The 109,775-nt window shown below is 70.8% G+C and carries 112 protein-coding genes and 1 pseudogene (2 of these 113 only partly in view); 56 read left to right on the top strand and 57 right to left on the bottom strand.

All coding sequences use genetic code 11. From position 1 onward, the window contains the following. On the bottom strand, positions 1-379 hold the beginning of the coding sequence (locus ABFX50_RS20375; protein WP_346148553.1) for a sigma-70 family RNA polymerase sigma factor. It extends 503 nt beyond the left edge of the window; 379 of the gene's 882 nt are visible here — the first part of the coding sequence; the start codon lies at positions 377-379; its stop codon lies off the left edge, out of view. Positions 380-837: 458 nt separating this feature from the next. On the opposite strand from ABFX50_RS20375, the gene ABFX50_RS20370 reads away from it, so the two are divergent. Next, positions 838-1,470, top strand: a complete 633-nt coding sequence (locus ABFX50_RS20370) for a flavodoxin family protein (protein ID WP_346148551.1) — start codon at positions 838-840, stop codon at positions 1,468-1,470. Between the two features lie 226 nt (positions 1,471-1,696). Here the strand turns inward: ABFX50_RS20370 and ABFX50_RS20365 are convergent, their stop codons facing one another. Then, the gene (locus ABFX50_RS20365) at positions 1,697-1,867 is read right to left on the bottom strand and encodes a hypothetical protein (protein WP_346148549.1); all 171 of its coding nucleotides are present in this window, start codon (positions 1,865-1,867) and stop codon (positions 1,697-1,699) included. Between the two features lie 350 nt (positions 1,868-2,217). On the opposite strand from ABFX50_RS20365, the gene ABFX50_RS20360 reads away from it, so the two are divergent. Continuing rightward, positions 2,218-3,231 (top strand): hypothetical protein, encoded by a 1,014-nt coding sequence (locus tag ABFX50_RS20360; RefSeq protein WP_346148547.1) that lies wholly within the window; start codon positions 2,218-2,220, stop codon positions 3,229-3,231. Between the two features lie 120 nt (positions 3,232-3,351). On the opposite strand, the gene ABFX50_RS20355 is transcribed toward ABFX50_RS20360, so the two are convergent. The 3 genes from ABFX50_RS20355 to ABFX50_RS20345 are packed head-to-tail and all read right to left on the bottom strand — an operon-like array spanning position 3,352 to position 4,940. After that, positions 3,352-3,711 carry a DUF1801 domain-containing protein gene (locus tag ABFX50_RS20355; protein WP_346148545.1) on the bottom strand — a complete coding sequence of 120 codons (360 nt, stop codon included), beginning with the start codon at positions 3,709-3,711 and terminating at the stop codon, positions 3,352-3,354. Between the two features lies 1 nt (position 3,712). After that, a complete protein-coding gene (locus tag ABFX50_RS20350) occupies positions 3,713-4,258 on the bottom strand; it encodes a dihydrofolate reductase family protein (protein ID WP_346148543.1) in 546 nt (181 codons plus the stop codon). A gap of 31 nt (positions 4,259-4,289) precedes the next feature. Then, positions 4,290-4,940, bottom strand: coding sequence for a DUF998 domain-containing protein (locus ABFX50_RS20345; protein WP_346148541.1), 651 nt, complete (start codon positions 4,938-4,940; stop codon positions 4,290-4,292). 92 nt (positions 4,941-5,032) lie between these two features. Here ABFX50_RS20345 and ABFX50_RS20340 point away from each other — a divergent pair, with 92 nt between their 5' ends. The 4 genes and pseudogenes from ABFX50_RS20340 to ABFX50_RS20325 all read left to right on the top strand — a co-directional run bounded on the left by ABFX50_RS20340 (position 5,033) and on the right by ABFX50_RS20325 (position 8,163). Beyond that, positions 5,033-5,347: a YciI family protein gene (locus tag ABFX50_RS20340; RefSeq protein ID WP_346148539.1), complete on the top strand. Its 315-nt coding sequence runs from the start codon at positions 5,033-5,035 to the stop codon at positions 5,345-5,347. Further along, positions 5,347-6,558 (top strand): annotated as a pseudogene (locus tag ABFX50_RS51330) (RNA polymerase sigma factor); the annotation flags it as partial. The gene ABFX50_RS20340 and the pseudogene ABFX50_RS51330, both read left to right, overlap by 1 nt. 856 nt (positions 6,559-7,414) lie before the next feature. After that, entirely contained in the window at positions 7,415-7,801 is a 387-nt protein-coding gene (locus ABFX50_RS20330) for a VOC family protein (RefSeq protein WP_346148535.1), read from the top strand. Positions 7,802-7,929: 128 nt separating this feature from the next. Further along, a complete protein-coding gene (locus ABFX50_RS20325; protein WP_346148533.1) occupies positions 7,930-8,163 on the top strand; it encodes a hypervirulence associated TUDOR domain-containing protein in 234 nt (77 codons plus the stop codon). 158 nt (positions 8,164-8,321) lie between these two features. Here the strand turns inward: ABFX50_RS20325 and ABFX50_RS20320 are convergent, their stop codons facing one another. Continuing rightward, positions 8,322-8,792 carry an iron chaperone gene (locus ABFX50_RS20320; RefSeq protein ID WP_346148531.1) on the bottom strand — a complete coding sequence of 157 codons (471 nt, stop codon included), beginning with the start codon at positions 8,790-8,792 and terminating at the stop codon, positions 8,322-8,324. 150 nt (positions 8,793-8,942) lie between these two features. After that, positions 8,943-9,398 carry a carboxymuconolactone decarboxylase family protein gene (locus ABFX50_RS20315; RefSeq protein WP_183654123.1) on the bottom strand — a complete coding sequence of 152 codons (456 nt, stop codon included), beginning with the start codon at positions 9,396-9,398 and terminating at the stop codon, positions 8,943-8,945. A 176-nt stretch (positions 9,399-9,574) separates the two neighbouring features. On the opposite strand from ABFX50_RS20315, the gene ABFX50_RS20310 reads away from it, so the two are divergent. Further along, positions 9,575-12,055 carry a tetratricopeptide repeat protein gene (locus ABFX50_RS20310; protein ID WP_346148528.1) on the top strand — a complete coding sequence of 827 codons (2,481 nt, stop codon included), beginning with the start codon at positions 9,575-9,577 and terminating at the stop codon, positions 12,053-12,055. 42 nt (positions 12,056-12,097) lie between these two features. Here the strand turns inward: ABFX50_RS20310 and ABFX50_RS20305 are convergent, their stop codons facing one another. Further along, complete coding sequence (locus ABFX50_RS20305; RefSeq protein ID WP_346148526.1) at positions 12,098-14,740, bottom strand: helix-turn-helix transcriptional regulator; 2,643 nt, start codon at positions 14,738-14,740, stop codon at positions 12,098-12,100. 74 nt (positions 14,741-14,814) lie between these two features. Here ABFX50_RS20305 and ABFX50_RS20300 point away from each other — a divergent pair, with 74 nt between their 5' ends. Genes ABFX50_RS20300 through ABFX50_RS20290 form a run of 3 tightly spaced genes read left to right on the top strand, consistent with a single transcriptional unit; the run spans position 14,815 to position 16,656 of the window. After that, on the top strand, positions 14,815-15,183 hold the full coding sequence (locus ABFX50_RS20300) for a nuclear transport factor 2 family protein (RefSeq protein WP_183654114.1): 369 nt from the start codon (positions 14,815-14,817) through the stop codon (positions 15,181-15,183). A gap of 7 nt (positions 15,184-15,190) precedes the next feature. Next, positions 15,191-16,210: a nuclear transport factor 2 family protein gene (locus ABFX50_RS20295; RefSeq protein WP_346148523.1), complete on the top strand. Its 1,020-nt coding sequence runs from the start codon at positions 15,191-15,193 to the stop codon at positions 16,208-16,210. A 35-nt stretch (positions 16,211-16,245) separates the two neighbouring features. Further along, the gene (locus ABFX50_RS20290; protein WP_346148521.1) at positions 16,246-16,656 is read left to right on the top strand and encodes a hypothetical protein; all 411 of its coding nucleotides are present in this window, start codon (positions 16,246-16,248) and stop codon (positions 16,654-16,656) included. Between the two features lie 189 nt (positions 16,657-16,845). Here the strand turns inward: ABFX50_RS20290 and ABFX50_RS20285 are convergent, their stop codons facing one another. From ABFX50_RS20285 to ABFX50_RS20275, 3 genes are read right to left on the bottom strand one after another with little or no spacing between them, the layout of a single operon-like run. Next, positions 16,846-17,040 carry a hypothetical protein gene (locus ABFX50_RS20285; protein WP_346148519.1) on the bottom strand — a complete coding sequence of 65 codons (195 nt, stop codon included), beginning with the start codon at positions 17,038-17,040 and terminating at the stop codon, positions 16,846-16,848. Positions 17,041-17,051: 11 nt separating this feature from the next. After that, on the bottom strand, positions 17,052-17,669 hold the full coding sequence (locus ABFX50_RS20280) for a hypothetical protein (RefSeq protein WP_346148517.1): 618 nt from the start codon (positions 17,667-17,669) through the stop codon (positions 17,052-17,054). Between the two features lie 4 nt (positions 17,670-17,673). After that, the gene (locus ABFX50_RS20275) at positions 17,674-18,303 is read right to left on the bottom strand and encodes a hypothetical protein (protein WP_346148515.1); all 630 of its coding nucleotides are present in this window, start codon (positions 18,301-18,303) and stop codon (positions 17,674-17,676) included. Between the two features lie 310 nt (positions 18,304-18,613). Between ABFX50_RS20275 and ABFX50_RS20270 the strand changes: the two genes are divergently transcribed. Both ABFX50_RS20270 and ABFX50_RS20265 read left to right on the top strand, forming a co-directional pair. Continuing rightward, positions 18,614-18,946 (top strand): hypothetical protein, encoded by a 333-nt coding sequence (locus ABFX50_RS20270; protein ID WP_346148513.1) that lies wholly within the window; start codon positions 18,614-18,616, stop codon positions 18,944-18,946. Next, complete coding sequence (locus ABFX50_RS20265; RefSeq protein ID WP_346148511.1) at positions 18,943-21,063, top strand: carbon starvation CstA family protein; 2,121 nt, start codon at positions 18,943-18,945, stop codon at positions 21,061-21,063. Before ABFX50_RS20270 ends, ABFX50_RS20265 begins: the two co-directional genes overlap by 4 nt. A gap of 15 nt (positions 21,064-21,078) precedes the next feature. Here ABFX50_RS20265 and ABFX50_RS20260 read toward each other — a convergent pair whose 3' ends face one another. From ABFX50_RS20260 to ABFX50_RS20225, 8 genes are all read right to left on the bottom strand, one after another. Continuing rightward, positions 21,079-21,381: an antibiotic biosynthesis monooxygenase family protein gene (locus ABFX50_RS20260; protein WP_183654088.1), complete on the bottom strand. Its 303-nt coding sequence runs from the start codon at positions 21,379-21,381 to the stop codon at positions 21,079-21,081. A gap of 69 nt (positions 21,382-21,450) precedes the next feature. Further along, positions 21,451-23,145 (bottom strand): DEAD/DEAH box helicase, encoded by a 1,695-nt coding sequence (locus tag ABFX50_RS20255; RefSeq protein ID WP_346148508.1) that lies wholly within the window; start codon positions 23,143-23,145, stop codon positions 21,451-21,453. 212 nt (positions 23,146-23,357) lie between these two features. Next, on the bottom strand, positions 23,358-23,732 hold the full coding sequence (locus ABFX50_RS20250) for a hypothetical protein (RefSeq protein WP_346148506.1): 375 nt from the start codon (positions 23,730-23,732) through the stop codon (positions 23,358-23,360). Between the two features lie 2 nt (positions 23,733-23,734). Next, positions 23,735-26,491 (bottom strand): ADP-ribosyltransferase, encoded by a 2,757-nt coding sequence (locus ABFX50_RS20245; protein WP_346148504.1) that lies wholly within the window; start codon positions 26,489-26,491, stop codon positions 23,735-23,737. Positions 26,492-26,536: 45 nt separating this feature from the next. Then, positions 26,537-26,731: a hypothetical protein gene (locus ABFX50_RS20240; protein WP_346148502.1), complete on the bottom strand. Its 195-nt coding sequence runs from the start codon at positions 26,729-26,731 to the stop codon at positions 26,537-26,539. A 107-nt stretch (positions 26,732-26,838) separates the two neighbouring features. Further along, on the bottom strand, positions 26,839-27,213 hold the full coding sequence (locus ABFX50_RS20235) for a YbaB/EbfC family nucleoid-associated protein (protein ID WP_346148500.1): 375 nt from the start codon (positions 27,211-27,213) through the stop codon (positions 26,839-26,841). Between the two features lie 261 nt (positions 27,214-27,474). Further along, the gene (locus ABFX50_RS20230; RefSeq protein ID WP_346148497.1) at positions 27,475-27,756 is read right to left on the bottom strand and encodes a hypothetical protein; all 282 of its coding nucleotides are present in this window, start codon (positions 27,754-27,756) and stop codon (positions 27,475-27,477) included. An 82-nt stretch (positions 27,757-27,838) separates the two neighbouring features. Further along, the gene (locus ABFX50_RS20225; protein WP_346148495.1) at positions 27,839-28,648 is read right to left on the bottom strand and encodes an alpha/beta fold hydrolase; all 810 of its coding nucleotides are present in this window, start codon (positions 28,646-28,648) and stop codon (positions 27,839-27,841) included. A 127-nt stretch (positions 28,649-28,775) separates the two neighbouring features. Here ABFX50_RS20225 and ABFX50_RS20220 point away from each other — a divergent pair, with 127 nt between their 5' ends. Both ABFX50_RS20220 and ABFX50_RS20215 read left to right on the top strand, forming a co-directional pair. After that, positions 28,776-30,164, top strand: coding sequence for a GAF domain-containing protein (locus tag ABFX50_RS20220; protein WP_346148493.1), 1,389 nt, complete (start codon positions 28,776-28,778; stop codon positions 30,162-30,164). A gap of 100 nt (positions 30,165-30,264) precedes the next feature. Next, complete coding sequence (locus ABFX50_RS20215) at positions 30,265-31,074, top strand: glutamate ABC transporter substrate-binding protein (RefSeq protein ID WP_346148491.1); 810 nt, start codon at positions 30,265-30,267, stop codon at positions 31,072-31,074. Between the two features lie 149 nt (positions 31,075-31,223). Here ABFX50_RS20215 and ABFX50_RS20210 read toward each other — a convergent pair whose 3' ends face one another. Continuing rightward, positions 31,224-32,147, bottom strand: a complete 924-nt coding sequence (locus ABFX50_RS20210) for an NAD-dependent epimerase/dehydratase family protein (RefSeq protein ID WP_346148489.1) — start codon at positions 32,145-32,147, stop codon at positions 31,224-31,226. Further along, entirely contained in the window at positions 32,144-32,536 is a 393-nt protein-coding gene (locus ABFX50_RS20205; RefSeq protein ID WP_346148487.1) for a hypothetical protein, read from the bottom strand. The genes ABFX50_RS20210 and ABFX50_RS20205 overlap by 4 nt, the downstream gene beginning before the upstream one ends. Positions 32,537-32,701: 165 nt before the next feature. On the opposite strand from ABFX50_RS20205, the gene ABFX50_RS20200 reads away from it, so the two are divergent. From ABFX50_RS20200 to ABFX50_RS20170, 7 genes are all read left to right on the top strand, one after another. After that, positions 32,702-33,583 carry an SseB family protein gene (locus tag ABFX50_RS20200; protein ID WP_346148485.1) on the top strand — a complete coding sequence of 294 codons (882 nt, stop codon included), beginning with the start codon at positions 32,702-32,704 and terminating at the stop codon, positions 33,581-33,583. Then, positions 33,580-33,969, top strand: a complete 390-nt coding sequence (locus ABFX50_RS20195; RefSeq protein WP_183654040.1) for a hypothetical protein — start codon at positions 33,580-33,582, stop codon at positions 33,967-33,969. Before ABFX50_RS20200 ends, ABFX50_RS20195 begins: the two co-directional genes overlap by 4 nt. 115 nt (positions 33,970-34,084) lie before the next feature. Continuing rightward, positions 34,085-34,489 carry a YbaB/EbfC family nucleoid-associated protein gene (locus tag ABFX50_RS20190; RefSeq protein WP_346148482.1) on the top strand — a complete coding sequence of 135 codons (405 nt, stop codon included), beginning with the start codon at positions 34,085-34,087 and terminating at the stop codon, positions 34,487-34,489. Beyond that, complete coding sequence (locus ABFX50_RS20185; RefSeq protein WP_346148480.1) at positions 34,486-34,830, top strand: hypothetical protein; 345 nt, start codon at positions 34,486-34,488, stop codon at positions 34,828-34,830. Before ABFX50_RS20190 ends, ABFX50_RS20185 begins: the two co-directional genes overlap by 4 nt. Positions 34,831-34,882: 52 nt before the next feature. Next, positions 34,883-45,703, top strand: a complete 10,821-nt coding sequence (locus tag ABFX50_RS20180; RefSeq protein ID WP_346148478.1) for a WXG100-like domain-containing protein — start codon at positions 34,883-34,885, stop codon at positions 45,701-45,703. A gap of 36 nt (positions 45,704-45,739) precedes the next feature. Further along, positions 45,740-46,267, top strand: coding sequence for a hypothetical protein (locus tag ABFX50_RS20175; protein WP_346148476.1), 528 nt, complete (start codon positions 45,740-45,742; stop codon positions 46,265-46,267). After that, complete coding sequence (locus ABFX50_RS20170; protein WP_346148474.1) at positions 46,260-46,853, top strand: hypothetical protein; 594 nt, start codon at positions 46,260-46,262, stop codon at positions 46,851-46,853. Before ABFX50_RS20175 ends, ABFX50_RS20170 begins: the two co-directional genes overlap by 8 nt. Positions 46,854-46,926: 73 nt before the next feature. Here the strand turns inward: ABFX50_RS20170 and ABFX50_RS20165 are convergent, their stop codons facing one another. From ABFX50_RS20165 to ABFX50_RS20135, 7 genes are all read right to left on the bottom strand, one after another. Continuing rightward, the gene (locus tag ABFX50_RS20165) at positions 46,927-47,481 is read right to left on the bottom strand and encodes a DUF3995 domain-containing protein (RefSeq protein ID WP_346148472.1); all 555 of its coding nucleotides are present in this window, start codon (positions 47,479-47,481) and stop codon (positions 46,927-46,929) included. Beyond that, positions 47,468-47,920 (bottom strand): hypothetical protein, encoded by a 453-nt coding sequence (locus ABFX50_RS20160; protein ID WP_346148469.1) that lies wholly within the window; start codon positions 47,918-47,920, stop codon positions 47,468-47,470. The genes ABFX50_RS20165 and ABFX50_RS20160 overlap by 14 nt, the downstream gene beginning before the upstream one ends. Before the next feature lie 121 nt (positions 47,921-48,041). Next, a complete protein-coding gene (locus ABFX50_RS20155; RefSeq protein WP_346148467.1) occupies positions 48,042-48,803 on the bottom strand; it encodes an alpha/beta fold hydrolase in 762 nt (253 codons plus the stop codon). After that, positions 48,800-49,387, bottom strand: coding sequence for a TetR/AcrR family transcriptional regulator (locus ABFX50_RS20150; protein ID WP_346148465.1), 588 nt, complete (start codon positions 49,385-49,387; stop codon positions 48,800-48,802). The genes ABFX50_RS20155 and ABFX50_RS20150 overlap by 4 nt, the downstream gene beginning before the upstream one ends. 73 nt (positions 49,388-49,460) lie before the next feature. Then, positions 49,461-49,961 (bottom strand): GNAT family N-acetyltransferase, encoded by a 501-nt coding sequence (locus ABFX50_RS20145; protein ID WP_346148463.1) that lies wholly within the window; start codon positions 49,959-49,961, stop codon positions 49,461-49,463. Between the two features lie 248 nt (positions 49,962-50,209). Then, complete coding sequence (locus ABFX50_RS20140) at positions 50,210-51,031, bottom strand: NmrA family NAD(P)-binding protein (RefSeq protein ID WP_346148461.1); 822 nt, start codon at positions 51,029-51,031, stop codon at positions 50,210-50,212. A 72-nt stretch (positions 51,032-51,103) separates the two neighbouring features. Further along, entirely contained in the window at positions 51,104-51,598 is a 495-nt protein-coding gene (locus tag ABFX50_RS20135) for an anthrone oxygenase family protein (RefSeq protein ID WP_346148459.1), read from the bottom strand. A gap of 102 nt (positions 51,599-51,700) precedes the next feature. On the opposite strand from ABFX50_RS20135, the gene ABFX50_RS20130 reads away from it, so the two are divergent. The 4 genes from ABFX50_RS20130 (at position 51,701) to ABFX50_RS20115 (ending at position 54,996) form a co-directional block, all read left to right on the top strand. Then, positions 51,701-52,639, top strand: a complete 939-nt coding sequence (locus ABFX50_RS20130; protein ID WP_346148456.1) for a GlxA family transcriptional regulator — start codon at positions 51,701-51,703, stop codon at positions 52,637-52,639. A 58-nt stretch (positions 52,640-52,697) separates the two neighbouring features. Next, the gene (locus ABFX50_RS20125) at positions 52,698-53,666 is read left to right on the top strand and encodes an AraC-like ligand-binding domain-containing protein (protein WP_346148454.1); all 969 of its coding nucleotides are present in this window, start codon (positions 52,698-52,700) and stop codon (positions 53,664-53,666) included. A gap of 117 nt (positions 53,667-53,783) precedes the next feature. Next, a complete protein-coding gene (locus tag ABFX50_RS20120) occupies positions 53,784-54,176 on the top strand; it encodes a VOC family protein (RefSeq protein WP_346148452.1) in 393 nt (130 codons plus the stop codon). 13 nt (positions 54,177-54,189) lie between these two features. Beyond that, on the top strand, positions 54,190-54,996 hold the full coding sequence (locus ABFX50_RS20115) for an alpha/beta fold hydrolase (protein WP_346148450.1): 807 nt from the start codon (positions 54,190-54,192) through the stop codon (positions 54,994-54,996). A gap of 5 nt (positions 54,997-55,001) precedes the next feature. Here the strand turns inward: ABFX50_RS20115 and ABFX50_RS20110 are convergent, their stop codons facing one another. Together ABFX50_RS20110 and ABFX50_RS20105 are read right to left on the bottom strand one after the other, a co-directional pair. After that, positions 55,002-56,204 (bottom strand): FAD-dependent oxidoreductase, encoded by a 1,203-nt coding sequence (locus ABFX50_RS20110; RefSeq protein WP_346148447.1) that lies wholly within the window; start codon positions 56,202-56,204, stop codon positions 55,002-55,004. A gap of 5 nt (positions 56,205-56,209) precedes the next feature. Further along, a complete protein-coding gene (locus ABFX50_RS20105; protein ID WP_346148445.1) occupies positions 56,210-56,764 on the bottom strand; it encodes a TetR/AcrR family transcriptional regulator in 555 nt (184 codons plus the stop codon). A 346-nt stretch (positions 56,765-57,110) separates the two neighbouring features. On the opposite strand from ABFX50_RS20105, the gene ABFX50_RS20100 reads away from it, so the two are divergent. Together ABFX50_RS20100 and ABFX50_RS20095 are read left to right on the top strand one after the other, a co-directional pair. Further along, complete coding sequence (locus ABFX50_RS20100) at positions 57,111-57,350, top strand: hypothetical protein (RefSeq protein ID WP_346148443.1); 240 nt, start codon at positions 57,111-57,113, stop codon at positions 57,348-57,350. A 77-nt stretch (positions 57,351-57,427) separates the two neighbouring features. Then, complete coding sequence (locus ABFX50_RS20095) at positions 57,428-58,990, top strand: MFS transporter (RefSeq protein ID WP_346148441.1); 1,563 nt, start codon at positions 57,428-57,430, stop codon at positions 58,988-58,990. On the opposite strand, the gene ABFX50_RS20090 is transcribed toward ABFX50_RS20095, so the two are convergent. After that, complete coding sequence (locus ABFX50_RS20090; protein WP_346148439.1) at positions 58,985-59,908, bottom strand: cysteine peptidase family C39 domain-containing protein; 924 nt, start codon at positions 59,906-59,908, stop codon at positions 58,985-58,987. The two genes, ABFX50_RS20095 and ABFX50_RS20090, sit on opposite strands and share 6 nt — an antisense overlap. A 142-nt stretch (positions 59,909-60,050) precedes the next feature. On the opposite strand from ABFX50_RS20090, the gene ABFX50_RS20085 reads away from it, so the two are divergent. Beyond that, positions 60,051-61,319 carry a cation:proton antiporter gene (locus ABFX50_RS20085; RefSeq protein ID WP_346148437.1) on the top strand — a complete coding sequence of 423 codons (1,269 nt, stop codon included), beginning with the start codon at positions 60,051-60,053 and terminating at the stop codon, positions 61,317-61,319. 62 nt (positions 61,320-61,381) lie between these two features. Continuing rightward, a complete protein-coding gene (locus ABFX50_RS20080; protein ID WP_346148435.1) occupies positions 61,382-61,912 on the top strand; it encodes a DoxX family protein in 531 nt (176 codons plus the stop codon). Positions 61,913-61,968: 56 nt separating this feature from the next. On the opposite strand, the gene ABFX50_RS20075 is transcribed toward ABFX50_RS20080, so the two are convergent. Continuing rightward, a complete protein-coding gene (locus ABFX50_RS20075) occupies positions 61,969-62,472 on the bottom strand; it encodes a nuclear transport factor 2 family protein (protein WP_346148433.1) in 504 nt (167 codons plus the stop codon). A gap of 112 nt (positions 62,473-62,584) precedes the next feature. Here ABFX50_RS20075 and ABFX50_RS20070 point away from each other — a divergent pair, with 112 nt between their 5' ends. Both ABFX50_RS20070 and ABFX50_RS20065 read left to right on the top strand, forming a co-directional pair. Further along, positions 62,585-63,493: a LysR family transcriptional regulator gene (locus tag ABFX50_RS20070; protein ID WP_346148431.1), complete on the top strand. Its 909-nt coding sequence runs from the start codon at positions 62,585-62,587 to the stop codon at positions 63,491-63,493. 191 nt (positions 63,494-63,684) lie between these two features. Next, positions 63,685-63,891, top strand: a complete 207-nt coding sequence (locus tag ABFX50_RS20065; protein WP_183653956.1) for a cold-shock protein — start codon at positions 63,685-63,687, stop codon at positions 63,889-63,891. 240 nt (positions 63,892-64,131) lie between these two features. On the opposite strand, the gene ABFX50_RS20060 is transcribed toward ABFX50_RS20065, so the two are convergent. Continuing rightward, a complete protein-coding gene (locus tag ABFX50_RS20060; RefSeq protein ID WP_346148428.1) occupies positions 64,132-65,295 on the bottom strand; it encodes a pyridoxal-phosphate dependent enzyme in 1,164 nt (387 codons plus the stop codon). A 94-nt stretch (positions 65,296-65,389) separates the two neighbouring features. On the opposite strand from ABFX50_RS20060, the gene ABFX50_RS20055 reads away from it, so the two are divergent. Continuing rightward, positions 65,390-65,869, top strand: a complete 480-nt coding sequence (locus tag ABFX50_RS20055; protein ID WP_183653946.1) for an Lrp/AsnC family transcriptional regulator — start codon at positions 65,390-65,392, stop codon at positions 65,867-65,869. Here ABFX50_RS20055 and ABFX50_RS20050 read toward each other — a convergent pair. Beyond that, entirely contained in the window at positions 65,866-66,378 is a 513-nt protein-coding gene (locus ABFX50_RS20050; RefSeq protein WP_346148425.1) for a CGNR zinc finger domain-containing protein, read from the bottom strand. The genes ABFX50_RS20055 and ABFX50_RS20050 overlap by 4 nt on opposite strands. Before the next feature lie 105 nt (positions 66,379-66,483). Here ABFX50_RS20050 and ABFX50_RS20045 point away from each other — a divergent pair, with 105 nt between their 5' ends. From ABFX50_RS20045 to ABFX50_RS20035, 3 genes are all read left to right on the top strand, one after another. Next, entirely contained in the window at positions 66,484-67,344 is an 861-nt protein-coding gene (locus ABFX50_RS20045) for an alpha/beta fold hydrolase (protein WP_346148423.1), read from the top strand. Between the two features lie 90 nt (positions 67,345-67,434). Beyond that, positions 67,435-67,935 (top strand): HPP family protein, encoded by a 501-nt coding sequence (locus ABFX50_RS20040; RefSeq protein ID WP_346148421.1) that lies wholly within the window; start codon positions 67,435-67,437, stop codon positions 67,933-67,935. A gap of 54 nt (positions 67,936-67,989) precedes the next feature. Continuing rightward, positions 67,990-68,229 carry an NUDIX hydrolase gene (locus ABFX50_RS20035; protein ID WP_346148419.1) on the top strand — a complete coding sequence of 80 codons (240 nt, stop codon included), beginning with the start codon at positions 67,990-67,992 and terminating at the stop codon, positions 68,227-68,229. On the opposite strand, the gene ABFX50_RS20030 is transcribed toward ABFX50_RS20035, so the two are convergent. After that, positions 68,154-68,594 carry an Lrp/AsnC family transcriptional regulator gene (locus tag ABFX50_RS20030; protein ID WP_183653934.1) on the bottom strand — a complete coding sequence of 147 codons (441 nt, stop codon included), beginning with the start codon at positions 68,592-68,594 and terminating at the stop codon, positions 68,154-68,156. The two genes, ABFX50_RS20035 and ABFX50_RS20030, sit on opposite strands and share 76 nt — an antisense overlap. A 165-nt stretch (positions 68,595-68,759) precedes the next feature. On the opposite strand from ABFX50_RS20030, the gene ABFX50_RS20025 reads away from it, so the two are divergent. The 3 genes from ABFX50_RS20025 (at position 68,760) to ABFX50_RS20015 (ending at position 71,869) form a co-directional block, all read left to right on the top strand. Then, the gene (locus ABFX50_RS20025) at positions 68,760-69,620 is read left to right on the top strand and encodes a tryptophan 2,3-dioxygenase (RefSeq protein ID WP_346148416.1); all 861 of its coding nucleotides are present in this window, start codon (positions 68,760-68,762) and stop codon (positions 69,618-69,620) included. A gap of 17 nt (positions 69,621-69,637) precedes the next feature. After that, entirely contained in the window at positions 69,638-70,978 is a 1,341-nt protein-coding gene (locus tag ABFX50_RS20020) for an FAD-dependent oxidoreductase (protein WP_346148414.1), read from the top strand. Positions 70,979-71,122: 144 nt separating this feature from the next. After that, positions 71,123-71,869 carry a hypothetical protein gene (locus tag ABFX50_RS20015; protein WP_346148412.1) on the top strand — a complete coding sequence of 249 codons (747 nt, stop codon included), beginning with the start codon at positions 71,123-71,125 and terminating at the stop codon, positions 71,867-71,869. A gap of 185 nt (positions 71,870-72,054) precedes the next feature. On the opposite strand, the gene ABFX50_RS20010 is transcribed toward ABFX50_RS20015, so the two are convergent. Then, the gene (locus tag ABFX50_RS20010; protein ID WP_346148410.1) at positions 72,055-72,357 is read right to left on the bottom strand and encodes an STAS domain-containing protein; all 303 of its coding nucleotides are present in this window, start codon (positions 72,355-72,357) and stop codon (positions 72,055-72,057) included. Between the two features lie 447 nt (positions 72,358-72,804). Here ABFX50_RS20010 and ABFX50_RS20005 point away from each other — a divergent pair, with 447 nt between their 5' ends. Together ABFX50_RS20005 and ABFX50_RS20000 are read left to right on the top strand one after the other, a co-directional pair. Further along, positions 72,805-73,008, top strand: coding sequence for a cold-shock protein (locus ABFX50_RS20005; protein WP_346148408.1), 204 nt, complete (start codon positions 72,805-72,807; stop codon positions 73,006-73,008). A 66-nt stretch (positions 73,009-73,074) separates the two neighbouring features. Then, positions 73,075-73,455 (top strand): STAS domain-containing protein, encoded by a 381-nt coding sequence (locus ABFX50_RS20000; protein ID WP_346148406.1) that lies wholly within the window; start codon positions 73,075-73,077, stop codon positions 73,453-73,455. A gap of 3 nt (positions 73,456-73,458) precedes the next feature. On the opposite strand, the gene ABFX50_RS19995 is transcribed toward ABFX50_RS20000, so the two are convergent. Continuing rightward, positions 73,459-74,730: a DUF5994 family protein gene (locus tag ABFX50_RS19995; protein ID WP_346148404.1), complete on the bottom strand. Its 1,272-nt coding sequence runs from the start codon at positions 74,728-74,730 to the stop codon at positions 73,459-73,461. 171 nt (positions 74,731-74,901) lie between these two features. On the opposite strand from ABFX50_RS19995, the gene ABFX50_RS19990 reads away from it, so the two are divergent. Both ABFX50_RS19990 and ABFX50_RS19985 read left to right on the top strand, forming a co-directional pair. After that, positions 74,902-75,552 carry a hemerythrin domain-containing protein gene (locus ABFX50_RS19990; protein ID WP_346148402.1) on the top strand — a complete coding sequence of 217 codons (651 nt, stop codon included), beginning with the start codon at positions 74,902-74,904 and terminating at the stop codon, positions 75,550-75,552. A gap of 110 nt (positions 75,553-75,662) precedes the next feature. Further along, the gene (locus ABFX50_RS19985) at positions 75,663-76,115 is read left to right on the top strand and encodes a DUF4383 domain-containing protein (RefSeq protein ID WP_346148400.1); all 453 of its coding nucleotides are present in this window, start codon (positions 75,663-75,665) and stop codon (positions 76,113-76,115) included. A 3-nt stretch (positions 76,116-76,118) separates the two neighbouring features. On the opposite strand, the gene ABFX50_RS19980 is transcribed toward ABFX50_RS19985, so the two are convergent. Next, a complete protein-coding gene (locus tag ABFX50_RS19980; RefSeq protein WP_346148398.1) occupies positions 76,119-76,973 on the bottom strand; it encodes an FRG domain-containing protein in 855 nt (284 codons plus the stop codon). A 49-nt stretch (positions 76,974-77,022) separates the two neighbouring features. Continuing rightward, positions 77,023-77,376 (bottom strand): STAS domain-containing protein, encoded by a 354-nt coding sequence (locus ABFX50_RS19975; protein ID WP_346148396.1) that lies wholly within the window; start codon positions 77,374-77,376, stop codon positions 77,023-77,025. A 163-nt stretch (positions 77,377-77,539) separates the two neighbouring features. Here ABFX50_RS19975 and ABFX50_RS19970 point away from each other — a divergent pair, with 163 nt between their 5' ends. Beyond that, positions 77,540-78,517, top strand: a complete 978-nt coding sequence (locus tag ABFX50_RS19970) for a glycerophosphodiester phosphodiesterase family protein (RefSeq protein WP_346148394.1) — start codon at positions 77,540-77,542, stop codon at positions 78,515-78,517. A 68-nt stretch (positions 78,518-78,585) separates the two neighbouring features. After that, complete coding sequence (locus tag ABFX50_RS19965; protein ID WP_346148392.1) at positions 78,586-79,872, top strand: DUF1254 domain-containing protein; 1,287 nt, start codon at positions 78,586-78,588, stop codon at positions 79,870-79,872. Between the two features lie 28 nt (positions 79,873-79,900). On the opposite strand, the gene ABFX50_RS19960 is transcribed toward ABFX50_RS19965, so the two are convergent. After that, positions 79,901-80,527 (bottom strand): hypothetical protein, encoded by a 627-nt coding sequence (locus ABFX50_RS19960; protein ID WP_346148390.1) that lies wholly within the window; start codon positions 80,525-80,527, stop codon positions 79,901-79,903. Positions 80,528-80,631: 104 nt separating this feature from the next. Between ABFX50_RS19960 and ABFX50_RS19955 the strand changes: the two genes are divergently transcribed. Further along, complete coding sequence (locus ABFX50_RS19955; RefSeq protein ID WP_346128032.1) at positions 80,632-81,168, top strand: NUDIX hydrolase family protein; 537 nt, start codon at positions 80,632-80,634, stop codon at positions 81,166-81,168. 4 nt (positions 81,169-81,172) lie between these two features. On the opposite strand, the gene ABFX50_RS19950 is transcribed toward ABFX50_RS19955, so the two are convergent. Next, positions 81,173-81,763: a TetR/AcrR family transcriptional regulator gene (locus tag ABFX50_RS19950; RefSeq protein WP_346148388.1), complete on the bottom strand. Its 591-nt coding sequence runs from the start codon at positions 81,761-81,763 to the stop codon at positions 81,173-81,175. A gap of 109 nt (positions 81,764-81,872) precedes the next feature. Between ABFX50_RS19950 and ABFX50_RS19945 the strand changes: the two genes are divergently transcribed. The 3 genes from ABFX50_RS19945 to ABFX50_RS19935 are packed head-to-tail and all read left to right on the top strand — an operon-like array spanning position 81,873 to position 83,376. Continuing rightward, on the top strand, positions 81,873-82,301 hold the full coding sequence (locus ABFX50_RS19945; RefSeq protein ID WP_346148386.1) for a Gfo/Idh/MocA family protein: 429 nt from the start codon (positions 81,873-81,875) through the stop codon (positions 82,299-82,301). 41 nt (positions 82,302-82,342) lie between these two features. Then, entirely contained in the window at positions 82,343-82,600 is a 258-nt protein-coding gene (locus ABFX50_RS19940; protein WP_346148384.1) for a hypothetical protein, read from the top strand. Next, the gene (locus ABFX50_RS19935; RefSeq protein WP_346148382.1) at positions 82,597-83,376 is read left to right on the top strand and encodes an NAD-dependent epimerase/dehydratase family protein; all 780 of its coding nucleotides are present in this window, start codon (positions 82,597-82,599) and stop codon (positions 83,374-83,376) included. The genes ABFX50_RS19940 and ABFX50_RS19935 overlap by 4 nt, the downstream gene beginning before the upstream one ends. Here the strand turns inward: ABFX50_RS19935 and ABFX50_RS19930 are convergent. Beyond that, entirely contained in the window at positions 83,360-84,442 is a 1,083-nt protein-coding gene (locus ABFX50_RS19930) for an epoxide hydrolase family protein (protein ID WP_346148381.1), read from the bottom strand. The two genes, ABFX50_RS19935 and ABFX50_RS19930, sit on opposite strands and share 17 nt — an antisense overlap. Before the next feature lie 59 nt (positions 84,443-84,501). Continuing rightward, positions 84,502-85,476, bottom strand: a complete 975-nt coding sequence (locus ABFX50_RS19925; RefSeq protein ID WP_346148379.1) for a hypothetical protein — start codon at positions 85,474-85,476, stop codon at positions 84,502-84,504. Positions 85,477-85,585: 109 nt separating this feature from the next. On the opposite strand from ABFX50_RS19925, the gene ABFX50_RS19920 reads away from it, so the two are divergent. Beyond that, the gene (locus ABFX50_RS19920) at positions 85,586-86,794 is read left to right on the top strand and encodes a sensor histidine kinase (protein ID WP_346148377.1); all 1,209 of its coding nucleotides are present in this window, start codon (positions 85,586-85,588) and stop codon (positions 86,792-86,794) included. Continuing rightward, positions 86,791-87,453: a response regulator gene (locus ABFX50_RS19915; protein WP_346148375.1), complete on the top strand. Its 663-nt coding sequence runs from the start codon at positions 86,791-86,793 to the stop codon at positions 87,451-87,453. Before ABFX50_RS19920 ends, ABFX50_RS19915 begins: the two co-directional genes overlap by 4 nt. A gap of 77 nt (positions 87,454-87,530) precedes the next feature. Here ABFX50_RS19915 and ABFX50_RS19910 read toward each other — a convergent pair whose 3' ends face one another. The 4 genes from ABFX50_RS19910 to ABFX50_RS19895 are packed head-to-tail and all read right to left on the bottom strand — an operon-like array spanning position 87,531 to position 92,713. Then, entirely contained in the window at positions 87,531-87,794 is a 264-nt protein-coding gene (locus ABFX50_RS19910; RefSeq protein WP_346148373.1) for a hypothetical protein, read from the bottom strand. Positions 87,795-87,807: 13 nt separating this feature from the next. Then, positions 87,808-89,958, bottom strand: a complete 2,151-nt coding sequence (locus ABFX50_RS19905; protein ID WP_346148371.1) for a hypothetical protein — start codon at positions 89,956-89,958, stop codon at positions 87,808-87,810. Continuing rightward, the gene (locus ABFX50_RS19900; protein WP_346148369.1) at positions 89,955-91,523 is read right to left on the bottom strand and encodes a peroxidase family protein; all 1,569 of its coding nucleotides are present in this window, start codon (positions 91,521-91,523) and stop codon (positions 89,955-89,957) included. Before ABFX50_RS19900 ends, ABFX50_RS19905 begins: the two co-directional genes overlap by 4 nt. Continuing rightward, positions 91,523-92,713 (bottom strand): cytochrome P450, encoded by a 1,191-nt coding sequence (locus ABFX50_RS19895; RefSeq protein WP_346148366.1) that lies wholly within the window; start codon positions 92,711-92,713, stop codon positions 91,523-91,525. The genes ABFX50_RS19900 and ABFX50_RS19895 overlap by 1 nt, the downstream gene beginning before the upstream one ends. Positions 92,714-92,834: 121 nt before the next feature. On the opposite strand from ABFX50_RS19895, the gene ABFX50_RS19890 reads away from it, so the two are divergent. Next, entirely contained in the window at positions 92,835-93,758 is a 924-nt protein-coding gene (locus tag ABFX50_RS19890; RefSeq protein WP_346148364.1) for an acyl-CoA desaturase, read from the top strand. Here ABFX50_RS19890 and ABFX50_RS19885 read toward each other — a convergent pair. Both ABFX50_RS19885 and ABFX50_RS19880 read right to left on the bottom strand, forming a co-directional pair. Further along, positions 93,755-94,696, bottom strand: coding sequence for an NAD(P)H-dependent flavin oxidoreductase (locus ABFX50_RS19885; RefSeq protein WP_346148362.1), 942 nt, complete (start codon positions 94,694-94,696; stop codon positions 93,755-93,757). The genes ABFX50_RS19890 and ABFX50_RS19885 overlap by 4 nt on opposite strands. Continuing rightward, positions 94,677-95,222, bottom strand: coding sequence for a PadR family transcriptional regulator (locus ABFX50_RS19880; protein WP_346148360.1), 546 nt, complete (start codon positions 95,220-95,222; stop codon positions 94,677-94,679). Before ABFX50_RS19880 ends, ABFX50_RS19885 begins: the two co-directional genes overlap by 20 nt. 55 nt (positions 95,223-95,277) lie before the next feature. Between ABFX50_RS19880 and ABFX50_RS19875 the strand changes: the two genes are divergently transcribed. Then, positions 95,278-96,687 (top strand): MDR family MFS transporter, encoded by a 1,410-nt coding sequence (locus tag ABFX50_RS19875; RefSeq protein ID WP_346148358.1) that lies wholly within the window; start codon positions 95,278-95,280, stop codon positions 96,685-96,687. 1 nt (position 96,688) lies between these two features. Here ABFX50_RS19875 and ABFX50_RS19870 read toward each other — a convergent pair whose 3' ends face one another. Together ABFX50_RS19870 and ABFX50_RS19865 are read right to left on the bottom strand one after the other, a co-directional pair. Then, positions 96,689-97,126, bottom strand: a complete 438-nt coding sequence (locus tag ABFX50_RS19870) for a MarR family winged helix-turn-helix transcriptional regulator (protein WP_183653865.1) — start codon at positions 97,124-97,126, stop codon at positions 96,689-96,691. Then, positions 97,123-97,719, bottom strand: coding sequence for a DJ-1/PfpI family protein (locus tag ABFX50_RS19865; protein ID WP_346148356.1), 597 nt, complete (start codon positions 97,717-97,719; stop codon positions 97,123-97,125). The genes ABFX50_RS19870 and ABFX50_RS19865 overlap by 4 nt, the downstream gene beginning before the upstream one ends. 60 nt (positions 97,720-97,779) lie before the next feature. On the opposite strand from ABFX50_RS19865, the gene mads6 reads away from it, so the two are divergent. Beyond that, positions 97,780-99,111: a methylation-associated defense system protein kinase MAD6 gene (mads6, locus tag ABFX50_RS19860; protein ID WP_183653859.1), complete on the top strand. Its 1,332-nt coding sequence runs from the start codon at positions 97,780-97,782 to the stop codon at positions 99,109-99,111. Here the strand turns inward: mads6 and ABFX50_RS19855 are convergent. Continuing rightward, on the bottom strand, positions 99,080-101,803 hold the full coding sequence (locus ABFX50_RS19855) for an AfsR/SARP family transcriptional regulator (protein WP_346148353.1): 2,724 nt from the start codon (positions 101,801-101,803) through the stop codon (positions 99,080-99,082). The two genes, mads6 and ABFX50_RS19855, sit on opposite strands and share 32 nt — an antisense overlap. Positions 101,804-101,883: 80 nt before the next feature. Between ABFX50_RS19855 and ABFX50_RS19850 the strand changes: the two genes are divergently transcribed. Next, positions 101,884-102,798 carry a M23 family metallopeptidase gene (locus tag ABFX50_RS19850; RefSeq protein WP_346148351.1) on the top strand — a complete coding sequence of 305 codons (915 nt, stop codon included), beginning with the start codon at positions 101,884-101,886 and terminating at the stop codon, positions 102,796-102,798. 42 nt (positions 102,799-102,840) lie between these two features. On the opposite strand, the gene ABFX50_RS19845 is transcribed toward ABFX50_RS19850, so the two are convergent. Then, entirely contained in the window at positions 102,841-103,593 is a 753-nt protein-coding gene (locus ABFX50_RS19845) for an FKBP-type peptidyl-prolyl cis-trans isomerase (protein WP_346148349.1), read from the bottom strand. A 71-nt stretch (positions 103,594-103,664) separates the two neighbouring features. Here ABFX50_RS19845 and ABFX50_RS19840 point away from each other — a divergent pair, with 71 nt between their 5' ends. Both ABFX50_RS19840 and ABFX50_RS19835 read left to right on the top strand, forming a co-directional pair. Next, positions 103,665-104,714 (top strand): DUF2293 domain-containing protein, encoded by a 1,050-nt coding sequence (locus ABFX50_RS19840; protein ID WP_346148347.1) that lies wholly within the window; start codon positions 103,665-103,667, stop codon positions 104,712-104,714. Then, the gene (locus ABFX50_RS19835; protein WP_346148345.1) at positions 104,711-105,103 is read left to right on the top strand and encodes an MmcQ/YjbR family DNA-binding protein; all 393 of its coding nucleotides are present in this window, start codon (positions 104,711-104,713) and stop codon (positions 105,101-105,103) included. The genes ABFX50_RS19840 and ABFX50_RS19835 overlap by 4 nt, the downstream gene beginning before the upstream one ends. Here the strand turns inward: ABFX50_RS19835 and ABFX50_RS19830 are convergent. The 4 genes from ABFX50_RS19830 to ABFX50_RS19815 form a co-directional block, all read right to left on the bottom strand. Next, positions 105,065-105,637: a LysE family translocator gene (locus tag ABFX50_RS19830; protein ID WP_346148343.1), complete on the bottom strand. Its 573-nt coding sequence runs from the start codon at positions 105,635-105,637 to the stop codon at positions 105,065-105,067. The genes ABFX50_RS19835 and ABFX50_RS19830 overlap by 39 nt on opposite strands. Before the next feature lie 102 nt (positions 105,638-105,739). Further along, positions 105,740-107,422 carry an LVIVD repeat-containing protein gene (locus ABFX50_RS19825; RefSeq protein WP_346148341.1) on the bottom strand — a complete coding sequence of 561 codons (1,683 nt, stop codon included), beginning with the start codon at positions 107,420-107,422 and terminating at the stop codon, positions 105,740-105,742. 71 nt (positions 107,423-107,493) lie between these two features. Further along, positions 107,494-108,705, bottom strand: coding sequence for a serine hydrolase domain-containing protein (locus tag ABFX50_RS19820; protein ID WP_346148339.1), 1,212 nt, complete (start codon positions 108,703-108,705; stop codon positions 107,494-107,496). Positions 108,706-108,795: 90 nt separating this feature from the next. Continuing rightward, positions 108,796-109,775: the 3' portion of a kynureninase gene (locus ABFX50_RS19815; RefSeq protein ID WP_346148337.1), read on the bottom strand. The gene runs 226 nt beyond the window's last position; the window shows 980 of its 1,206 coding nt (coding positions 227-1,206); its start codon lies off the right edge, out of view; it ends in the stop codon at positions 108,796-108,798.

The raw sequence follows: 109,775 nt of genomic DNA, 5'->3' as shown, positions 1-109,775 counted from the left end.
CGAAGGCGATCCGCTCCGCGGGCGACAGCCTTTCCAGCACCACCAGCAGCGCGCGGCCGACCGAGTCGGCCAGCACCGCTTCGCGTTCGGGATCCGTCTGGCGTCCGCTCGTGCTCGGTTCGGGAACATTCCACCCCACGGGCTCGTCGCGTCGCGCCTTCCGGGATCGAAGCAGGTCGAGACACACGTGCGCGACGACGGCCGTCAGCCATCCCGCCAGGTTCTCGACGCCGCTGACGTCGGAGCGGTTGAGCCGTAGCCAGGATTCCTGGACAGCGTCCTCGGCGTCGCTCAGTGAGCCGAGCATCCGGTAGGCAACCGCCTGCAAGTGGCCGCGATGGGCCTCGAACTGTTCCGCCAGAAAATCGTGCTCGTCCATCGGTCACCTTTCCTCGTCGCATTTCGTCATAGGCGATGGAGTGAGGTAGGGCTCGATGATCGAGCGTGTGGTCGCCTGCAGGCCAAGGCATGTGCCGTGCCTTTGGCCTGCAGGGCCACGAGTGTAACCGGTCAAGGTTCACTCACAGGGCCTGGGTTCGCCAGGCACCGGATGACGGGCGTCGCTGGTAGTGGCGGACGCCGTACAGCCCTTCGGCCCCAGCTGAGGCGGGGCGAGAGGCGCAGCGACCCCAGCCGACGACTGAGCGTTCCCGGCCGCCTTGGCGCCGGCCGAACGTCAGAGCCGTCGATGACGAAAAAGGAGAAGATCTCAAGTGAGTCTGTTCGTCGTGCGTTCCCGAGTCAGGGAAGAGAGCCCCCGAGCCGCTCGAGGTCGTCGGATCGTCCGGGCTGTTCGAGTAGGCGCGGCCGGCAATGCGTGACTATCAGGAGGATGGCATGTTCGACGAGACTCAGGTGCGGGTCGCGGTGGCCTTTCACAGCGCCTACGGGCACACCGCCCGCCAGGCCGAGGCCGTGGCCGACGGCGCCAGGGCGGTGGAAGGGACGACGGTGGAACTGCTGGCGGTCGACGAGCTCGACGACGCGCTGTGGTCGAGCCTTGACGCCGCGGACGCGATCGTGTTCGGCGCCCCGACCTACATGGGCAGCCCGTCGGCGGGTTTCAAGATCTTCGCGGAGGGGACCAGCGCCGTCCTGAAGGACAACCTGCGGTGGAAGGACAAGGTCGCGGCGGGGTTCACCAACAGCGGCTGCATGAGCGGCGACAAGCTCAACACCCTGGTCGACCTGGCGATGCTCGCCGCCCAGCACGGCATGATCTGGGTCGGGCTGGCCCTGCCCGGTGGATGGTCGAGCAGCGGCGGCTCGGTGGAGGATCTCAACCGGCTGGGCAGTTGGCTGGGTGCGATGGCCCAGTCCGACAGCGACGTCGGCCCGGACATCGCGCCGCCTGCCACGGACCTGCGGACGGCGAGCGAACTCGGACGACGCGTGGCCATCGTCACCCGGGCGTACCGACGCGGCGCCGATCTCGAGCAGCTCGCGGCTCACCAGGCCGTCTCGGCCTGATCCGGCCGTTCAGGAGCGCCGTCCCCAGGGAGACGGCCGTTCGGGAGCGCCGTCTCCGGCGGGACGGCGCTCCCTGGCGACACGCACATGGCATGTTCTCGGCGCTTACGCCTCTTTCGGCCACAGGGGTGACGCGTCAACGCCTCCTGCGAGGGTTGGAAAAGCCGTGGAATGGGGGTGAGGCGAATCGCGTCCCCACCCCGATCCGATCGCCTGATTACGAACCTCAGGCGTTTCTGCAGGAGGTCCCCAGCCTGCCGTCCGAGAACTCCGCCGTCGTTCGAACGCACACGATGACATCGGAGAAGTCCGCCGCGGCGAGTGCGCTGCTCGCACCCGTCAGCGACGCGCCACACACAGCAATTCCGACCACGATCCAGCCGATCATCTTCTTCATGTCCGCGTCCTCTCAGAGCGTGCTATTGCACTAGTTGTTTCATTTCAAGGATGGCGTGCGCGACGAATGATTTGTATATCGACGAGTGGCAGGATGCTGCGGAGGGAAAGGCAGCATCATGCAAGGGGAGGCCTGCCCGGCATCATGTGTTTCCCCCATCAGATTTCCTTGCGCTCTCCAGCGAACGGTCCTTCACCGCACACGGCGAATGGGCCATGGACCCGGTGACGCGGCGAGAAAATGGGCTGCGGCCCTCCGCTGAGAGCGGTGAGACTCTGTCTGTTTGCTTCCCGGCTAGTTTGTGCTCCGTGGTCACCAGGCACGCGGGACGGAGCACGCGGGGAGCGGACATGCGGGGCCACGCCATGTCCGTACTCGGCCTGACCGGCGACGAGGAGGACGTCTACCGCTACTTCCTGCGCCATCCACGCACGCCTGCGCACGAGATCCACGGGGTGTTCTCCTTCGGCGAGGAGAGAGCGACGCGGGTGATCTCACGCCTGCGAGACCTGCGGCTCCTGCACGGGGACGACGAGAGCACGTGGGCGACGGAGCCCTGTGTGGCCGTGCCGCGTCTGGTGGAGGAGCAGTTGGAGGCGATGCACCGGACGATGCGTCAGCTCACCAACCCATGGCCCATACTGCGCTCGCTGCAGCGCGACCGGCAGGTCCCGGTGCCGCAGCCGTCCGGGACGGCCGGCGGCGCAGGCGCGACGCTCCGCCGCCTGGAAGACCTCCGTGAGGTACGCGCCCACATCGACGAGCTGGCCTTCGGCGTCCAGGAAGAGGTACTGGTGGCCGAACCCTATGACGCGCTGTCTCCGGAGGGCATGGCGCACGGGCGGCCCATCGACGTCCGCTGTCTGCGGCGCGGCGTACGCATCCGCAATCTCGTGCGCGCCTCCGCCCTGGAGGATCCGGCGAGCCTGAGCCACCTGCGGGATCTGCACGCCGACGGTGCGCAGATCAGGGTGGCTGACGAGCTGTCGGAACTGGTGCTGGTCTACGACCGCCACACGGCACTGCTCCCGATCGACCTCCACGACACCGCCAGAGGCGCCCTTCGCATCGAGGAGAGCACTCTGGTGGGCAGCGTCATCAGCCTCTTCGAGAGGATGTGGGCGGCGGCGGCGGACTTCGCCGAGCTGACGGCCCCCGGCGCCGGGCAGCTCCCCCTGCTCTCCGAGGCGCAGCAGCGTGTGCTCACCTTCATGTGCACCGTGAGCAAGGACGAGGTGGGCGCCCAGCGGGCCGGTATGTCGCTGCGCACCTACCGGCGGCACATAGCCGACCTGCTGCGCATGCTCGACGCCGGCAACCGGGCACAGGCGGCGTTGATGGCGCGCGAGCGGGGCTGGGTGTGACCCCCGCGCCGGAGTTCCCGCTGGCGGACGCCGCCCGCCGAGCCGCAGCGGGGCGGTGTGGCCTGGCGGCAAAGGCGGAGCCCCGCCCCGGACGCTCCGGGACGGGGCTCGTGGCCTCGGTCAGCTTTCCAGGTCATGGGCCAGGCGCAGCCACGTGGCGAACAGGTCAGGGTCGATGTCGGCCGGAGTGCGGAGCTTGACGGCGGCCATCTGCCGGGCGGCCGGCTCCAGGCGGCCGGAGGGATCGGTGATCTCCTGGCCCCGCCACAGACCGAACGTCACGTAGGAGGGGTAGGCCTTGAAGTAGGCCACCGGGGTCCTGCCAGGGGCCGGGCCAAGGCTCCAGACCGGGTGCCCGTGCCAGACCGCACCCGGCTGAGGAAGCGCGGCGTCGACGATGGCCTGCAGTTTTTCGGCGATCTCGCGCAGGGGCTGGTCGAGGGCGGCGGCGTACTCGGTGACAGTGGTGGGCTTGGTCATCTCAGGCTCCCTGAGCGGGCTGGTAGTGCAGGTTCAGGACGCCGGTCCTGAAGGTGGTCGAACCGACCAGCTTGAGCGGCAGGCGGCCGGTGCTCTCGTCGAACAGCCGGGTTCCGGTGCCGAGCACGATCGGGTGGACCATCAGGTGGAGGTCGTCGATGAGGCCTGCCCGCAGCAGCGCCCTGGTCAGCGTGATGCTGCCGGTGACGCTGATGTTCCTGCCGGGCAGCTTTCTGATCTTCTCCAGCTCGCCGATCACGTCCGCGCCGATCAGGGTGGAGTTGTTCCACTCGGCCGTCTGGAGGGTGGTGGAGACGACCAGCTTGCGGATGTCGTTCAGTTGGTCGGCCATCTCGCCGGTCTGGTGGGGCCAGACCGCGGCGAAGGACTCGTAGGTGGCCCGGCCCAGCAGGAGCGTGTCCGCCTCGGCCTGGATCGCCATGACCGCCGCGCCCATCTCGTCGTTCATGTAGGGGAAGTGCCAGGTCTCGGGCGACTCGACGACGCCGTCCAGCGAGACGAACAACCCGGCAACGATCTTTCTCATGGTTTCTCCTGGGGGGTGAAGTGGTGGGTGGTCAGGCGGACGTGCGGAAGCGGGCGGCGACCAGGGAGATCCAGCCCATCGCGATCATGACTCCGGTGGCGAGCGTCACCGAGGCGGCGTGCCCGCCGGTGATCGCCCAGCCGTCACCCAGGATCAGGGCCACACCGGCCAGGCGGGAGAGGACGGCCATGCCGCGGGCGCCGGTGCGGGTGAAGTACCGGCCGAGGACGAAGCAGGCCGCGGCGAAGGCGATGAACGTGATCGACCCTGCGACCATGTGCATGACGGCGTGCCAGCTCATCGTCGCCGGCGGCCCGGCCGGCGTGCCCACGGGGAAGCCGTCTCCGGGATCCATGACGAAGACGCCCGCTCCGATCATCCCGATGCCGGCGACCCGGGTCAGGCGCGGCACCCAGGTGCCGCCGGGCTTGCCGTACAGGGCTCTGCGGAAGCCGAAGGAGCCGGCGATGAGCAACGAGCCGACGATCAGGAAGTTGGTGATCTGGATCCACCCGAGCGAGCCTGTGGCGAGCTGGCTGAAGGGGTGGCGGACCAGGTCGAAGCCCTCGCGGGTGAACGCCTGCGTCAGGGCGACCACGGTCCAGACGGGCATGGCGGCCGCCGCGGCGGTGAGGAGTGTGCGGGTGGAGGCGTTGCCGCGGGCGATGGTGGTGGTGGTCATGTTCCCTGTTCCCTTCGTGGTTGTGCCTACGCGTCGTCCGAGCGATGTGACAGGGAACGCAGGGGCTAGGGTTGGCGAAAAAGGAGTGCGGCATGCGATTTCTCTTGACGAACGTGAGCGAGCAGAGGGCGGACGAGACGCTCCAGATCGAGATGGGCAAGTTCATCCAGGAGCTGACCCAGGCCGGGGTGCTGCTGGCCACCGGCGGGATGGAGCTGGGCGGCAGTCTGCTCAAGTCCGTCGGCGGCGAGCTCACGGTGACGGACGGACCCTTCGCCGAGGCCAAGGAGATGGCGGGCGGGTTTGCGCTGATCGAGGTGGGGTCCAAGGAGGAGGCGCTGGAGTTGTCCCGCCGATTCTTCGAGATCATCGGCGATGGTGAGGGCAGGATCCAGCAGATCTACTGATGAGTGCCGCACGGGACGCCCACGGAGCGGTCAACGCGGTCTGGAAGCTCGAGGCCGCGCGGATCATCGCGGGCCTGACCAGGATGGTCCGCGACGTCGGCCTGGCCGAGGAGCTCGCCCAGGACGCGCTGGTGGGCGCGCTGGAGCAGTGGCCCGAGCAGGGCGTCCCTGACAACCCCGGCGCATGGCTCATGACGGCGGCCAAGCGTCGCGCGATCGACCACATCCGCCGCGACGAGCGGATGGGGCGCAGGCACGAAGAGATCGCCCGCACGCTGGAGCGCCAGGATCCCGAACCCGACGACGACGTGCTGCGCCTGATGTTCGTCTCCTGCCATCCCGTGCTGCCCGCCGAGGAGCGGGTCGCGCTGACACTCCGGCTGCTCGGCGGCCTGGGCATCCCGGAGATCGCGCGGGCGTTTCTGGTGCCGGAGCTGACCGTCTCCCAGCGTGTCGCCAAGGCCAAGCGCACCCTCGCCGAGGAGCAGGTCCCGTTCGAGCTGCCGCCGGGGCCGGAGCTGGCCGGCCGGCTGACGTCCGTGCTCGACGTCATCTACCTGATCTTCAACGAGGGCTACTCGGCGACCTCCGGCGACGATCTGATGCGCCCGTCGCTCGCCCTGGAGGCGCTCCGCCTGGGCAGGCTGCTGGCCGAGCTGGCACCCGGCGAAGCCGAGGTGCACGGCCTGGTCGCCTTGATGGAGATCCAGGCGTCACGCGCGGCCGCGCGCACCGGCCCTTCCGGTGAGCCCATCCAGCTGCACGAGCAGGACCGCGGGCTCTGGGACCGGCTCCTGATCACCCGCGGCTTCGCGGCGATGTTGCGGGCGAAGGAGGCAGGTGGCCCGCTCGGTCCCTACGTGCTGCAGGCGGCGATCGCCGTCTCCCACGCGCAGGCGGGAACCGCGCAGGACACGAACTGGGCGCAGATCGCGACGCTCTACGAGGCGCTGGTACGGCTGAGGCCGTCCCCGGTGATCCAGCTCAACAGGGCCGTGGCCCTCGGCATGGCCCACGGCCCCCAGGCAGGTCTGGACCTCGTCGAGACGGTGGCCGCCGACCCGGCTCTCAAGGACTACCACCTGCTGTCGGTGGTGCGCGGCGACCTGCTGGCCAGGCTCGGCCGGCATGACGAGGCCGGCAAGGACTTCACCCGCGCCGCCGCGCTCACCCGCAACGCCGCGGAACGCGCGTTCCTCCTCGGACGCGCCGCCACCGGCGCCGCCCAGGCGCCTTCCCAGCAGACGGGCCTCACGCTGGGTGAGGCCGCGGAGGGCTTCCTGGCCCGTGGCGACCTGGACGCCCAGACGATCCGCTCCTACGGCCAGACCCTGCGCCGCCTGCGCCTGGACCTCGGACCCGGCACTCCGCTGGCCGACGTGACCGCCAGGCAGGTGGCCGGGGTCTTCGCCGTCGCCTGGGGGACGGCGGCCCCCAGAACCTGGAACCGGCATCGTGCAGCCGTACGCTCGTTCTCGTCATGGGCCGCGATCGCGGATCTGTCGGCCGAGCTGGGCAGGAAGCCGGAGAGCCGCGAACGACGCCCAGCCGTCCACGGGCCGGCTCTGGAGGCCCTGTGGCGGCATCCGTCCCTGCGCGAGCGGGCGCTGTGGCGGCTGCTGCACGAGTCGGGAGCGTCCGCGAGGGCCGCCCTGTCGCTCAATGTCGAGGACCTCGACCTGGTCGCCCGCCGCGGCAGGGTCACCACCAGGACCGGGCCGGTCTGGATCTCCTGGGGAGACGGCACGGCGGCCCTGCTGTCCGAGCTGGTGGCGGGCCGGACTCGTGGCCCCCTGTTCCTGGCCGACCGGCGCCCCGCCCCCGCCCGCATGCCCAAGCCCGCCGACCTGTGCCCGGACACGGGACGGGGGCGGCTTTCGTACGAACGCGCCGAGTACCTCTTCAAGAAGGCCGCGGGCCACACCCTCCACCAGCTGGCTTTCCGGATGAAGCATTACACCCTGGATGGACCGGGGCAGGCGTGAGCAGGCTTCAGGGCCGGCCGCCGCCATGGCCCGGTCGGCGGAATCGTGTGCCCTCACCGCCGTGCGGGGGAACAGGTGCCGCATGGAGGTATTGAGCAGCCGCGTGCTGCTGCGTCCCCGCGACCTCGCGCGCAGCCGGCACTTCTACGCCGAGACGCTCGGCTTGGCGGTCTATCGCGAGTTCGGCCCTGCCGACCATCCAGGAACGGTCTTCTTCCTGGGTCAGGGATTCCTGGAGCTCTCCGGGCACGCCGACGGCGAGGCCGGGTCGGCGATGTCCCTCTGGCTGCAGGTGCGCGACGTGGCGCGCGAGGAGGAACGCCTTCGCGGGGCGGGTGTCACCATGCTGCGCGAGGCCCGGCTGGAACCGTGGGGTCTCACCGAGCTGTGGATCGCCGATCCCGACGGCCATCGCATCGTCCTGGTGCAGGTCCCGCCCGACCATCCCCTGCGCCGCGACCCGCGCTGACGGAGACTCCTGCTGTTCGTGCAGGCCGAGGCGATCCCCGTCGGCCGCCGTCGCGCCTTGACCCGTCGATGGGCGAATCCATGGCTGTGCTTGCGCGTGTGAGCCTGGGTCGGGGTAGCCCCACGCTCATGACGAAGAAGCGCGAGGAAGACCCCTCGGTAGGCGACGAGGTCACCTGGCGAAGCCACGGATCCACCGCCCACGGCAAGGTGGAGAAGAAGATCACCAGTCGGCGGGAGGAGGCCGACAGGACCGTGGCGGCCTCTCCCGACGAACCCCAGTACGTGGTGCGCAGCGAGAAGAGCGGCAAGAAGGCCGTCCACAAGCCTTCGGCCCTGCGCGAGGACAAGGGCTCCGGATGACGGCGGATGAGCGGCAGGTCGCGGCCGAGTTCGGCCAGGCGGTGAACATGACCGCCAAAGAACGCGCCGGGACACCGACTGCGCGCTCCTCCGGCGGTCATCACCCAGCCCGGGATCGTCCCCTACCGGGGCCGGGGGTTCAGCGGCCCGCTCAGTGATCAGCTGACCGCTCGCTTCACGAGCTCGGCGAGCCTCGCCTCGTCGTCGGCGGTCAGGGCCGTGACCGCGAAGGCGGTCGGCCACATGGTGCCCTCGTCGAGGGTCGCGATGTCGTTGAAGCCGATGGTCGCGTACCTCGCCTTGAACTTCTCCGCGCTCTGGAAGAAGCAGACGACCTTGCCGTCCTTGGCGTAGGCGGGCATCCCGTACCAGAGCTTCGGCGTGAGGGCCGGCGCGCTGGCTGTGACGATGGCGTGGAAGCGCTCGGCCAGGACGCGATCCGACTCCTTCATCTCGGCGATCTTCTCGAGGACGTCGCGCTCGCCGTCGGCCTTGGCCGCGCCGAGGCGCGCGGCCTTCTTCAGCTCCTTGGCGTGCTCCTTCATCGCGGCCCGCTCTTCGTCGGTGAACCCGTCGAACTTCTTGTCGGCTGCGGTGGTGCTCTTGGCGGTGTTCTGCGCTGCGTTCATGGTGGAGATCTCCTTGTGTGCGAATCCTGGTGGGGACGACCATTGTGCGAGACTTGCCGGCTTCTCCGGCTCAGCCGAGAAGGTGCGCGGGGATCAGGCGAGTGGTCCCGGGCCACGAGTTCGAGCGCGCTGCCCGGGGCCGTGCACCGCTCATCCCCATGCGCCGGCGATCTGCCGGGTGGTGGCGTTGAGCCGGTTGAACAGGTTGGTGACGCCGATCATCAGAACGATCGCGGCCAGCTGCTTCTCGTCGTAGTAGGTGGCGGCCCTGTCCCAGACCTCGTCGCTCACCGCGTCGGCACGGTCGGCCAGCCGTGTCGCGGCCTCGGCCAGCTCGAGCGCCGCCCGCTCTTCCTCGGTGAAGTAGGGGGTCTCCCGCCAGGCGACGACCGTGGCCAGCCGCTCCTCGCTCACTCCGGCCTTACGAGCGGTCTTGGTGCCCGCGTCGACACAGGAGCTGCAGCCGTTGATCTGGCTGACCCGCAGATGCACCAGCTCCAGCGTCTGACTGTCCACCCCGCCGGCGTTCACGGCCTTGAAGAGCTGCTGGATGGGCTGCATCGCGTCGGGCAGGATGAAGGCCGGGTTCTGCATGCGAGACTGCATGGTGGTTCTCCTCTTCGGATCAGCGCCCCGTCCCTTGGGGGCGTGACTCCATAACAGCCGAACGGGCTCGCCACGACGACGACGGTGGGACACCGTGGGACAGGGGAAAGGGCTCTGGCCTGCGGCGATCCGTCCCGATAAGTTTCTTCCGGGACGGGACAGAGAGGCAGGATGCGGTGGTTGTGCAGCAGAGGACGAAGGCTGATCCCCAGGACGAACTGGCCACCCGGCTGCGCCTGCTGCAGGAGCTGTCCGGGCGCGGCGTGCGGGCTCTCGCGCGGGACACGGGCCTCAGCTCGTCGTCGCTGTCGCGTTACCTCAGCGGTCAGTCGGTGCCACCCTGGCCCGTGGTGATCGAACTCTGCCGCCTGGTCAAGCGCGACCCCCGGCCGCTGCGCCCTCTGTGGGACAGGGCGACGAACCCCCTGCCGGCGCCCCCGAAGGCGAGCCGCCAGGTCCAGCCTCCGTCGCCGCCCGCCGGCGCCCCACGCCCGCCCCGCAACGACCTGCCGCGCGACGCGCCCGACTTCACCGGGCGTGAGACCCAGCTCGCCGCCGTCCTCGCCGCGGTGCGCAGCAGCCGTGTGGTCGCCGTCGACGGCATGGCGGGCGTCGGCAAGACGTGTCTGGCGGTGCACGCCGCGCACCGGCTCGCCGACGAATACCCGGACGCCCAGCTCTATCTGGACCTGCACGGGTTCACCGACGGGCGGGAACCGCTCGACCCCGATCCCGCGCTGCGGGCACTGCTCGCCGCGCTCGACGTCCCGTCGGAGAAGATCCCGCAGGAGGGTGGCCTCGAGCCGCTGGCCGCCTGCTGGCGGTCGGAGCTGGCCGCCCGGCGTGCCGTCGTGGTCCTCGACAATGTCGCCGGCGCCGACCAGGTCCGCCCGCTGCTGCCCGGCGCGGGCGACTCCGTCGCCCTGATCACCAGCCGCAACCGGCTGGTGGGCCTGGAGGACGTGCCTCCGGTGTCACTGGACGTGCTGACCCCGCAGGAGAGCGCGGAGCTGCTGGCCCGCGCCAGCGGCGATCCCGCCGGCCCCGACGGCCGGCTGGCCCGCGACCCGGAGTCCGCGGCCGAGGTGCTGCGCCGGTGCGGCCATCTGCCGCTGGCCCTGCGGCTGGCCGGGGCCAGGTTGCGGCACCGGCCAGGCTGGACCGTGGGCATCCTCGTCGAGCGCATGGCGGAGGGCGCGAGCGAGTTCGACACCGCGTTCGCCATGTCCGTACGGCAGCTGGACCGGGCCGAGCGCCGGCTGTTCCGGCTGCTGGGCCTGCTGTCGGGCTCCTCCTTCGACGAGTACGTGGCGGCGGCGCTGGCGGACGTGCCGCTGCGCACCGCCCGGGCGATGCTGGAGGACCTGCTCGACGCCCACCTCGTCCAGCAGCCGTCGGCCGGCCGCTACACGCTGCACGACCTGGTGCACCAGCACGCGCGCCGAGCCGCCGCCGAGCAGGACTCTCCGGCGGAGCAGGAGCAGGCGCTGAACCGGGTGCTCGACTACTACGTGTACGCGGCGGCCGCCGCCGACGCCGCGATGCCGTACGTGTCCGGCAGCCGCGCGGCCTCCGCGGGCCGGCCCCCCGCCGAGTTGCCGCGGTTCACCGACAAGCACGCGGCCCTCTACTGGTACGTCACGGAGTACACCAACCTGATGGGGGCCTTCGAGGTGGCGGTCGCCACCGGAGCCGACGCGCACGTGTGCGAGCTGCCGCGCTTCATGCGGGCGTTCTTCGCGCGGCGCTGCGGCACGACGCACCTCAACGTCCTCTTCGAGCGGTCGTTGGCGGCCGCACAGCGTCTGGGCGATCCGTGGCAGCTGGCCGAGGCGCACAGCGACCTGGGCTTCGCCCGCTACAACGCGGGCAGGATGGCGGAGGCCGGCGCCGCGTACGAGGCGGCGGCGCCGCTGGTGTCCCAGGCAGGGGACACCCGCTCCGAAGCGGATCTGATCATGCGTCGCGGCCACCTGAGGTGGGACGAGGGCTATGTCGAGGAGCCGCTCGGCCTCTTCAGGCTGGCCGGGAGGCTGTACGCGGACGCGGGCTGTCCGATGGGCGCGGCCCATGCGACCGCCGACGAGGCGTGGGCGATGCTGCAGCTTGGACGCCACGAGGAGGCGGCGCGGCTGGCCCGCGAGGTGCTGGACACCGCGCACGCCGACCCCGACTGGCCTGCCGTACTGACCGCCCGGATCACCCTTGGCATGGCCATCACCCACGAGCGACCCGACGAGGCCGCGGAGCACCTGCACCGCGCCCTGGAGATCGCCCGCGAGGACGGCCACAAGCACAACGAGGCGTGGTGTCTCAACTGCCTGGGCGTCGCCCTGCGCCAGATGGGCCGCTACGAGGAGGCGCTGGCCAGCCACCGGCAGGCGTTCGCGCTCCTGGATGAGCTGTTCGAGGAACACTGGAAGATTCACTTCCTCAACGGGTACGCCGAGACCTGCCGGCTGGCGGGCCTGCCCGAGGAGGCCTTGCGCTTGCACCGTCAGGCACTCGAGCTGGCCCCGAAGGTGGGCAACCGACACAAGGAGGCACTGGCCCACGAGGGGATCGCCGCCGTGCTCGACGAGACGGACCCGGCCGCCGCCGCCGAACACCGCGCGGCGGCGCGGGCCATCCATGAGGAGCTCGAACCAGGGGCCTGACGTGTCTGGTCGCGCCCGCGGACCGCGGGCGAGACCTGCCCGTCAGCCGAGGCCGGCGAGCGCGGCGAGCTCGCCGCGGGAGGCGACGCCCAGCTTGGGGTAGGCCTTGTAGAGGTGGTAACCGACGGTGCGGGGGCTGAGGAAGAGCTGGGCGGCGATGTCCTTGTTGGACAGCCCTCGTGCGGCCAGCTGGACGATCTGCCGTTCCTGCGGTGTCAGGCCCGTCGGTCTGCCCGGTGCGGGCGCGGCGGCGGACAGCGCGCCGGCGGCCTGGAGCTCGGCCCGGGCACGGCCGGCCCAGGGAGCGGCGCCCAGCCGTTCGAAGCTCTCCATGGCCTCGCGCAGGTGGCCGACCGCGACGCCGCGGCGGCGGGCCCTGCGCAGCCACTCCCCGTACAGCAGCCGGGTACGCGCGCGCTCGAAGGCCGGTCCGCCGGCCTCCAGCGCCGCCAGGTAGTGCGCCTCGGCGTCGTCCCCTGCGAGCAGGGCCAGGCAGCGCTCGATGAGGTGGCGCTGATCGAGACGGACGTAGCGGGCCAGAGCCGGCCTGGCCCGGTCGGGCTCGCCGCTGCGCACGGCGGCCTCCACCAGGTCCGGCACGCACCGTATGGCCGAGACGTGGTACCAGCCGGGCCCTTCGGCGAGGGTTTCGAGCTGGACGAGCGCTGTCTCCGCCCGGCCCTGGCCCAGGTCCAGCACCGCTCGGGACCAGTCGGCCCACATGGCGCCCTGCATGGGCGCCACCGGGCCCCGCGCCACCTCGGCGGTGAGCCGGCGGTGGCGTTCCTCGTCGCCTTCGACGGCGGCCAGGTAGGCCAGCAGGCCCCTGTTCAGGGCGGCCCACTGGTGCTGGCCGGTGTTCTCGGCCAGGCGCAGGGCGGTGGTCGCGGCGGCGCCGGCCTCATGGTGGCGGCCGCTGTGGAAGAGCTCGGCCTGCGCCTGGAAGTACAGCACCATCGGCAGGACACCGATGCTGCCCTCGGCATGGCAGCGGGCGATCAGGCGGGAGGACATGCGCAGGGTGGCGGCGTCCTGCCCGGCGATGAGCGGCGCGCCGCAGACCATGGCCGCCAGTCCGGGCGGGTGGTCGGCCAGGGCGTGCTCGGCCTCGGCCACGGCCTGCTCCAGCGGGACCAGGCCGGTCGGGTCGCCACCGGACAGCCGGGCGAAGGCGGCGGCCTCCAGGCGGGCCAGAGCGGTGACGGGCTCGTCGAGCAGCGTCTCCGTCAGGGCCCACGCCAGGCGGGCCGCCACCTCGGACAGCTGGGCCTCGCCCGCGTACCAGGCGGTCTGGAAGGCCCGGACCAGCAGGGACGGATCCAGGTGGGCGGCCTCGGTCATCAGGCGGTGCGCCTCGCCGTACCGTCCCCGCGAGAAGTGGGCGGTGGCCTGCGCGTGGGTGGTGCGCGCGCGCAGCGCCGGGTCGGTGGTCAGCGCGTCGGCCTCGCTCGCGAGCGTCTGACCCCAGTCGAGCTCCCCGGCCTCGATGGCGGACTCGGCCGCCATGGTGAGGCGCCGGGCGCGGGTCTCGTCGTCGCGGCGGGTGAGCGTGGCGGCGCGCTGGTACGCGGTGGCCGCCGCCGCGTACCCGTGCCGGCGGGCGGCCCGCTGGGCCGTGCGTTCGAGCTCCGTCGCCACGTGCTCGTCGGGGCCGACGGTCGCCGCGGCCAGGTGCCAGGCCCGCCGGTCCGCGTGGTGGTCTCCGGTCAGCGTCTGGGCGAGCGCGGCGTGCACGGCCAGCCGCGAGCTGATCGGGGCCCGCTGGTAGACGGCCTCACGGATCAGCGGATGGCGGAAGCGTACGTGCTGCCCGTCGGTGGTCACGAGCCCCCCGGTCTCGGCGGGGCGCAGGTCCGCGGCCGTCACGCCGAGCAGCCTGGCGGCGGTGAGCACCTCGTCCAGGCCTTCCCCCGCCGCGGCCACCAGCAGCAGCGTCTGGGTCGCTTCAGGGAGGTGGTCCACCTGACTGTGGAAGGCCGCCTGCAGCCGGCTGCTCAGGGGAAGCGCGCCGAACCCGTGGCTGTCCCGGTGCAGGGCGGCGGGCAGCTCGATGAGGGCCAGCGGATTGCCCTGAGCCTCGGCGAGCACCCGGTAGCGCTGGCCAGGGGTCAGGCTGCCGCCCTTCAGCAGGGCCGCCGCGGACGGCGAGGCCAGCCCGGCCAGCGTGATCTCGGGCAGCCCGTGCACCTCGCCCTCACGGGTGGCCATGATCAGGGCGATGCCCTCGGCGTCCAGCCGCCTGGCGGCGAAGGCCAGCGCGGCGCGGGAGCCGGGATCCAGCCATTGCGCGTCGTCGATGAGGCACAGGACGGGGCCGTCCTCGGCCACCTCGGCCAGCAGCGACAGCACGGCCAGGCCGACGAGCAGGGCGTCGGCGCCCTGTCCGTCCGTCAGGCCGAGCGCCGTCTCCAGCGCGCGCCGCTGCGGCGGCGGCAGCTTGTCCGTACGGTCCAGCGCCGGACGCAGCAGCAGGTGCAGTCCCGCGTACGCCAGCGCGCTCTCGGATGGCACGCCGCTGCGCCGGATGACCTGGATGCCGTCGGCACGTCCTGCGGCGTAGTCGAGCAGTGCGGTCTTACCGATGCCCGGCTCGCCCTTGATCACCAGAGCGCCGCTGCGACCCGACCGCACAGTGTCGAGAAGCTCGTCGATGACGGATGTCTCGGCCTCTCGCCCGTACAGCATGCGCCCCCTCGCCGACACAATTACCTAATCGCGACAGATGCCCATTATGTGCGGTTTCTCTAGCTTCCTTGTTCATGAAGAACATCGACGAGCTCATCGCTCGCTACATCGCCACCTGGAACGAGACCGACCCCGCCGCCCGCCGCGCGGCCATCGACGAGCTGTGGTCCCCGGACGGGGTCTACACCGACCCGATGGCGGTCGCCACGGGCACCGCCGCGATCGACGCCACCATCGCCGCCGTGCAGGAGCAGTTCCCCGGCTTCACCTTCACCCTCGCGGGGCCGGTGGACGCCCACCACAACATCGCCCGCTTCACCTGGGAGCTGGCGCAGGACGGCGCCGAGGCGCTGGTGGTGGGGTTCGACGTGGCAGTGATCACCGCCGACGGCCGCATCGACAGCGTCCACGGCTTCCTCGACAAGATCCCTACCGGCGCATAGGACGAACATGCCGAACAACAAGCGCTTCCTGGCCGCCGCCCTGCTGGCAGCACTACCGCTCGTCGCGCTCGCCGGACCGGCCACGGCACAGCGGACGGACGGCCCGGTGATCGAGGGCACGATCAGCCCTCAGGCGAAGACCTTCATCGATCGGCAGACCCGGTTCGGCTCCATGCCCACCGGCGACGGCACCGAGCGGGTCGAGGCCTACGGCGAGATCTTCGCCGACGACGCGACCCTCTGGGAGGCCGCCCGCGACGTCATCAACGGCAAGACGGACATCAAGAAGTCCATCTCCGACACGCTGGCGCTGGTGCCGCAGTTCGGTTTCACGCCGCAGCGTCTCGCGGCCGGTGGCGACACCGTGATGTACGGCGCGCACAACACGGCCGTCATCCGCGGCAGGACGGTCGAGTACCCCGCCATCTACCGCGTGGTCATCGACCAGTCCGGTGACGTGGTGGAGGGCCGCCGCTACTACGACAGGTACACCTGGTTCGCCCCCATCGCCACCGGGGACCTGAAGCTGGACAACCTGTTCGACGGCATCGCCGACGGCGCCACCGCCGCGGCGGAGCCCGCCGCCGAGGCGAAGGAGTCGACGCTGCGCCATGGCCTGCTCGGCCGGGCCGCCGCCTGGAACAGCAGGAACGCCCGCGCCCTTGTCGCGGCCTCCGGCCGGGCACCGCTGACCGGTCCGGGCCTGGACGGCCGCAAGCTGCACACGACGGCCGCCAAGCGGGCCTACGTCGAAAGGCTGCTCAGCACGTTCGCGAACGACGGGAACGGCGACAACCCCACCGCCCTGCGACCCGGACAGGCGGTCCACACCCGCGACGCCACCTACCAGGAGTGGTACGGCACCGTGCGCAGCCAGGGCCGGAACATCACCTACGGCGTCATCGAACGCTTCGGCCACAGGAACGGCAAGGTCACCGACTGGAGCCTGACGTTCGACACGCTGCCCCTCATCGCCGACGCCGGCAAGATCGGCAGGCTGTACGGCCTGCTGAGCAGTCCCTCGTAAGTCCGCGTCACCGCACCGAGAGTTGAGGAAGATTGATGGCACTGGACGCACTCCGCCCTGACGAACGGGTCGAGCCCGCGTGGGAGCTGCCCGACCATCTGGAACGGTGGTCCCGCTCGACCGGGATCGCCGTGGAGGTGTGGGCGCTTCCCTGTGAGCCTCTCCCCGTCCACATCGCGGAGCTCGTCCATGCCACGATCCTCGACGTGCTGGACGGCTTGGAACCGGACGGATCGGTGCGGTGCGTGGGCATCGCGCTCACCATTGGCGCCGGCGGCCTGCGCCTGACGCTCAGCGGCGACGGCCTCGGCCTGCCGTCGGAGCGGCTCGCCGATCGCCTGCGCGTCAGGCGTGCCCGGTTCGCCGAGTTGGGCGGCGGGCTGTCGGTCAACGCGGTCCTCGGTTGCGGCGTCACCGTCAGCGCCGTACTGCCCGCGAGCGGGTGACCGGGGCTTGCGCCTTCCAAGGACGCTGAGCGGCACTGGGGAGTGATGGTCCAGCCGTTCCTGCTCGACCAGGTCGCCACCGCCGCCAGGGCCCGCAGCGAGCTGGGCTGGCGGCCGCACCACCCGTCCCTGCTCGAGGAGCTCAAGCAGGGCGGGTGATGGGCGTACCGACCCGCACGCCGTTCGCTGTCAGCGTCGTGTCCCGCGCCGGCCACCGAGGAGGCCTCCGTCGCTGCGCGTGCCGACTCCCGCCTGGTGCAGGGCCAGCAGGCACAGACCGAGCAGCATGAATGTCACGCCGCTGATCCCACCGGGGATCTCGAAGGCCAGCAGTTCGAGCAGGAAACCCAGCCCGAAGATGATCGCTGCCACGATGGCGAGCATGTCATCTCACCTCATTTCTGGGGGCCGGACAGCGCGAGCAGTTGTTCGAGCATGGCCCCGTAGTCGCGAAGAGCCAGCCTGAGCTGCTCGGTGTCGCCCTGGTCGGTGTTCTTCCACCGATCGCCCAGCTCGCTCGTGCGCGTGGTGAGCGAACTGGTGAGCGCGTTGACGACCTCGTCGACCAGCTGGTCCGCCTGCTCCATCGCCTGGCGCGGGTCGTCCACGAACGTGGCCTGCAGGTCGTGCCAGCGCGTGTGGGCCTGGTCGACGTCCTGGTCGAACAGGGCAGCGCCCTGCGCTGGTACGGCCGGCGCCCCAGCGGGCGCGGACTCCGCCGGCACGTCGCCGGCGGCGATGCCGGTATCGGTGGCGGTGCCGGTATCGGTGGCGGTGGTGTCTGTAGCGGTGGTGTCGGTGGTGGCGGCGTCGGTGTCCGTGAACCCTCTGTCCTGAACCCCTACGTCGTGGTCGGCTGAGCCCTGGGCCCCGAGACCCGCCGGCTCCTCCACCGGGCGCTCTTCCTCCATGTACACAGGCCCAGGGCCTGCCACTGGTCCGCCGGTCTCGTTCACGTCGTCGTACTGCCTCGGTGATTGCAGTCCTTCGTCTTCGTGCTTGCGCGGGTCCATGTCGTCACCATCCTCCAGAATCGCGACGGGAGGTGCCTTCGCCATGGTCATCGCGGTTCGCCGCCGGATCGCGGCGGGACGCGCGGCCGTCCGACGGCGACTCCCCGAGGAGCTCTTCGAACAGGGCGCGGTAGTGCACCATCGCCTGGCGCAACTCCTCCGTCGAGGCCTTCTTCGTGACCGCACGGCCGCTGATCTCATGGGCTTGCCGGTAGCGGTCAAGAGTGGCGCCGTGTCCTACCGAAAGGTCGGACACCCGCTGCTCGAAGTCCCCGATCGGGTAGCCGCGCTCGGCCATGACCTCCGTCACCAGCTGGTCGGCCTCCGTCACCGCGAAACCAGGGGCATTGACGAACCGCTCCTGCACCTCTGTCCAGCGGGCGGCATAGGAGCGCCGCTGCTCCGGGTCCAGCGGACGGATGTCGAGCTCGGCGACGCGCTCCTCACGGGCGAGCAGCTCCTGCTCGGCCGCGCCCCTGCTCTCCTGCTCGGCCAGCGTGCGGTCGTACTCCGGGCCGAACCGTTCGCGGAGACGGCCACGGCGCTGATGCCGCAGCACGAGAAACGCGACTGCGGCGAGGGCCACCACCACTACCACGACGACGGCCACCCAGATCAGAGTCTCGGTGGTCATGTGACGCCTCCGAATCTGTTTGCTAGGACCACGGCTGCCCCGAGGGCCACACTCGAAACGCCCAGGTCAGCCCACTTTTGTGGCTTGTTTTCGCAATGGCTGACAACCGTCGGCGCCCCTGATCCGACACCGGGCGGGGGCTTCTGCCCGGCCGGGCGGGAGGCGGGCCGCCCGGCGCTGCCGGCACAGCGGCGGCGCGGGCCGGAGCGCCGGCGCGGCTGTTCCGCGGCAGGTTCTGGCACGTCAAGCGGTGTTTCAGCCCCCCGGTGCCCGGGTAGCGTCCGGGGCACCTGGGATGCAGGAGCCGCGGATGTCCAGGATCACGCTCACAACCGCCGCCCGTGAAGCGCTGCGCGCCGATGAAGTGGTCTTCTTCGACTGGCATGCCACCGGCCTGTGCTGTGCCGACGCGGGCGAGTTCTCGGTCCGGCCACTGCGACGGTCCGACCTGCCCCGGCGGGCGCGCCTGCTGGAGACCGGCCTGGTGTACGCCCATCCCATCGCCTGGGTGCATCTGGCCGAACTGCCGGTCATGGTCGACTGCCGCCCGCTGTGGCGCTGGCGGCGCTTCACCACCGACCTGCCGCCGGACGCCGGGCTGCGCTGCTGCCTGGGCAGGCCCGTAGGGGGAGGTAACCGGTGAAAGCCCGTTCCATCATCATCTGGACGGTGGTCGCCGCCGTCGGAGCCACAGGGTGGGGAGTGCTCGCCCTGTCCAGGGGCGAGAACGTCAACGCGGTCTGGCTGCTGGCCGCGGCGCTCGGCTCCTACGCCATCGCCTACCGCTTCTACGCCCGGTTCATCCTGCACAGGGTCCTGGGGGCGGACAGCCGCAGGGCCACGCCCGCCGAGCGGCTCAACAACGCCATCGACTACCACCCGACCGACCGCCGCATCCTGTTCGGCCACCACTTCGCCGCCATCGCCGGGGCCGGGCCGCTGGTGGGGCCGGTGCTGGCGGCCCAGATGGGCTACCTGCCAGGCACCATCTGGATCGTCGCCGGCGTGATCTTCGCAGGGGCCGTCCAGGACATGGTGATCCTGTTCTTCTCCATGCGGAGGAACGGCAGGAGCCTGGGGCAGATGGCGCGTGAGGAGATCGGCCCGGTGGGCGGCGCCGCCGCGCTCGTCGCCGTCTTCGCGATCATGATCATTCTGCTCGCGGTGCTGGCACTGGTCGTGGTGGGCGCCCTGGCGCAGTCGCCCTGGGGTGTCTTCTCCATCGCGATGACCATCCCCATCGCCCTGTTCATGGGGTTCTACCTGCGCACGATCCGGCCTGGCCGGGTGGTGGAGACCACCGTGATCGGCGTCGGACTGCTGATCCTGGCGATCATCGCCGGCGGCTGGGTGCAGGAGTCGAGCTGGGCGGCCACCTTCACGCTGAGCCCCTCGGCGCTGGCGCTCTGGCTGATCGCCTACGGCTTCGTCGCCGCGGTACTGCCGGTGTGGATGCTGCTCGCGCCCCGCGACTACCTGTCGACGTTCATGAAGATCGGCACCATCGTGCTGCTCGCCGTCGGCGTGGCCATCACCCTGCCCTCGCTGCAGAACACCGCGTTCACCGAGTTCGCCTTCACCGGCAAGGGGCCGGTCTTCGCCGGATCGCTGTTCCCGTTCGTCTTCATCATCATCGCCTGCGGAGCGCTTTCCGGGTTCCACTCGCTGATCGCCTCGGGCACCACGCCCAAGATGATCCAGAAGGAGACCCAGGTCCGGATGATCGGCTACGGCGCCATGCTCATGGAGTCGTTCGTCGCCGTCATGGCCATCACCGCGGCCTGCCTGCTGAGCCCCGGGCTGTACTTCGCGATGAACTCTCCGGCGGGGGTCGTCGGCACCACGGTCGAGTCCGCCGCCCAGGCCGTCAGCAACATGGGCTTCGTCATCACGCCCGAGCAGTTGCAGGCGGCGGCGCGAGCCGTACAGGAGGAGACGCTGATCGCGCGGACCGGGGGCGCGCCGACGCTCGCCGTCGGCATCTCACAGATCTTCTCCGGCTTCCTCGGAGGAGCCGCGCTGCAGGCGTTCTGGTACCACTTCGCGATCATGTTCGAGGCGCTGTTCATCCTCACCACGGTCGACGCGGGGACCAGGGTGGGCCGCTTCATGCTGCAGGACACCCTGGGCAACCTGTGGAAGCCCATCGGCCGGGTGAGCTGGTGGCCAGGGCTGATGGCGGTCAGCGCCATCGTCGTGGGCGCCTGGGGATACTTCCTCTACCAAGGCGTCAACGACCCGCTCGGCGGCATCAACCAGCTTTTCCCGCTCTTCGGCATCGCCAACCAGTTGCTCGCCGCCGTGGCGCTGACCGTCGCCACCACACTGCTGATCAAGAGCGGGCGGCTCAAGTGGGCGTGGGTGACCGCGATCCCACTCGTCTGGGACGTCGCGGTCACGCTGACCGCGAGCTACCAGAAGGTCTTCTCCAGCGATCCGACGCTCGGCTTCTTCGCCCAGCGCAACCGCTTCCAGGCGGCGCTGGATCAGGGGCAGGTGCTGGCTCCGGCCAAGAGCGTCGGCGCGATGCGGCAGATCGTGGTCAACTCCACCGTCGACGGGATCCTCGCCGCGCTGTTCGCCATCCTGATCATCATCGTCATCCTGGACGCCATCCGGGTGTGGGTGAAGGCGATCAGGGCCAAGGAGCCGCTGCCGGACACCGAGGCGCCGTTCGAGGAGTCCAGGCTCCTCGCTCCGGCCGGGCTCATCGCCACCCGCGAGGAGCGCCGGCAGATGGCCGCGACGGAAGGAGGGTAGGGTCCCGCGGGACGCTCACCGGTCGTACAGGTCGTGGTGGGTGACGCGGAGCTCCTTCTCCAGCAGGTAGTCGCCGTCGAAGTCGTAGTACTTGGCGAGGGTGACGTCGTCGCCCGCGAAGTCGGCGATCGCCTGCTCGGAGTCCCAGAAGGTCAGCGTGATGAAGTGGGCGACGCCTCCGTCCTCGCGATGCAGCACGTACGCGCCCCGGTTACCGGGAGTCGACCGGTAGTCGGGGAGCGCGACGTCGCGCATCAGCCTCAGGTAGTCCGCTGACTTCTCGATCGGGGTGGAACCGTGCCAGATTCGGGCGATCATCGGATTCCTCCGCTCTGTTTCATCGAAGCACCCGGTCCGTCGGCCATCAGGCCACCGTGAGCGGCCTCGTCATCGTGTTCGTCCGCTGCCCGTGTCACGCTCGCGGCGGACGGTCGGCCGCCTTCCCTTGATCGTGGTACGCCGGAGGGCGGCGATCACCTCGTTGGCCGCGGCCTGCGGCACCTCCACCAGCGAGAACCGGTCGGCGATCTCGATCGCGCCGATGTCGTGCCCGCTCAGGCTCGACTCGCCGGCGATCGCGCCGACCAGGTCCTGCGGCCGGATTCCTGCGCTGCGCCCCAGGCTGAAGAAGAGGCGTGCCATTCCACCCGCAGGGGTGCGGGCGCGTCGCTCGCCGTCCCTGGCGGGCTCCCGCTGCCCACGCCGCTTCTCCACGATCCGCGGGGCCACCTCGGGAATCTCCTCCTCGTCGAGCGCGGCGCCGCTGGACTCGTGCGCCAGCTTGACGGCGGCGAGCGCCACCTCCATGAGGTCGAACTCGTCGGTGAGCGACTCGACCAGGACGCGGAAGTGCTCCAGGTCGTCCTGGAGCAGGCACTCCTCCAGCGCGACCCGGGTCAGCTCCATCCGGCGCGTGTGCAGGTCGGCGAGGGTCGGCAGCCTCCCCACCGGGATCCGCTGCCTGGTCACCCGCTCTATCGCCTTGAGCATCCGGTGCTCGCGCGGCTCCACCAGGGTCAGCGCCACCCCTTCGCGGCCGGCGCGGCCCACCCTGCCGATGCGGTGGACGTACGCCTCCGGCGCGGACGGGACGTTGTAGTTGACGACGTGGGTGAGCTGTTCGATGTCGAGGCCGCGCGCCGCCACGTCGGTCGCGATGAGCAGGTCGGCGGTCCCCGCCCGCAGCCGTGACATCACTCGGTCGCGTTGCTCCTGCTCCATGCCGCCGTGCAGGGCCTCGGCGCGGTGGCCGCGTCCGTTCATCGCCTCCGTGAGCTGGTCGACCTCGTCACGGGTACGGCAGAAGATGATCGCGGCTGTCGGCGCCTCGATGTCAAGGAGGCGGCCGAGCGCCGCGGGTTTGTGCGCCCTGGCGACCAGGTACGCGCTCTGCTCCACCAGCGGCGTCGTCTGGCGCCCCTCTGCGGCCGTGTGCCCCATCTCTATCCGCACCGGGTCGCGCAGGTGACGGCGGGCGATCCCATCGATGCGCACCGGGATCGTCGCGGAGAACAGCACGGTCTGGCGATCCTCGGGGGTCGCCGCGAGAATCGCCTCGATGTCGTCGGCGAACCCCATGTCGAGCATCTCGTCCGCCTCGTCCAGCACGACGGTGCGCAGACCCTCCAGGTCGAGCGTTCCCCTGCCGATGTGATCGAGGGCCCGTCCCGGCGTCGCGACCACGACGTCCACCCCGCGCCTGAGCGCCTGCAACTGCCTGCCGATGGGCGCGCCGCCGTAGATCGGCAGCACGCGGGTGCCCAGGATGCGGCCGTACCGATGGAACGCCTCCGAGACCTGAACGGCCAGCTCCCGCGTGGGCACGAGCACCAGCGTCGCCGGCCCTGCGTCACCACCGGAGTGGAGCATCCGCTGGAGCACGGGCAAGGCGAACGCCGCGGTCTTCCCCGTGCCCGTCGCCGCCTGCCCCAGCAGATCGCGCCCCTCCACCAACGGGGGGATCGCCTCTCTCTGGATGGGAGTGGGCTCCTCGTATCCCAGAGCGGACAGCACGTCCAGGAGCTCGGATCGCAGCCCCAGCTCGGCGAAGGTGCCCTCGCCTCCGGTCGCGTTCATGGTCATCGCCGACTCCTCACGTCATTCGACACCGCCTGCCGCCGGCCATCTTCCCGGAAAGGTCCGTCGACAGGCCGGTGCGGGGGCGTCAGGCTGCGGGCTCGTCCCGCTCAGCACGGCGGTCGTCGCTGTCCCACTGTGGCCCACCGTGCGCAATACCGCAGCTCTACCCTTGCGAAGAGCCCGGGAACGTCGAGGGGGTCATGGGTGGTGTGGGTTCAGCTCCGTCGTGCGCGCTCGTCGAGGGCGGCCAGCGAGGACAGTTCCTCCCACTGACCGGCCGGGACCATCCCGAACAGCGGGTCTTCGGGCTCGTCGGCCCATCGCTCCAGGGCCGCGAGCGGGGAGTCGTTCGCGGCCTTGGCCTGGCGCAAGCGCTTCGCCCATGCGATGGCCGCGTTCCTGCCGTGCGCCGTCGCGGACCCGGCGGGCGCGAATCCCGCCGCCTCCTCTCTGAGGGCGGCCCATAGATAGCCCAGAAGCCTGCTCTGGTGCGAGACAGGGACGCATCTGATCGCGCCCGCCGCTGTCCACGACCATTCGTCCGGGGCGTCGACGGTGTGGAACTCAGGGTTGTCCCATGCCGAATTCATGATCAGCCTTCCTGTTCCAAGACGGTACCGAACACCTTGTACTGGCCGTCCTCGAACAGCACCTTGTCCACCCGATACCGCGTCCCCCTGTCGAGCAGCAGCTCGGTGGTAGGTCCCAAGAGGGCGTCGACATGCGGGTGCACTCCCTGCAGGTGCACGGCGTGCGTGCCCGCGGGGAGTCTGAGCCAGACCTTGACCAGATTCTCGGTAGTAGCGAAATGGATCAGGCGAAGGGGATTCTTGCCGGTGGACGTTGACAGGTATGCGAGATCCCGCTGCGTCGTTCCTTCGAGACGGTCCAGCGGACGATCGAAGGCGTCGGCCCCAACCTGTCTGGTCACCACGACGTCTGCAGGTACGACGGAGTGCAGCATCGCCGCGTCGAGGTTGGTGACGTGCGCCGCCGCCTCAGGCGACAATTCCCCCTGCCCGCGCAAAGGTTGGTTGATCGGTCCGTACCCGGCTGTCTCCCTGTAGGTGTACAGCGAGTCCCTTTGCGCTCCCGTGAGCTCCCTGGACTGCGGAGTCATGTGCTGGGCGACCCAGTCGCCCCATTCACCATCCGTACGGAACCGGGCGGCGCCCTCGCTCCACTGGGACAGGCCGTCCCAGTCGGTGACCTCCTGCGAGCGGAAGCTCCGGTCGGCCAGTGCTTCGTGGAACTCGTGTTTGAGGTAGCGGACGAAGTCCTCGTTCACCGAGCGCCACTTCATCCCCTGGTGCACGTGCAGGGTGTTGGTCCCCTCGTCGTAGAAGACGCTTGTGTCCCTCCGCTCGTGCTCCCCGAAGAGAGAGATCTCCAGATTCACCCCGAGATCTCTGAACGCGATCAATGTGTCCCTCGGGACGCTACCGTCCCGCTGTATCCATTCCGTCAAGTCGGCGATCCGCTCGGCCTGCCGGGCGTTGTGCTCCGCGCGCGCACGGGCGTGCTCGAGCATCTCGGGAGACTGACGCGCCCGCTCCGCCGCGGCTCTGGCCGCGTCGGCGGCCGCCCGCGCGCCCGCGACATCTCCCTCGGCAAGTGCGTTCCTGGCGTCGTCGAGGTGCCGGGGGCCCTCCACTGTGTGCAGCGGCGCCTCACGCGTCCAGCCGTCCCCCGACGCCCGCGTCTGGGCCTGCGGTGCGGGCGGGAGCACCTGCTCGGAGTCCGCGAGCCGGGTACCCGGCTGCTCCCAGCCGCCGTCCCATACCTCCAGTCCCTCGGGTTCGTCGGCTCGTGCCGTCTCGCGGTGGGCCGGCGGGTCGATCGACCGGTTGATCAGGTCGTCGACCGTGGGCCTGGCGTGCCCGGAGCCGTTCGCATCGCCTGCCCGGCCCGCGTTGTCGCCGGCGAGACGCTCCTCGACGGGGTCGACGCCCGGGGCGCGGTCCTTGGAGCCGTCGACGCCGGCGGTGCGGTCGGCGGTGGTCGCTGGGGTGCGTCCGCCGCCCTCCTGCGGGACGGCGTGTGCTGGAGCCGTCTCGTGGATGGCGCGGTGAGGCGCGGCGGCTGGAGGGCGGACGGGCGCCTCAGGGATCTCCCCCGCCACGGTTCTGGTGCGGGGGCCGCCGGCCGGCTGGTCTCGCGCGGGCGTGACCATCGGCGGGTCAGGACGCGCGGCCACGACCGGTGAGATGGGCTCGATCTGTGGACCGCGAGCGGAAGGGCCCGGCGTGCTGGGCTGTTCTCCGCGCGGCGTGTGGGCGAGGCCGTCAGGGGCGGCCTGCGCGAGGCCGGTGGGGGGCGTACCGTCCGGACGCGCACCGTCCTCGGCGCGATGGACGCCGGGCGCGGGCGCGCCGGCGGCCTGGTGGCCGAGTGGAGGCCCGGCGTCGGGCATCCCATCCGAAGAGCGACCAGGCGGGGATGCGCCGCCACCTTCGGCGTGACGAGGGGACAGATGGGGGCCGAGCAGATGCTGGCCGTCGACGCCCAGTACCGCGGAGGTGCCACCTTTGACGATGAGATCCCAGTCCAGTGGCCTGCCGTCCAGCGCCATGCTGATCGCGGTTGTGGCCGACCCGGCGATGCCGTACTGCAATGACTGGCCGGGCAGCGTAGTCGTCAGGCGCGCCAGCAGGGTCTCTCCCAACGTCGCCTCCGCGCGCGCCACGCCGGCGCGCAACGCGGGGGTGGCCAGCCGCCCGAGCCCGCCGCCCAGCAGCCCGGTCAGCATCCCGTTGATCGCTCCGTCGCGTGCACTGATCAGTAGCTCATGGCCGTCGATCTCGTCCAGCCGTCCACCCTCGCGCTGCGTGTACCGCGTCAGGAAGGTCAGCGCCGCGCCGAAGGCGCCGAACGCAATCATGTACATCACGGTGGTGTTACGGATCTGCACCGCACTCATCCTGGCAATCTGCAGCAACGGCCGGAGCGCCCATGGCGCCTGCCAGATCACCAGCGGCAGCGCGATGAGCAGGAAGAGCACGATTAACGTGATCATGCGTTGGGCGTGCTGGATCGCCACGCCCACTCCGTTCAACGAGATCGCCGCGCGTATCAGCCGTTGGACCAGGTCCGCTCGCCGTCCGCCCACCGTCCGCTGAACGTGAATGACGAACTCCTGCTGGGCGGCGCCGTCCCACAACTCGCCGACCATGCGGGCCGTGGCCGGATCAGCCGCCTCAGTGTCGGCGACCACCTGATGGGCCGCGACCACGCAGGCGTCGGCCATGCGGAAACAGCCCTGTGGGTCCCCTTCAGGCCAGGCCATGCCGGTGACCCAGTCGATGTACGGCCGCAGTGCTTCCGGCACCACGCAGCCGTCAAACGGCATGGGCGACGGCCATCGGTGTCACCGCGAAGAGCGAGTGAACGGCGATCACGGATCCGCCAGATTGGCGTGCTCGGCCGTCTCGTAGTTGGTGGCGTTCGCGTTCAGTCCCTTGCTCGTGCCCTCGAGCTCGTGGAGATAGGCGTCGAACGCGTCGTAGATACCCTGCTCGATCGCGGGCAGCTGTCTGGCCAGCTCGACGCCGTAATGATCGTTTCCAAGGGCGGTCCTATCTCTGTCCAAGGCCGCCCGCAGCGTGCTCTTGGCCGATGACGCCTTGGCATGACGTTCCCTGGTGGAAGCGCCCTCCCGCCGCAGATCCTGCCACTCCGCGGAGTAGCCCTCATGGTTCATGCAGCGCCCGGCCCGGGAAGAAGGGAGTCGAGATCCACACCCTCACCGAAAAGTTCCTCGTACGGCACGCCGTCGGGCATGAGCGGGCTGATCAGCTCCTTCGACCGGTCCGCCACGATGGCGGCGGCGCGGTTGAGCTGTTCCGTGATCGTGCGCGCGAGCTCGGAGGGTGGCAGCCTGCGGTAGACCCTCGCATCAAGCTCGATGGCCTTGACCTGCCCGCGTGCACCCACCGTCACCGTGACCATCTCGTCGCCTGATCGCACGGTGGCCTCCAGCTCGTTGAGCTTGCCGTACGCGTCCTTGACCAGGCGAGCGTGTCGCTCGTACTCCTCGGTGAGCTCGTTGAGCGTCGCACTGAACTCGTCCAACCCCCACACCCATCCTTCATCGGCTCGTAGGCGCTGTGGCCGGTCAATCCTATGGGGACAGATATAGATACGGGCTGAAGGTCCAATGGGTGACGAATTGGCAGGGCCGACATCCGCCCAGTTCACCGCGGCGCAACCCGCGTAGCGCGGTCAGCCGCCACAAGAGATGGAGCGGATTGTCACGAGCGAAGGTCTCGAATCGGTGACGGCCACCCCGCGCGCTGCGGTGCGCGGAGCGGCCGTCACGTCATGGGGTCGCGCCTAGCGGGCGACGTGGTCGGCCAGGATCGCTGCCGCTCCCTGGGGGTCGTCGACCGGGTGCCGCTTGTTGGCGTTCTGCCAGGAGTAACTGCCCCCGCCGTAGCCGACGAAGACCCATACCGGCAGGCCGGGCGCGGGCCTGTGCACCATGAGCGCGGTGTTGTTGTCCCTCAGCTCGGCGTTGACGCCCAGCAGGATGAGCGCGTCGCGCAGCCGGACGAGCTGATGCTCCTGGCCGAGCCTGGCCAGGTCGACGGTGTCGGCGGGAGCGATCCTGGTCACCTCGCGCTCCTTGTGCTCCGCCACCCGCGGATCGGTCGAGACACGTCCTCTCCCCCTTGTGCGTACGGTCCAGGGCCCTGCGTCAGGTACGCAGGAAGGCGCCCAGGGTCTGGTTGAACTTGTCGGGCTCCTCGCTGAACGGGGCGTGGCCGCTGTGGTCGAACCTGGCCACCTGTGCCTTCGGCAGCCGGTCGGCCAGCCACTCGTCGAGGTCGCCGGGGAAGATCTTGCTGCGGGCGCCGTACATCAGGAGGGTCGGGACGGTGAGCTCCCGCAGGACGGGGCGCAGATCCGCGTAGGCCATGTCGTACCAGACGGACAGGGCCGCCGACGTGGCCATCTTGGTGGTCTCGGCGTAGACCGCGTCGATCACCTCGTCCGGCGGAGTCTCGGCGAAGCACGCGGCGATGAACGGCTTGATCACGCTCGGCCTGGCGTATCGGACACCCTGCGCGAAGACGGCGAGGTCGGTCGTGGAGTAGCCGCCGAGCAGCGGGAAGTCCCAGCCCTCCCCGTCGAGGAATCTCGGCGACTGGTCGACGAAGGCCGCCGACCGCAGCAGGTCGCAGCCGAACTGCTGGACGTACGACAGGATGACCGCGGTGCCCATCGACCAGCCCACCATGGACACCTCGCGCAGCTGCAGATGCTGCAGCAGGGCGCGAATGTCGCGCGCGTATTGCGACAAAGTGTGGCCATCATCTGTTTTCCCGGACAAACCATGCCCGCGCAGGTCTACAGTGATGACCCGATTGGACTCGCTGAGCGCGCCGACGTTCTGCCCCCAGAACGTGCTGTTCATCGTCCACCCGTGAATGAGCAGCACAGCGGGCCCAGACCCATGGTCTTCGTAGTAAAGCGGCACGCCGTCCGCCAGCTCCAGGTATGACATCTTGTCTCTCCAACAAGTTGAAATGTCCGGGCCGTAACGACTATCCGCTATGCGCCTTGGCCTCCCAAGGGTTTCGGCAGCGTTGCATAGGGGTTGCAATCGGTACTAACTTGCTCGTCAGGAGATCATGGACGACTCGACGCGACGGCTGGCCCGCGCTCGCGAGAGCGCGCTGAGTGGCCAACGACCTGCGCAGGTACGCCCGGAGGTACGTGCGTCGTGGGATCGCGCCCGCCTGCAGGGCGTCCACCCCGACCGCTCGCTGCCGCCCATCGAGCTGCGGGACGACCGGGTGCGCAGGCTGCAACGCGATCATCCGATGGCCTCGGTCTGGCCCACGTTGCTCGGCACGCTGCGCGACGCGGCCACCCAGCCGGGCCATCTGATCTTCGCCAGCGACTCGGCGGGACACCTGCTCTGGGTCATGGGCGACCGATCGGCGCGCAGGCTGGCCGAGGGCGTGCACCTGGTGCCCGGCGCGCTGTGGAGCGAGGGCAAGGCGGGCACCAGCGGGGTGGGGACGGCGCTCGCGCTGGGCCGGCCGTTCCGCGTCCGCGGCCCCGAGCACTTCCTCTCGGTCGCGGTGGACTTCACCTGTTGCGCCGCGCCCATCAGGAACCCGGTCACCGGCGAGCTGCTCGGCGCCATCGACGTGACCTGTCCCACCTCTGCCGCGAACTCGCTGTCGATGTCCCTGGTCGCGGCGGCCGCGCGGCTGGCCGAGGCGCAACTGGGCGAGCACACCAGGCAGCAGGACGAGCGGTTGCGCATGCGCTATCTCGAGCACGTCATGCGCCACAAGGGCATTCACAGCGCGCTGGTCGGCGCCGACGGCCGCGTGCTGCACGCCTCGCCGGGCGGCTGGCTGCCGCAGCGCTGGCCGTCGCCGCCCCGAGAGGGCCCCGCGACGCTGCCCGACGGCCGCAGGGTGGTCTTCGAGCGGCTGTCGGCGACCGGGCCCTTCGCCGTCCACTGCACCGACGGCGTCGACAGCACCAGCGAGTCCCTGCTGCTGCACGCGCTCGGCCGCGACCGCGCGTGGATCCGCCTGGACGGCGTCGCCCACGAGCTCAGCGCCAGGCACAGCGAGCTCGTCGTGCTTCTGGCCGCCCATCCCGCAGGGCTGACCGCCGACGCCCTGGCCCGCCTGACGTACGGGCAGGGCGGCAAGACGGTCACCGTCCGCGCGGAGATGACCCGGCTGCGCCGCGTCCTGGGCTACCGCCTGGCCTCCGATCCTTACCGGCTGCTCGGGCGGACGGTGGCCGACTTCCTCACCCTGGACGACGAGCTGGCCACCGGCAGCGTCGGCGCGCTGCTCGACCGCTACCGGGGGCCGCTGCTGCCGTCGTCGCGGGCCGAAGGGGTCGAGGCGCTGCGCGACCGGCTGCACCAGCGGCTGCGCGGCAGGGTCCTGTCCCACGGCGACGCCGACGCTCTCACCCGCTGGACCACCGCCCCGCACGGGCGGGAGGATCTGCCGGCACGGCAGGCGCTGGAGCGAGCCGAGAGCTGACCATCGGTCTGTTCGGCCCGCGGACCTCTTGATTTCCGGCCATGCGCCGTTCACCGGCACGTCACCGGCCCTGCCTACGCTGAGCCCCCTGGAGGGGCTCATGCGGAAGCTTGTCTCGTCCGTCGCCGCGGCGTCGCTGCTGTCCGGCTGCGGCGGCGACCTCGCCGGCGCCCGGTCGATCCTGGACAAGGACGAGCTGGTCGTGGCCGTGAAGTCGGATCAGCCCGGCCTGGCCGTGAGAACCAGCGGAGGGGTGTTCCAGGGCTTCGATGTCGACGTGGCCGCCTACGTGGCCGCTCGGCTGGGCAAGAAGGTCTCCTTCGTCGCGACGACCTCGGAGGGCAGGGAGGCGAAGCTGCGCGAAGGGGCGGCCGACATGGTGGTCGCGACCTATTCCATCAGCGCGGAACGTAAGAGGCAGGTGACGTTCGCCGGGCCGTACTACGTCTCTCGCCAGGACATTCTGGTCCGCGCGGGGTACGGCAGGATCCGGAACGTGCGTGATCTCAAGGGGCGCAGGCTCTGCGAGGCACAGGGCTCCATCTCCACCTCACGCATCGTCGACGGGCACCGGATCGCCGCGGTGCTGGTTCCCGCCAGGACCTACGGCGAGTGCGTCGACCTGCTCAGATCGGGGGCCGTGGAAGCCGTCTCCACAGGAGACCTGATCCTGGCCGGGTTCGCCGTCCGCGAGCGCGACGCGTTCGCCATCGTGAACGCTCCGTTCACCGCCGAGAGGTACGGCATCGCCCTGCCCCTGGGCGACGTGGAGGGATGCGAGCAGGTCAACCGGGCCATCACGGACATGTACCAGGACGGCACCGCGGCCAGGCTCCTGGACAAGTGGTTCGGCGCGAGCGGTCTCCAGCTGTCGGCCTTCGTGCCGGAGTTCGAGGGCTGTACGCCGTAGACCCCCCGGGATGGGCTCCACACGGACGGAAGTCACGAGGCCGGTCGTGGGGCGGCCTGCCGCGGCGCCGATCACCGTGGGTGTCGCACCGCTCGGGGCTGACCGATCCCGACGGCCGCTCTCGCGACCGCGATCGGGGGCGCGCCGTCTCAGCCGAGCCCCAGACCTTCGCTCAGGTTCCGGTACACCGGGGTCCAGCCGAGCTCCCTGGTGGCCTTGGCATGGGAGACCCGCATCGTCGTGTCGATCATCAGACAGCCCAGATACGGTACGGCCAGCCGGATCAGCCACCGCGGCGTCACGACAGGACGAGGGGTGCCGTGTGCTCGGGCGACCGCGGTGAGGAAGGTCCGCCAGCTCGCGGGCTGGTCGTCCACGATGTTGTACGCCTCCCCGTCACGGCCGCGTTCCATGGCCGCCACCGCGGCCGTCGCCGCGTCCTCCACGTGGATGAAGGACGTGGTCCCCGTCTCCCCCCGCGGCAGCACCGGAGCCCGCTTACGCATCAGGTCGGCGAACATGTCGCTGAACGCGTGCCTGCCGTAGAACATCCCGTACCGCAGCGCGATGCCCTCGATGCCGTCCGCGGCGAACACCTGCCGCTCGGTGGCCACGCTGGAGTCCGTCACCAGGTCGCCCACGTTGCCGGCGTGCAGGCCGAAGACGTCGTTCTCGGTCAGGACCCTGGTCCCGTGATCGCGGTAGCCGTACCCGGTGATCAGCGACTGGGTGACGAAGCGCCGCGCGCCCACCGCCCGCGCGGCCTCGAGGAGATGTTCGGTCCCCCTGCCGCGCAGGAGGATGGTGGGGTCGTCGGGGCGCAGCCTGCGCCCGGCCTCCCGCAGCGCCGTGGCCTGGTGCATGACCACGTCGGCGGCGTGGCCGTCGACCGCGCGCAGCAGGCCGTCGCGATCCATCACATCCGCGATCACGGGGAGCGCGCCGTGATCCGCGACGAGCCGCCGCTTGGCGGGATCGCGGATGACCGCGATCACCTCGTGCCCCGAGGCGGCCAGCGCCGACAGCAGCGGCCGCCCGATCGCTCCGGTGGCACCGGCGAGCAGGACCCTCATCGCGCCTGCTCCTTCGCCCCGCTCACACGCAGGTGGCGGGCGCGGAACACGATGCCCACCACCGCCAGGAGGGCCTGAGCGCCGATCATGTAGGGATCGCTCACGGCGCCGCCGAGATGGGAGTCCATCGCGTGGTTCACCGTGTGGATCAGGCCGGCCGTGGCGAGGCCGACAAGGACGACCAGGATGGCGTCCCGCCACACCAGCGCCGCCACCAGGGCGATCCCGATGCCGACGTGGAAGGCGCCCAGGTCGTGCAGGAAGTGCTCATGCGGGGGAAAGTTGACGTATTCGGCGAACGACTGCGGCCATCCCCACATCCAGACACCGAAGACCAGCGTGTACAGCGCACTCAAGGCCACGACCACATTCGTGACAGACCGTGCCATGACGACCTCCTGTCTCGGTTGAACTGACGACTGGACGAGACAGCCGTTCCCGATGTGACAGAAAGTCGCAAATCACCTCACCCACCCTGCCGACCCCCGCCTCCAGCCCCTGCTCGGTACGTGGCCTACGGCCCGCGGCTTGGAATCAGGAGACCGCTGATTAGGGTGATCACCGTGCAGCAGCCGTCAACTGAGTTCGAGGAACGCCTCTGGGCCGCGTTCGAGGCAGGCGCGACAGCCCTGTGCCTGGGCATGCTGAGGGACGCCGACTTCGCGCTGCCGATGACCAAGGCGGCCGCCGAAGGGCTGGAACCGGTCGCGTGGCCGACGGTCGTCGCGGACGGGCGTACCTGGATGCTGGCCTACACCTCGGCCGCCGCCATGGTGGAGGGCAACGGCGGCTGGACCGAGCACCACAGGATCGCCTCGATGGTGGACCTGGCCGCCGGCTGGCCGGACCCACGCTGGGGGCTGGCGATCAACCTGGGGCTGCCGGTGAGCTTCCTGCTCGAGTCGGGGACGGTCGCCAGGCTGGCCGTCCCCACGCTCGCCCAGGACCTCCTGCTCGACCCGGAGGCGGGGGTGCCTCTGCTGCAGAAGCTGCTGAGCCCCTCCGCCATCAAGGACATGGTGCTCGGCGGCGAGGACAGGGTCTCCGGCTACGTCCACCACGCACTGGACGTCGCGCACATCGCCACGCCCGCCGTCCTGGTGGACGCGCTCGGCCAACCCGCCATGCTCACCCCCACGGGGAGCGTCAACCTGCTGCGCTGGCGTCCGGTGGGGCTCGAGCTGTACCGCACGCCGTACGGCGGGCTGGACGAGGAACGGCGCGACGCGGTGGCCGGCTGGGTGGTGGAGGAGCCGCCGTTCATCGGTCTCGGCCTGGTGCCCAACGTCGACCAGGTGATCCGCGAGTACAAGGTGTACGGCGTCGGCCTCACGCACGGCGCGGAGATCTGGGAGCTGGCCGACGACGGCCTGGAGTACAGGCGCGCCTTCTACCATGGCGACCTGCGGCGCTGGCTGCTGGTGAGACCCGCATGAAGGGGCACTCCTACCGCGCCCGCTGGCACGGCGCCGACTACCCGGCCAGTCCCGAGGCGTCCGCGCTCGAGGTCTGGCTGCGGCTGCGCAGCGACGAGCCCGCCGAGGGTTTCACCGAGGTCGAGGAGGGATGCCACGTCATGCCCGTCCCCGCCACCGCGTGCGAAGCGGTGTGGTACGTGACCACGGTGTGCCGGTGGCGAGGCGTGGAGTGCCACGTGCACGACGAGCGTGAGGGGGAGCTGCTGCTGGAGTATCTGGGCGGCTCGGCGCCCGAGGCCGCGGCGCTGGGCATGGAGCGGATCGAGCGGGGCGTCTACCGCCGCTGGGTACCCGTGGCCGAAGTCGAAGATCTCCAGGAGCACGCCGTACCGCTGGCATTGTGACTTTGCCGCGTTTAAGCGAATTATCCGGACGTTCTTGTCGAATGATGTTCATGTGCCGGAAACTAGCCAGTAACACGCAGGATGCAGGAGCGTGTCCCGGGGCTGGGGAGGTCAGATGGAGTCGTTGGACGAGGGGGACGCAGCAGGCCTTCAGGCCTACGCGGACGAGCTGCGGGCGACCTTCATGCGGATCCAGGACGAGGGCGCGGAACTCCACGCCAAGGCCAAGGCCGTACAGGTGACGGAGAAGTCGCGCGACGGGCTGGTGTCGGTCACGGTCGGCTCGCGCGGCGAGCTCGTACGGCTCGACATCGACCCGCGCGTCTACCGGCACCCGGACGCGCGAGGCCTCGCCGACTCGATCACCGAGACGGTCCGGCGGGCGGCCGCACAGGTCCAGGAGCGGATCACCGAGCTCTTCGCGCCACTGGTCCCCGCCGAGCAGATGCAGGCGCATCTGGAGGGTGATCTCGAGACGGTGATGAAACAGCTGGCCGAGCAGATGGGCGGCAAGCGGTGAACGGACCGAACAGGGGCGTGCTGGTCTCGAAGATCGAGTTCTACCGCGGGGTGAGCGTGTGGAACACCACCGTGACCGACATGGAGGTCACCTACCACGAGCGCATGGCGGAGATCGAGGAGCTCCACGCCGCCGCGCCCTGGGGTGACGGAACGGAGGGCCTCGCCTTCCACCGGAGCTACCTGGGTGACGGCGCTCCCACCACGCTGCTGGACAACGGCAAGCACACCATCCGTCAGCTCGCTGACCTGGGGCCGAGAGTGCGCAAGGGCGTGGAGAACCTGGTCGGCACGGACACCGCCATCGCGGAGAACGTGAGGAACTCCGTGCGCGAGGTGTGAGGCCTCCGCATCATCCATCTGCAGGCGCACGGTCGGGTCAGAACGGGGCTGCGTGGCCACGAACACGAATGCGGAAACGGCGGTACAGGCCCCGCCGGAGTCCGTCGCCGTCGTCATCGACAGGGATGTCGTGCCCGCATGGGAAATGGGCGGCCTGCCCGACTGGGTGATCCACGTGGTGATTCCACTGCTGGCGGCGGGTGAGAAGTGGCCCAAGGCCAGTGAGCACAAGCTGTCGGCCCTCGGCTGCGCGTGGGAGTCCCTCTGCAACGGCATGACGCCGCACACCGAGCCCGCGGCTGAGGCGGTCCGCTCCATCGTCACGGGCATACAGGCCCCCTCCACCGCCGACTTTCTGGGCAGGGTCAGAAACCTGTACAGCGGTCCTGGCGGCGTGGTGACAGTGCAGCAGGGCGCGAAGTCATACGCGGCGAAGGCCAGCAACTTCGCCGTCCAGACGCAGTACTCCAAGCTCTCCATCAACGTGGCGTTCTGGATCACGGTCATCGCCATCGCCATCTGGATGCTGACCGCCTTCTTCACCGCGGGCTCGACCACCACCTTCATCGGCCCCTACGCGGCGGCGGCGCGCGCGGCCATCCATCGCATCCTGGTCAGGCTGGCCGCGCTGGCGGGAAGGTCGGCCGGGACCGTCAGCCTGGCCAGGGCCACCACCCTGAGCGGCACGAGCCACTTCCTCCCCCGCCTGATCCCGTTCCTCAAGGAGGTCGTCGAGGAGGCCGGCGAAGAGGGCGTCATGGACTGGATCGCCCAGGGCCAGCAGATCAAGATGGGCACCAGGAAAGAGCGGGACTGGAAGATGACCAGCGCCGCGCTGCTCGGTGGCGCCGCCGGCGGCGCGATGGGCATGGCGGTGGCGGGACCCATCTCCCGCATGACCAGATCGGTGCCCGGCTTCACCGGCAGGGCGCTGAACACGATGCTCAGCAACATGGTCGCCTCCCCGTTCGGAAGCTTCGTCGCCAACGCGGTGGTGTACGGCCAGATCAGCAACCCGTTCTCGGTCGACTCCCTGACCGGCGCCGCGGCAGGTGCACTGGGCCGGATGAAGTCGATCAGCCCCACCAACGCGGACGTCTACACGACGCTCGCCCACCCCATCACGGCGCTCGCCACGGCCCATGACCTGGCCAGCGCGGCGGATCTGGCCCGCGCGGGCGGTGGGACGCCCGGCGGGCCGCCCTCGACCGGGCCCGACGCGCGCAGCCCCGAGGGCGGCCCGAACTCCCCCGGCTCGGCCCCGGGGACGGCTCCCGCCCCCGGGACTCCCGGCGCGGGCGCCTCCACCTCGACAACGACCAGGCCAGGCACGGGACAGACCACCCAGGAACCCGGGGAGCCGGGCAGGACCACCGGCCAGGGCGCCCCTGACACCGCAGGGTCCCGGCGCGGGTCGTCTGCCAGCGGCGACCCCACGATCGCCCCCACGCCCGACGAGATGGAGGAGCAGGAGTCAGGCGAGTCGGCGCCCACCTCAGTCTCCCCGACGACTCCTGGCGAGGCCACGTCCAGGCCGGGGTCCGCGGCCTCCGGCACCTCCGGCCAGCAGCCCTCCTCCGCCCCAGCAGGCGACCCCGCGACGCCGGGCGGCACGAACGTCGCAGGCGACCCCGCAACGCCGGGCGGCACGAACGTCGCAGGCGACCCCGCGACGCCGGGCGGCACGAGCACCTCGGGTGAGACCACCCCCTCAGGCGACACCGGCGCGACGAACGAGGAGACCAATACCGGCGAAGCGGCCACTGGTCAGGACACGGGCACCCCGCATCCCTCGCCAGGCGAGGCATCCACCGGTGACCCGTCGGCCGACGCCGGCAGCCGCACCAGTAACGAGGCCGACCCCGGCACCGGAGATCCGTCACAGTCTTCGGCCTCCGAAAACGGTCCCGCCGCGGTGAACACAGGTCCAGCGTCCGACACGGAGCTCTCCCAGGGCGCCGCGCCCGTCTACGCCACGAGAGCCAGGGAAGCCGTCTCCGCCGCGCTCGTCGAAGGGCACCCGAACGCGGTCCTCATGCCCGACGGCAGCCTGATCGTCCCCCTCCCCGGCGGGGACGCCGTCCTGCCCGCCTCCACCGTCGAGCGGGTACGGCACAAGCTCCAGGAACGGGCCAAGAACACCGACGACGTCACCCTGCGCGCCGAAGCGAACGTCATGCTCGAAGTGGAGCTGGCCACCGAGTCAGGGCAGGACGAGTTCGCCGCCTTCCTGGCCGCCACCCAGCCGGCGGGCCTTCGCGGCCACGGCGCGCTGCGGTACGCGCTGAGCAGGCTGGCACCCGCCGCCCTCGAGCAGAGCGACGGCAGCCTGCGCATGTCCGACCCCCGGGGTGACTACCTGATCACCGCGGACCTCCTCCATCGCCTCCGTCTGGCGCTCGAGGCCTCAGCTCGCGCCGGCAGCGACCCCACGATGATGCGGGTCCAGGCGCTGGCCGCGCTGGCGGAGATCATGGCGTTCAGCGCGCAGGCCGCGCCGCTCCCGCCGCCCGTCACCAGCCGTCCCGGTACGGTCACCACCGCCCCGATCGTGGGAACGGCGTTCGTCACCGGACGTTCTGACGGTTCGACCCTCTCCGACGCGGAGGTGCGCACCGCCGTCGACGAACTCCTGGCCACCGACATCCTCGACGGGGGCGTGCGCGGCTGGAGCTGGTCCAGCGACGGCACGACGCTGCTGGTGGACACCACGGCCCACGGCGTCCAGCGCTTCAGACCCGGTCACGGCCCCCTCAGCCGTCATGTGATGGCCAGGACGAAGATCGCGGGTGGCCCCAACGGCGAACACCTGGTCACGTTCAACTCGGCTGTCGCCACGGACCAGGTCGCGCGGATCTGGCTACGCCAGATCACCGACGTCCTGCAGGAGCTGAGCGCCCCCGAGAAGCAGGGCATCATCCGCACGGCGCTTCGCGGAGGCAGGAAGCAGACGGCCAACGAGAACGTGACCAGCCTGCTGAACGAGCACGCCCACCTCGCGCGCAAGTGGAGCGAGACGCCCCAGTCGCGCGAGCGTCAGCAGATCCGCGTCGATCTCGACGGCGTGGCCCGTGAGCTGCGTGCGCTGGGACACGTCCCTCCCCCGTCGCCGTGGGCTCCTGTCACGCCCACCCGGGACGTTCACACGCCAGACGCGTTGACCGTCGACGCGACCGACAACGCGGTGAGGGAGGTGATCACCGCTCTCACCAAGGCCGAAGCCGAGCTCTCCAAGCAGATCAAGAGCAAGCAGGACAGCGCGGAGAAGGCCGGCAAGGACGCGGCCGAGGCCGAGAAGGAGAGGAAGAAGCAGCTCGACACGAAGGACAGGGGCCGCAAGGCACGCGCCGCCCAGGAGGAGAAGAACATCGAGCAGCACCTCGCCAAGCAGGCGAGGGACCTGAGGATCGCGGAGGCGTACCAGGCCGCTCTGGCGAAGGCGAAGCAGACGCGGGCGGCCTACGAGGCGGTCCTCGCCACCATGGACATCGCGAAGACGGAGTCGGGCGTGCCGTCCGGCACGGCGGCCGCCGCCGCGCGCAACTCGCTGCATCTGGCGGGTGAGCTGCACGCCGAGTACCAGCAGGCGGTGAAGCAGGCGCTTCCGCAGGCGATCACTCTGTCCTCGGCCCTCCCGACCGCCACGCTGCCGCACCTGTCCAAGCTGACCGACTCCCTCAACGAGCTGCTGACGCAACACGGCGTGAACCAGCGGTTCACCCCCAGCGAGCTGAACCACATCCTCCGCGCCGACTTCCGCATGATCGTTTCGCAGGACGGCATGGTGATGCGCGTCGGCCACGGCGACAGGTCCGCCGAGCTCAAGATCAAACTGGAGCTCTCGGACCTGGTCGAGATCCTTGACCCCGACGTCAAAGCCTCCGAGATCATGCTGGGCACCATGCCGCAGGGCGGCAGGACGGGCAGGGGCACGCACGCGGGCAGCATCGGCTTCAACGGGTCGCACAAACCCGCCGCCCTCTTCGCACCCGAGGGACTCGGCACCGCCCTGCTAGAGGGGGTCGGCAGTCAGTGGGCCCCCGCCTGGCACGCCTTCCTGACCGCGGCCGACGTCGAGTTCGCCGCCTCCATGGGCCGGGGCTGGTCCCGTGACGGCAGCGCGGCCGAGTTCGCCCTGGGCGGGGCGGTGGAGGACAACAGGGGCGAGTCGATGCTGTTCGACGCCGCCGCCACCTGGAGGGTGCGGATCAGGACCGCGAGGACCGACGGCTGGCAGGACGGCGTCACGATCAGCTCGGGCAACCCGGAGGACGCCGCCTCCCAGCGCATCTGGGTCGCCCACAGCTACGCCGACCAGCCCTCCAAGGTCACGGAGACCCTCGACCCTTCGAAGCGGTCAGGCGAGGCCATGCCCGAGGGCGTCGTCAGCACCATGACCGGGCTGCACGATCTGGCCGACAGGGCCATGGCCAGGCTGGGCGAGAGTCGTACCGAGCTCGGGACCGTCGCGAGGGACCAGCTCCGGACCATGATCACGGAGGAGATGCCGAGCAGGCTCAACGAGGAGATCACCCGGGTCATCACCGACGAGACCGGCAGGCAGGTCGCCACGGTGACGGCGAGGTCCAGGATCAAGGTGACCTCCGCCGTCATGATCGGAGGGCGCAGCGCCGACCACTGGATGGAGCGGCTGCGCATCGCCTTCTCCGCTGCCGCCGGCGGTGGCGGGTACAACGGTTCTCTCGGTGGGTCGGTCAGCGCGTCGCTCGCCGCCCTCCTCGGCTTCGGGCTGAAGCTGAAGGGCGGGCGTGGAGTCTCCAGGTCAGCTTCAGGGTTCGTGAACGACCAGGCGATCCACCCGAGCGTCCATCGCGTCACCGATCCCACCCAGGGCTACCAGGTCGAGGTGGAAACCGAGATCGTCATCCAGCCCGTCGGCGACACGCGGCCGCTGCGGGCGGTCAAGGGCAAGCACGAGGCGCTGATAAGGCTGCCCGAGCAGGACGCCTTCGACATCGGCCTGCCGGTCGCGCGGGAGGCGCTGGTCACGGACAAGGACGGCAACCTCGTCCTGGACGCCGAGGGCGTCCCCCTGTTCAAGGTCGACTCGCTCACGGACCCGCCTGCCGACCGAAAGGCGGAGCTCCCGGTGTTCCTGGGCGACGAGGAATGGCAGATGAAGGGCGCTGGGCCCGCCCTGGTCCAACGCATCAAGGGCATGGGCGACGTCGCGCAGCAGGTGGTGGCCAAGCTCGGCGCGCTCGGCGTGGTCCCCACCTTCACCCCTGAGGGCCCGCAGTTCTCGAGCAACGAGCAGGAGCGGGCCACCCAGGTGTCGAACCTGCGCCAGGTGCTCGAGCAACTCACGCCCGAGCGACTGGAGGCCGGCTACGACCTGGCGGCGCAGGGCGGCATCTCGATCGACCTGACCCGATACAAGGCCAACGGAAAGCCTGAGCATTACACGGTGCGGATCAAGGTCGAGCAGGATTTCGAGAACGCGAAGTATCTCCGGCGCAAACGAGGACTGGCCGTGGTCAACCTCGACATCGGCTCCGACACCGGGGGGCGCGCCGGCAGCCGGACGTGGAACGTCAACGGTGAAGCGTCGAACGGTGATCTCAAGGTTGCCCCAGAGGAGGGCGAGGACGGATTCAAGGCCGAGGCCGGTCTTTCGGCCAAGGGCGCTCTGTCGCAGACCGCCGGTTCGAGCAGCGCCACGACGTTCAACCGCGTGGCACTGGTGGAGAGCGACGGCGAGGTCGCGCTGTTCATGGTTCCTCACGAGGTGACTGTGGAGATCATCCGCGACGGAGTGGTCGTGGGCTCACCGGTGAAGGCGGGGGGCAGCGCCCAGCTGGTGTTCTCGACCGAACTGCTCCCTCGGGCCGACGGGCAGGCCAGGGCGGAGCACAAGATCAGCAAGGAGACGATCGCGAAGCTGCTCCCGTTCGCGACGACGGTCCACACGGACGCGTCCGGCGTGCTCAAGGCCGGTTCGCAGGTCGCACCCACCCTCATGGAAGCCGGCGCTCTCTCCTCCCACCATCTCACCGCCGCCGCCAATGTGCGCGGCCTCCTCGCGCACATGGAATGGCTCCTGAACCAGTACGCGACAGGTCTGGCCGTCCTGCCCCAGGGGCCGCAGCCGACGGTGGGCGGGCTGGCGATCTCCGGCGAGTTCCTCTCGGGCAAGGTTCTGGACATCGCGAAGCTGGTGTTCGGCGACATCGGTCTCGCACTGGCCAGCGCGGGAATCTCGGTCAGCGGCAACCGGAGTCACGGGTTCGGCGTGTCCCCCAGCATGGCTGACCTCGACGACGACGGGAAGTCGAGCGACGGCGCCTCCGGTGGCTACTCCCGTTCGGCCAACAGGTCCGTGGGGGCGAGCGTCCTCGACATCTACGGCGTCGAGCTGCTCACCATCCTGCTGGGCGGCCACTACCCGATCGTCACGGAGACCGAGTTCACGGTCTCAGGGACCGAGGGCACACCCAACCCCCTGGCGCCGGGCACCGTCTCCGCCGGCGAGCCCCAGCAGCAGCGCGTGAAGGCCTACAGCCTCATGTTCGTCCCCGAATACCACATGTTGCGGATGTACGCCGAGGGTGAGCGGACCCTGTCACTGGCGGACGTGGGTGACGCGGTGGAGAGGTTCGTCAACGGGAACCTCACTCTCGACCGGTCCCTCGCGACCTCGCTGCTCCAGCAGTACCTGGCCGACCTGAAGAAGGCACGCGACGCCGGTGAGGACGTCACTTTCGCCGACGAGCACACGCCGCATGCACTGAAGGAGGCGTTGAGCAAGGTCGAAGGCCTGGAGAACATCGCGAAGGAGACCGACCACAAGGGCCGGACCCCCGAGGAGATGCTCGACCGTGCGCTCAGCCGTGCGCAGCAGGTGACGGACGAGCTGAGCGACGTCGAGGTGGCCCCGCACTACGTGGGCAAGATGGGGCTCAGCGGCGTGGAGTCCCTCACCTTGACGGAGCCCGGCACCACGCGGCAGGGCGACGAGAAGCCGGCCGTCGCGATGCTGGACGCGGTCCGCGGCGCCATCGACACGGTCGCGCCTGGAACGCTCGCCGACCCTGTGCTCAGCCGCAGCATCAGCGGCGACTTCGCGATCGACCGCCTCGAGGGGCAGCTCGACGCCATGCTCAGCGAGCAGGGATTCTCCAAGGGCTACCCGACGGTGGTCGATCCGGAGACGGGGCGCGCCGAGCTGGTCGTCGTCCGCGCACGGCTGGAGCCGAAGGGCCCGCCCGAAAGGGCCAAGCTGATCGGCCACAACTCGGAGGCAGGCCTCATCCGGCAGCTCTACGGCTATCTGGAAACGGCGATGTCCCGCTCCTTCGGCTCCTCCCACGGCTTCAACGTGGAAGGTTCGAGCAGCGACGCGACGGACGGCGGCAGGTTGGGGCTCAGCACCGACAGGTCACGCTCCTTCTTCGCGGGCGTAACCAAGCAGCTCACCCGGATGCAGCGCTTCAGCATGTTCGGCGGCCTCGATCGGGTGCAGCAGGAGTTCACTCTTAACATCACGGTGGAGACCGTCCCGCTCAGGTCGGGCACGGTCAGGTCGGCCACTCGGCGCAAGGTGGACCTGGTCAGGGGCAGGCCCCGGCGCTCTGTTCCCGTCACCCTCGACGCCACGATGGTCAGGCTGCTGCCGAAGGGCATGACCAAGCACAGGATCGAGGGAGAGAGCGACCCCGTGCCGGCCGTGACGGACCCTCGGCGCGTCCAGCTGCCCGAGAAGATCATGGTGAGCTCGGTCGGAGATCACCCGAATCATCGACGCAACCTTCACGATGCGGTCCTCGACCTCATCGAGAAGCGCTCCCCGCAGCCGCTCAGCCCGGAGGAGAGGCTCGAGCTGGAATCCAGGCTCTCGCCCAACTCGATCGCCAGCCGCTTCCCCCATCTGGCCGGAGAGGGCGGCTTCGACCTGATCCGCCGCGCCTACAAGGGCCTCAGGAACCAGGGCGAGGACGTTCGGGTCGAGGCTCATCTCTCGGACATGCAGGTGCTCACCACCCCGTTCGAGGCGGAGCTCGGCGAGGTCCACAGGGACATGACCACCACGAGTCAGGGGGTCGGCCGTGGCCATATCCTCCCCCTCGGCGTCTCCGGGGGTCACTCCGACGCGGGCAGTGGACTCTCAGGTGGAGCCTCGGTCGGAGAGCAGGCCTCCGAAGGCATCACCGACGTCGGCGGGCGCAGGATCGAGGCCAGCGAGTTCATGAGGGGCAAGGTGGTGCTCGTCCGCTTCCGCGTGGACTACGACCTGACCCATCAACGCGTGGCGCGCCTTCCCGACGGCAACACGAAGCCGGTCGGCGACGCGGTCAGGCAGCAGTCCGCCGCCACCGGGACGATAGACGTGGCCATGTTCGAAGCCGACCTCAAGATGATCCAGGCCAGGCAGGAGCTGGGGCACGGCGTCCGCTGGGACTTCGACAACGACGGCACGCCGAGGTTCCGCTTCGTTCCGAAGGTCGGCGAGGTGGGCCTGGCGCAGCAGCTCGCCACCGCCAGGGCTGAGGCCAGGGACAAGGGCGAGCTCGCCTTCGTGAACGTCACGGAGCACGGCAAGAAGTACAGCTTCCTGGCGGCGCCCGACGGCTCTCTGCACAGCCTTCAGCCCGACGGCGGCTTCGCGCAGGAACTCGCCACGCTGCCGCCGGCCGTTCTCGACGCGGCCATGGATCCCCGCGTCGACCTGAACACGATCTTCATGGACTCGCTGGTGCCCGGCACCTTCACCGACCGGGTGAAGGCCGCGCTGGCGGACCTGGGCATCGACATCCCTCCGGGCCCTCCCGTGTGGGAGGTCCCGGTCGCCTCGACCGAGGATGCCGGCAACGGGGGCCAGGCGGCCACCTCGCCTGCGGCCGTGGGTGGCGCCCCTGCGGGGGGCGCCGGCGTGACGTCGCCCGCGCTGCCCGGCACCCCCTTCGACGCGCACGCCAGGGCGGCGGACCAGCCCCTGACCATGTCGGAGGTGGTCGGCCAGGACGTCGCGCCCGAGGACTTCGGCGGCGCGGCTCCCAGGCTGACCTGGACGAACGCGGAAGGCGTACCGATCACGCCGGAGACCGCGGGCGCTGTGGGCGACCACGCGATCCTGATCGTGTCCCAGGCGGACGGCGACCAGTACATGCGCGTGGCGGTGGCCGAGCCCGGCGACGGGCTGCTCGGCCTCACCGATCTTCGCTCGGGCACACCCGACGACCCGCACCTCACCTGGATCGCCCCGGGAACCGGCCCGCTCGTGCTCTCGTCGGTCCTGGTGCACGAGATCTCACACGTCGCCCAGTCGGGCGCGGCGGCTTCCGCGGGAGCGCCCCAGGGCGTCGTGAGAGCCGCGCTGTCCGAGTCCGAGCAGGCGGAGGGCACCGACCTCTGCCTCGTCCCGCGCCTCAACGAGCACAGTCATCTGTCGCGCAAGTGGCAGGAGGCGAGTGACCAGGCCACACAGCTCGGCCTCGCCGACGCCATCGACGCGATCGCTGCGGACATCACCGAGCGCGGGCACACCCCGCCCGTACCTCCTTGGGGCTCAGGACCGAGAGCGGCGCAGGCGGCGCCGGAAAGGATCTCCATCGCTCAGCTGCTCGGCCCTGGGGAGCCGTCGACCGGCGGCAAGCGGGCGGTCGGCGCGCTGTCGACCAAGCCGAAGGCGCTGCGGCGGCTCGCAAGGGCCGCAGGGGTGACGGAGATCGCGCCGACCGATCAGCCGCACGTGTTCACGGTCAGCACGGGCGACTCCTCTTTCACGGTCGTGCTGACCGAGACGGCCGCCCCCGGCTCCTTCCCGAGCGGGAGGGACCTGGCGATCGGTGTCTCGTACGGTGCCAACCCGATGAGCGCGGAAGCAGACACCGCCGGCATGATCGCGGGGCACGTCGCCCAGACGGCGGGCCGTCCACCTGGCAGCCTGATGCGGCCGGGCCCCGCACCCACGAACCTCCTGGCGGAGACGCCCGTCTTCGGTGTCGACGACGCCGTGAAGTTCGCCAGGCTCCGCAGCCTCGCCGACACGCTCAGCGAGGCCTCGCTCCTCATGCGCCCCGAGATCGACGCCTACTTCAGAGCCGAGATCAAGGCCGCGGGGCTGACCCCGGGGACCCAGGGCGCGACGGCCAGGCTGCTGGCCGCCGCCAGGGCGGGCCAGCTGTCCCCCGGCCACGTCGAGGCGATCCAGGGGCCGTCCGCAACGCTTCCGGAACTCGCGACCGCCCAGGCGATCGACAGGGTGGCCACCACCATGGAGGCGGGCATCCGCCAGCACGGCAGGGGCCTGTTCGACCTCCAGCTGTACGGCAGGCCGCCTCTGCCGGTCCACATCGTCTCCGGCGGCCAGGGCGGCGCGTCGGTCAGGGACGGCGTACTCGTCTACGAGATCGACAGCCGCCTCTCGATCGGCGCCAACGAGCGGGCTGTGGCCTCGGCAGTGGCCGGAGCCCTGGCCGAGGCGCTCGGCAAGCCTCGTACGCCCACGGTCCTGTCCGGCGACCCGAACGCCGCAGAGCTGGCCGTGAGCGACTACCGCGCACTCGCCGAGTTCAGCGAGGCCGTACGGCAGGTGGCCACGGCCACGCGGCAGCAGCGAACCAGCAGGGTGCGCGTCGCCGAGGAGATCGCCCAGCGGCTGGGTCTGACCGGCACCAGGACCGGGGGCCCCGGGTACGCGGTGAACGACACCTTCCACGAACTGCTGGTCGAGCTGGCACACGGCCGGCGCCACACCAGCCGGCTGCACGACTTCCTGGAGCGCGGTCGCCAGCTCAGCAACGCCACAGGAGGCTGGTTCCCTCCCGAGGAGGAGGACGAGAAGCACAAGGACAAGAAGAAGGACGAGAACGAGGGCGGGACGACACCCGCCGACGCCCAGAAGGCGGTCTGATCAGGCATGATGGGCACTTCCGAGGAGAGGACGGCTATGGCGTTCGCGGTCGCACGGACAAGGGACGAGGCGCATCTCTACCTCGACCTGCATCCGTGCAAGCGATGCGGTTCGGTGGAGACGACCTGGGACAGGGCGCTGGTCAGCGTGAACGGCGAGCTCGCCGAGCGCTACGCGGGCGCCTGTGAGGACTGCGGGGAGGCCAGGGAGTTCCTGTTCGGCCTGCCCCAGAAGCCGGTCATGCCCGTGGGGTACCCCACGTTCGGCGGCCAGGAGCCTTCCGAGCTCATCGACGCGGGCGAATGGCTGTGGGTGGCGGACCTGAGCGCGGGCAACGTGCCGACCGGCGACAGCAAGGAGGCGCACCGCACGCTGTCGGTGGCCGCCGCGGCGGTCGAGGAGGTCGTCAAGTTCATCCCGCCAGGTGAGGAGGAGGTGCCCGACGACGGGTTCTGGTCCGAGCGCGGCCGGCAGATGCGCACGGCCGAACCCGGACGCTTCCAGCTGGACCGGCTCCTGATCGTCCGCGACACCTATCGTGACCTCGCGGCGCGTCATGCCTGACTTCCTCGACGGCTCGTCCTGGCCGGAGGCGCCCTACGGCGAGGGCCCTGCCCGTTCGCTCGTCGAGGCCTACGTCCACCTCGACCTGGCCGTGCTCGGCGAGCAGCCCGGCGCGGCCGAGCGTGCCGTCAGGACCGAGGAGGAGAACGGCTGGCGGGTCAGGCTCGACGACGCCGAGGTGTTCGTCCCCTACGAGGCGGAACTCGAGGCTCGGAGGGAGGAGCTGACGTTCGGCTCGGGCCTCTCCCAACTGATCGACCCAGGCCAGTGGGTGCTGCTGGGTGCCACGTACGCGCGCAGGGCGATCGACGCGGCGCTCTTCTTCGCCGCCGACCCCACCTCCGACGACGAGTACACGGCCATCGTGACGGACTGGCGCTTCGCCGCCGACGCGGTCGCCGAGGCGCTGAAGTTCCTGCCGGACGGCGCCGACCGGCTGCCGGCCGGCTTCTTCTGGACCGACCTGGGCAGGGCGGCGTTCGAGCGCGAGCCCGAACGCTTCACGCAGGCCAGGATGGAAGACGACCTGGCCTTCTACCGCAAGGGCCTCGACGACTTCGTGCGCCTGCACGCCGAACCCGAATGATCCCCAGCTGGTCCACTGGCCTCCACCCGTCCTCCTCGAGCCCGGCCTCGGCCGCTTCGGGCCGGAGGGAAGGTCAGCCGCGGTGGTGGCCGTGTGAGTCCTGACGTTCTTGCGCTGAGGCGTGCGGGCCGCGCCGGTACAGCCGCCATCCGGCCGTGGCCCAGCACACCCCCCAGAGCAGGAAGAACGGCGACCACAGCAGCAGGTCCCAGCGTGCCAGGGTGCGGGCCAGCGCGGCGTGCTCCACCGGCGGCGGGCGGACCCCGGTCAGCACCAGCGCGTCGCCGACGAAGCCGAACCCCACCACCCCGATCGACCGGGTGATCATGAAGATCCCCAGCGTCCAGGTGATCGTGAGCAGCAGCCGGCGCGGGACTCTCGCGCCCCAGGGCCGTACGGTGGCCAGCGCGACGAGGACACCGACCACCGCGGCTCCGGCCAGCACCCAGTGGCTCGCCACGAACAAGGGGTCACGGGCGAGCAGCTGTTCGCGCAGATGCGGGGGCAGCGGGTCCTTGTCGGCCAGCGCGTTGGCTCCCAGCGCCTGGGCGAGCTTCATCGAGCCGTAGGCCACGGCGCACGCCGCCGCCCCGTACGCGCCCGCCCGCGCCCGATCAGTGCGCGACACGTCTCGTCGCCGTCGCGTAGGACCGGATCATCTCCAGGAACAGTGCGATCACCAGGATTCCGAGGACTCCGTGGTACCACTGCCAGCCCACACCGATGCCGACGAACGCGTCCAGGATCATGATCCCCGCGCCGCCGCCGACGGCCAGCAGCATCCCGGCCAGCACGAGCAGCATCAACGTCCTCGGCACCCTGCGCCCCAGGGCCGTGACCGTGGCGATGGCGACGCACGCGCCCACCAGGCCGGACGCGGTCGCGAACCACTGCGCGGTGGCCGCGTCCATGAAGTAGCTTCCGGTCTCGGCGGCCGACACGGGCGGACCGCCGGGGAACCCGAGCCTGGCCTGCAGGGCGAAGGCGGCCTTCCCCGCGGCGTAGCCGAGGAACAGCACCGTCACCGCGTAGGCAGGCCACCGCCGTGGGCGATCAGAATCAACCATGACTGCGACGGTAGAAGCCGCACGCCGGGCAGCACTCCCCCTCGAAGGGGAAGAGCCTCCCCTCCCAGGGGGAGCGGGCCGACACGTCCGTTCAGACCACAGCGGCGGCGCGAGGGCCTGGTCAGCCGCGTTTCAGGAAGGCCAGCGTGTCGCGGGCGAAGCGCTTGTCGGTGAACGTGCGGCTGTGGCTGCGGCCCTGGTAGACGATGAGCCGCGCGTCGGGGATGCCCTCGACCGTCTGCCTGGCGAGCTCCACCGGGTAGACGATGTCCTCGCCGCCCTGGACCAGCAGTGTGGGCGCCCTGATGTCGCTCAGCCGTCCGCGCAGGTCGAAGCCGTCCTCCGCGTTGAGCATGGTGACGGCGTCGGTGTGGTCGGCGCCTCCGCCGTCGGACAGCCACAGCAGGGCCGCCAGCAGCCGTCTGCCGATCGCCGACTCGGTGACCACCTCGGCCAGCGCGGGGCTCGGCCGCCTCCCCTGTCGCGCGCGTTCGATGTAGGCGCGTTGGGCCCTTCTGCCGACGGGGCCCAGGGTGGCGGCCGTCCCTCCGAGTGCCAGGCGGTCGACGAGGTGGGGATGGTCGGCGGCCAGTTGCAGGGCGACGGACCCGCCGGTGGAGATGGCCAGCACCTTCACCGGGTCCTCGAACGTCGTCTCGATCGCTCCGGCGTAGACGGCGGCGAGCTCGGCCATCGTCGTGGCCGGCGGCAGCCCTGGCGGACGGATGACGACGTGCACGGTGAAGTGCTCGGCGAACGGCCTCAGCATGCGCGTCATGGACCAGCGCGCCGGCCCTTCCGGGTCGGCCGCCCGTGGCGTGTAGAGCAGGACGACCAGCGGCGGCCCCTGCCCGATGGACAGGTGCGGCAGGCCGTTCATCATGAGGTCAGCCCTTCGGCCACGGCGTCGATCAGGCGCTCCATCACCGCGGGGTAGAGGTCGGCGCCCAGATGGCCGGCGTGCAGCGGAGTCAGCAGAACCGCCCTGAGCACGCCGAGCAGCACGTGAGGGTCTCCGTCCAGCCGTTCGCCGAGGAAGGCCACCAGGTCGGCCATCGGGCCGCCCCCCGCCGCGGCCATCCGCTCGGGGGTGAGCCTGGCGGCGACCGCCTCCATCTCCTCGGGGTGGGACATCAGTCGCCGGTAGAGCGGGTTGGTGTCGAGCTCGCGGACGGTGGCCCGCAGGAAGCGGCGCAGCGCGTCACGGGTGTCGGCGCCCTGGTGCAGCCCTTCGCCGATGACGCGTCGGCGCACCTCCTCGTTCTGCCGCAGCGCCGCCTCGAAGTAGAGGTCCTCCTTGCAGGTGAAGAAGGCGTAGAAGGAGGTCTTGGCGATGCCGGCGGGGGCGGTCAGCTCGTCGAGGGAGGTCTTGCGCAGGCCCTGCGTGGAGAAGAGGTGGGTCGCGGTGGCGAGCAGTTGCTCGGTGATCCGCGCCCGCTCCGCTTCGGAGAACGCCGGTGGCATCATATCTCCATATGAACAGATTGGTTTTTCGTTCATACTAGCGCCGCGCGAAGCGGAGCGGAGGCACGATGCGGGGTCAGCGGGTCCTGCGGTAGCGGACCATCGGCCCGAGCAGCCCCTCGACCGTCTCGAAGGGGGTCATGCCCAGGCGTTCGACGACAGCGACGGACGCGGTGTTGCCTTCGTCCACCTCGGCCAGCACCTCGGGCAGGCCCAGGATGGTCAACGCGTGGTCGACCACCGCTCGCGCCGCCTCGGTCGCGTAGCCCTGCCCCCATGCGGTCGGCGCCAGGCTGTAGACCACCTCGAGCCCGAGCTCCTCCAGCAGGCGCAGCCCGGCCGTCCCGACCAGCTCGGCCCCCTCGCGCCGCCTGACGGTCCAGAGGCCGTATCCCGAGGTGGCGAAGTCCTGCTCGCTCGACTTGATGATCTCCGCGATCTCCTCGGACGACAGGACCGCCCCGTCGAACAGGAACCGCCGTACGTCGGGCGCGGTCCAGTGAGCCCGCAGCTCGGCCAGGTCACCCGGACGCACAGGACGAAGCACCAGCCGCTCGGTAGCCAGAACGTCGTTCATCCACCCGACCGTAGCCACCGCCGAGCGGCGCAGCACTCCGTTTTCGGCTCGCCACGAGCGCACCGGCCACGGACAGGGTCAACTGGTCGGGACGCGTCAGCGGCTGCCCGCGCTGAGAGGACGAGGGGACGATGGGGGGCTCGTCGTCGCCACCTGGGGGGCGCCAGCCAGGTCTCGTGAAGGGGCGGCGCGGGCCCTCTCGGGAGCCCGCGCCGCCCCTTCACAGAGGGCATTCACATGGTCGGCGGTCAGGCGCGGAACTTGTCGGCGTTCTCGGTCGCCCACTGGGCGAAGGTGCGTCCAGGCCGGCCGGTGACCTTCTCGAAGGTGGGCATCACGGTGTAGGGCCCCCACGGCAGGTCGCCGAAGACCATGAACTTGAACGCGATCATCTCCTCCGACATGCCCGCCGCCAGCATCTCCGCCCTGGCCTGCTCACGGGTCAGCTCGACGAGGCGGATCTCACGGCCTGTGGCCTCGGAGATGAGGCGCAGCTTCTCGGGGATGTCCAGCAGCTCGGGGCCGGTCAGCCAGTAGCTCTCCCCCGCGTGGCCGTCCTCGGTCAGCGCCGTGACGATGACCGCGGCGATGTCGGCCTCGTGGATCATCGCGGTCTTGGTGGCGGCGAACGGCTCGCGCACCTCGCCGCTCTCGCGGATCGGCTGCGCCCAGTCGAGCGCGTTCGCCATGAACTCCGTGGGCTGCACGAGCGTCCACTCCAGCGAGCTGGCCTGCACGGCCGGCTCCAGCGGGCCGTCGTCCCACGCGCTCAGCACCGTCACCCTGCGCACCCCGGAGGCGACCGCGAGGTCGACGATCTCCTTGCCGTTCTGGAGCACCGCCAGGTCGTCCCCCCCGCAGTTGATCAGGTGCGCCGCGGTGACGCCTTCGAAGGCGGCCGTCAGGCTCGCGGTCACGGTCAGATCGCCGGCCACGATCTCGACGCCCTCGGGGAAGCTCGCCCTCCCCGGGTTCCTGGTGAGGGCGCGCACGCGCTCGCCTCGCTCGACGAGCTGCTCGACGACGTGGCGGCCGACGGTCCCTGTGGCACCGGTCACGAGGATGGTCATGTGGATCTCCTTCACACCTTGCGGGGCTGTGAGAACCACATTAGGAGGCAATGCGGAAAGGTACGTTCCGCGTTAGCGCGATCGGCCGTGGAGAATCAACGCCCAGACGAAGCAGCCGAACGAGCCGGTGGCGGCGATGGCGCGGACGATGTTCCAGGTGGTCCAGCGCGCCTCGAACGCCTCCCTGACGGCGGCCAGGTCGGCGATCCCCGCGGGGTCGCCCGCCTTGGCGAGCTGGTCGTTCAGCGGCACGTTGACGCCGCTGGTGACGGCGAACATCACCAGATAGAGCACGGAGCCGGCGATGATCCAGGGCAGGGCGGGGCTCCTCCCTCCCCTCCAGTGCAGGATCACGGCGGCCACCATGACCACGACCCCGCCCATGAACAAGATCATGAAGAGTGGGTTGAGGATGGCCACATTGATGTGCTGCATCGCCTCGACGAGGGTGCGGTCGCTGCTCCTCTTCAGGCCGGGCATCACCGCGTAGGCGAAGGCGGCGAACAGCCCTGCCATGAGCCCGGCGCTGAGCGTCGACAGGATGAGGGCGATGGCGCGAAGTTTCAAGCGAGTCTCCGGTTCATGGTGTGGCGGGGGCCGTACAGGCTACTGCCGGGTCCAGAGGCCGGCGGCAGCGGTGCTGCGGGCGAAGCCCCTATCGTGGCTTGCGTGCCAAAGTTCCGATCGGTCGCCGCCTACGCCCCGCAGGGAGTGACCGCCCTCGGACTGGGCATCGTGAACGAGATCTTCAACCGCTCCGGCTTCGACTTCGCCATCTGCGCCGAGCGGCCCGGCACCCTGCGTACCGACCTCGGCCTGCCCCTGCCCGTCGAGCATGGCCTCGACGTGCTCGCCCGCGCCGACCTGGTCCTGGCTCTGCCTGGCATGGACTTCCGCGCCGATCCGCCGCAGGCCGTCCTCGCCGCCTTCCGCGACGCGCACGCGAGGGGGGCGTTGATCGCCGCCCACTGTGTCGGCACATTCCTGCCCGCGGCCGCCGGGCTGCTCGACGACCTGGAGGCCACCACCCACTGGCGCTTCGCCACCGACCTGGCCGCCCGCCATCCGGCCGTGCGGGTCCGTCCGGAGTCCCTCTACATCGACCAGGGCAGGCTCATCACCGGCGCGGGCGCCGTGGCGGGCATCGACCTGTGTCTCTACCTGATCCGCCGTGAGCACGGCGCCGCGACCGCCAACCAGATCGCCCGCGACCTGGTGACCACGCCCTACCGCAGCGGCGGTCAGCTGCAGTACCTGCCCGCCCCCGTCGCGGACGACGGTGACGACGAGCGGCTCTCCGAGGTGATCGCCTGGGCCAGGGCGAACCTGGACCGGCGGATCTCCGTCGACGACCTCGCCGCCCGCGCCCTGATGAGCCGCCGCTCCTTCGCCCGCCGTTTCAAGGCCGCCACCGGCGCGACCCCGCACGCCTGGCTGCTGGCCCAGCGCCTGAACCTGGCCGAGGAGCTGCTGGAGACCACCGACCTGCCGGTCGAGAACATCGCCCACCACGTCGGGTACGGCAGCGCCGCCGTCTTCAGGGAGCAGTTCGCGCTGCGCCGAGGCGTGCCGCCCCGCGACTACCGCAGGGCCTTCAAGCAAGGCTGACGCGCGGCGAGAGCGTCGCTACCATCGGCTGGAGCAGCCTCAACGGAGGGCGACGACGATGGCCGTCCTGATCCGCACGCGTGACGTGCCCGCCGCACGCAGGCATGACGCGTGGCGAAGCATCGTCTGCGACACGCTCGGCCCCCTCGACCTGCGGATCGACCCCGACGCGCCGCTGCGGGGCGAGATCGACGCGGGGCAGCTCGGCCCCGTGGGCGTCGGCAGGGTGCGCACCTCCACCCCGCACAGCGTTCACCGGACGCCGGGCCTGATCCGCCGCGACAGCCCCGCGCTCTACCGGGTGGTGCTGGCCATGTCAGGAGAGCTGGCCCTGACGCAGGACGGCAGGTCCGCGCAGCTCGAACGCGGGCAGTTCGCCATCTACGACTTCGGCAGGCCGTACGAGCTGGCCTACCGCTCGGCCGTGCACCTGGCCGTCTTCAGCCTTCCGCACGAGATGCTGGCCATGCCCTTCGACTCCGTCGCGAAGCTGACCGCTGTCCCGATCGCGACGGACGGCGGCAGCGGCGCCCTGGCCGCGCCACTGCTCCGCAGGGTCGCTCTCGACCTGGAGACCTACCAGCCCGCCAGCGCGGCCCGGCTCTCCACCGTCGTCATGGACCTGATCACCACGGCCGTCGCCGAGCGGGCCGACAGGGCCGAGAGCCTGTCCGCCGAGTCGCAGTCGCGCATGCTGCTGCTGAACATCCACTCCTTCATCGAGGAGCACCTGGGTCTGCCCGATCTCGATCCTGGAACCGTCGCCGCCGCCCACCATGTCTCCTTACGCCAGCTGCACCGGCTGTTCGAGACGCAGAACACGACCGTGGCCGCGTGGATCCGTCACCGACGGCTCGAACGCTGCCGCAAGGACCTGGCCGACCCCGCCTTCCACCGCGTCTCGGTGAGCTCGATCGCCTCCAGGTGGGGGCTCGCCGACTCGGCCCACTTCAGCCGGCTGTTCCGGCACACCTACGGCATGCCGCCGGCCGAGTACCGCCGCTCCTGCCTCATGCCACAGGCCTGAGAGGCGTGGCGCGCACAGTCAATCGGCGGGCACGGGAAGACAAGCTTCGCGGGCGCCGGATCGACAGACTAAAGGTGTTCGCCGGCACCGGCGAACCCCCTCGGAAAGGATCCAGCGATGTCCTACACCCTCTTCGTGAACCTGCCGGTCAAGGACCTGAGCCGCTCGAAGGACTTCTTCACCGCGCTCGGCCTCACCCACTTCGGCGCGAGCGAGGACATGGCCTCCGTCGTGATCAGCGAGCAGACCCAGGTCATGCTCCTGACCGAGCCCACGTTCGCCGGCTACTCCAGGACCGAGGTCGCCGACCCCACCAAGACCACCCAGACGATCCTCGTCCTGGGCCTGGAGAACCCCCAGCAGGTCGACGAGCTGGTCGACAAGGCGATAGCGGCGGGCGCCGAGCCCGTCGGCGAGCCGGTGAACGACGGCTTCCGCTACCAGCGCGGCTTCGCCGACCTCGACGGCCACCACTGGGCGGCCCTGTGCCTGGCGACCCCCGCGGGCTGAGGGCGCGCGCGTGATGACCGGACCCGTGTCCCGCACGGCGACGTCGGCCGACGGCACCCGCATCGCGTTCGACCGATCAGGCTCGGGACCGGCGGTCGTCCTGGTGCACGGCGCTTTCACCGACAGGAGGCACCCCACCCTGTACGGCGTGGCGGCGGCCCTGGCCCCGTGGTTCACCGTGTTCAACTACGACCGTCGTGGCCGGGGAGCCAGCGGCGACACCCCGCCCTACGCCGTGCACCGGGAGATCGAGGACCTGGCCGCCGTCATCGAGGCGGCGGGCGGGTCGGCCATGGTCTTCGGCGGATCCTCCGGCGCCGCCCTGGCGCTGGAGGCGACGGCCCGCGACCCGGCCATCTCCAAGCTCGCCGTCTGGGAGCCTCCGTACCACGTCGACGAGAGCGCGCCCTGCCTGCCGGACGACTTCGCCGCACAACTGGAGGCGCTGGTCGGGCAGGGGCGGCGCGCGGAGGCCGTCGAACGGTTCATGGTCGAGGCCGCCGAGGTCCCTGTGGAGGCGGTGACCGCGATGCGGGCCGACCCGTCCTGGCCCGAGCTGGAAGCGGTCGCCCACACCCTGGCGTACGAGGCCGCCGTCATGGGGCCGGGCAACGCCCTGCCGGCGGGGCTGCTGGGGGCGATCAACCGGCCCACCCTCGTGCTGAACGGCGAGCGCAGTCCCGCGTGGATGACCAGCGCGGGAAGGGCCGTCGCGAAGCGCGTGCCAGGGGCGCTCCACCGCGTGCTGGAGGGCCAGACGCACAACGTGTCCGCTCAGGCCCTCGCCCCTGAGCTGCTGGAGTTCTTCGTCGCCGCCTGACGACGTCAGAGGGAGACGTGTTCGGGGCGTACGCCCATGCCGATGAAGCGGCCCATGAGGTGGCGCAGCGGCGGCAGCGCCCTGAACGCGGTGAAGATCGGCGGCACGTGCTCGGTCGTGTCGTCGGTCAGGTCCTTGGGGTACAGGTCACGCAGGATGCCGAGCTGGAAGGCCTGGGTCACCTTCGCGGCGCGCTGCCTGCGCGACTGGACCGCCGCCAGGTCGGCCTCGCCCGGCACACCGGGTCGCAGGAGGACAGGGCCGAGCAGGTTGGCGGTGGCGACCGCGTCCTGCACCGCCAGGTTGATGCCCACGCCGCCCGCCGGCGACATGGCGTGGGCGGCGTCACCGATGCACAGCAGGCCGGGCCTGTGCCACCGCGGCAGCCGGTCGACCCTCACCGTCAGCTGGTGCACCCGGTCCCAGCTGTCGATCAGCTCGACGCGGTCACGCAGGACGGGGGCCAGGCCCGCGATCTGCTCCCTGAAGGCGGGCAGGCCCGCCTCCTCGATCCCCGCGAACGCCGCCGCCGGGATCGCGTAGGCCAGCTGCCAGTACTCGCCCCTGTCGATGGAGATCAGCGCCCCCTTGCCGCCCTGGAAGAAGGGCACCTGGTCGTCCTGCCGCCGGGGCAGGTGGAACCACAGCACGTCCATGGGAGGTGAGCCGGCCACGGGCTCCAGGCCGGCGCTCGCGCGGATCGTGGAGTGCCGGCCGTCCGCGGCGATCACCAGGTCGGCCCGCACCTCGACCGGCCCCTCCGCGGTGGTCGCCAGCACGCCGACGGCGCGCCCCTCCTCCGTGATCTGCGCTGTCGCCTCGGTGCTGCGCAGCAGGCGGAAGGACGGGTACGCCTCCGCCTTGCCCGCCAGGAAGTCGAGCACGTCCCACTGCGGCATGAAGGCGATGTAGGGGCAGCGCACCTTCAGCCTGCTGAAGTCCGCGAAGGTGACGGCCTTGCCGCCCAGGTTCACGGTGACGTCGGACATCCTGGTGTGCGGCAGGCGAAGGAACTCCTCGATCCAGCCCAGCTCGGCGATCAGCTCCAGCGTGGAGGGGTGGACGGTGTCGCCCCTGAAGTCCCTGAGGAAGTCGGCGTGCTTCTCCAGCACGATCACCTCGACTCCTTGGCGGGCCAGCAGCAGGCCGGCCATCATCCCGGCGGGGCCGCCGCCGACGACGCAGCATCTGGTGGTCTCGGTTCGCACGTGTCTCACCTTTCGTGGGGGAAGAGCAGCTCGACGAGGCGTGCGACGTCGAGGGGGGATCCGGTCCTCCGGCTGACGGCCACGGTGGCGAAGAGCGTCCTGGCCGCCGTGGCCGTGTCGTGGGGACGAAGCTCGCCCTCCGCGACACGCGCGGCCAGAAAGTCGCCGATCAGCCGCTGGCCCTCGCCCACCAGCTCCGCCAGCGCCGCGCGCGCCTGCGTGGCGCCGAAGAACACCGCCATGAGGTCGGCGTTGTCGGCGAGCAGCGCGTCGAAGGCGCCCAGCAGCTCGGTCAGCACCTCGACGGCCGGCCGTCCACGGTGGTCGGCCGTCAGGAGCTCGCGCAGCCGCGGCAGGAACCCCCGCTCGGACAGCAGGGTCGTGACCAGGGCCTCCTTGCTCTCGAAGTAGCGGTACAGCAGCCCCGGCGTCACCCCCGCCGCTTCGGCGATGTCCTTGACCGACGCGCCGTCCACGCCCTTGGCCGCGAACACCTTCAGCGCCGCGTCGAGCAGTTGCTCGCGCCGCCACTCGGCCTGTTCCCTTCGCGTCTTCATCATCAGCCCATCCATTGAATAAACGTTTACTCAAACAATAGGCGATCACGAAAACCGTCGCAACGGGGGCATCCCGCGCGGCTTCAACCGCGCCGCACGCGAGGCTAGGCTCGGATGTGTCGGAACGTAAGCGTGAAGGGATCGGATCATCAGCAGCGACTCCTATCCCCCGCACGAGGAACGGCCGCCGCGCCGCCGCGTTACCGAGGCCGCGATCCTGAGCACCCGCGACCAGAGCCGCGCCGACGTCGTCCAGTGGACCTGCCCGCACGGTCAGCACGCCGGACGCGGCTGCGTCACCTGCTACCACGCCTCGGCCGAGGCCGACCCCTCGCTGCCGCTGTGGGATGTGGCCGCGTGGTTCACCACGGCGAGGCCGATCCCGATCAGGGCGCTGCAGGACGTGCACCGTCACGACAGGGGCCTGGCGCTCACCCAGCCGTCGACCCCGCTCGTCTACCTGCTGAGCGGCCAGGTGAGAGCCGCCCTGGGCGCGGAGGCGGTGGCGGGCGTGGTCGGGTTCCTGCTGCAGAACCGTCACATCGTCGACGAGTTCACCGTGACGGAGATCCGCGCCGTCCACTTCTGACCTTCGGGGGCGGTGGCGACGGTAGCCGTCCGGCCGCGGTTGACCTCAACCACGCTTGAGCTCCTAGCGTGAGGCCCATGAACGCCAACGTGATCACCAAAGCGGGGCGGCGGGAGTGGACCGGGCTCGCCGTCCTTGTCCTGCCGACCCTTTTGCTGTCCATCGACATGAGCGTGCTCCACCTGGCCGTGCCCATGCTCAGCGCGGATCTGCGGCCCAGCGCGACCCAGCTGTTGTGGATCAACGACATCTACGGATTCCTCGTGGCGGGCTTCCTGATCACGATGGGCACGCTGGGCGACCGCATCGGCCGCAGGCGGCTGCTGCTGATCGGGGGCGCCGCGTTCGGCCTGGCCTCGTTGCTCGCCGCCTACGCCCCCAGTGCCGAGTCGCTGATCGCCGCGCGGGCGTTGCTCGGCATCGCGGGGGCGACGCTCATGCCGTCCACGCTGTCGCTGATCAGCAACATGTTCCACGATCCCGGCCAGCGCACGGTGGCCATCAGCCTGTGGATGACCGGATTCACCGGCGGCATGGTGCTCGGTCCCGTCGTGGGCGGGGTGCTGCTGGAGAACTTCTGGTGGGGCTCGGTCTTCCTGCTGGGCGTTCCGGTCATGGCGGTGCTGCTGGTGGCGGGTCCGATGTTGCTGCCCGAGTACCGCAACCCCGGTGCCGGCCGCCTGGACGTGACCAGCGTGCTGCTGTCCCTGACCGCCATCCTGGCGATGATCTACGGACTCAAGGAGATCGCCGCCTACGGCCTCGCCCTGCTCCCCGTCCTGACCGTCCTTGCGGGGCTCGCGCTCGGTGTCGCGTTCGTGCGCAGGCAGCGCGGGCTGGCCGACCCTCTCCTGGACCTGAAGCTCTTCGCGGAGCGGAAGTTCAGCGCCTCGCTGGGCACCCTGATGCTCACCATCCTGGTGGGCCCCGGCATCGGCCTGCTCTCCGCGCAGTACCTGCAGCTGGTGCTGGGCCTGTCACCGCTGGAGGCGGGGCTGTGGTCAATGCCTCCAGCGGTGGCGGTCACGGTGGGCCTGGTCGTCTCGCCGCTGCTGGCCCGCAGGCTGCGGCCGGCCGTCGTCATCGGCGTGGGACTGCTGGCAGGCGCCGCGGGGGTCGCCCTGATCACCCAGGCGAGCCCCACGTCCGGCCTGGCGGCCGTCGTCGTCGGACAGGTCGTCTTCTTCCTCGGCGCCTCCCCGCTCATGGTGCTCGGGACCGACCTGATCGTGGGGTCGGCGCCGCCCGAGCGTTCGGGCTCCGCCTCCTCCCTGTCGGAGACCGTCCAGGAGTTCGGCGGCGCCTTCGGCCTGGCGCTGTTCGGCAGCATCGCCACCGCCGTCTACCGGGCGCGGCTGACCCTGCCCGAAGGGCTTCCCGCCGAGGAGGCGGCCATCGCAGGCGACACACTGGGCGGCGCCGCCGCCGCGGCGGGACGGCTCCAGGGACCGGCCGCCGACGCGCTCCTCGACGCGGCGGGATCGGCCTTCACCAGCGCCCTGCAGACAGCGGCGATGATCAGCGCGGGGATCGTGGTCCTCGCGGCCGGCGTGGCCTTCGTCTTCCTCAGGCAGGTCCCGCCGACGGCCGAGCAGACACCCCACCTGGAGCCGGCACCCGCGGCCCCCGTGACCTCATGAGCCGAGGACGGCGCGCAGCCGCTCATAGGTCGGGGCCAGCTCGCGCAGCCCCGCCGTGAGCGCCGCGTCGTCGCCCGCCACGACAGGCCGCTGAAGCCCTCCCACGATGCGGGCCTGTCCGGCGGCGACGGCGGCGCCCTTCCCCAGTCCCATCGAGGTGAGGCAGACGGCCAGATCGTTCAGCCTGCGCGCGCCCACCCTGACGGCGAACGCCTGCCACAGCTGCCTGACCTCGGGATCCAGCCCTTCCGCCACGAGCTCGGCCGTGCGCTCGGCCGCCTCCGCCTGCCCCAGCGTCCCCGGAGGGACGGGCTTGTCCTTCCTGCCCCCCAGCCAGGCCACACCCGCCGGCAGCGAACGCCGCAGCGCCTCGGCCTGGCTCACCCGCTCCCGCCTCACGAAGCCCGACCGCATCGCGTAAGGGCGTTCCAGGTAGGCGACCAGCTCGCCGCGCCAGGACTCGGCGAAGACCCCGGTCGGCACCGTGGCGTACGGGTGGCCCTCCGGGTCGTGCAGGAGCACGGTGTCGTCGTCCACCGCCAGCACCACCACGTAGTGGTCGGCCCCGACCGCCCGGCCGGAGCCGGGCTGGTGCGCCAGCAGCCCCATCTCCAGCGGGCCCGCCAGGACCGGCCCCTCCTGGCAGGCCCTGCGCAGCCGGTCGAGGGCCTCGGCCGCCGAGCCGCCGTCGTCGCGCTCGCACGACCAGCCGAGCAGCTCGATAGCGGCGTCGAGCCCCTGCTCGGGGTCCCAGCCGAAGGGATCGAAGAGGGGCAGCCGGCCGCCGATCAGCTGCATGCCGTACGGCGAGCCGGTCAGGACCTCGATGACGGAGGGCGGGGGCGCCTCGGCGCCCAGCATCATGGCGAGCGCGTTCGCGTAGCAGTACGGACCCGAGCCGACATAGGGGATGGACATGTGGGGAGCATGACGACTGACACGGTGTCAGGGTCAAGCGCCACATGAGAACGGAGGCAGGCCTGGCGCGGCGGTGCCGCCGCTCGCCCACGGAGACGTGATATTTCAGTTTTCATGAGACCAGCGGGGCAGGTGAAAGCCGGTGAACAACCCTGATCTCATCTTCGCCCTCGGTGGCGCGGGCGCGCTGCTGGCCGCGGTGCTGCCCGGCGTGCTGAGTCGGCTGCCCTTCTCCCTGCCGCTGGCCTGCCTGCTCGGCGGGCTGCTGCTGTTCCTGCTCCCTCTTCCGCTGCCCGAGGTCGATCCCGTCGCCCACAGGGTGGCGCTGGAGCACGTCACCGAGATCTGCGTGGTCATCTCGCTCATGGGCGCGGGCCTGGCGATCAACCGCAGGCTCGGCCTGCACAGTTGGTCGACGACCTGGCGGCTGCTCGGCGGGACCATGCCGCTCACCGTGGTGGCCGTCGCGGCAGTCACCGCATGGCTGCTGGGCTGGCCGCTGGCGGCGGCGGTGCTTCTCGGCGCGGTGCTCGCGCCCACCGACCCCGTTCTGGCCTCCGACGTGCAGGTGGGAGAGCCCGTCGACGCCGAGAACGCCGACGACGAGGTCCGTTTCTCCCTCACCTCCGAAGCCGGGCTCAACGACGGGCTGGCCTTCCCCATCGTCTACGCCGCCATCGCCATGGCCGCGACGGGCGGCACCGCGTGGCTGGGCGAATGGGCGCTGGTGGACGTGCTCTACCGGATCTCCGCCGGAGTCCTCGGCGGGCTGCTGATCGGCAGGCTCCTCGGCCGCCTGTTCTTCCACGCCAAGACGGAGAACCTGCGCCTGGCCGAGCACCGCGACGGGTTCGTCGCCCTGGCCAGCACCTTCCTGGCGTACGGCCTGACCGAGCTCGTCCACGGCTACGGCTTCATCGCCGTCTTCGTCACCGCCTGCGCGATCAGGAACGCCGAGCGCAGCCACGGCTACAACGGCATCCTGCACGGCTTCATCGAGCAGATCGAACGGCTGCTCACCGCCTGGCTCCTGCTTCTGCTCGGCGGCTTCGTCGCGGCGGGCGGCCTGGCCTCGCTGACCTGGCGCGGCGCCGCCGTCGCCCTCCTGCTGCTGCTGGTGATCCGCCCGCTCACGGGGTGGCTGGTCCAGCTCGGCGGCCCGGCGGGCCCGCGCGAGCGGGCCGTCACGTCCTTCTTCGGGATCCGCGGCATCGGCTCGCTCTACTACCTGGCGTTCGCGCTCGGGCAGGCCGATTTCGGCGTGCCCCAGGAGGAGCTGTGGGCGGTGGCCGCCTTCACCGTGGTGGTCTCCATCGTGCTGCACGGTGTCACCGCCACCCCGATCATGTCGCGCCTCGATCGGCTGCGGGGCACGCCGCAGCCGTCGTCGCTCGCCGAACGCGACTCCTAGACGCCCTGCCGCCTCATTTCGGCGCAGCCATAATGCCCGGCTTGTACGGGTAAGAACTCCGCATGAAGGTAACCGCAGAGGACATGGGTGTGCTGCTGCTGCGCGTGCCCGCCGGCCTGCTGCTCATGGGGCACGGCGCGCAGAAGCTGTTCGGCTGGTTCGGCGGGGGCGGCCCCGAGGCGACCGGCGAGATGATGACGGCGCTCGGCTATCCGCAGGGCAGGCTCGTGGGCCTGGCGGCCGGTCTGGGCGAGTTCGGCTCGGGCGCGGGGATCGCCCTCGGCGCGGCCACGCCGCTCTCCTCCGCCGGTCTCATCGCGACGATGACCAACGCCGCCGTCTCGGCGCACCTGTCCAAGGGGCTGTGGGCGCAGCACGGCGGGTTCGAGTACCCGCTCATTCTCGCCACCGGCGCGGCGTCGCTGGCGGTGCACGGTCCGGGAAAGCTCTCGGTCGACGCGATGCTGGGCTGCGAGCGCAAGGGCTTGGCCTGGGGCCTGGCCGCCCTTGCCCTGGGCCTCGGCGGCGCCGCCGCCGTCCTGGCCCTCCGCCACCGGAACACCACCACCACCGGCCCGGCCGAGCCCTGGTGACGTCGGACGCCTCACGCGTGGCTCGGCCGTCTCCCGGGTGAGTGCCCCGCGGATGCTCAGCCGCCGAAGACGGCCGTCGGGTCGCCGGTGTACCAGAGGTTGTCGATGACGACCCTCCGCAGGAGCCAGCGCTCGCCCTCGCGGACGAGGTCGACGTCGTAGAGGTTCTTCAGTAGGGCGTGCGTGCCGCGGTCCGCGATGAGCAGGTGCTGGGCCTCCACCAGCGCGGTCAGGCGGGCGGTGTCTCCGTCGACGGCGACGCGCGGGTTGGTGACCTGGTGGGTGGTGTCCACCCTGCCCTCGAACATCGCGAGGATGGTCGTGACGATCGTGTCCCTGCCGGACATCAGCGGGGGCTCGGCGCCCCACGCGGCGGCCGCGGGGCGGAAGTCGAGTTCGGCGTCTTCGGCGAAGGCCGAGGCGAACAGCTCGCCGTCCTTGAGATCCTGGCCGAGCCCGAAACGGTAGAGCGCGTCGGTGATCTCGGCGCGATCCCTGAGTTCCCTGGAGACGGCGTCGGCCGCGACCGCTGATACGGCGTGCTGGGTGGTGACGTACATCGATGCTCCCGTGCAGGCGTCTGTGTGCCTCCACCCTCGGCAGGACGAGGCTCGCGATCAACGAGAGCCTGTGCAAGGATCGTGAATCCAGACTTAACGATGGGGAGCGGTCATGCTGGAGCGCCACGAGGTGGAGGCGTTCCTGACGCTCGCCGAGGAGCTGCACTTCGGCCGTACGGCCGAGCGCCTGCACGTGTCCACTGCGAGGGTCAGCCAGACGATCAAGAAACTGGAGCGGCGCGTCGGCGTCCCCCTGTTCGACAGGACCAGCCGCCGCGTGCAGCTCTCCCCTGTCGGACGGCAGCTCTTCGAGGAGATCAGGCCTGCCTGGACCCAGATCGGCACCGCGCTCGAGCGGGCGATCGAGTCGGGAAAGGGCATCGCGGGCACGCTGCGGGTCGCCTTCACCGGCGCCGCGGCCGGTCAGCTGCTGGTCGGGGCGAGCGAGCTGTTCAGGAAGCGGCAGCCCGACTGCGAGGTGCGCATCAGGGAGGCGCAGATCGGGGAGATCGTGACGTGGCTGCGCGACGACGAGGTGGAGATCGTTCTGGCGAGTCTGCCTCCCGGGCTCCCCGAGCGCGAACCCGGCTTCGCCACCGGGCCGGTGCTGGTGAGCGAGGCGCGCATGCTGGCCGTACCAGTCGGGCACCCCTTCGCCAGGCGGACGTCCGTGTCCGTCGAGGACCTGGCCCGCGTCCCGATGCTCCAGCTGCCCGACACGCTGCCCGCATCGTTGCGCGAGGATCACACGCCCGCGCGCACGCCCTCGGGCCTGCCGATCGCGCCAGGACCTTCGGCCGCGACCTTCCAGGAGATGCTCACGCTGGTCGGCGCGGGTCTCGGGGTCTTCCCCGTGGGCGCGCAGGCCAGGCGCTACTACGCGCGTCCCGACGTCGCCTACGTCCCCTTCAGCGACGCCCCGCCCCTGGAGTGGCGGCTCCTGTGGCGGGCCGGCGGAGCCACCGCCAGGGTCCTCGCTTTCAGCCACGCGGCGCACGACATGGTGACCGACTACCGCTGAGCTCAAAAGTGTGCTACCTTGATGGAAGTTGCAGTTGTGGTACCCATACAAAGACTTTGTGTGCGCCTGATGTCATCATGTGACCTTCAGGTGCATTTTTGTTTGCCGGTCATCTCCGGGTGGGGTCATCTCAGCGACAAACGACCCGTGCAGGGGCGGAACTCGCCCCGCATCTAGTTAGGGAGATTGACATGGCTACTGGAACCGTGAAGTGGTTCAACTCGGAAAAGGGCTTCGGCTTCATCGAGCAGGACGGCGGCGGCGCTGACGTCTTCGCCCACTACTCCAACATCGTCTCCCAGGGCGGCTACAGGGAGCTGACCGAGGGTCAGAAGGTCTCCTTCGACGTCACCCAGGGCCAGAAGGGCCCGCAGGCCGAGAACATCGTTCCCGCCTAATTCGGGCTTAGCGCCACGAGCCGGGGCTCGCACCTTTGGGTGCGGGCCCCGGCTTTTTGGTGTCACCGGCCGCCCACGCGGGGCGTTCGCATCTGATGAGTTCAGGGGTCATCCAAGCCGTGCTCGCGACCGCGAACGGGCTGGGCGGCTCACGCCCGAAGACGGCCGCTGCCGGTCGGACCTGGTCACCCGGCTCGATCTCACCGCTTGTATCCGGGCCGGCCGACGGTCGGGGCCGGGTCAGAGCGCCCCTTCGGAGCCCACGAGGAGCACGCGGGAGGCCGGGCCCAGGTCCAGCGCGGTGCGGGCGGCCTGGTCGAGGGAGAGCAGGCCCGCCGCTCCGGCGGCGCCGCAGGCCGAGACCCGCACGCCCTCGGCGGCCAGGAGCCTGGCGGCGCTCTCGGCCTCCTCGTCGGTGATGGTCACGAAGGCGTCGGCCAGGCGGGACAGCAGCCGCCATGCCACCAGGGACGGTTCGCGGCAGTCGAGACGTCCGAGCAGGGTCTGCCCGCCCTCGACCCGCGTCGGCCTGCCCTCACGGGCGCTCACCAGCAGGCAGGGGGCCGCCTGCGGTTCGACCACGACGATCTTCGGCTGCTCACCCCAGCGGTCGCGCACGTACCCGGCGGCCGCCGCGGCGAGACCGCCCACACCCGCCTGGACGAAGACGTGACTCGGCGCCTCGCCACCCTCGACGCTGCCAGGGCCTCCCGCGCCTCCGGTGTCACCCACGGCCCAGGCGCTCTCGGCGGCCCCGCCGCGCAGGGCCTCGGCGACCTCGTCGAACAGAGCGGTGTAGCCGCGCATGATGTCGAGGGGGACGGCGGTGTAGCCGTCCCATGAGCTGTCGGAGATCAGCCGCCAGCCGTGGCGTTCGGCGGCCTCCTGCGCCGCGGCCATGCTCTGCTCGTAGTCGCCGGGGCTGCGCCGTACCTCAGCGCCGAGCCTGCGCAGGCGGCGGGCGAAGTCCTCGGGGACGTCCTCGCTGAGGAAGACGATCGGGTCGCCGCCGAGCTCGCGCACTCCGGCCGTCATGGAGATGCCGTGGTTGCCCGCGCTGGCACAGACGAACGGGGTGCGCGCGGCGATCTCGCGCACCTGCTCCTCGGTGGGCCGTGGACCGTGGCGCTCCTCGGCCTCGGTCCGCACCAGCCGGGCGACGGCGTACATACCGCCCAGCGCCTTGAAGCTGCCGAGCCCCATGCGCCCGCTCTCGTCCTTGACCAGGATCGAGGCGACGCCTGCCGTACTCGCCATCGAGGGAAGGGAGAGCAACGGGGTGGCGCGGTTGGCGGGGTGGGGGCCCAAGAAGGCACGGGCCTGCTCGGCGTGGGCGACGCCGAGCAACTCGCGCTCGTTCGCGGTGTAGGTCTCTCGCGCGCTGTTCAGCCAGCTGTTCTCCATGAGGAAAATGCTAGGGAGACCACGTGCGGCCAACTCGCGACTTCGAGGGCGATGCCGTCGTTCGGCCGCGCCGTACGGCGATAATCTGCGGTTCATGCGCACGCCGGACCTGGACGACCTCGATCGCGCCATTCTCGACCGCCTGCAGCGGGACGCCCGCACCATCGCCGAGTCCATCGCGGTCGAGGTGGGCATGTCGACCGCCGCGGTCCAGCGCCGCATCAAGCGGCTCCGCGAGACCGGCGTGATCGCCCGCGAGGTGGCGGTGCTCAACCCGAAGGCGCTCGGCCAGGCGATGACGTTCATCGTGGAGGTGGAGATGGAGCGCGAGAAGTCGGAGGTGCTCGACGCCTTCCGCTACCAGATGGACGCCGACGAGAACGTCCAGCAGTGCTACTACGTCACCGGCGCCTACGACTTCGTGCTGATCGTGACCGCTCGGGACATGGAGGACTTCGAGGGGTTCACCCAGCGGACGTTCTTCGACAACGGCAACGTGCGCAGGTTCACCACCAGCATCGTGATGCGCCCGATCAAGGTGGGCCTGACGCTTCCCGTTCGCTCCCGCGCCTAGGCCGAGCGCTGGCGCTCCTGGAAGCGGCTGCTCTTGGCGCGGTTGCCACAGGTCTCCATCGAGCACCAGCGGCGGCTGCCGTTCTTGCTGATGTCGTAGAACCAGAGCACGCACGCCGGGTTGGCGCACTTGCGGATCCGCTCGGGGCGCTCGCCCATCAGGCGGACGAGGTCGGCCGCCGCCACCCATGCCGCATGCCAGGCCGGGTCGTCGACGACGATCTCCTCGTACGGCCGCGCCCCCCGCAGTCGCGGTCGCCGTGAACCGTGGTCGAGGACGGCGTCGAGCGGGCCTTCCCTTCCGACGAGGGCCGCCCGCAGCGCGTCACGCGCCGCGACCAGCGGCTTCCTCGCCTGATCGGCTTCGCCCTGCAGTCCGTGCTCGGCGAGCCACGCCTCCGTTCCGCCGGGATCATCGAAGAAGTCCACCCAGGCGTCCTGCTCCACCCAGGCGGTGTTGACCAGGTCCAGCGCCAGGGGTTCGCCTAGCAGCGGCCGCGTTCGCGTCATACCTCCATCTTAACCCCCTAACGCGATTTGACCGGTTGAACGTGGCCGCGCTACGTTGTCCACACCAACCGGCAAAACTGATTTAGATGGTTAGTGAGGATCGTCATGACCGTTCGCCACCACACAGTCGAGATCGACGGGCTGAACGTCTTCTATCGCGAGGCGGGCGACCCCTCAGCGCCGACGCTCGTGCTGCTGCACGGCTTCCCGACCTCGTCGATCGCCTACCGGGAGCTCATGGAGGAACTCTCCGACGAGTTCCATCTCCTCGCACCGGACTACCCCGGCTTCGGCCACAGCTCCGCCCCCGCGGCCGACGAGTGGGACTACACCTTCGACCACCTGGCCGACGTCGTGGACCGGCTGCTGGAGACCCTTGGCCTGACCAGCTACGCGCTCCACATCCACGACTACGGCGCGCCGGTCGGCTTCCGGCTGGCCCTGCGCCACCCCGAGCGGATCACCGGCATCGTCACCCAGAACGGCAACGCCTACGACGAGGGCCTGACCCCCTTCTGGGAGCCGATCCGCGCCTACTGGGCCGACCCGAGCCAGGCCAACGGCGACGCCCTGCGCGGCCTGCTCACCCGCGAGGCCACCCACTGGCAGTACACCCACGGCGTCCCCGACACCTCACTGGTCAACCCCGACAACGAGGCCTTCGACCAGGCGCTGCTCGACCGTCCCGGCAACCAGGAGATCCAGCTGGCCCTGTTCCTCGACTACGGCGTCAACCCCGGCCACTATCCCGCATGGCAGGACTACCTGCGCACCCAGCAGCCGCCGCTGCTCGCGGTCTGGGGAAGGAACGACGAGATCTTCGGTCCCGACGGAGCCCGCGCCTACGCAAGGGACGTGAAGCAGGCCCGCATCCACCTCCTGGACGCCGGCCACTTCCCGCTCACGACCCGCCTGAAGCAGAGCGCCGCCCTCATCCGCGACTTCCTCCGCGGCCTGTCCGACTGAGGAGCGGGGCCTGTCCCACCGACCAGGAGGAGCGGGCCTGCCCTCCGGCGAGCCGGGCCCGTTCCTCCATCGACCCGAAGGAGGCCGCCGATGGCGTCCATGACCTCTCCTCCCCCCGCCGCCCCCGCCCGGCCGCCGGCCACCGCGATCCTCGTCACCACCACGGCCACCCTGGCGGGCCTGCTGCTGCTCGCCGCGGTGACCTCCGCGACCAGCCTCCCGCTGTTCGCGCTGCCGTTCGCGGCGAGCGCCGCCATCGTGGCGGTCGCTCCCGCCGCGCCGTTCGCGCAGCCCCGCAGCATCCTGTTCGGCCACCTCAGCGCCGCCGTGCTCGCCCTCGCGATCACCACGCTGACCGGCCCTTCGATCTGGGCCGCCGTCGTCGCGGCGGGCCTGGCCACCGCCCCCATGCTCCTGCTGCGCGCCCCGCATCCGCCCGCGACGGCCACCGCGGCCCTGGCAGGGCTCACCGACCCAGGCCCGCTCTTCGTGCTCAACCCGGTGCTGGCCGCCAGCGTGGTCGTCGTCCTCGGCGGCGTCGTGCTCGGCCGCGCACTGCCGGGCCACCGCTATCCCACGTACTGGCGCTGATCCACGGCGACCCGGACGCCGCCGGCTCCGGCGCGTCTGGCAGGGTGGCCGGTTGTGGACGGACAAGAACGCGAGGCCATCGACGTCGTGGCCGCGGCGGTCATCGACAGGGGACGGCTGCTCGTGGTCAGCAAGAAGAGCGCCCCCGACCTGTTCTACCTGCCCGGCGGCAAGCCCGAGCCGGGCGAGAGCGAGGAGCAGACCCTCGCCCGGGGCACTCACGGGGTCGCGGCCGTGAGCGGGTGCGCGGTGAGCGGGCTGGACAGGACCATGGTGCTCGACGGCTGCCCGTAGACGGCCAGCCTGTCGATCAGGTCCTCGAAGGCGGCCATCGAGGCCGCCGCCACCTTGAGGATGCTGCACACGTCGCCGGTGACCCGGTGGATCTCGCGCACCTCGGGCCAGCCGGCCACCTCGGGGTCGCGCAGCACGCAGCGGGGTCCGTAACACGACATGCGGATGAACGCCGACACCGACCAACCGGCCATCGCAGGATCCACCTGCGCGTGATAGCCGGTGATCACCCCCGACTCCTCCAGCCTGCGCACCCGCTCGGCCACCGCGGGCGGCGACAGATGGACCCTGCGCGACAGCTCGTTGAAGGAGAGCCTGGCGTTGGCCTGCAGTTCGCGCAGGAGCTCCCAGTCCATGTCGTCCATCAGGGGGCACCTTTCGATCGGAAAGCAGCCGCCAGGATATAGCCGGAATCGTACGCCCATAGTGGGGCATCGCCGTTGAACCGGCATTCCTTCCGGACCCTTCACCCGGCCATCATGAGGTGGTCAGTCAGGGGAGGGTGACCAGTGGACGGTACACGTCAGACAGTGCGGCCGACGACGGCCGTGGAGCGGGCCGAACGGGCCATGGCCACGGGTGGATCACCGACGCTGGAGTTCCAGGCCGAGGTCCCCTACGACGCCTACGTGCACACCGAGGTGCTCCACAACCTGCAGCAACCGCTCAGCGACGACCCCGGCGAGATGTCGTTCCTGATGATCACCCAGGTGATGGAGCTGTACTTCAAGCTCGTCACCTTCGAGCTGCGCAACGCCAGGGCGGCGCTGCGCGACGACGAGGTGGGGGCGGCTCTGGCACCGCTGCGCCGTACGGCGCTGCACCTCGAAGGGCTCAACGGAAGCTGGCGCGGACTGCGGTGGATGACCCCCTCGGACTTCAACCGCTTCCGCGACCAGCTCGGCGAGGCGTCGGGGCTCCAGTCCTCGATGTACCGGCACCTGGAGTTCCTGCTGGGGCTGAAGAGCGTCGCGCTGCTCCGGCCGTTCAGGCGGCAGCCGAAGGTCCACCGCGAGCTGATGCGCACCTTCGAGTCGTCGAGCGTCTGGGACGAGACCATCGCGCTGCTGGCCCGCCGCGGTCACGACGTCCCCCTTGAGCTGCTCGAACGTGACTTCTCCTTGGAGCACGAACCCCACCAGGCGGTCGAGAAGGCCTGGGTCGAGGTCTACCGCGACGACAGCACGACCAACGAGCTGCGGATGCTCGGCGAGGCGCTCACCGAGGTCGCCGAGCAGTTCGGCGACTGGCGCTACCAGCACGTCGCCGCCGTCCGCCGCTCGATGGGCGCCAAGCCCGGCAGCGGCGGTTCGAACGGCCTCGCGTGGCTGGAGCGCAGCATGGCCCGGGTGGTCTTCCCCGAGCTGTGGTCGGCCCGTACCCACATGTGAAGAAAGCGAAGGACACCATGAACGTGGCCATCGTCGGCGCGGGGCTCACCGGCTGCCTGCTCGCCTGCTATCTGGGCAGGCGCGGTCTCGACGTGACCGTCTACGAACGGCGGCCCGACCCGCGCGGCGGCGTCGTGGAGCGGGGCAGGTCGATCAACCTGGCCATCTCCGAACGCGGCCTCGACGCGCTGCGCAGGATCGGCCTGGAGGAGCGGGTCATGGCCGACGCGCTGCCGATGCGCGGCCGGATGATCCACCCGGTCTCCGGCCCGCTGGACTTCCAGAGGTACAGCCGCGACGGCGATCTGGCCATCAACTCGATCAGCAGGGGCGCGCTCAACAACACGCTGCTCGACGCCGCCGAGTCGGCTCCCGGCGTGAAGGTCCTCTTCGGGCACCGGTTGACCGGCCTCGACCCCGCGACGGGGACGATGACGTTCGAGACCGAGCAGGGCGACGTCCTGGCGGAGGCAGGCGTGGTGCTCGGCGCGGACGGCTCGGGCTCGGCCGTACGCGGGCAGCTGCTCGCCCACGGGCGCGTCGAGGAGAGCCTGGACTTCCTCGACCACGGCTACAAGGAGCTGACCATCCCCGCGGTGGACGGCGAGTTCGCGCTCGACCCCGGCGCCCTGCACATCTGGCCGCGCGGCACCTCCATGATGATCGCGCTGCCGAATCCCGACCGCTCCTTCACCTGCACGATGTTCTGGCCGACGGGCGGCACCGCGAGCTTCGCCTCGCTGAGCAGCCCGGCGGCCGTGGAACGTCACTTCCGCGCCCACTACCCCGACGTGGTGCCGCTCGCCCCTGACCTGGCCGACGACTACCGCCACAACCCCGTCGGCCTGCTCGGCACCGTCCGCTGCGCTCCTTGGCACGCCGACGGCAGGGTCGGACTGATCGGCGACGCGGCGCACGCGATCGTGCCCTTCTACGGCCAGGGAGCCAACTGCGGCTTCGAGGACGTGGTGGAGCTCGACCGGTGCCTGGAGGAGAGCGGCGGCAGGTGGGAGCGGGCGCTGCCGCTGTTCGAGGAGCGGCGCAGGGAGAACACCGACGCCATCGCCGAGATGGCGCTCGCCAACTTCGTCGAGATGCGCGACAAGGTGGCCTCGCCGATGTACCGGCTGGTCAAGAACGTCGAGCACCGGCTGGAGGCGGCGCTGCCCGGCCGCTACGTGTCGCGCTACGCGCTGGTGTCGTTCTCCACCGTGCCCTACGCGCAGGTCAGGCGCAGGGTGCGCGGGCAGCGGCGGCTCCTCGGGACGGCGGTGGCCGCCGTGGTCACGGGGGTGCTGGCGGCCGGCGTGTCGGCGCTGAGGTCCTCCGGGCGACGGCGAGGCCTCACGCGCCGGTGACGGCCTTCCGCTCCACGGCGATGAGCGGAAGGAAATGACACAGGCAGGCGTGTGACGACTCCGTAAGCGGTAGTGCCAGGTATACCTCCGGCTCTCGCTTCTGCGCCCGTGTGCCCGAGGGGGGCGCTCGGTTGAATGAGGCGCATGACGAGCACCGAGACACCGCAGACCGCCGTGGACCGCCGCGCCACCCTTCCGGGACCGTGGGTGGAGGGCGTGAGCCTGATCCTCGGCCCGCTGCTGCTCCTCGCGGGGGTGCTGGCGCGGAGCGGGGAGGCCGACTTCTTCCCCGGCCAGCTGGCCGCCTACGCCGCCGAGCCTGGCCGGATGGTCCTCTCCTACAGCCTCTTCGCGGCGGGGACCGTCCTGCTGTGGCCCGCCGTGACCTCGCTGGCCCGCGGGATCGGCGTCACCTGCCCCGGCTGGGCCAGGTGGGGCGTCACGCTGGTGGTTCTCGGGCTGTTCGGCCGGGTCTTCCACGCGGGAGTGAGCCACCTGGCCTTCCAGCTGGTCGACGCCCTGGGCCTCGAGGCCGCGCAGAAGGCCGTCGCCTCCACCTACGGCGCCTTCCACCTCTTCAAGGCGGTCAACGTCTTCATCATGGGCGGCTGGATCGTGCTCGCGGTCGGCGCCTTCCGCGCCAGGGCCATGGGCGCGGGGGCCGTCGGCGTGGCGCGGTGCGTCGCGCTGGCGCTCGCCGCAGGGCTGCCGCTGGGCGTCCTCAAGGGCAGCAGCGACCCGATCTCCGTCGCCGCCCTCCTCGGCCTCGCCTTCGCCCTGGTCCCCCTCGGCGTCGCCGTCCTGCGGCAGGCGCCCGCTCCCAGGTGGTGGGCCGTCGCGCTGACGATCGCCCTGGTCCCCGCCGCCTTCCTCCTCGGCGTCTCCGGCTGACGACCGTCGCGATGGACACCCGGGCGCGCCGAGCCACCTCGTTGATGGCCGTATCCATATCCTTTTCTGACTGTAAGCGCTTTCACAGTAATGTGCGAAAGCGCTTGTAAAGGGCTTCTCCGCCGCCGGCCGAAGACGGTGCAAAGAGAAGGTGAAACAAAGGCTGCCGAAAAGACGACTTCGATTCAGGCCACCGTCGGCAGCCTGCGGTCCAGCCCGGTGGTGTGCAGAAGCTGGGCCATGTACGGCAGCGCCCCCGTCAGCGCGAGCGTGATGCCCATCAACCTGGCGCGACGCTGGATGCCCACCAGGACGCCGAGACCCGAGGTGTCGCAGAACGTCACTCTCGACAGGTCGAGGACGAGCAGGCTGGAGCTGCGGCGCAACTCCCCCAGCAGCCGCTCCCTCAGGGCGGCGCTGCTGAAGATGTCGATCTCGCCGGACAGCCGGACGGTCGTGGTCGAGGCCGAGGTGTCGAAGACGTTCATGGGTGCTCCGATCGGAGAGGATGAGACGCCTGCGCGGACCTCGCGCACGAGATCGACGAGCCGCCGTCGGCGGCGGGAGGCGGTGAAGCGGCACGGGCGTCATGATCGCCTGCTCAGAGGCCGGAAAAGGACCGGGAATATGGCCGGATAATCGTCTGTCGCCGCGGGCGACGCGAGCCTGAATGCCAACGCACGAAATGTCCTCGGTCCCCGGAGTCTACCTTGGGAGCGGTTCCGCGGCGGCGGCCCGCGGGAATGCGCGAACCGCCTCGTCCGTTATATGGTGCAGCCGGATTATCCGTGCACGTGGTTTGCTCTCGCACGCTCGTGGATGGCATGGGTGTGCCCCTGTTTCGTCGAGAGATGGCGCGGTACCGCCGCTGTGACAACCGGTCGGCGGAGCGCGAGCCTGCGATCCGCCCTCATCTCGGGCAAGGGAGAGACCACATGGCACAGGGAACTGTGAAATGGTTCAACGATGACAAGGGGTTCGGCTTCATCGCCGTCGACGGTGGTGGTCCCGATGTCTTTGTCCACTTCTCCGCGATCGACGCCGGCGGCTTCCGCAGCCTCGCCGAGGACCAGCGCGTCGAGTTCGAGGTGAACCAGGGTGACAGAGGCCCTCAGGCGCAGGCCGTACGACCTGTGTGAGTACTGGCCGCGTGGCGGCCGCGCCGCCATGGAGCCCTTCCCATCCCATCGTCGATCGGACCTGCCATGATCATCGTTAGTACTCGACAACCCGGCCTCAGGGCGGGCGCTCGGCCCCTTCCCGCCGACGCCACCGTCGTCCGTCTGCACGGCGACATCGACATCTTCACCAGCCCCGCCCTGCGCGACCTGTTGATCCACGCGCTCGACCAGAGCACGGGCGCACTCGTGTGCGACCTCACCGATGTCGTGTTCTGCGACAGCTCAGGGCTGGCCGTCCTGGTCGGCATGCAACGCCGCGCCCGCGCGCGGGGCGTCGACTTCGGCGTGGCCTCGCCCCGCCCCTACATGGTGACGCTGCTGCACCTCACGGGGCTCGACCGCAGCCTGCCCCTCTACGGCAAGGCCACGACCCTCGTGCCGCCGCCGCGCCCCGCCAGCACATAGACCTCATCCTCTGGCGTACGACGCCAGATGGTCGACGTCGACGAAGCCCGCCGTGTCGAACAGCGACCGGGCGGGTAGTGGCTCGCCCTCGGCGTAGAGCACGATCTCCCTGGCCCCGTTCGCGTAGAGCAGCGCGAGGGCCCGGTCGAGCACGGCCTTGTCGAGCGCGGCGTCGTCGTGGGCGGTGTCCGTGCCGAGCCACCACAGCACCCCCACCCCGTGGGAGGGCGTTCCCGCGACCGCCTCGACCCCGATCTCGTGCTCGGCGACGCTCAGCCACCAGCCCGACGGCCGCTCGCAGGCAGCCACCCTCACCGGCGGACCGGTCTGCGCCAGCCCGAGTCCTCCGACCCCGCGGTGCAGGTAGCGCCATGAGTCGCGGCCGGCGAAACCCGCGTGTTCGAGCACCTTGCGCGTGGTCGCGCGGCGGACGCAGGGAAGCGCGCCGAGCCCCGAGGTCAGCGCCGAGGCGACGGTGAACGCGTGGACGAAGGAGCACCCCTTCAGACAGTCGAGGGCCCGCTGGACGAGAGCTTCGATCACGGTCGTGTTCTCGCTCCCGTGCAGCCACAGGATGAGTCCCGCGGCGTCGCGCGCCCTGGTCGTGTAGGAGATCACGCCGACCACGTCACCTGAGTCGTCGATCAGCACCTCCGTGCGGGGTGGGTCGAGCTCGGCCCAAGGCGACGGATTGTCCACGCACGTCCCCTCGACGGCGTCGGCGAGCATCTGCCTCGAGCACATGGGCTGCCCCGGCAGGCGGTCGGCGTTGACCAGCGCGAGAACCGCCGTCTCGTCGGCCTGCGTGTAGGCGCGCGTCATGGCGAGTCTGGTCTCCGAGTGCGGCTCCTCTGCGGGGCCCCTCGACGCGAGGAGCTCCGCCGCGCAGGTGCCGTTGGCAGGGCGCGCGGCGGCCGCCATCATGGAGGCGGCCCTCGTGGCGGTGGTCTCGGGTGGGACCACCAGCAGGAGGAAGCCGTCGTGGCCGCCGCGGATCACCGTGATCGTCCCCATCGGCGAGGGGAAGTCACCGATCCTGAGGAACCGCCCGGCGATCATGAGGCTGGACGGCACGTCGTCCCAGGCGTCGGGGTCGACCCTTACGCGGAGGATCGTGCCCAGTCGACGGCCCAGGTCGGTGACGAGGGCGGCGAGCTCGCCGCGCAAGTCGTGGGAGCGAGGCCACCAGGCGCCGTGCAGGACGCCGTCACGGGTCTCTGTCGGCTCCAGCACCAGCCGCACGCCGACCGAGTCGGTGGTGTGGTTCGGCATCATGACGTGCCGCCTGTCTTCGACTCGTGAGGAGTCGACTGCTGACCGGGGCCTGCGTCGATGCGAATGCCGGCGCACGGAACTTCTCGGTACTGCCACTCTACGCCTGTCAGCGTTTGGCTGGATTTGCTGCCCGGCTGACTACGGAGCGTGTTCGCAGGGTAGCTGATCCGTATGCCGACAGATGTCATCACGCTGATCACCAGCGATCACCGCAAGATCGAGGCTCTCTTCGAGCGGCTGCAGAGCAAGCGCGACAGCAGGGAGGCCGACGTGGCCGAGCTGGCCGCGCTGCTCACCTCGCACGCGCGCGCGGAGGAGGACAGGGTCTATCCCGTGATCCGCGAGGCCGCCCCCGCCGAGAAGGGCGAGGTCCACCACGGCTTCGAGGAGCACAAGGAGGCCGAGATCCTCCTCAACAAGCTCAAGGCGGCCAAGCCGGACAGCCCCGACTTCGACAGGGTGCTCATGCAGCTCGTCGAATCGGTCACCCACCACGTCGAGGAGGAGGAGAACGAGATCCTGCCCGCCCTCGCCGAGGCGGTGGGCACGAAACGGCTCCAGGAGCTGGGCAGGGCCTTCAAGGAGCGCAGGGACCAGGAGATGCTCGCCCTGAGCGTGCCCGCGCAGAAGGCCGCCCCCGCACGGAAGGCCGGCCGCCCCGCGCCCGCGCGGAAGGCGGCCCGTGTGCCTGCGCAGAAGTCGGGCGCCGAAGGGGAGCTCACCAAGGAGGAGCTCTACGAGAAGGCCAAGGCCATGGACCTTCCCGGCCGCTCGAGGATGACCAAGACCGAGCTGGAGGCCGCGGTGAGCAAGCGCTCCTGAGCCGCGCGGGGCCGGGAGGCGCATCGGCTTGTCCGCCTCTGCCGCGACGACTGGTTCGACCTCTCTCGGGTAGCAGGTCAGGGTACCAATGGCTCCCAGGGAGGTCTGCCATGGACACCCCTCGTACCCCGGCCCGCAGCTCGCCGGTACAGCTCGCCTCGCTCGTCGTCGGCGCGGTGTTCCTGCTCGTCGGCGTGCTCGGCTTCATTCCCGGCGTCACCAGCGACTACGGTGACCTGCGGTTCGCCGGTCACCAATCCGACGCGCTGCTGCTCGGCGTGTTCCAGGTCTCGATCCTGCACAACATCGTCCACCTGCTGTTCGGCGTCGCCGGCATCCTGCTGGCCCGCACCTGGGCCGGCGCCCGCAACTTCCTCATCGGCGGAGGGGTCATCTATCTGCTGCTGTGGCTGTACGGCATGGTCATCGACCGTGACAGCGCCGCGAACTTCGTGCCCGTCAACGTCGCCGACAACTGGCTGCACTTCGTCCTGGGCGTGGGCATGATCGCCCTGGGCTTCCTGCTGACGAGGGGCCGGGTGCCCACCGCTCGCAAGCACTGAGGATCAGCCGCCCATCCGGCCTTCCTGCTGGCGGTCGGTCTCCATGCCGCTCATCGACGCGCCGCCGTCCTCGGCACGGCCTGCGAGGCCGGGCGTGTAGTAGCGGCGCAGCCAGGCCGCCAATCCGTCGAGCCCTGGCAGGAGCACTCTCTCGGTGATGTTGGCCTGGTCGAGCCGCTCCCTGATCTCGGCCTTGACCTCGGGCGGGATCGACCACGCCCACCACAGGTCCTGGTGCTTGTCGAGCCACTGCTCGAGCTGGAACTCGGGGCAGGAGATCACCGACAGCACCGACGACTGGTTGACCACCCGCTCGTCCAGTGACGGCGGCTCGAAGAAGGCCAGGAAGGGCTCGTCGTCCAGCGCGTCGAAGCTCGCGAGGTCTGCGGCCTCCCTCGCCAGCATCTCGGTGGTGAAGAGCAGCGCTCCCTCACGGTCGAGCATCACGCGCAGCGGTTCGGGAAGCAGCCGGTGCGCCGCCGCGCAGTCGACCGCCAGCAGCACGCCGTCGTCGGCGGGCCAGGAGGCGGTCGCGAAGTGCAGGGCGACCAGCGGCGAGAAGGTCCAGTCCAGCAGCCGTGTGGGCAGGCCGTGGTGCTGGCCCAGCGCCAGCCAGTCCCACACGGTCGGGCCAGGCGTCTGGCGATGGGCGTACTTGCGGAAGTTGCGGATGAGGTGCGGCTCGAGGACGGCGTAGTCGCCCTGGAGCCTGGCCAGCCCCGACACGTGCGAGTAGCTGCTCTTGGCCAGGCCACGGAAGACCAGCGTCGAGTGCGCGTGGCCCGAACCGTGCCTGCGGTCCACCCCGGCGATCGCGTCGTCGAGCTCTCTCCACGACGACACCTCGACCATTCCCATCGGTCTCCGATGCCCCGACTCTCCGGCTCCACACCTCTGATCAGGCAGATCACTCAGTGATGCGCGCGGCGAGGGCGTGGGTCAGCGCTTCGAGAGCGGTGGCGCAGACCCGCAGATGACGCCCGGCGCCGGTGATCTCGACGAGCCTGGCCGGTTCGGGCTGCAGCGCGGCCAGATAGACCGCGCCTCCGTGGCCGGCGCCCGCGCGGTAGGCGTCGAGCACCACCCTGAGGCCGCTGCTGCCCATGAACGTCAGCTCACCGAGGTCGAACACCAGATGGTCGGAGAGCCGTCGGCGGGCCTGCAGGACGAACGCCTCGAGTTGCGTGTCGTTGGTCACGTCGAGCTGGCCGCCGACCTGGATCAGGGCGACGCCCGGCAGTTGCTGACACGACAGGCTCAACGCCTCCAACTGGACCTCCGGTGGGGGGAGCGCACGGGCGCACGGAGAAGATCCCACGGGCATGACCATCAGGGATGGTACTCGCCCTCGCTTCGTCTGTGAGGTCCACACAGGATGTTCATAGGATTCGGCATCGGACATTTCGGTCCTTACCATAATTGGCATGCGAGCGATCATCATCGGACACAGGGGTGCGGCAGGTCACCGCCCCGAGCACACCGCGGGAAGCTACGAGCTGGCGGTGGCCATGGGCGCCGACTGGATCGAGCCCGACCTGGTGCCCACCAAGGACCACGTGCTGGTCGTCAGGCACGAGAACGACATCTCCTCCACCACCGACGTGTCCCGACATCCCGAGTTCAAGGGACGCCGCACCACCAAGGTGATCGACGGCCTCGAGGTGACGGGCTGGTTCACCGAGGACTTCACCCTGGCGGAGCTCAAGACCCTGCGGGCGGTCGAGCGGCTGCCCGAGCTGCGCCGGCGGGCCACCGTGTACGACGGCGTCCACGAGGTGATGACCTTCCAGGAGGTGCTCGACCTGGCCGAGATGCTGTCGCTACGGCACGGGCGCGAGGTCGGCGTGTTCCCCGAGACCAAGCACCCCACCTACTTCAGGTCGATCGGACTGCCGCTGGAGGAGCCGCTCATCGAGACGGTCGCCGGCAGCCGGCAGGAGCGGATCGTCGTCCAGTCGTTCGAGCCCTCCAGCCTGCGCCGGGTGGCCAAGGAGCTGCGGGTGCCGCTCTGGCAGGCGCTCGGCACGGCGGGCCGGCCGTACGACCTGGAGGTGGCGGGGGATCCGGCGACCTACGCCGACATGATGCGTCCCGAAGGGCTCGCGAGGATCGCGGAGTACGCCCAGTGGATCGGCCCCGACAAGTCCTCGGTGATCCCGCTCGGCCCCGACGGCGCCTCGGCGGCGCCCACCACGCTGGTGCGGGACGCGCACGCGGCCGGGCTCAAGATCGGTGTCTACACCTTCCGCGACGAGAACCGCTTCCTGCCGGCCGAGCTGCGGCGAGGGCCGCTGCCCTGGGACCACGGCGACGCGCCGACCGAGTACCGCGCCCACCTCCGTCTCGGGGTGGACGCGTTCGTCACCGACTACCCGGACACCGCCGCCGTGGCGATGACTTGACCTTCCGCGGGAGCGGAGAAGGCGAACATCCGGGCATTTCCCTATGAAAGCCTGATGGAGGTGCGGTCATGGTCGACAGGGCAGAGGCGCGGCGGATCGCCGCGGAGGGCTGGATCTACGGCTTCCCGATGCTGATGAACTACCGGACCATGTACAAGCAGGCGATCGACGTCGACGATCCCCGCTACGTGGGCGGATTCGGCCGCTTCCGCCACTACGCCGAGCCCTTCACCCCGCACGACATCGACGTGACACTGCCGAACAGCGACACGCCGTTCTCGTGGGCGTGGCTGGCCGTGCGGACCGAGCCGTACGTCCTGACGGTGCCGGCCATCGACCGCTACTACGTGCTGCCCTTCCACGACCTCGACACCTCCTACATCGGCTTCGTCGGATCCAGGGCGACAGGCACGGGCCCGGGAACCTACCTGATCGCGGGGCCCGACTGGGACCGCTCCACCCCCAAGGGCGTCGACCAGGTGTTCCACGCCGACAGCTATCTGGTCGGCGTGCTCGGCCGTACTTATCTGGCCGGCCCCGGCGACGTCAAGGCGCTGCGCGCCGTCCAGCGGAGCTACGACCTGCGCCCCCTGCACACCTACCTCGGCACCGTGCCACCGCCTGCCGTGAGCCACCCCCACTGGCCCGCCTGGCGCGAGGACGTGCTCGACAGCGTCGAGTTCTTCACCTACCTGGACTTCCTGCTGCACTTCTTCCCCGTCCTTCCCAGCGAGAAGGGCATCCGCGACAGGCTGGCCTCGATCGGCGTGGACGGCGGGGGCTCCTTCTCCCCCTCGCCCGAGCTGCGCGAGGCGCTGGAGCAGGGCATCGTCGACGGCAGGGACGCGCTGGAACAGGCCGACTCCTCCCCCGACCACTCCGCGAGCTGGTTCGGCACCCGCGCCCAGCACGGCGACGACTACCTGACCCGGGCGGTCGGCGTGGACAAGGGCCTGTACGGCCTCCCGCCCGAGGAGGCCTTCTACGCCGGATGGCTGAAGGACAGCGAGGGCGACAGGCCCGACGGCTCGCGCAAGGCCTACGTCATCCACTTCCCCGCCGGACGGCTGCCGCCCGTGCGGTTCTTCTGGTCGGCCACGATGTACCACCTGCCCGAGCGGCTGCTCGTGGAGAACCCCATCGACCGCTACTCGATCGGCGACCACACCCCCGGCCTGGTCTACGACGACGACGGCGGGCTGACCCTGTACGTCCAGCGCGACCGCCCGGCCGAGGGCCCGAGCAACTGGCTGCCCGCTCCCGACGGCCCCTTCGTCATCGTCATCCGCATGTACGGCCCCGCCCCCGAGGCGCTGAGCGGCGAGTGGCGCATCCCGAGGCTCACACCACGCTGACCGGTCGTCGACGCGGCCACCAGGACCGCTAGCTCGGCGACGGCGAGAGGGCGGGTCCGCGCAGGGCCAGGGCCAGCGCGCCGAGCCCGAGGCAGAGGCCGACCGTGCCCGCGGTCATCAGCGCCACGTCCTGGCTGCCGATGAGGACGCCCGACAGCAGGACGGCGAGGGCGACGGCCACGCCGACCCTGCGCAGGACCGCGGCCAGCACGACGAGCAGCACGATGCCCGCCAGGTAGAGCGAGGGCACCAGACCGTAGAACAGGACGGAGACGCCGGGGTAGGCCTTGAAGCCCGCGCTCACGGCGCTCATCGCCTCCCGGTGGCCTGCCTGGAAGCCGACGGCCAGGTCGATGACCATCTGGCCGACGAAGCCGCCGACGCCCACCAGCGAGACCGCCGTGAGGGCGCCCGAGGCGAGCTTGACGCCGGTGCCCGACCCTTCGCTCACCAGGCGGCCGAGCGTCAGGATGACCGGCACGAACGCGACGTAGGCGGCCAGATAGAACACGTGCCCCGCGGTCCACACGGCCAGCGCCTCGCTCCACGGGAGCGAGTGGCTGTAGGGGACCCAGGCCAGTTTCATGACGGCCCAGCCGGCCAGGAGGAGGAGCGGGGCGGCGACGAGCGTGGCCACCGCGGTTCTGTTCGTCATGGTTGAAGTTTCGCGGGCCCGTATCCCCTGGCCCATCGGGGACTTCCCCGGCTGACCCCGAGTCCGTCCCCTACAGGACGGGCGCGGGGACGTACGATCAGCCAATGACCGAAAAGACCGAAACGGCGCCAGGTTGGCTTGCTCCCGAAGAACTGGAGTCCATGCGGGAGCGGTTGCCGATCCTGTATGTCGACGCCGTGCCGGTGCGCCTCGACGACACCGGCATCGTGACCCACGTCGGCCTCCTCCTGCGTATCGGCTCGGACGGCACGGTCAGCAGGGCACTGGTCTCGGGACGGGTGCTCCACAACGAGCGGGTCCGCGACGCGCTGCTGCGCCACCTGGAGAAGGACCTCGGCCCTGTGGCGCTGCCGCACATCCCCGCCTCGCCGCAGCCGTTCACCGTCGCCGAGTACTTCCCGACGCCGGGTGTCACGCCGTACCACGACGCGCGCCAGCACGCCGTCTCCCTGGCCTACATCGTTCCCGTGGTCGGCGACTGCCGCCCGCGCCAGGACGCGCTCGACCTCGTCTGGTTCACGCCGGAGGAGGCGGCCTCGCCCATGGTGCAGCAGGAGATGACCGGCGGGCAGGGTGTGCTGCTGAAGCAGGCGCTCGCGCACGTGGGCAGGCTCTACTGACCTCTCAGCGCTGATCTGACCCGAGCAGGGCGCGCAGCGCCAGGTCGGCCACCTGCCGCAGTTCCTCGCGCCCGCGCCCGCCCGCCGCCTGGACGGCGATCCCGTCGGTGATGGTGTGGACCAGTCCCGCCATGACGCCTGGGTCGGCTCCAGGGGGCAGGTCGGTGGCGCGCTCGAGCCGCCTGCGCAGCGCCGCCTCCCCGGCCTTCCTGCGCCCGACCGCGTCCTGCCGTACGGGCTCGGAGTCGGGCCCGCAGGCGTGCACGCTCTTCACGCTGAGGCAGCCGCGCGGCGTGTGGTCTCCCGTCGTCAGCTCGACGGCCCCGAGGACCAGGCGCTCGACGACCTCGCGGCCGGTGGGCGCCTCCAGCGCGTCGGCGGCGAAGGCGCCAGGCCCTTCGAGGTAGCGGTCGAGCACTCTGCCGAACAGCTCCTCCTTGTTGCCGAAGGCGGCGTAGAGGCTGGGCCTGTTGATGCCCATCGCCTCGGTCAGGTCCGACAGCGACGTGCCTTCGTAGCCCTGCCGCCAGAACACCTCGAGCGCTCTGTCGAGGGCAGCGTCTGCGTCGAATGAGCGCGGGCGACCGCCTGGCATGCCGTACCCCCTCAGAAATTTTTACCTATCGGTACATTACCCCTTGAACCCCGGCCTTCGCTGCCCTAGTTTCATACCGACAGGTACATAACTGGTGAGAGGAACGCGCATGATCAGAGTCGGGGTCGTGGGGGCGAGCGGCTGGGCGGGGGCGTCACATCTGCCCGCGCTCGCCGGGCTGGCCGAGTTCGAGGTGACGGCGGTGGCGACCACCAACCAGGCCAGCGCGGACAGGGCGGCCGCCGACCACGGCGTGCGGCACGCCTTCGCCGACGCGGGGAGGCTCGCCGCCCACCCGGACGTCGACCTGGTCGTCGTCTCGGTGAAGGTGCCCGAGCACGCCAAGGTGATCAGGGCCGCGCTCGACGCGGGCAAGCATGTTCTCTCCGAGTGGCCGCTGGGCGTGAACGCCGACGAGGCGAGGGAGCTGACCGAGGCCGCCACCGCCGCTGGAGTGGTCCACGCGGTGTGCCTGCAGGGCTATCACTCGCCCGGCGCCCGCTTCGTAGGCGACCTGCTGGCCGAGGGCAGGATCTGAGAGCGAGGGGCACGCTGACCGTCACGCCCGTCCAGTCAGGCATGTTCATGCACTGGGCCGACTGGGAGATCACCCTGGACGGCGCGCCGCTCGCCGTCCCCGAGCGCTACCGATCGGCTCCCCCGGGCATCCCCTCCGGCCCCGCCGCGAGCGTCGCGGGCGTGTACCTGGAGATCGCGAGGGCCGTCTCCGAAGGACGTCCGCCGCACCCCGGCTTCGACACCGCACTCCGCCTGCACCGGCTGCTGGCGACCATCGAGCGGTCCGCCTCGACCGGCCTTTCTCAGGAGATCTCATGAATGTTCTGATCATCGGCGCGTCCGGATACATCGGCTCGGCCGTGGCCGCCGCCCTCGCCAAGGCGGGGCACAGGACCTCCGCCCTGCGCGCGGACGTGCCGGGCGACCTTCGCGACCCCTCGTCCCTGGAGTCGGCGGCGAAGGGCTTCGACCTCGTGGTCCACGCGGGCCCTCCGCTCGGTGAGGAGGCGGACCTCGCGGGGGTGGACGCCCTGCTGGCCTCGGGCGCCCCGCTGCTCCACACGACCGGCGCCGCCGTGCTGGGCGGCGGCCTCACCGACGAGGACAGCGAGCCCGACCCGCACCCGCTCGTGTCCTGGAGGGCCGAGGCCGAGCGGCGCGTCCTCGCCGCGGGCGGCCGGGTCATCAGACCCGGCCTGGTGTACGGCAACGCCGGCGGCCTCGTGCACGACCTGCTGGCCCCGAAGTCGGCCGAGCGCGGCGCCGGCGTCTACATCGGCGAGCCAGGGGTGCGCTGGCCCGTCGTGCACGTCGAGGACCTCGCCGCCCTCTACGTCGCCGTCGCCGAGCGCGCCGCCCCCGGCACCGTCTGGCACGGGATGAGCGAGACCGTGCGCCTCGACGCGCTCGCCGGGGTGCTCGGCGACGGCAGGACCGCCTCGTGGCCCGTCGAGGAGGCCGCCGCCGAGCTGGGCCGCCTCGCCGACCTCTTCACCAGGGACCAGCAGGTCTCCTCGGAGAAGACCAGACGGATCCTCGGCTGGCGCCCCGCCCACCCCACCATGCTCGGCCATCTCGTCAGCGAAGGCTGGTGAAGAAGGCCCGCACGTCGCCCGCGAGGACCTCGGGCACCTCGTGGGCGGCGTAGTGGCCGCCGGTGTCGTAGGTGTTCCACTGCGCGATGTTCTTGTGGTCGCGCTCGGCGAAGCGGCGGATCGACTGGAAGTCGTTGGCGAATCCGGCCAGCCCGATCGGCACGGTGGTCGGCTCCGCGGGGTGCTCGGCCTTGGCGTCCTCGAAGTACAGGCGGATGGAGGAGCCCGCGGTGCCGTAGAACCAGTGGATCGCGATGTTGGTCAGGGTGAAGTCGCGGTCGAGGTGGCCGCCGATGAGCTGGCCCATCCAGCCGAGCAGCCCGGCGGGCGAGTCGGCGATGGCGTGGGCCAGGGTCTGCGGCGACTGCGACTGCAGCTGGTTGAAGGCGCCCATGTTCTCCCAGAACCACTGCAGGTGCGCCATCGCCGCCTGCTCCTGCTCGGTCAGGTCCTGCAGCTCGGCCGGGTCGCCGGAGGGGAAGGAGAAGATCTGGGTGACGTGCACCCCGACGACGTGCTTGGAGTCGACCCTGCCGACCTCGGGTGAGACGAACGAGCCCGCGTCGTTGCCGACCGCGCCGTAGCGCTCGTATCCCAGGCGGGCCATCAGCTCGGCCCACGCCCTGGCGATCCTGAAGCGGTTCCAGCCCTTCTCCTTGGTCGGCCCCGAGAACCCGAAGCCGGGCACCGAGGGGATGACCAGGTGGAAGTCCTGGGAGAGGTCCTCGATCACGTCGAGGTACTCGACGACCGTGCCGGGCCAGCCGTGCGTGAGGATCAGGGGCAGCGCGTCCTGCTTGGCGGAGCGCACGTGGATGAAGTGGACGTTCTGCCCGTCGATCTCCGTCGTGAACTGCGGGTGGGCGTTGAGCTTGGCCTCCCACGCGCGCCAGTCGTAGCCGGTGCGCCAGTAGTCGACCATCGACCTGACCCACTCGACGCTCACGCCGTAGTCGGAACCCGCGCCCTCGACCTCGTCGGTGAAGCGGGTCAGCGCCAGCCGCGCCTGCAGGTCGTCCAGGTCGGCCTGGGGGATCTCGACGCGGAAGGGGCGAATCTCAGCCATGACGGTTCCTCTCGAACTTCCGGAACGATTTGTTCTGTTCCAACTATATCAGAACGGAATCATCCATTCCATAGTTGTTGATAGAAGGCCATCAGACCCACCAGCGCGGCGCCCCAGCACAGGAAGCCACCGTAGGTCAGGCAGATCACCCACAGGTCCGCGCTCCCCGGCGCAGTCGGAAGTTCGGCCAGCCCCACGAGCGCACCGACCGTCGTCACGGCCGCGGGCAGACCCATGGAAAGCAGGCCGACACCGCCGGCCCAGCCCGCCGTCAGCACCATCCAGCGCGGCACCCAGCCAGCCAGGCCTGAGATCAGCGCGATCGCGCACAACGAGCCGAACACCGGAATCGTGACGCTCGGATCGGCCAGCGGGCTGTACCAGTGGTGCTCGCCCGACAGCCCCGATTCGACGTATCCACCGACCGGCCAGCCGAGCGCCCACACCGCCTTCAACACCGCGTACGGCAGTGGCGCCACCGCCGCCATCCAGCCGAACCTGCGAAACCACCTGCGCGAGGCCTCCACGTCCACCGGCTCGGAGCCAGTCCTTCGCCGGAAGGACCAGACCGCGACGACGAGCGTCCCCACGCCCGCCAGCACGATGAGCTGACCCGCGAAGAGCGCCCAGTACGGCTCGCCCGCCCAGCCGGGCAACCCCGTAAGCCAGAAGAGCACACGAAGCAGGCCGAGCAGCAGGATCTGGCCGCCCAGGCACAGCAGGACGAGCGCGGCGACCAGGGTCGTCACGAGCAGACCCGTCCTCGGCAGGCGCCGCCCGAAGGGCCGCACGGTGGCCAGCGCCAGCACCGCCACCGCGATCAACGCGAGCACGCTCCCCCACCCGGCCAGGGCGTCCAACTCGGGCAGCGGCCTGGTCTCGCACGGATCGGCGGCGGTGGCCTTGGCCGCCTCGGTGGCGTCGCAGCGAGCGGCGAGCCAGTCGCCGCCCATCGTCCAGTAGGCGCGAAGTCCCGCATAGGCCAGCGCCCAGGCCGCGGCGGCATATCCGGCGACGAGTGTTCTTGATCGCATGAGCCCACGGTCCCGCCGTTGAGGCCCTCTACGCGTCTGCCCTGCGGCCAGAGAAGATGAGACCTCAGGCAGACGCGGGTGCTCCGCTCCCGTTCGTAGACTCGGGCCCATGTCATCGCTGCCTCGGCTCAGGACGCGGCCGGCGGCCGCGGACGCCGCCCTGGCCGCGCTGGTGGGCCTGCCACTGATGAGCTGGACCTGGCTCGTGCTCGGGGCGGGCCCCGCGCCTGAGCCTCTCGTGGTCGCAGGCGCGCTGCTCGCGACGGCCGCGATGGCCTTTCGCCGCACCACGCCGCGGTGCTCCTTCGCCCTGGTCTCCGCCGGGTGCGCGGCCATGCTGGCGGCGACGGATCTGCTGCTGCCGCCACCAATGCTGATCTTCCCCTGGTCGCTCTACTCGCTCTGCGCGAACGGCCCGCGGGCGGCGTCGGCGGCGGGAGCCGCCACGGCCGTGCTCGGATCGGCTGCGGTCGGCGCGCGGTTCTGGCTGGAACCCCGGCAGGCCGCGGGTCTGCCGCCCTCCTTCGTCTTCCTCTTCCTGCTCGCCGTCAGCATGGTGGCCTGGAGTCTCGGCCTGTGGCGCAGGACGCAGCGCGCGTACCTGGCCTCGCTCGAGGAGCGGGCGCGCAGGGCCGAGGCCGACAGGGAGGAGCGCGCCCTGCGAGCCGTGACCGAGGAGCGTGCGAGGATCGCCAGGGAGATCCACGACGTGGTGTCACACTCGCTGTCCGTGGTGATCAGCCAGGCTCAGGGCGGCACCTACGCCGTGCGCGCCGACCCCGGTAGAGCGGCGGGGATCCTCACGACGATCGCCGACACGGGGCGCCACGCGCTGGCCGACATGCGCGGCCTGCTGGGCGTGCTGCGCGCCGACGCGCCGCTGGAGCTGGAGCCTGCCGACGCCCAGCCCACGCTGGCGGAGCTGCCCCAGCTGCTCCAAGGGGCGAGGGCCGCGGGGCTGGAGGTGACGTTCCTGTGCGAGGGCGCCGAGCGGCGGCTGAGTCCCGCCGCCGAGCTGGCGGTCTACCGGCTGGTCCAGGAGTCGCTGACGAACACGCTCAAGCACGCGGGACACGGACATGAGGCCATGGTGCGGCTGGACTGGGAAGCCGCCGAGCTGATGGTGCGGGTGGAGGACGACGGTCCTGGCCTACCTCGCGAGCACGGCACCGTGGGCGGGCACGGCCTGGTGGGCATGCGCGAGCGCTTCGTCGCCTTCGGCGGCGCGGTGAGTGCGGCCCCTTCGGCGTCGGGCGGGTTCCACGTGGTGGCCCGCCTGCCGTACCTGCCGATGAACACGGCGAAGGGGCGGGAGTGACGATCAGGGTCTTCCTCGTCGACGACCAGGTGATGGTCAGGGCGGGTTTCGTCATGGTCGTCGAGGCCCAGGAGGACATGACGGTCGCGGGCGAGGCGGGCGACGGCGCCGAGGCGCTGGACAGGCTCGCCTCCGCCCGAGCCGACGTGGTGCTGATGGACGTCAGGATGCCGCGCATGGGCGGGGTGGAGGCGACCCGCCGTCTGCTCGCCCGCCAGGGCCCGGCGCCCCGGGTGATCGTGCTCACCACCTTCGACCTTGACGAGTACGCCTTCGCCGCGCTCCGCGCCGGGGCCAGTGGCTTTCTTGTCAAGGACGCGCCGCCCGAGGACATGCTCGCGGCGATCCGCACCGTACACCGCGGCGACGCGGTCATCGCCCCCTCCACCACGCGACGGCTGCTCGACCACGTCGCCGCGGACCTCCCCGTGCCGGGCGACGGACCGGATCCGCTGGCCGCGCTGACGCCGAGGGAGCGCGAGATCCTCCAGCAAATCGCGCTGGGCCGCTCCAACGCCGAGATCGCCGGCCTGCTGTTCGTGTCGGAGGGGACGGTCAAGACGCACGTCGGCCGCGTACTGGCCAAGCTCGGGCTGCGCGACAGGATCCAGGCGGTGATCTTCGCCTACGAGAACCGTCTCGTCAGGGCGCGAGGATGAGGCCGGGTTCAACTCGGCTTGGCGCGCACGTGCATGCGCTCGCCCTGCCGACCGAAGAGGGGCGCTGGAGTCGGGGCTCAGCGCCGCGTGGGCCGTCCACCTGGCAGCGTGACGGCGGCGTAGCGGCGTAGCCATGCCGCGGCCTCCGCCACGTCGGCGGAGGCCATGGCGCAGGCGGCCAGATGGGCCCGCACCGAGTCGCGCAGCCACGGCGGCGCCGCCCCCGCCTCCTGCAGCCTGGCCTCGATCGCGCGCAGCCGCTCGGCGGACTCGGACAGCGCGAGCGCGTCCTCCCGCAGGACGGCGGCGTGTCCGGCGATGTCCTCAGGTACGGTGCTCATGCCGGTGCTCCGTTCAGCCGGTCGACAGGGGGACTGCGGTGTCCGCCAGGCTCTGGCGGCGCGGGGCCGTCACGCACAGCAGTGGGCGGGCGCCGTCGAGGCCCAGCTCGCTCAGCCGGACGGCCAGCGGGTGCGCCGACCGGGCGACGGCCAGCCGCGCGCTCGGCGCGGGATGCAGGCGCGCCCAGCCACGGGCCCGCACGCAGGCGCGCAGCGTGGCCGCCTGCCCGCTCACGTAGCCGACCAGGTCGCTTTCGCCGACCGGCGCCCACGGGCCGAGCCGTCCGCGCAGTCGCAGCAGGCCGCCGACCTCGACGTCCACGCTTGCGCCCGCGAGCCCGAAGCCCACCGGCAGCACGTACGGCTCGCCGCCCCACACCAGGGAGGCCGCGCCCGCGACGCGCTCGGCGTCGACCACCGAGCCCGCCAGGTGGAGGCCGGAGCGCCGCCGGTCGGCCCCGCGCAGCAGGTCGGGCCAGACCAGGAGCGACCGCGAGCGCCAGGGATCGGCGACGACGACCCCGAGATGGAGCTCGCGGTAGGCGCCGAGGCTGCTGCGCCTGTTCCACGCCGCGTGCACGACGACGAGCGCCCTGCCGCCGGCCCTGACCGCCTGGCCGAACCCCGTCCCCTCCAGGAGCAGGTCCGCCGCCGCGGGGTCGGCGCCGAACCACGCGGTCAGCGCGCTGCCGTCCTGGCACCTGACCGGCAGCTCGACGCCCTCCTCCACGCGGGTGGGCACGGTCAGGAAGGGGAAGCCCTCGGGGTGGGGAGCCCGGTCGAACAGCAGGTAGGCCTGCTCGCGCACGACGGGCCCCCGGTAGGCGGACAGGGCCGTGTCGATCCGCCCGCGCTCCTCTGGCAGGTCGGCCACCAGGTTGGCGAGGTAGTGCTCGATGCTGTGGCAGAGCGGGAACAGGTGGGTCGAGTCGAAGTAGTCGACCACGTACCAGTCGGGGTGCAGGTCGAAGCAGCCGCCCGCGCCCTGGCCGTCGAGGGTGGGGATGATGTCGTGCTGGTTGGTGACGCTCGCCACCCAGGTGCGGGGGTCGGCGGGCCGCTTGAAGTCGACGGGCGCGCCGACGGCGACGACGTGGGTGACGGTGTGACGGGCGCAGAACCCGGCGTCCTGCGCGAGGTTCATGATCGCCGCGCCGCCGGCGCTGTGGCCGATGAGAGCGACCTCTGCGCCCTCGGGCAGCCCGTAGTCCTCGACCGCCCTGCTCAGCGCCCGGCTGTAGGGGCTGCTGTCGAGGACGGCGCTGCTGAAGGCGCCGAGCAGGTCCTGCGGCGAGTCGTTGTCGGGCCGTCCCGCCCGCATGCCGGGGGCCTGGACCACGTGGCGCACCACACCGTCGGGGCCTTCGACGCTCTGGATCAGGACCCTGCCCGTGGTGCCGAGCTCGGCGATGTTGCCGAGGAAGGCGAGCAGCGAGCCCTCCCTGCCGAGGCTCCCTTCCACCCTGACGCGGCGCGCCGCGCCCTCCCCCTTGTCGAGGACCGCCACGGCCCTGTTGCTCATGCCGGTGATCGGGTCGGCGTTGGCGAAGCCCTTCCCCGTGGCGATCAGCCAGGCGGCGTCGTCGTTGAGCGGGTTCTCGTCGAGCAGCGCCCGCAGGGCGAGCACCTCGCCGAAGACCGGCGCCAGCTGGCTGAGCGCGCGCACCGCGCCGCGGTCCTTGAGCAGCGCGCGCAGGGCGCGGACCGCCTCGAGATCGCGGTCGGCCGCCGCGGCCTCGATCAGCCTGCCCAGCATGGGGTCGGCGAGCAGCTCGGGGTGGTCCAGAGCGACGGCGGCGATCCTCAGGCGCAGCGAGGTCGCCAGGATGCGCACGGCCAGGCTCTCCGCCCCCGCCATCGCGCCGATCTTGGCGGCGACGCCGGCGATCCTGCCTCCCGTGAACGCGCAGCCCAGGCCGTCGGGGTTGGTCAGCGCTCGCAACAGGGCGCCGTGGGTGAGACAGGCGGCGGTGAGGGCGCGTGGCATCGCCGCCAGGGTCGCGCGGCCGGTGAGGGCGGCGGTGGCGTGGGCCGACGCCTCCTGCACGCGGATGCCCACCTCGACGAGGTCGCGCGCCGCCGCCCGCAACGCCTCGCCTGCGGCCTCCTCCGCCTGGTCGCGCCCTGCCCCTGGCGCGGGTCCCGGCGGAGAGGCGGAGGTCACGGGTGCCCCAGCCGGGTCATGGCGACGCGGCGCGGTGTGGGGTCCTCAGGGGTGTTGCGGCGCACGACGTCGGCCAGCCTCCTGGTGGCCGCGATGATCCTCATACCCTGGGGCGAGAAGGTGGCGGAGTTGAAGATCCGGGGCGCGAGCAGCGGGTTGGTCAGCGCCTGGGAGAAGGCGTCGATGGCGATGATCTTGGTCAGCAGCGGCGGCAGCATCGCGTCGGGCGAGCCGGGCTCCTCGGCGAACAGCCCCACGTAGAGGTCGAGGTCGTCCACGCTTCTGTAGAGCGATCTCAGCCCCTCGACCACCCGGGGGTCCCCCGACACGTGCTCGAACCTGCGGACCCTGGGGAAGCGGCAGTGCTCCCTGTAGCTGTTGTAGGGCGCGAGGGCCAGCGCCCGCGAGTCGGCGATGCTGGCGACGTCCACCTCACGCAGCAGCGGATCGGTGTTGAACAGCCCGATGCGCCCCGCCCGCTGCCTCGAGGCCTCCTCGAAGAGCCTGGCGAGCCCCGCCTCGGGCAGGAGCGGGCCGCCGAGCAGCGTCTGCGCCATCGGCAGCTCCCTGCCGCCGACCGTGAGCGTGGAGGGGATCAGGCCGTGCCAGCGGTAGACGAGGTTGAACTCCACCGAGGCCCAGTTCTCGCGGTGCCACGGCGCGCGGGCCAGCGCGGCCGACAGCCGGGGGTCCAGGGTGAAGCGGAAGTGGTAGGGGGTGATGTGGTTGATGTACTCCTCGACCACCAGCTTGATGAGCACCACGATGAGGATGTTGCGCGCGGTCTGGAAGAGCCTTTCGTCGTCCCAGCGCGGATGGTTCTCCGCCAGCACGCGGGCCACCCTGTTGTGCTCGCGCAGGAACAGCACCGTGAGCATGGTGAAGCCGATCTGGATGTTGCCCCTGTCGCTGCCGGTGGCGAACAGGGTGTCGCGCTGGGCCTCGGTGAGCTCGCCGAAGCGGATCACGCTGAGCGCGGCGAACTCCGGCTTGATCTTGCCGTGTTCGCAGAGGTGGGGAGGGAACTCGCCGCCGTTGATGATCTGGCTCTTGAGCCGCCCGCCCTCGAAGGTGCGCAGCGCGGCGGTGGCCGCGGGGTGCAGGCCGTAGACCTGGTTGAGGTCGATGTGATGGTTGGAGGTGTTCTTGCGCGGGTCGCGCGGCACGTTGGTGTCGCCGCGCAGGAAGCCGTCGGTGAACCACTGGGCGAAGTAGGCGAACAGCACGGTGGAGCGCGGGCAGGGGATCATCTCCTCGCCCCTGGCGAACAGGCTCGCCGCCTGCTCGGGGGTGGGCCTGCCCTCGTCGCTGTGGTGCGGCGCCACGTGCCTGCCGCTGTAGGTGCGGTCGGTGAGGGAGGCCCACGAGGTGTAGTCGGCCATGGTGCTCAGCGGCTCGGGTCTGGGCGGCATCTCGCGGACGGCGAGGTCGATCAGCGCGGCGTTGACGCGGCGCCTGAGGGGCTCGACGCTCTGGACGAGCTCCCAGAACGGCCGCCCGCGCGTCAGTGCCAGGAACCTGAGCCTGTTGACGACTCCGTCGGTGGCGATGCCGCGTGCCGTCATCACGCCTCCAACCCGAGGACGAACCGGTCAGGGAAGATCCCGTTGGCGCGGGTGACGCCTTCGATCACCCGCACGCCCCGTCGCAGCAGCAACCGCCGTACGGCTTCGCAGATGACCGCCCTGGCCGGATGCACGCCGAGGCACGCGTGATGGCCGTAGCCGAAGAACAGCTGGTGGTGGCGGGGACGGTCGAGACGGAACTCGTCGGGCTCGTCGAGCACGGCCGCGTCGAACATCGCCGAGGCGGGCGCGGCCAGCACGAACGTGCCCGCGGGGATCACGGTGCCCGCCAGCTCGTAGTCGCGCTCGCAGATGCGGGGAAGCAGTTTGAAGAACGGGTTGAACCGCAGCGCCTCCCACACGTAGCGGTCGAAGTCGTCGTCGGTCACGGCCCTAGCGAGAACCTCGGGGCGCAGCAGCAGCTGCTCGGTCGCCTCCACCATCGCGCCGGGGCCGCTCTCGACGAATCCGAGCGGCAGCCCCGCCATGTTGACGACGACCCGCTCCTCGTCGAGGCCGCTCGCCACCAGCCTGGCGAACACGTCGTCGGAAGGGCCCCGCCCCGCTCTCCGCGCCTCGAGCTCATCGCGCAGATAGGCGGTCATCTCCGCGCCCGCCTCGACCGAGGCGGCCTGGACGGCGGGATCGCCGAGGTAGTTGGCGAAGCAGTCGGTGATGATGGTCCTGGTCCATCGGGACAGCGTCTGCGGATCAGGGCCTGGCAGGCCGAAGTACTGCGCGCACACGCCCAGCGCCACGGGCCTGAACAGCTCGTGGACCACCTCGATCTCGCCCCGCGCCGCGGCCGCGTCGAGCGCCTCGTCGGCCAGGCGGCCCGCCAGCTCGCGCACCCCCGCCACGTCGCCGGGGTCGAGCACGAACTGCATGATGCCCTTGTCCCGCCAGTTCATGGCGGTGGCGTCCCTGCCGAGCATGAAGGGCCCGCCCAGCGCCGCGTCGAGGCGAGGGCCGAAGGCCCTGACGGTGAAGACCTCCTCGCGCGAGAGCACCTCGGTGACGTCGGCGAAGCGGGTCACGACCGTGAGGACCGGGGTGGCGAAGACCGGCCGCCGCTCGCGCAGCTCGGCGAACAGCTCCCGCCACTCGGTCCGCATCCACTCCCTGACCAGGACGAACGCGGCCATCGGGTCGCGTGCCAGCGTCTCGTCGTACTTCTCCAGATGGCCCATGTGGCTATGGAGCCACATATGGGGGTGACTACCCAACGGAGTGTTATGACTCCTGTGAGTGATTGATTCGTGGCTTCCAGGCAACTGACGTGACGAGGGAGACGCCCGTTGAATCGGGGACGTGAACCCGGAGACCGTCTCGGTCAGCACTGGCCGACGCACCGCCTACCTGGTCGTCCTCGTCCTGGCGCCCCCGCTGCTGCTGGCACTCGCGGTGCCGGCGATGTGGGGGTGGGGCATCGGCGTGCGCGATCTGCTCATCGCGGCGGTGATGTACGTGGTCAGCATCTTCGGCATCGCCATCGGCTACCACAGGCTCTTCACCCACAGGTCGTTCAGGTGCGCCAGGCCGTTGCGGATCGCGCTCCTGCTCGCGGGCGGGATGGCGGTGGAGGGTCCGGTCACGCTGTGGGCCGCCGAGCACCGCCGCCACCACAAGTACGCCGACAGGCAGGGCGATCCCCACTCCCCCTGGTGTTACGGCGACAGCGGCCTGGCCCTGCTGCGCGGCATGGCCCACGCGCACGTCGGCTGGTTCTACAGCGCCCGCCTGCGCTCCAACCGCAGGCACTGGGTGCCCGACCTGCTGGCCGACCCCGACGTGCGGCGGTTCGACGCCTGGTATCCAGGGGTCGTGGCGCTGTCGTTCGCGCTGCCCGCCCTGGCCGGCGGGCTGCTGTCGATGTCGTGGGCGGGCGCGTGGACCGGGTTCTTCTGGGGCGGCCTGGTCCGCTACGCCGTCGTGCACCACGTCACCTGGTCGGTCAACTCCGTCGCCCACACCTTCGGCGAGCGGCCGTTCACCACCAGGGACCGCTCCTCGAACGTACGGTGGGTGGCGATGCTGACGCTCGGCGAGGGCTGGCACAACTGGCACCACGTCGAGCCGACATGCGCCAGGCACGGGGTGCTCAGGGGCCAGCTCGACCCGAGCGCGCGGCTGATCCGCTGGTTCGAGCAGGCCGGATGGGCCTACGGCGTGCACTGGCCCGACCCCTCCCGCCTGGCTGTCAGGGCGACGACGAGGCAGCGACCGCCGGGCTAGAGGCGCCTGCGCAGGAACGCCTCGGCGGTGGCGAAGCCCGCGACGACGTCCGCGGCGGGCCGCCGCTCCCTGACCATCCCTACCGCCTGGCTCGCGTAGATGTAGGCGAGGTCGAAGTCCTCGTCCGCGCGTGCCTGCGCGAGCACGGCGACCGCCTCGTCGTCGAGTTCCTCCTCCCTGCCCTCCCACTGGTCGAAGAAGGCGTTGCGGAGGGCGCGGCCGCCGTACTCGGGTGGCCAGCCGAGCCGCTGGGCCACGTCGAAGACGCGCCCGTAGGCGGTGGAGGTCTCGTCCGCGGCCAGGATGCGCTCCAGCGCGGCCGCCGACACGGTCGCCTCCTGGCAGGCCATGAAGGCGGTGCCGGCCCACGCTCCTTCGGCTCCGGCCGCCAGCACGGCGGCCAGCCCGCGCCCCGTGGCCAGGCCGCCGGCGGCCAGCACCGGGATCCGCACCGCGTCGAGCACGCCTTCCAGCAGCGGCAGGGTGGCGACGTCGTTGCGCCCGTGACCTCCGCCCTCGCCGCCCCTCGCCACGACGGCGTCGACTCCCGCCTGCTCGGCCGCCCGCGCCTCGTCCGTGGTGCCCGCCTGGGTCACCACGGTGATGCCCGCCTCCCTGAGCGGCCCGACGTAGCGGTCGTAGGGCCCGAAGCTCACGGACACCAGCGCGGGCCTGGCCGCCAGCACGGCGTCGAACTGCTCGGGGTTGCCGGGCAGCGCCCACGCCATGAGCCCGATCCCGTACGGCAGGCCGCTCCCCGCCGCGACGGCCGCCTGCTCGGTGATCCACTGCCCCGGGGCGGAGGCCGCCACGCCGATCATGCCGAGCGCCCCCGCCCGCGAGATCGCCGCCGCGAGACGGCCTCCACTGACGCCCGCCATCGGCGCCCCGACGAGAGGAACCGTGCGGTCGAAACGATCAGTCAGCCACGTTCTCATCACACGACCCACCATGCCCGATGTCGCGGCTGATGGTGGCGATGGTGTCGTCGACCCACTCGATCGTGGTGCGCGCGTGCCTGAGCCCGTGGTCGAGCGCGTACCGGCCGAACGCCTTGCTCCCGTGCTGGTCGCAGAGCGTCTCCAGCATCGCGACCTTCTCGACATAGCGCTCACGCAGGCGTTCCAGCGCCGCCACCGCGTCCACGGGGTCGAGCACGGGAAGCAGGAACGCCTGCAGCGCGCCCTCGCTCCTGACCGTGAGGCTCGGCGTCTGCTCGAGGAGCCATCCGCGCAGCTGCGCCGAGCCCTCCTGCGTGATCGCGTAGACCTTGCGTCCCCTGGCCCCCTCGGCCTCGACGGTGACCAGCCCGTCGGCCGCCATCTTCACCAGTTCCGGATAGATCTGGCTGTGCCCGGCCTGCCAGACGTAGTTGAGCGTGGACTCGAACGATTTGGCCAGGTCGTAGCCGCTGGAGGGGCCCGAGGCCCGCAGCAGGCCGAGCAGTGCGATCCGTAGGGACATGGGCACAGGATATCTAAGTTTTGACATGTAAATCCTTACATGTCACGCTCGACATATGCTGCTCCTCCTCGCCGTGCTCGGCGGCATGTTCCTCGCCATGCTCGATCAGACGATCGTGGGCACCGCGCTCCCTCAGATCACCGCGGACCTGGGCGGCACCGGCCTCTACACCTGGGTCGTCACCGCCTACCTCCTGACCTCCACCGTGACCGTCCCCCTGTACGGCAGGCTCTCCGACCAGTACGGCCGCAAGCCGCTGCTGCTCATCGGCGTGGTGGTCTTCCTCGCCGGGTCCGCGCTGTGCGGCCTGGCCCAGGACATGCCCCAGCTCATCGCCTTCAGGGCGCTGCAGGGCCTGGGCGCGGGCGCGCTGCTCCCGCTCTCGCTCGCGCTGGTCATCGACCTGTTCCCTGCCGAGCGCGGCGCGAAGGTCCAGGGCGCGATCGGCGGCGTGATGGCGTTGAGCTACCTCGCGGGACCGTTCCTCGGCGGCCTGTTCACCGACTACGCCAGCTGGCGGTGGGCCTTCTACGTCAACGTGCCGATCGGCGTGGTGCTGATCGCGATCATCGCCTGGCGGCTGCCGTACCTGAAGGGCACGGGCCGGGTCAGGCCCGACTACCTCGGCATCGCGGTGTTCACCGTCGCGATCACCGCGCTGCTGCTCGGCCTGACCGGGAAGGGCCTCGACGGCAACGACTGGACCTCTCCCGCGGTCGCGGGCCCGCTGCTGGTCTCGCTCGCCGCGCTGGTGGCGTTCGTGCTGGTGGAGCTGCGGGCCGAGCACCCCATCATGCCGATGGAGCTGTTCGCCGACCGCACCTACGCCATCGTCAACGTGGCCTCGTTCTTCACCGCCTTCTGCATGTACGCGGGGGTGGTCTTCCTGCCGCGCTACTTCCAGGAGGCGCTGGGGCTCAGCGCCACGGAGTCGGGCCTGCGCGTCTATCCCCTGATGCTCGCGATGGTGTTCGGCAGCGGCCTCGTCGGCGCGGTGATCTCCAGAACGGGGCGCTACAAACCGTCACTCGTCGTCGCGCCGTTCCTGCTGGTGGCAGGCAGCCTGCTGACCGCGAACCTCGCCCTCGGCACCTCGGGCGTGGCGCTGGCCGCCTGGATGGCGCTCATCGGCCTGGGCATGGGCCCGATGCTCTCGGGCCTGACCGTCGCCATCCAGTCCTCGGTCGCGCCGCAGCACATCGGCACCGCCTCGGCCAACCTGACCTTCTTCCGCCAGATCGGCGGCTCGGTCGCGCTGGCGATCGGCGGCACCGCCTACGGCTCGGTGGTCGCCGCCGACGCGCCCGTGCACGGCCTGCCGGCCGCGCACGCCGCCGCGTCCGCCACCGCCATCCCCTGGCTGGGCGTCTCGGGCGCGGTGATCGCCCTGATCGCGCTGCTCGCCCTGCCGGGCGGCGCCATCGTGCGCAGGCAGGCCAGGCCCCTGGTGACCGCCGACAGCTGACCTACTGCAGGCGGTCGATGGCCGCCGACAGCCGCCGCAGCGCCTCCAGGATGGCGGCCCACTCCTCCTCGCCCAGCTCCTCCGCCAGCCGCGCCGCGAGGGCGGCGTGGCCTGGCGTGATCTTCTCGACGGCCGCCCTGCCCTCGGGGGTCGGCCGCAGCAGCTTGGCCCTGCGGTGGGCGGGGTTGGGCTGGTACTCCGCCAGCCCTCTCTCCACGAGCAGGTCGGCGATGCGCTGCACCCCCTGGCGGGTCATCCCCATCACCCTGGCGATGCCCGCGACCGGCAGCGGCTCGTGGAGCACCGCGCCGAGCACCTGCCACCATGAGGCGGTCAGGCCCGCCGGCCTGGCCAGTTCCTCCGAGACCTCGAGGAACTGGCCGTTGAGCCGGAAGGTCGTCAGCGCGGTCGCGGACAACAGCTCTCCCCTGTCGCTCATGAGCCCATCATGACCTCGGCGGCCGCCGGGTCGCTGTACTTGAAGAGCCTGAACCACGCGTCGAGCATCTCGGGCTTGTAGACGTCGAGCCTGCCGAGGATCTCGCGGGCGAAGGCGACGGGCTCGGTCGGCCCTGCCGTGATGAGGTCACCGCCGGTGACCGCGTCGGCCTCCACGTAGCGCGCGGCGCCGCCGTAGCCCTCCTGGGCCAGCAGGTAGCCGTCGACGGCGCTGGTGTGGTCGCGCTCGTCGAGCAGCCCGGCCCGCGCCAGGCCCGCGACCGCGCCGCAGATGGCCGCGACCGGCACGCCCTCGGCCAGGAACTCGCCCGCCTTCGCGGCGAACGCGCGCAGGTCGTCTCCGGCGTCCCACAGCTCCGCGCCCGGCAGGATCAGCATCGCGCTGTCGGCGGGAGAGAGCGAGTCGAGCGTGATGTCGGGGAGGATGCGCATCCCGCCCATGGTCGTGATCGGGTCGAGCGTCTCGGCGACGGTGACGACGTCGTACTGCTCTCCACGCAGGTGCGCGGTCGCGTATCCGGTCTCCCAATCGGCGAGGGTGTTGTAAACGGCGAGGTGAACGATTCGCTTCATGACAACATCTTGTCACTTCGACAGCATGTTGTCAACTGCAAGTCTGCAAGGATGGTCCCCATGGCAGAGATCGTCGGCGGGGGACGTCCGGTCAACGACGCCGAGCGGCGCGTGATCGCGCATCTGCGCGACCGCGCGCCCGCCGACTGGCTGCTGTTGCACAACATCGAGATCCCGCGCGGCGCCGACCTGTTCGAGGTCGATCTGATCGTGCTGACCGGCCACTCGGTCGTGGTCATCGACGTCAAGGGCACCAGGGGCCGCATCGAGGTCTCAGGCCAGCGCTGGTTCCCCCCGCGCAGGGAGGCGTTCGGCTCTCCCGTGGCCAAGCTGCGCGGCACCGCCAGGGCGCTCAAGGGGCTCCTGGTCGACAAGCACAGGGAGCTGGAGCGGGTCTACGTCGACAGCCTCGTGGTGCTGTCCTCCCCCGACGCCGAGCTGGTCGACGCGGGCGGGCGCGACGCCGCCAACGTCACCGACCTGCCCTCCCTCATCGACACCCTGGCCGACCCCTCCCGCGTACGGCGAGGCGGCACCCGCGACGCCAAGCCGTACCTGCCGAAGATCCTCGACGCGCTCAACGCCACGGTGCGCCGCAGCACCGCCCCGCCCAGGTTCGGCAACTGGGAGGTCGAGGAGCGCCTCGGCGGCGACAGCAAGGTCACCGAGTACCGCGCGTTCAACGCCACGCTGCCGGGCAGCGAGACCGTGCTGCTGCGCGTCTACCAGGCCGACCCCCTGGCCGACCAGGAGCAGAGGGCGGCCGAGCGGCAGCGCATCGCCAACGCCTACCAGTCGCTGACCAGGATCCCCTCGCATCCCAACGTCGTCAGGTCGCGCGACTTCTTCGCCATCGACGACGAGAGCAGGTTCGTGCTGGTGCTCGACGACGCGCACGGCAGGGCGCTGCACCTGCAGCTGCACGAGCGGCGCAGCGAGGTGCTGAGGGGTCTGCTGGCAGGGCTCGCGCACGTGCACGCCCACGGGGTGGTGCACAGGGCGTTGACCCCCGCCTCCGTGCTGGTGTCCGAGGACGGCCAGGCGATGCTGACCGGCTTCGACTACGCCAAGGGCGCGCCCAGGCCCTACACCGTGGCCAACGAGCTGACCAACGTGCTCGACGCCCACTACGTCGCCCCCGAGTGCCACGACAGGCCCGACCTGATGACCTCGGCCGCCGACGTCTACGCGGCGGGCGTGATCGCCCATCAGGTGCTGACCGGCGAGTTGCCCGAGGGGCCCGACGCGCTCGCACACGACGTGGTGCGGGCCATGCTGGACCACAGCCCCGCCAAGCGGCCGAGCGCGGCCGAGGCGCTGGCGGCGCTCGACGGGGTGCCGGCCGTACGGGAGGGCAGGCTCAGACGGCTTCTGCGGCGAGTGATCCTCTGAGCACCACCGCCTGGTCGAGGTAGTCGCGGGCCAGCTCCGCCCGTCCCGCGGAGCGGTGCAGCTCGCCGAGCAGCTGGGCGGAGGAGGCCTCGCCGCTGCGGTCGCCGAGCTGCCTGAAGATCAGCAGGGAGCGTTCGAGACCCGCGGAGGCAGGGCCGAGGTCGCCGCTGGCGGCCTGGAAACCCGCCAGGCTCTGCATGGCGTAGGCACCGCAGTGCCGGTCACCGAGGCTCTCGAAGATGTCGAGCGCCCGCCCGTGGAAGCGCTCGGGCTCTCCCAGCTTGCCGAGGTGGATCGACACGCAGCCTTCGCGGTGGACGTCACCCAGCTGCTGGGCCAGGCGCAGCGCCTGCCCGAGCCACTGGGCGGCCTGGACGAGGTCGCCCGACTTCAGGCAGACCCTGCCGATGGCCTGGCGGGTGTAGGCCTCGCCGCTGAGATCGCCCACGGAGCCGAACATGACCAGCGCGCGGTGGAAGTGCGCCAGCGCCGCCCTGTGCTCACCGCGGAACTGCGCCACGGCGCCGAGACCGCAGACCGAGGTGGCCTCCGCCCTGGTGTCGCCCAGCTCGTGGAAGGCCCTGCGGGCCCTGGCGAACATCTCCTCCGACTCGGCGTAGCGGTCCTGGTAGAGGCAGACCTGGGCCAGGCCCCTGAGCATGGCGGCCTCGCCGTAGCTGTCGCCCGCTACCCTGGCCGCCGCCAGCGCCGTCCCGTGGGTGCGCTGCCAGGTGCCGAAGTGGCAGCGCAGGTCGAGGTAGGGCACCATCGCGGCGGCGAGCCCCCACGCCTGCCCGCCCAGGCCGGAGGAGGCAGCCACGCGCACAGCCTCCTCCAGCCCCTCGTGCTCGGCCTCGAACCAGGCCAGCGGGTCGGCGGTGAGCCGCTCGAGCGTCTCGCGCGGCAGCCACCAGCGCGCGGCGGCGGCCGAGCTGAGTGTGAAGACGGTGGTGGGCAGTTTGGCCGTGGCCAGCTCGGTGGTGGCGGTCCAGGTGGCGACGACCCTGGCCAGGGCGGCCAGGTCGGGTCCCTGCTCCAGCGCGTGGCACCTGACCAGGTCGGGCAGCCGGTAGCGGGGCTGGCCGAGCGGGTCGGTGCCGACCAGCCTCAGCAGGTCGGCGTCCACGAGCGCGTCGGTGACGTCGTCGGCCCTGTGCCTGCCGAGCACGGCGTCGACCACCCAGCCGGGCAGCGAGGCGCCGCCGAGCCTGCCCAGCGTGTGGAGCGTCCTGGCTGCCTCTGCCGGCAGACCCCTGTAGCTGTGGTCGAGCCCGAGGCGCACGTCAAGGTCGCCGATGCGCAGCTCGCCTATCCTGCGCGACTCGTCCTTGAGCCTGTTCTGGAACAGCGCGAGCGACCAGCCGGGACGCGCCGCCAGCCGCGCCCCCGCGATCCGTACGGCCAGCGGCACGAACCCGCAGGCCCGCACGATCGCCGTGGCCGCCGCCCGCTCCCTCCTCGCCCTGTCCGCCCCGATGATCCTTTCGAGGAGCTCCTCGGCCTCGGGCGGCGACAGGGGCTCCAGATGGATCTGGAGCGCCCCGGGAACCGACGTGAGCTTCGATCTGCTGGTCACGATCACCGAGCTGCCCGCGCCCGGCAACAGCGGCCTGACCTGTGCGGCGTCGGCCGCGTCGTCGAGCACCACGAGCATCGGGCGCTCGGCCAGGACGCTGCGATAGAGGGCCGAGCGCTCGTCGAGCGTGGCGGGGATCGCGCTCACGCCCAGCGCCCGCAGCGCCTGGGCGAGCAGGTCGGCGGGGTCGGCGGCGGCCATGCACAGGTAGAGCTGCCCCGCGGGGAAGGCGTCCGCGAGGGCGTGCGCGCCGCGGACGGCCAGCGCGCTCTTCCCCGATCCCGGCGGTCCCGAGATCACCGCGACAGGGTAGGGCCCCCGGCCGTCGCCCTGGCGCGTGAGGAGGGCGAGCGCCTGCCTTCTGCCCACGAAGTCGGGAAGGTCGGGAGGAAGCTGCCTGGGGGTCCACACCCGCTGGGAGGGCGGCGTTCCCGCCAGCACCGTCGCCTGCACCTCCCGCAGCTCGGCGCCGGGCTCGACGCCCAGCTCGGCGACCAGCTGTCTCCTGATCTCGGTGTAGCACGCCAGCGCCTCCGCCTGCCGTCCGCTCCCGTGGAGGGCGAGCATGAGCTGTCCCCACAGGTCCTCGCGGAAGGGGTGCTCAGCGCACAGGGCGCGCAGCAGGGTGACGGCCTCGCCGTACTCCCCTCGCTCCATGCGGGCGGCGATCAGCTCGCGCGCGGCGGCGAGCCGTACCTCGGGAAGGGGGGCGAGGCGGCGCGTCCACAGGGGATGGTCGGGCAGGTCGGACAGCGGGACGCCGCGCCACAGCGCCAGCGCCTCGGCCAGCGACTCGGGATCGCGGCGGGCCACCAGACGCTCGAACGTCAGCAGGTCGAGCTCGTCATGAGCCACCTCGATCAGGTAGCAGGACCCCTCGGCGCGGATGCGGGCACCGAGTTCGGAGCGCAGTGAACTCGCGTAGGTGCGCAGGTTGGCGTGCGCGGAGCGGGGTGGGCGTTCCCACAGCACGTCGACCAGATGATCGGCCCCCACGAGATGGTTGGCGTCGAGAAGCAGTGTGGCCAGCAGCATGCGCGGCTTCCTGCCGGAGATGCGCACGGGCCGTCCTGCGGCCCGCGCCTCCAGCGGGCCGAGCACATGGAAGGACACCATGGCAGCCCTCTGTACGTTTTTTGTACGGATTATTCCCACCCTGGGGCCTGCGAAGACTTACCGGTGCGGAAGGGGTCCCAGTGAAACTCCGAGCAGTCCTCATCGCAGGCTTAGCCCTGGTCATGAGCATCGCCGCCGCCGATCCAGAGGAGGGGGGCGACCCTCCCAACGAGGTGACCGCCGATGTGAGCATCATGGCCACCAACTTCCAGCTGCCCTTCCCCTGCGGCCAGGCATGGACGGGCAACTCCAGCGCGAGCAGCGCGCACCAGTCCTGGGAGATCGACTTCAACAGGGGCAGCACGGCTGACGCCGACCTCGGCGACCCCGTCGTGGCGGCCGCCTCAGGCACCGTGGTCATCTCCGCCCACCAGGGCTCTGCCAACGGCTACGGCAACCTGGTCAAGATCGACCACGGTGGCGGCTGGTCCACCTACTACGCGCACCTGAACGTCCGCTCGGTCAGCGCCGGTCAGGCCGTCTCCCAGGGCCAGCGGATCGGCACCGTCGGCAACACCAGCAAGCCGGGCAACTACATCTCCCCGCACCTCCACTACGAGGTACGGCTGGGCACCAGCTACCCCTCCAACATCCAGAAGGCCGTCTTCAACGGCACGACCTTCGGCTACCCGATCCAGACCCTCACCTCGAGGAACTGCGCCAGCACCACCAACCCCTACACCCCGCAGGAGGTGTGCGGCTCGGGCTACAGCGTGATCGACTCCGCGGCCCTCGGCACCTCGGGAACCGTCTACCTGCTCTACAACAGCGGCAACGGCTACAACTGCGTCACCACGATCAAGAAGACCTCGCTCGGCTCCGCCACCGCCACCGCCGCCTATCTGGAGGTGCAGGGCAGTAGCCGGATAACCGACTCGGGCAACTTCTCCTACTACGCGGGACCCGTCAGAGCCGCGGCGGCCGGCAAGTGCGTGAAGTGGGGAGGCAAGGCGGGCTCCTACGTCTACGACAGCCCGTTCGAGCACTGCGGCTGATCTCCTTCCGCAAAGGGCCCCCGGGCGCGTCCGGGGGCCCTTTCACACGAGGTCGATGATGTCGATCACCGTCACCACCGAGCCCCGCGTGACGGCGACCCTGCTCCCCACCCGCTTGCCGACCAGCCCCTCGACCCACTCGGACGGCACGGCGCCCTCCTTCAGCACGAACGCCCTCGGCCCGCCGTCGGCGCGGGAGGAGGCCACGACCTCGCGCCCCGGCCCGCGGGTGGCGACGTACTGCACGACCACCGTGGAGCCTGGGCCGACCTGGCGCCCCGAGCCGTCGATCAGCGTGCCGGAGCGTGCGGGGCCTGCGAGCCTCGGGAGCTCCTCGCCGACCAGCCTGGCGTCGGGCGGATAGCCGCCGAGGATGTCGAAGACGAGCACGAGCGGGTCGTCCTGTCCCGCTCCCGCCCCGCCGTAGGCGAGGCGGGCGGGGCCGACCAGCATCACCCTGCTGCCCGCCCTGCGGCCGATCAGCACCCGCTCCCAGGTCCCGGGAACGTCGTCGCGTCCGAAGACGACCGTGAGGGGCCTGCCGGCGTCGTAGGTGTTGAGAGGGGTCGCGTCGCCGCTCCATCCGCGGATCACGACCTCGGCCACCACCACGTCCCCCGGACTCGTGCGCGGCCCCCTGCCCTCGGCCAGCACGCTGATCTCGGGCGTACCGCCAGGGCGCTGTGAGGGCAGCTCGATGACCGGCCTGCTGCCGAACACCCCGCTGACGACCGGCGTGGAGGCGGAGGCGCAGGAGGTGACGAGCATGAGGAGCACCAGCACGGTCACGCGCACGGTGATGACCTAGCCCCGATCGTCCCAAGCGACTCCTGACCACCCGCCATCTCCCGGCAAACTGGGATGCTGTGAGCCGACCGAACCTGGCGCGCAGGGTCGCGGACGCGGCCGAGATCGCGCTCACCACCCGCAAGTACGTCACCTTCATCGACGTCGTCACCGGCCTGCGCTGGCTGCACAGCCGCCATGTCGACACCTGGAGACAGGGCAGGTCGGCCACGCTCGGCGAGCTGGCGGCCGTCGACGACGCGCGCCTGCTCGACGCGGCCGCCGCGCTGCGCGAATGGGCGCTGTCCAAGGGGCTGCGGCCGATGGAGACGCCCTACCTGTCAGGCAGCAGGGAGCGCAGGGAGCTGCGCTTCACCTCCTCAGGCGAGCAGGGCTCCTTCCGCGTCCACTGGATCTCGCCCGCCCTCAGCGACGCGCGGGTGAAGCAGCTGGCCGAACGGCAGAGCAAGGCGCCCGACCTGGTCGTGGTCGCGCCGCTCGAGACGTGGACCTGCGCCACGTGCGGCGACACGGGCCCTTACCTGATCATGGAGGACGACCGCCCGCACTGCCTCACCTGCGCCGACCTCGACCACCTGGTCTTCCTCCCCTCGGGGAACGCCGCGCTGAGCCGCAGGGCCAAGAAGGAGAGCGGGCTGTCGGCGGTGGTGGTCCAGTACAACAGGCGGCGCAAGGTCTACCAGCGCCAGGGGGTGCTGGTCGAGGAGGCCGCGCTGGCGCGCGCCGAGGAGCAGTGCCTGGGCGACGAGGAGGTACGCCTGCGCCGCCGCGACCGCGACAGGGAGCGCAGGGCCGAGCAGGACCTCGACTACCAGACCAGGATGGCCGCCGAGATCCTGCGGCTCTTCCCCGCCTGCCCTCCAGGGCGCGCCGACTCGATCGCCGCCCACGCCGCCCTGCGCGGCAGCGGCAGGGTGGGGCGCACGGCCGCCGCCAAGGCCCTCGACGAGAACGCGATCACGCTCGCCGTCGTGGCCTCGATCCGCCACCTCGACACCGGCTACGACAGGATGCTGATGGACGGCGTGCCCCGCATGGAGGCCCGCGACCGCATCAGACCGGCCATCGAGGCCAAACTGTCGGAGCTCAGGGGTAGAAGAGAACCATGAGCGACTGGCACGCCGTCAGGCAGACCATGCGCGACTTCGCGCTCAGCCTGCCTGAGACCCACGAGGACTTCCCTTGGGGCGATCGGGTCATCAAGGTCAACAAGAAGGTCTTCCTGTTTCTCGGCATCGACGAGCCGACCGAGAAGTGGAACCCCTCCTTCGGGGTCAAGCTCCAGTCCGAGGCGCACGGCCACGCGCTGACCGTCGAGGGCGCCGAGCCCAGCGGCTACGGCCTGGGCAAGGCGGGCTGGGTGACGGTCCCGTTCCAGAGCGCCCTGCCCGACGTCGAGTTGCTGCTCGACTGGGTCGAGGAGAGTTACAGGGCGATCGCCCCGAAACGGGCGATCAAGCTACTGAACAGCCAGGCGCAGGGCGAAGCCGACCAGTAGCACGCCGGTGATCCGCTCGACGCGCCGCCGCACCCGGGGCGTGCGCAGCAGCGCGCCCACGCGGTCGACCACGAGCACGTAGAGCGCGAACCAGGCGGCGTAGAGCCCCGCGAAGACGGCCGACAGCAGCAGCGCGTCGTTCGTTCCCGTCATGAACTGCGGCAGGAAGGTGACCTGGAAGAGCAGCACCTTCGGATTGAGCAGGTTGGAGAAGAAGCCATTGCGGATGTGCCGCCGGCCCGCGTCGCGCGCCGCCTCCTTCGGCTTGGCGCGGAAGGACTGCACGCCCAGCCACACCAGATAGGCGATGCCGATCCACCTGAGCACGGTGAAGGCGGTCGGCGAGGCGGCCAGCAGCGCCGACAGGCCGAGCGAGGCGGCGGTGGCGTGGACGGCGAGGCCGAGCAGCCCGCCGGCCATCGTGAGCAGCCCGGCCACGCGGCCGTGCGTGAGGGAGCTGCGCATGATCAGGGCCGCGTCGGGCCCGGGGATCATGATCATGACGAGTGCGGTGACCGCGAAGGTCAGCAGCATGGCGGGGGTCTCCCGGAAGCTGGGCGCGCTCCGGGAGACCCGCGGGTGTGCAGGCCGCACGGAGCCGCGGACGTACATGGGTGCCTTGTGGGCACCCTGATGTTACTTGTCCGAATTCCGGTACGGCGCCAGGGGCCTGCCCAACGTGGGCGCGCCCAGCAGCTTGGCCGAGGAGACGGCGTAGATGCCGTCGTTGGTGAACACCCAGACGATCTTGCGGTCCCACTCGACGTAGATGGCGTGGGTCTGGTTGCCGAGCGCGTAGTCAGGCACGCCCTTGCTGAACCCGCTGGGCACGAACTGCGCGACCCGCTTCGGCCGCCTGATGTCGGTGGTGTCGAAGAACTGCACGCCCGCGTTGTAGAAGGCGTAGGTCAGCAGGCCCTGCTTCGGCTCTCCCGGCGAGGTGTAGGAGCCCGACCGCTTGGGGCCGAAGCTGCCGCCGCGCTGGCAGTAGTCGGCGAACGGGGCGCCCGCCGCCGGCGCGGGCCTGGGCAGCGTGCCGACGATCCGCGGGTGGCGCGGGTCGCGGGCGTCGACCTGGAAGACGTCCTTGTAGGGCTCGTGGCAGTCCTCGCCGAGCGGGTAGCCCGAGACGTAGACCATGCCGGTCTTCTCGTACTGGGAGACGTCCACGTTGTCGGCCTCCGTGCCGCCGACCGACATCGGCAGGTCGAGGTGGCCGATCTCCTTCATCTTCGCCGGGTCGGAGATGTCGAGGATCGACAGGCCGTAGCCGCCGAGCGCGGCGAAGCCGTACCTGCCTGAGACGAAGAACGGCATGCGCGCGCCCATCCAGGAGGTCTGGTTGCCGCAGCGCGGGTTCTTGGCGTAGGCGGCCTCCTCCCCCGCGACCTGGCCCTTGCGGTGCCACTCGCCGACCTTCTTCGGCCGCTTCAGGTCGGACATGTCCCACGCCTGGTAGCCGGGCGAGTAGAGGTAGGTGGGCACCTCGGTGTTGCGCCAGGTGTCGAGCGGGGCGACGGCGATGAACATGTACTTCCCGCCGGTCCAGTACGGCACGTCCAGCGAGCCCGAGCCCTGCTGCACGCCCGGCTTCGGGTCGCTCAGCGTGGGGTCGGTCGTCACCGTGGACAGCAGCTTCCAGTCCTTCCTCCGCGGGCCGTCCAGGCGGTAGACCTTGAAGCCCTTGAAGGTGGTCTCGCCGCGCAGCTGCTCCACGCCCGAGGGGTTGTGGAACTTGCTCTTCTCGACGCTGTCGCCGAGCTGGTCGACCTGGCGCTTCTGCTCGAAGGACTGGATCATCACGTAGTGGCCGTCGCGCCACTGGATGGTGGCCGCGCCCCAGTAGTCGGCGGCCTTCCAGTCCTTGCCGGTCAGGCTCTCGACGATCTTCACCTTGCGCACGTCGGTGACGTCGTAGACACGGGCCTCTGTGCGGTCGTACTGGAACAGGTAGCGGCGTCCGTCGAAGTCGACGACGTTCTGCCAGGTGTGGAAGTAGTCGGGGGTGAAGTCCGCGCCCCTGTAGGAGGCCTCCACCTTGATCGGGCCCTCGACGTGGCTCTTCGGGTCGTAGCCCTTGGTCTTGGGGAAGAGGTCCTGGGCGCCGCCGGGGAAGGAGAAGCGCTCCTCGCCCGCGGGGGTGAGTGCTGGGTGGCGGAACGTGCCGTCGAGCTGCATGCCGTACTCGCCGGGGGCGGGGTCGCTCGGGCGGCGGTCACCGCAGACGGTGGGGAAGGCGTCGTCGGGTTCGGCCTGCGCGGGGGCGGCCACCAGCAGGCTTGCCAGGCAGGCGGTGGTGGCCAGAGTCGCTCTGATCATCTTGTGACCTTTCGGGGGATGCGCCCCAGAGTGATGGGTGCGCGTCCCGTTCCCCAATGCCTGGTTCCGCGTTACGGAACCAGCGCGGCCAGCGCCACGCCCAGGCCGCGCTGGTTCTGGCCCGAGGACTTGGCGTCGGTGGAGTTGATGGAGTAGACGACGGTCCTGCTCAGGTCGCGGGTGGCGCCCACGCCTGCCGAGAAGCCGTACCTGGCGCCCGTCTTGCCGTAGGCGACCTGCCCGCCGGGCAGCACCATCCTGGACATGCCTGAGGTGTACACGGCGGGGTCGCACCCGCCGAACGCCGTCACCCTCGGGACGGTGAACATCGGCTCCAGCTGGGCGGGCGGCACGACCTCGCCGGAGAAGAGCGCGTTCACGAACCTCTCCAGGTCGCGGGCGGTCGAGATCAGGTCGCCAGAAGCCCAGGTGGAGGTGACGCTGGTCGCGGTCATGTCCACGACGGACGCGTCGCCGTACCGGATCGAGCCGGGGAAGCCGGCGGACACGACCTGGTAGCCGTGGTTGTGCCTGCCGCGGATGTGCACCGACCGTCCGGGCAGGTAGCTGTCGCGCATGCCGAGCGGGCGCAGGATGCGGGTGGTGACCTCGTGCTCGTAGGAGCGGCCCGTGACCTTCTCGATGAGCAGGCCGGCGACGAAGGTGTTGGTGTTGAGATAGTGCTGCCTGGTCCCGGGCGTGAACTCGACCGGGTTCTTGACGGCCAGCGCGACGTACTCCTCTGGCGTCCAGGTCTTGAACCTGGTCCTGTAGACCTCCTCGAAGCCGCCGTCGATCTCGGGCGCGGGCAGGCCACTGGTGTGGTTGAGCAGCTGGCCCACGGTGATCTCCGGGTAGTCGGCGGGAAGCAGGCCGGGCAGGTACTCCTGGACGGCGCCGTCGAGCGACACCCTGCCCTCGGCGACGAGCTGGAGCACGACGGCGGTGGTGAACATCTTCGTGACGCTGCCTGCGCGGAAGCGGACGTCGTCCCTGGCGGGCCGCTCGGCGCGCAGGTCGCCGACCCCCGTGACGCCCTTCCACGTGCCCTTCGTGCCGCCCACGCGGACGATCGCCGCGGTGGCGTCGGGCGCGGGCAGCTTCTCGATGCTCCTGGCGAGCGCCGCCTCGTTGATCGGCGGCACCTTGACGACGGGGTCGACGGCGGGCGGAGGGACCGGACAGTCCTTGACGGAGGCGTGCGCGGGAGCCCCGACGACGGAGGCGGTGACGAAGGTGGCGAGGGAGGCGAGCGCGAGGGCCGCGGGGAGGCTCTTGTTCATGTCCTCGATCCTGTCGAGAACACCGGATCTCCGGATCGCCTGTACCGGTGAACTCCGGCCTCCCTCCTGAGAGGGAGGCCGATGGGTCGCTCAGGTGACGGCGAGCCGCTGGGCGTACTTCTCGTCGCGCCACAGCTCCTTGTCCAGCACCTCCAGCAGCGTCTGGGCGGCGTCGTAGACGTCCACGTGCCTGATGTAGAGCGGCGCGAAGCCGAAGCGGAGGATGTCGGGCGCCCTGAAGTCGCCGTGCACCCCCCTGTCGATCAGCGCCCTCATCACCGGGTAGCCGTCGGGGTGGAAGAAGCTGACCTGGCTGCCCCTGCGCTCGGGCTCGCGGGGCGAGGCCAGCTCCAGCGCGTCGCCGACCAGGTCGACGAAGAGCGAGGTCAGCTGGACGCTCTTGGCGCGCACCTGTGCCAGGTCCACCCGCTCCCATACGTCGAGCGAGGCCTCCAGCGCGGCGAACGACAGCACGTGCGGGGTGCTGACCGTGAAGCGCCTGATGCCGTCGGCTGGCCTGAAGCGCGGCTCGAAGGCGAACGGCTCGGCGTGGGCGTACCAGCCGGACAGCACGTTCTCCGCGGCCTCGTGGTGACGCGGGTTCACGTAGAGGAACGCGGGGGCGCCCGGCCCTCCGTTGAGGTACTTGTAGGTGCAGCCGAGCGCGAAGTCGGCCGCCGAGACGTCGATCTCGAGCGCGCCGACGCTGTGGCAGAGGTCCCAGACCATCAGCGCGCCCGCCGCCTGCACCCTCGCCGTCATCTCGGCCACGTCGTAGCGCTCGCCCGTGCGGTAGTTCACCTCCGACAGCAGCACCACCGCCACGTCGTCGTGAAGACCCTCGGAGATGTCGCGGATCTCGCAGCCGAGGCCCTCGAGGACGTAGTTGTCGGTCGGGAAGTTCGTCACGTCGGCGACCACGACGTTCCTCGAGGGGTTCAGCCGCAACGCCGCCGCCACCGCCTGGTAGACCGCGATCGACGTGGTGTTGCCGACCACCACCGAGCCGGGGCCCACGCCGATCAGCGGGGCGAGCCTGTCGCCCGTGGTGAGCGGCTGGGCGTACCAGC

This window comes from Nonomuraea recticatena, assembly GCF_039533245.1.
Taxonomy (GTDB): domain Bacteria; phylum Actinomycetota; class Actinomycetes; order Streptosporangiales; family Streptosporangiaceae; genus Nonomuraea; species Nonomuraea roseola.
This window is presented reverse-complemented; position numbering and strand designations above follow the sequence as displayed.

Coding starts and splice junctions, on each gene's coding strand:
- ABFX50_RS20370 (WP_346148551.1), top strand. CDS start 838: ATGTTCGACGAGACTCAGGTGCGGGTCGCGGTGGCCTTTCACAGCGCC.
- ABFX50_RS20365 (WP_346148549.1), bottom strand. CDS start 1,867: ATGAAGAAGATGATCGGCTGGATCGTGGTCGGAATTGCTGTGTGTGGC.
- ABFX50_RS20360 (WP_346148547.1), top strand. CDS start 2,218: ATGCGGGGCCACGCCATGTCCGTACTCGGCCTGACCGGCGACGAGGAG.
- ABFX50_RS20355 (WP_346148545.1), bottom strand. CDS start 3,711: ATGACCAAGCCCACCACTGTCACCGAGTACGCCGCCGCCCTCGACCAG.
- ABFX50_RS20350 (WP_346148543.1), bottom strand. CDS start 4,258: ATGAGAAAGATCGTTGCCGGGTTGTTCGTCTCGCTGGACGGCGTCGTC.
- ABFX50_RS20345 (WP_346148541.1), bottom strand. CDS start 4,940: ATGACCACCACCACCATCGCCCGCGGCAACGCCTCCACCCGCACACTC.
- ABFX50_RS20340 (WP_346148539.1), top strand. CDS start 5,033: ATGCGATTTCTCTTGACGAACGTGAGCGAGCAGAGGGCGGACGAGACG.
- ABFX50_RS20330 (WP_346148535.1), top strand. CDS start 7,415: ATGGAGGTATTGAGCAGCCGCGTGCTGCTGCGTCCCCGCGACCTCGCG.
- ABFX50_RS20325 (WP_346148533.1), top strand. CDS start 7,930: ATGACGAAGAAGCGCGAGGAAGACCCCTCGGTAGGCGACGAGGTCACC.
- ABFX50_RS20320 (WP_346148531.1), bottom strand. CDS start 8,792: ATGAACGCAGCGCAGAACACCGCCAAGAGCACCACCGCAGCCGACAAG.
- ABFX50_RS20315 (WP_183654123.1), bottom strand. CDS start 9,398: ATGCAGTCTCGCATGCAGAACCCGGCCTTCATCCTGCCCGACGCGATG.
- ABFX50_RS20305 (WP_346148526.1), bottom strand. CDS start 14,740: ATGCTGTACGGGCGAGAGGCCGAGACATCCGTCATCGACGAGCTTCTC.
- ABFX50_RS20300 (WP_183654114.1), top strand. CDS start 14,815: ATGAAGAACATCGACGAGCTCATCGCTCGCTACATCGCCACCTGGAAC.
- ABFX50_RS20295 (WP_346148523.1), top strand. CDS start 15,191: ATGCCGAACAACAAGCGCTTCCTGGCCGCCGCCCTGCTGGCAGCACTA.
- ABFX50_RS20290 (WP_346148521.1), top strand. CDS start 16,246: ATGGCACTGGACGCACTCCGCCCTGACGAACGGGTCGAGCCCGCGTGG.
- ABFX50_RS20285 (WP_346148519.1), bottom strand. CDS start 17,040: ATGCTCGCCATCGTGGCAGCGATCATCTTCGGGCTGGGTTTCCTGCTC.
- ABFX50_RS20280 (WP_346148517.1), bottom strand. CDS start 17,669: ATGGACCCGCGCAAGCACGAAGACGAAGGACTGCAATCACCGAGGCAG.
- ABFX50_RS20275 (WP_346148515.1), bottom strand. CDS start 18,303: ATGACCACCGAGACTCTGATCTGGGTGGCCGTCGTCGTGGTAGTGGTG.
- ABFX50_RS20270 (WP_346148513.1), top strand. CDS start 18,614: ATGTCCAGGATCACGCTCACAACCGCCGCCCGTGAAGCGCTGCGCGCC.
- ABFX50_RS20260 (WP_183654088.1), bottom strand. CDS start 21,381: ATGATCGCCCGAATCTGGCACGGTTCCACCCCGATCGAGAAGTCAGCG.
- ABFX50_RS20255 (WP_346148508.1), bottom strand. CDS start 23,145: ATGACCATGAACGCGACCGGAGGCGAGGGCACCTTCGCCGAGCTGGGG.
- ABFX50_RS20250 (WP_346148506.1), bottom strand. CDS start 23,732: ATGAATTCGGCATGGGACAACCCTGAGTTCCACACCGTCGACGCCCCG.
- ABFX50_RS20245 (WP_346148504.1), bottom strand. CDS start 26,491: ATGCCGTTTGACGGCTGCGTGGTGCCGGAAGCACTGCGGCCGTACATC.
- ABFX50_RS20225 (WP_346148495.1), bottom strand. CDS start 28,648: ATGTCATACCTGGAGCTGGCGGACGGCGTGCCGCTTTACTACGAAGAC.
- ABFX50_RS20220 (WP_346148493.1), top strand. CDS start 28,776: ATGGACGACTCGACGCGACGGCTGGCCCGCGCTCGCGAGAGCGCGCTG.
- ABFX50_RS20215 (WP_346148491.1), top strand. CDS start 30,265: ATGCGGAAGCTTGTCTCGTCCGTCGCCGCGGCGTCGCTGCTGTCCGGC.
- ABFX50_RS20210 (WP_346148489.1), bottom strand. CDS start 32,147: ATGAGGGTCCTGCTCGCCGGTGCCACCGGAGCGATCGGGCGGCCGCTG.
- ABFX50_RS20205 (WP_346148487.1), bottom strand. CDS start 32,536: ATGGCACGGTCTGTCACGAATGTGGTCGTGGCCTTGAGTGCGCTGTAC.
- ABFX50_RS20195 (WP_183654040.1), top strand. CDS start 33,580: ATGAAGGGGCACTCCTACCGCGCCCGCTGGCACGGCGCCGACTACCCG.
- ABFX50_RS20190 (WP_346148482.1), top strand. CDS start 34,085: ATGGAGTCGTTGGACGAGGGGGACGCAGCAGGCCTTCAGGCCTACGCG.
- ABFX50_RS20175 (WP_346148476.1), top strand. CDS start 45,740: ATGGCGTTCGCGGTCGCACGGACAAGGGACGAGGCGCATCTCTACCTC.
- ABFX50_RS20170 (WP_346148474.1), top strand. CDS start 46,260: ATGCCTGACTTCCTCGACGGCTCGTCCTGGCCGGAGGCGCCCTACGGC.
- ABFX50_RS20160 (WP_346148469.1), bottom strand. CDS start 47,920: ATGGTTGATTCTGATCGCCCACGGCGGTGGCCTGCCTACGCGGTGACG.
- ABFX50_RS20155 (WP_346148467.1), bottom strand. CDS start 48,803: ATGATGAACGGCCTGCCGCACCTGTCCATCGGGCAGGGGCCGCCGCTG.
- ABFX50_RS20150 (WP_346148465.1), bottom strand. CDS start 49,387: ATGATGCCACCGGCGTTCTCCGAAGCGGAGCGGGCGCGGATCACCGAG.
- ABFX50_RS20145 (WP_346148463.1), bottom strand. CDS start 49,961: ATGAACGACGTTCTGGCTACCGAGCGGCTGGTGCTTCGTCCTGTGCGT.
- ABFX50_RS20140 (WP_346148461.1), bottom strand. CDS start 51,031: ATGACCATCCTCGTGACCGGTGCCACAGGGACCGTCGGCCGCCACGTC.
- ABFX50_RS20125 (WP_346148454.1), top strand. CDS start 52,698: ATGGCCGTCCTGATCCGCACGCGTGACGTGCCCGCCGCACGCAGGCAT.
- ABFX50_RS20120 (WP_346148452.1), top strand. CDS start 53,784: ATGTCCTACACCCTCTTCGTGAACCTGCCGGTCAAGGACCTGAGCCGC.
- ABFX50_RS20115 (WP_346148450.1), top strand. CDS start 54,190: ATGACCGGACCCGTGTCCCGCACGGCGACGTCGGCCGACGGCACCCGC.
- ABFX50_RS20105 (WP_346148445.1), bottom strand. CDS start 56,764: ATGATGAAGACGCGAAGGGAACAGGCCGAGTGGCGGCGCGAGCAACTG.
- ABFX50_RS20095 (WP_346148441.1), top strand. CDS start 57,428: ATGAACGCCAACGTGATCACCAAAGCGGGGCGGCGGGAGTGGACCGGG.
- ABFX50_RS20090 (WP_346148439.1), bottom strand. CDS start 59,908: ATGTCCATCCCCTATGTCGGCTCGGGTCCGTACTGCTACGCGAACGCG.
- ABFX50_RS20080 (WP_346148435.1), top strand. CDS start 61,382: ATGAAGGTAACCGCAGAGGACATGGGTGTGCTGCTGCTGCGCGTGCCC.
- ABFX50_RS20075 (WP_346148433.1), bottom strand. CDS start 62,472: ATGTACGTCACCACCCAGCACGCCGTATCAGCGGTCGCGGCCGACGCC.
- ABFX50_RS20070 (WP_346148431.1), top strand. CDS start 62,585: ATGCTGGAGCGCCACGAGGTGGAGGCGTTCCTGACGCTCGCCGAGGAG.
- ABFX50_RS20065 (WP_183653956.1), top strand. CDS start 63,685: ATGGCTACTGGAACCGTGAAGTGGTTCAACTCGGAAAAGGGCTTCGGC.
- ABFX50_RS20060 (WP_346148428.1), bottom strand. CDS start 65,295: ATGGAGAACAGCTGGCTGAACAGCGCGCGAGAGACCTACACCGCGAAC.
- ABFX50_RS20055 (WP_183653946.1), top strand. CDS start 65,390: ATGCGCACGCCGGACCTGGACGACCTCGATCGCGCCATTCTCGACCGC.
- ABFX50_RS20050 (WP_346148425.1), bottom strand. CDS start 66,378: ATGACGCGAACGCGGCCGCTGCTAGGCGAACCCCTGGCGCTGGACCTG.
- ABFX50_RS20045 (WP_346148423.1), top strand. CDS start 66,484: ATGACCGTTCGCCACCACACAGTCGAGATCGACGGGCTGAACGTCTTC.
- ABFX50_RS20040 (WP_346148421.1), top strand. CDS start 67,435: ATGGCGTCCATGACCTCTCCTCCCCCCGCCGCCCCCGCCCGGCCGCCG.
- ABFX50_RS20030 (WP_183653934.1), bottom strand. CDS start 68,594: ATGGACGACATGGACTGGGAGCTCCTGCGCGAACTGCAGGCCAACGCC.
- ABFX50_RS20020 (WP_346148414.1), top strand. CDS start 69,638: ATGAACGTGGCCATCGTCGGCGCGGGGCTCACCGGCTGCCTGCTCGCC.
- ABFX50_RS20015 (WP_346148412.1), top strand. CDS start 71,123: ATGACGAGCACCGAGACACCGCAGACCGCCGTGGACCGCCGCGCCACC.
- ABFX50_RS20010 (WP_346148410.1), bottom strand. CDS start 72,357: ATGAACGTCTTCGACACCTCGGCCTCGACCACGACCGTCCGGCTGTCC.
- ABFX50_RS20005 (WP_346148408.1), top strand. CDS start 72,805: ATGGCACAGGGAACTGTGAAATGGTTCAACGATGACAAGGGGTTCGGC.
- ABFX50_RS20000 (WP_346148406.1), top strand. CDS start 73,075: ATGATCATCGTTAGTACTCGACAACCCGGCCTCAGGGCGGGCGCTCGG.
- ABFX50_RS19995 (WP_346148404.1), bottom strand. CDS start 74,730: ATGATGCCGAACCACACCACCGACTCGGTCGGCGTGCGGCTGGTGCTG.
- ABFX50_RS19990 (WP_346148402.1), top strand. CDS start 74,902: ATGCCGACAGATGTCATCACGCTGATCACCAGCGATCACCGCAAGATC.
- ABFX50_RS19985 (WP_346148400.1), top strand. CDS start 75,663: ATGGACACCCCTCGTACCCCGGCCCGCAGCTCGCCGGTACAGCTCGCC.
- ABFX50_RS19980 (WP_346148398.1), bottom strand. CDS start 76,973: ATGGGAATGGTCGAGGTGTCGTCGTGGAGAGAGCTCGACGACGCGATC.
- ABFX50_RS19970 (WP_346148394.1), top strand. CDS start 77,540: ATGCGAGCGATCATCATCGGACACAGGGGTGCGGCAGGTCACCGCCCC.
- ABFX50_RS19965 (WP_346148392.1), top strand. CDS start 78,586: ATGGTCGACAGGGCAGAGGCGCGGCGGATCGCCGCGGAGGGCTGGATC.
- ABFX50_RS19960 (WP_346148390.1), bottom strand. CDS start 80,527: ATGACGAACAGAACCGCGGTGGCCACGCTCGTCGCCGCCCCGCTCCTC.
- ABFX50_RS19955 (WP_346128032.1), top strand. CDS start 80,632: ATGACCGAAAAGACCGAAACGGCGCCAGGTTGGCTTGCTCCCGAAGAA.
- ABFX50_RS19950 (WP_346148388.1), bottom strand. CDS start 81,763: ATGCCAGGCGGTCGCCCGCGCTCATTCGACGCAGACGCTGCCCTCGAC.
- ABFX50_RS19945 (WP_346148386.1), top strand. CDS start 81,873: ATGATCAGAGTCGGGGTCGTGGGGGCGAGCGGCTGGGCGGGGGCGTCA.
- ABFX50_RS19940 (WP_346148384.1), top strand. CDS start 82,343: ATGTTCATGCACTGGGCCGACTGGGAGATCACCCTGGACGGCGCGCCG.
- ABFX50_RS19935 (WP_346148382.1), top strand. CDS start 82,597: ATGAATGTTCTGATCATCGGCGCGTCCGGATACATCGGCTCGGCCGTG.
- ABFX50_RS19930 (WP_346148381.1), bottom strand. CDS start 84,442: ATGGCTGAGATTCGCCCCTTCCGCGTCGAGATCCCCCAGGCCGACCTG.
- ABFX50_RS19925 (WP_346148379.1), bottom strand. CDS start 85,476: ATGCGATCAAGAACACTCGTCGCCGGATATGCCGCCGCGGCCTGGGCG.
- ABFX50_RS19920 (WP_346148377.1), top strand. CDS start 85,586: ATGTCATCGCTGCCTCGGCTCAGGACGCGGCCGGCGGCCGCGGACGCC.
- ABFX50_RS19910 (WP_346148373.1), bottom strand. CDS start 87,794: ATGAGCACCGTACCTGAGGACATCGCCGGACACGCCGCCGTCCTGCGG.
- ABFX50_RS19900 (WP_346148369.1), bottom strand. CDS start 91,523: ATGACGGCACGCGGCATCGCCACCGACGGAGTCGTCAACAGGCTCAGG.
- ABFX50_RS19895 (WP_346148366.1), bottom strand. CDS start 92,713: ATGGGCCATCTGGAGAAGTACGACGAGACGCTGGCACGCGACCCGATG.
- ABFX50_RS19885 (WP_346148362.1), bottom strand. CDS start 94,696: ATGAGAACGTGGCTGACTGATCGTTTCGACCGCACGGTTCCTCTCGTC.
- ABFX50_RS19880 (WP_346148360.1), bottom strand. CDS start 95,222: ATGTCCCTACGGATCGCACTGCTCGGCCTGCTGCGGGCCTCGGGCCCC.
- ABFX50_RS19875 (WP_346148358.1), top strand. CDS start 95,278: ATGCTGCTCCTCCTCGCCGTGCTCGGCGGCATGTTCCTCGCCATGCTC.
- ABFX50_RS19870 (WP_183653865.1), bottom strand. CDS start 97,126: ATGAGCGACAGGGGAGAGCTGTTGTCCGCGACCGCGCTGACGACCTTC.
- ABFX50_RS19865 (WP_346148356.1), bottom strand. CDS start 97,719: ATGAAGCGAATCGTTCACCTCGCCGTTTACAACACCCTCGCCGATTGG.
- mads6 (WP_183653859.1), top strand. CDS start 97,780: ATGGCAGAGATCGTCGGCGGGGGACGTCCGGTCAACGACGCCGAGCGG.
- ABFX50_RS19855 (WP_346148353.1), bottom strand. CDS start 101,803: ATGGTGTCCTTCCATGTGCTCGGCCCGCTGGAGGCGCGGGCCGCAGGA.
- ABFX50_RS19835 (WP_346148345.1), top strand. CDS start 104,711: ATGAGCGACTGGCACGCCGTCAGGCAGACCATGCGCGACTTCGCGCTC.
- ABFX50_RS19830 (WP_346148343.1), bottom strand. CDS start 105,637: ATGCTGCTGACCTTCGCGGTCACCGCACTCGTCATGATCATGATCCCC.
- ABFX50_RS19825 (WP_346148341.1), bottom strand. CDS start 107,422: ATGATCAGAGCGACTCTGGCCACCACCGCCTGCCTGGCAAGCCTGCTG.
- ABFX50_RS19820 (WP_346148339.1), bottom strand. CDS start 108,705: ATGAACAAGAGCCTCCCCGCGGCCCTCGCGCTCGCCTCCCTCGCCACC.